The organism is Kitasatospora sp. NPDC085895 (genome assembly GCF_040702125.1).
GTDB lineage: Bacteria > Actinomycetota > Actinomycetes > Streptomycetales > Streptomycetaceae > Kitasatospora > Kitasatospora arboriphila.
In genome coordinates, this window is record NZ_JBFBJY010000029.1 from 1 (window position 1) to 87437 (window position 87437).

Annotated in this window: 68 protein-coding genes and 2 pseudogenes; 46 read left to right on the forward strand and 24 right to left on the reverse strand. The window is 74.8% G+C overall.

What is annotated here, in order from left to right; all coding sequences use genetic code 11:
- Positions 1–53 precede the first annotated feature (53 nt).
- Both AB0442_RS19410 and AB0442_RS19415 read right to left on the reverse strand, forming a co-directional pair.
- Entirely contained in the window at positions 54–341 is a 288-nt protein-coding gene (locus AB0442_RS19410; RefSeq protein ID WP_366164177.1) for a hypothetical protein, read from the reverse strand.
- A 151-nt stretch (positions 342–492) separates the two neighbouring features.
- The gene (locus AB0442_RS19415) at positions 493–4203 is read right to left on the reverse strand and encodes a SpoIIE family protein phosphatase (RefSeq protein WP_366164178.1); all 3711 of its coding nucleotides are present in this window, start codon (positions 4201–4203) and stop codon (positions 493–495) included.
- Between the two features lie 118 nt (positions 4204–4321).
- On the opposite strand from AB0442_RS19415, the gene AB0442_RS19420 reads away from it, so the two are divergent.
- A complete protein-coding gene (locus tag AB0442_RS19420) occupies positions 4322–5269 on the forward strand; it encodes a pseudouridine synthase (protein ID WP_366164179.1) in 948 nt (315 codons plus the stop codon).
- Positions 5270–5278: 9 nt separating this feature from the next.
- Here the strand turns inward: AB0442_RS19420 and AB0442_RS19425 are convergent, their stop codons facing one another.
- Positions 5279–6814 carry an ATP-dependent DNA ligase gene (locus AB0442_RS19425; RefSeq protein ID WP_366164180.1) on the reverse strand — a complete coding sequence of 512 codons (1536 nt, stop codon included), beginning with the start codon at positions 6812–6814 and terminating at the stop codon, positions 5279–5281.
- Between the two features lie 82 nt (positions 6815–6896).
- Complete coding sequence (locus tag AB0442_RS19430; RefSeq protein WP_366164181.1) at positions 6897–7424, reverse strand: 2'-5' RNA ligase family protein; 528 nt, start codon at positions 7422–7424, stop codon at positions 6897–6899.
- 102 nt (positions 7425–7526) lie between these two features.
- Here AB0442_RS19430 and AB0442_RS19435 point away from each other — a divergent pair, with 102 nt between their 5' ends.
- Positions 7527–9608 carry an MDR family MFS transporter gene (locus AB0442_RS19435; protein ID WP_366164182.1) on the forward strand — a complete coding sequence of 694 codons (2082 nt, stop codon included), beginning with the start codon at positions 7527–7529 and terminating at the stop codon, positions 9606–9608.
- 42 nt (positions 9609–9650) lie between these two features.
- Here AB0442_RS19435 and AB0442_RS19440 read toward each other — a convergent pair whose 3' ends face one another.
- Complete coding sequence (locus AB0442_RS19440) at positions 9651–11324, reverse strand: SpoIIE family protein phosphatase (protein WP_366164183.1); 1674 nt, start codon at positions 11322–11324, stop codon at positions 9651–9653.
- Between the two features lie 151 nt (positions 11325–11475).
- On the opposite strand from AB0442_RS19440, the gene AB0442_RS19445 reads away from it, so the two are divergent.
- The 10 genes from AB0442_RS19445 to AB0442_RS19490 all read left to right on the forward strand — a co-directional run bounded on the left by AB0442_RS19445 (position 11476) and on the right by AB0442_RS19490 (position 25169).
- Entirely contained in the window at positions 11476–13554 is a 2079-nt protein-coding gene (locus AB0442_RS19445; RefSeq protein ID WP_366164184.1) for a SpoIIE family protein phosphatase, read from the forward strand.
- A 146-nt stretch (positions 13555–13700) separates the two neighbouring features.
- Positions 13701–15656 (forward strand): hypothetical protein, encoded by a 1956-nt coding sequence (locus tag AB0442_RS19450; protein WP_366164185.1) that lies wholly within the window; start codon positions 13701–13703, stop codon positions 15654–15656.
- 199 nt (positions 15657–15855) lie between these two features.
- Complete coding sequence (locus tag AB0442_RS19455) at positions 15856–16866, forward strand: MFS transporter (protein ID WP_366164240.1); 1011 nt, start codon at positions 15856–15858, stop codon at positions 16864–16866.
- The gene (locus tag AB0442_RS19460; RefSeq protein WP_366164186.1) at positions 16863–19160 is read left to right on the forward strand and encodes a molybdopterin oxidoreductase family protein; all 2298 of its coding nucleotides are present in this window, start codon (positions 16863–16865) and stop codon (positions 19158–19160) included. Before AB0442_RS19455 ends, AB0442_RS19460 begins: the two co-directional genes overlap by 4 nt.
- 4 nt (positions 19161–19164) lie before the next feature.
- Entirely contained in the window at positions 19165–19782 is a 618-nt protein-coding gene (locus tag AB0442_RS19465; protein ID WP_366164187.1) for a 4Fe-4S dicluster domain-containing protein, read from the forward strand.
- Entirely contained in the window at positions 19779–20375 is a 597-nt protein-coding gene (locus tag AB0442_RS19470) for a Rieske 2Fe-2S domain-containing protein (RefSeq protein WP_344628106.1), read from the forward strand. Before AB0442_RS19465 ends, AB0442_RS19470 begins: the two co-directional genes overlap by 4 nt.
- Positions 20372–20728, forward strand: coding sequence for a DUF6755 family protein (locus tag AB0442_RS19475; RefSeq protein ID WP_366164188.1), 357 nt, complete (start codon positions 20372–20374; stop codon positions 20726–20728). The genes AB0442_RS19470 and AB0442_RS19475 overlap by 4 nt, the downstream gene beginning before the upstream one ends.
- Before the next feature lie 276 nt (positions 20729–21004).
- A complete protein-coding gene (locus AB0442_RS19480; RefSeq protein ID WP_363539568.1) occupies positions 21005–22060 on the forward strand; it encodes a LacI family DNA-binding transcriptional regulator in 1056 nt (351 codons plus the stop codon).
- Between the two features lie 202 nt (positions 22061–22262).
- Entirely contained in the window at positions 22263–23279 is a 1017-nt protein-coding gene (locus AB0442_RS19485) for a LacI family DNA-binding transcriptional regulator (protein WP_366164189.1), read from the forward strand.
- A 141-nt stretch (positions 23280–23420) separates the two neighbouring features.
- Positions 23421–25169 (forward strand): discoidin domain-containing protein, encoded by a 1749-nt coding sequence (locus AB0442_RS19490; protein WP_366164190.1) that lies wholly within the window; start codon positions 23421–23423, stop codon positions 25167–25169.
- Positions 25170–25229: 60 nt separating this feature from the next.
- Here the strand turns inward: AB0442_RS19490 and AB0442_RS19495 are convergent, their stop codons facing one another.
- The 6 genes from AB0442_RS19495 to AB0442_RS19520 form a co-directional block, all read right to left on the reverse strand.
- A complete protein-coding gene (locus AB0442_RS19495; protein ID WP_366164191.1) occupies positions 25230–26006 on the reverse strand; it encodes a polysaccharide deacetylase family protein in 777 nt (258 codons plus the stop codon).
- A 100-nt stretch (positions 26007–26106) separates the two neighbouring features.
- Entirely contained in the window at positions 26107–26784 is a 678-nt protein-coding gene (locus tag AB0442_RS19500) for a DUF6445 family protein (protein WP_366164192.1), read from the reverse strand.
- Between the two features lie 97 nt (positions 26785–26881).
- Positions 26882–27397 carry a DUF6584 family protein gene (locus AB0442_RS19505; RefSeq protein ID WP_366164193.1) on the reverse strand — a complete coding sequence of 172 codons (516 nt, stop codon included), beginning with the start codon at positions 27395–27397 and terminating at the stop codon, positions 26882–26884.
- 90 nt (positions 27398–27487) lie between these two features.
- Positions 27488–28255, reverse strand: coding sequence for an alpha/beta hydrolase (locus AB0442_RS19510; protein ID WP_366164194.1), 768 nt, complete (start codon positions 28253–28255; stop codon positions 27488–27490).
- Positions 28256–28310: 55 nt separating this feature from the next.
- Positions 28311–29288: a hypothetical protein gene (locus AB0442_RS19515; protein WP_366164195.1), complete on the reverse strand. Its 978-nt coding sequence runs from the start codon at positions 29286–29288 to the stop codon at positions 28311–28313.
- Entirely contained in the window at positions 29281–29892 is a 612-nt protein-coding gene (locus AB0442_RS19520) for a PadR family transcriptional regulator (RefSeq protein ID WP_366164196.1), read from the reverse strand. Before AB0442_RS19520 ends, AB0442_RS19515 begins: the two co-directional genes overlap by 8 nt.
- Before the next feature lie 130 nt (positions 29893–30022).
- On the opposite strand from AB0442_RS19520, the gene ligA reads away from it, so the two are divergent.
- Positions 30023–32059, forward strand: coding sequence for an NAD-dependent DNA ligase LigA (gene ligA, locus AB0442_RS19525; RefSeq protein ID WP_366164241.1), 2037 nt, complete (start codon positions 30023–30025; stop codon positions 32057–32059).
- Positions 32060–32275: 216 nt separating this feature from the next.
- On the opposite strand, the gene AB0442_RS19530 is transcribed toward ligA, so the two are convergent.
- Positions 32276–32866, reverse strand: a complete 591-nt coding sequence (locus tag AB0442_RS19530; RefSeq protein WP_366164197.1) for a DinB family protein — start codon at positions 32864–32866, stop codon at positions 32276–32278.
- Between the two features lie 551 nt (positions 32867–33417).
- Here AB0442_RS19530 and AB0442_RS19535 point away from each other — a divergent pair.
- Both AB0442_RS19535 and AB0442_RS19540 read left to right on the forward strand, forming a co-directional pair.
- Complete coding sequence (locus AB0442_RS19535) at positions 33418–34083, forward strand: response regulator transcription factor (protein ID WP_344623952.1); 666 nt, start codon at positions 33418–33420, stop codon at positions 34081–34083.
- Entirely contained in the window at positions 34080–34436 is a 357-nt protein-coding gene (locus AB0442_RS19540) for a VOC family protein (RefSeq protein ID WP_366164198.1), read from the forward strand. Before AB0442_RS19535 ends, AB0442_RS19540 begins: the two co-directional genes overlap by 4 nt.
- 15 nt (positions 34437–34451) lie before the next feature.
- Here AB0442_RS19540 and AB0442_RS19545 read toward each other — a convergent pair whose 3' ends face one another.
- The 6 genes from AB0442_RS19545 to AB0442_RS19570 form a co-directional block, all read right to left on the reverse strand.
- Positions 34452–35741, reverse strand: a complete 1290-nt coding sequence (locus AB0442_RS19545; RefSeq protein ID WP_366164199.1) for an MFS transporter — start codon at positions 35739–35741, stop codon at positions 34452–34454.
- An 81-nt stretch (positions 35742–35822) separates the two neighbouring features.
- Positions 35823–39116 carry an amino acid adenylation domain-containing protein gene (locus AB0442_RS19550; protein WP_366164200.1) on the reverse strand — a complete coding sequence of 1098 codons (3294 nt, stop codon included), beginning with the start codon at positions 39114–39116 and terminating at the stop codon, positions 35823–35825.
- 37 nt (positions 39117–39153) lie between these two features.
- Complete coding sequence (locus tag AB0442_RS19555; RefSeq protein ID WP_366164201.1) at positions 39154–39957, reverse strand: class I SAM-dependent methyltransferase; 804 nt, start codon at positions 39955–39957, stop codon at positions 39154–39156.
- Positions 39954–43448 carry an amino acid adenylation domain-containing protein gene (locus tag AB0442_RS19560; protein ID WP_366164202.1) on the reverse strand — a complete coding sequence of 1165 codons (3495 nt, stop codon included), beginning with the start codon at positions 43446–43448 and terminating at the stop codon, positions 39954–39956. Before AB0442_RS19560 ends, AB0442_RS19555 begins: the two co-directional genes overlap by 4 nt.
- Before the next feature lie 242 nt (positions 43449–43690).
- Positions 43691–44662: an alpha/beta fold hydrolase gene (locus AB0442_RS19565; RefSeq protein ID WP_366164203.1), complete on the reverse strand. Its 972-nt coding sequence runs from the start codon at positions 44660–44662 to the stop codon at positions 43691–43693.
- Complete coding sequence (locus AB0442_RS19570; protein WP_366164204.1) at positions 44659–45414, reverse strand: sulfotransferase family protein; 756 nt, start codon at positions 45412–45414, stop codon at positions 44659–44661. Before AB0442_RS19570 ends, AB0442_RS19565 begins: the two co-directional genes overlap by 4 nt.
- Positions 45415–45744: 330 nt before the next feature.
- Between AB0442_RS19570 and AB0442_RS19575 the strand changes: the two genes are divergently transcribed.
- The 12 genes from AB0442_RS19575 (at position 45745) to AB0442_RS19630 (ending at position 60278) form a co-directional block, all read left to right on the forward strand.
- Positions 45745–46401, forward strand: a complete 657-nt coding sequence (locus tag AB0442_RS19575) for a hypothetical protein (protein ID WP_366164205.1) — start codon at positions 45745–45747, stop codon at positions 46399–46401.
- Complete coding sequence (locus AB0442_RS19580; protein WP_366164206.1) at positions 46391–47455, forward strand: BtrH N-terminal domain-containing protein; 1065 nt, start codon at positions 46391–46393, stop codon at positions 47453–47455. Before AB0442_RS19575 ends, AB0442_RS19580 begins: the two co-directional genes overlap by 11 nt.
- 107 nt (positions 47456–47562) lie before the next feature.
- Positions 47563–48855 carry a DegT/DnrJ/EryC1/StrS family aminotransferase gene (locus AB0442_RS19585; RefSeq protein ID WP_366164207.1) on the forward strand — a complete coding sequence of 431 codons (1293 nt, stop codon included), beginning with the start codon at positions 47563–47565 and terminating at the stop codon, positions 48853–48855.
- The gene (locus AB0442_RS19590) at positions 48852–49751 is read left to right on the forward strand and encodes a transketolase (RefSeq protein ID WP_366164208.1); all 900 of its coding nucleotides are present in this window, start codon (positions 48852–48854) and stop codon (positions 49749–49751) included. The genes AB0442_RS19585 and AB0442_RS19590 overlap by 4 nt, the downstream gene beginning before the upstream one ends.
- Positions 49748–50773: a transketolase C-terminal domain-containing protein gene (locus AB0442_RS19595; RefSeq protein WP_366164209.1), complete on the forward strand. Its 1026-nt coding sequence runs from the start codon at positions 49748–49750 to the stop codon at positions 50771–50773. Before AB0442_RS19590 ends, AB0442_RS19595 begins: the two co-directional genes overlap by 4 nt.
- A gap of 48 nt (positions 50774–50821) precedes the next feature.
- Positions 50822–51001, forward strand: coding sequence for a lysine biosynthesis protein LysW (locus AB0442_RS19600; RefSeq protein ID WP_366164210.1), 180 nt, complete (start codon positions 50822–50824; stop codon positions 50999–51001).
- Positions 50998–51867, forward strand: coding sequence for a lysine biosynthesis protein LysX (gene lysX / locus AB0442_RS19605; protein ID WP_366164211.1), 870 nt, complete (start codon positions 50998–51000; stop codon positions 51865–51867). Before AB0442_RS19600 ends, lysX begins: the two co-directional genes overlap by 4 nt.
- The gene (argC, locus tag AB0442_RS19610) at positions 51864–52895 is read left to right on the forward strand and encodes an N-acetyl-gamma-glutamyl-phosphate reductase (protein WP_366164212.1); all 1032 of its coding nucleotides are present in this window, start codon (positions 51864–51866) and stop codon (positions 52893–52895) included. The genes lysX and argC overlap by 4 nt, the downstream gene beginning before the upstream one ends.
- 32 nt (positions 52896–52927) lie before the next feature.
- Complete coding sequence (locus tag AB0442_RS19615; protein WP_366164213.1) at positions 52928–53773, forward strand: [LysW]-aminoadipate kinase; 846 nt, start codon at positions 52928–52930, stop codon at positions 53771–53773.
- Positions 53770–54930 carry a M20/M25/M40 family metallo-hydrolase gene (locus AB0442_RS19620; RefSeq protein WP_366164214.1) on the forward strand — a complete coding sequence of 387 codons (1161 nt, stop codon included), beginning with the start codon at positions 53770–53772 and terminating at the stop codon, positions 54928–54930. Before AB0442_RS19615 ends, AB0442_RS19620 begins: the two co-directional genes overlap by 4 nt.
- Complete coding sequence (locus AB0442_RS19625; protein ID WP_366164215.1) at positions 54927–58259, forward strand: amino acid adenylation domain-containing protein; 3333 nt, start codon at positions 54927–54929, stop codon at positions 58257–58259. The genes AB0442_RS19620 and AB0442_RS19625 overlap by 4 nt, the downstream gene beginning before the upstream one ends.
- A 42-nt stretch (positions 58260–58301) precedes the next feature.
- Positions 58302–60278, forward strand: a complete 1977-nt coding sequence (locus AB0442_RS19630) for an acyl-CoA dehydrogenase family protein (RefSeq protein ID WP_366164216.1) — start codon at positions 58302–58304, stop codon at positions 60276–60278.
- Between the two features lie 90 nt (positions 60279–60368).
- Here AB0442_RS19630 and AB0442_RS19635 read toward each other — a convergent pair whose 3' ends face one another.
- Positions 60369–60713 carry a hypothetical protein gene (locus AB0442_RS19635; protein ID WP_366164217.1) on the reverse strand — a complete coding sequence of 115 codons (345 nt, stop codon included), beginning with the start codon at positions 60711–60713 and terminating at the stop codon, positions 60369–60371.
- 420 nt (positions 60714–61133) lie between these two features.
- Between AB0442_RS19635 and AB0442_RS19640 the strand changes: the two genes are divergently transcribed.
- Positions 61134–63059 carry a cellulase family glycosylhydrolase gene (locus AB0442_RS19640; RefSeq protein ID WP_366164218.1) on the forward strand — a complete coding sequence of 642 codons (1926 nt, stop codon included), beginning with the start codon at positions 61134–61136 and terminating at the stop codon, positions 63057–63059.
- A gap of 4 nt (positions 63060–63063) precedes the next feature.
- Here AB0442_RS19640 and AB0442_RS19645 read toward each other — a convergent pair whose 3' ends face one another.
- The gene (locus AB0442_RS19645; protein ID WP_366164219.1) at positions 63064–63345 is read right to left on the reverse strand and encodes a hypothetical protein; all 282 of its coding nucleotides are present in this window, start codon (positions 63343–63345) and stop codon (positions 63064–63066) included.
- Between the two features lie 110 nt (positions 63346–63455).
- Here AB0442_RS19645 and AB0442_RS19650 point away from each other — a divergent pair, with 110 nt between their 5' ends.
- Complete coding sequence (locus AB0442_RS19650; protein ID WP_366164220.1) at positions 63456–63956, forward strand: hypothetical protein; 501 nt, start codon at positions 63456–63458, stop codon at positions 63954–63956.
- Between the two features lie 45 nt (positions 63957–64001).
- Here AB0442_RS19650 and AB0442_RS19655 read toward each other — a convergent pair whose 3' ends face one another.
- Entirely contained in the window at positions 64002–65009 is a 1008-nt protein-coding gene (locus tag AB0442_RS19655) for a hypothetical protein (protein ID WP_366164221.1), read from the reverse strand.
- Positions 65010–65108: 99 nt separating this feature from the next.
- Between AB0442_RS19655 and AB0442_RS19660 the strand changes: the two genes are divergently transcribed.
- The gene (locus tag AB0442_RS19660; protein ID WP_366164222.1) at positions 65109–65681 is read left to right on the forward strand and encodes an AAA family ATPase; all 573 of its coding nucleotides are present in this window, start codon (positions 65109–65111) and stop codon (positions 65679–65681) included.
- A gap of 3 nt (positions 65682–65684) precedes the next feature.
- Here AB0442_RS19660 and AB0442_RS19665 read toward each other — a convergent pair whose 3' ends face one another.
- Positions 65685–67190 (reverse strand): family 10 glycosylhydrolase, encoded by a 1506-nt coding sequence (locus tag AB0442_RS19665; protein ID WP_366164223.1) that lies wholly within the window; start codon positions 67188–67190, stop codon positions 65685–65687.
- Between the two features lie 193 nt (positions 67191–67383).
- Here AB0442_RS19665 and dacB point away from each other — a divergent pair, with 193 nt between their 5' ends.
- From dacB to AB0442_RS19715, 10 genes and pseudogenes are all read left to right on the forward strand, one after another.
- Positions 67384–68961, forward strand: coding sequence for a D-alanyl-D-alanine carboxypeptidase/D-alanyl-D-alanine-endopeptidase (dacB, locus tag AB0442_RS19670; protein ID WP_366164224.1), 1578 nt, complete (start codon positions 67384–67386; stop codon positions 68959–68961).
- The gene (locus tag AB0442_RS19675; RefSeq protein ID WP_366164225.1) at positions 68955–70586 is read left to right on the forward strand and encodes an ABC transporter substrate-binding protein; all 1632 of its coding nucleotides are present in this window, start codon (positions 68955–68957) and stop codon (positions 70584–70586) included. Before dacB ends, AB0442_RS19675 begins: the two co-directional genes overlap by 7 nt.
- A 45-nt stretch (positions 70587–70631) precedes the next feature.
- Complete coding sequence (locus AB0442_RS19680) at positions 70632–71561, forward strand: ABC transporter permease (protein ID WP_366164226.1); 930 nt, start codon at positions 70632–70634, stop codon at positions 71559–71561.
- Entirely contained in the window at positions 71551–72507 is a 957-nt protein-coding gene (locus tag AB0442_RS19685) for an ABC transporter permease (protein ID WP_366164227.1), read from the forward strand. The genes AB0442_RS19680 and AB0442_RS19685 overlap by 11 nt, the downstream gene beginning before the upstream one ends.
- 7 nt (positions 72508–72514) lie before the next feature.
- The gene (locus tag AB0442_RS19690; protein WP_366164228.1) at positions 72515–73489 is read left to right on the forward strand and encodes an LD-carboxypeptidase; all 975 of its coding nucleotides are present in this window, start codon (positions 72515–72517) and stop codon (positions 73487–73489) included.
- Complete coding sequence (locus AB0442_RS19695) at positions 73477–74310, forward strand: M55 family metallopeptidase (RefSeq protein ID WP_366164229.1); 834 nt, start codon at positions 73477–73479, stop codon at positions 74308–74310. Before AB0442_RS19690 ends, AB0442_RS19695 begins: the two co-directional genes overlap by 13 nt.
- A gap of 83 nt (positions 74311–74393) precedes the next feature.
- Positions 74394–75716 carry a M20/M25/M40 family metallo-hydrolase gene (locus AB0442_RS19700; RefSeq protein WP_366164230.1) on the forward strand — a complete coding sequence of 441 codons (1323 nt, stop codon included), beginning with the start codon at positions 74394–74396 and terminating at the stop codon, positions 75714–75716.
- A gap of 224 nt (positions 75717–75940) precedes the next feature.
- Positions 75941–76193, forward strand: a pseudogene (locus AB0442_RS19705) (ISL3 family transposase); the annotation flags it as partial.
- Between the two features lie 166 nt (positions 76194–76359).
- Positions 76360–77549, forward strand: a pseudogene (locus AB0442_RS19710) (IS3 family transposase).
- Positions 77550–77826: 277 nt separating this feature from the next.
- The gene (locus AB0442_RS19715; RefSeq protein WP_366164231.1) at positions 77827–78063 is read left to right on the forward strand and encodes a hypothetical protein; all 237 of its coding nucleotides are present in this window, start codon (positions 77827–77829) and stop codon (positions 78061–78063) included.
- Positions 78064–78864: 801 nt separating this feature from the next.
- Here the strand turns inward: AB0442_RS19715 and AB0442_RS19720 are convergent.
- Positions 78865–79884, reverse strand: coding sequence for a LysR substrate-binding domain-containing protein (locus tag AB0442_RS19720; RefSeq protein ID WP_366164232.1), 1020 nt, complete (start codon positions 79882–79884; stop codon positions 78865–78867).
- 269 nt (positions 79885–80153) lie between these two features.
- Here AB0442_RS19720 and AB0442_RS19725 point away from each other — a divergent pair, with 269 nt between their 5' ends.
- The 5 genes from AB0442_RS19725 (at position 80154) to aspA (ending at position 85708) form a co-directional block, all read left to right on the forward strand.
- Entirely contained in the window at positions 80154–80942 is a 789-nt protein-coding gene (locus AB0442_RS19725) for a gamma-glutamyl-gamma-aminobutyrate hydrolase family protein (protein ID WP_366164233.1), read from the forward strand.
- A 32-nt stretch (positions 80943–80974) separates the two neighbouring features.
- Positions 80975–81706, forward strand: a complete 732-nt coding sequence (locus AB0442_RS19730) for a FadR/GntR family transcriptional regulator (RefSeq protein ID WP_366164234.1) — start codon at positions 80975–80977, stop codon at positions 81704–81706.
- Positions 81703–83142 (forward strand): amino acid permease, encoded by a 1440-nt coding sequence (locus AB0442_RS19735; RefSeq protein ID WP_366164235.1) that lies wholly within the window; start codon positions 81703–81705, stop codon positions 83140–83142. Before AB0442_RS19730 ends, AB0442_RS19735 begins: the two co-directional genes overlap by 4 nt.
- 99 nt (positions 83143–83241) lie before the next feature.
- Entirely contained in the window at positions 83242–84258 is a 1017-nt protein-coding gene (locus tag AB0442_RS19740; RefSeq protein WP_366164236.1) for an asparaginase, read from the forward strand.
- 40 nt (positions 84259–84298) lie between these two features.
- Positions 84299–85708 carry an aspartate ammonia-lyase gene (gene aspA, locus AB0442_RS19745; protein WP_366164237.1) on the forward strand — a complete coding sequence of 470 codons (1410 nt, stop codon included), beginning with the start codon at positions 84299–84301 and terminating at the stop codon, positions 85706–85708.
- A 435-nt stretch (positions 85709–86143) separates the two neighbouring features.
- Here the strand turns inward: aspA and AB0442_RS19750 are convergent, their stop codons facing one another.
- Positions 86144–86623, reverse strand: a complete 480-nt coding sequence (locus AB0442_RS19750) for a hypothetical protein (RefSeq protein ID WP_366164238.1) — start codon at positions 86621–86623, stop codon at positions 86144–86146.
- Between the two features lie 205 nt (positions 86624–86828).
- Between AB0442_RS19750 and AB0442_RS19755 the strand changes: the two genes are divergently transcribed.
- Positions 86829–87122, forward strand: coding sequence for a transposase (locus tag AB0442_RS19755; protein WP_366164239.1), 294 nt, complete (start codon positions 86829–86831; stop codon positions 87120–87122).
- Positions 87123–87437: the final 315 nt, after the last annotated feature.

Sequence of the window (87437 nt, forward strand, 5' to 3'; positions counted from 1 at the left end):
CCCGGGGGGGCCGCCCGGCCGTCGCCGGTCCTGCGGGGTCGGGCCGTACGGGGTCAGGAGGAGGAGTCCCCGCCGACCGCGACGCCGATGCCGTAGCCCGAGGCGTCGCCGCCCACGGCGAGGGCCGCACCCTCCGCGGAGGAGGCGTCGCCGCCCACCGCGAGCGCGTGCTCGATCAGCGCGTCGGCGTCGCCGCCGACCGCGAGGGCCTCGCCCTCGGCGGAGCCGGCGTCGCCGCCGAGGGCGAGCGAGCCGTGGGCGGCGGCCGCGCCCGCGGTGCCGAAGACGGCGAGGCCGGAGATGAGCGCGGCGGTGGTGATCCTGGCAAGGCTGGAGCGCATGAGTCCTCCTGGTCGGGAAGCCGGACGGCACCGATCCTGCGGCCCGCACCGCCCGCGTACGAACCGACACGGCCCGATCACCCGCCCGCCTCACCTCGACGGAGCAGCCCGTGCGCCGTCCGGGCGACCCGCGGCGGGCCCGGGCGGCGGGTCAGCGCCCCGCGCCGGGCGGCAGCTCCAGTTCGTACCAGACGACCTTGCCGTCCTTGGTGCCGCGCACGCCCCAGCGGTGCGCCAGCTCGTTGACCAGGTGCATGCCCCGGCCGCCCTCGTCCTCGGCGCGGGCGCGGCGCAGCCGGGGCTCGTGCCGGTCGCGGTCGGCGACCTCCACGGTGAGCACCTGGTTGCGGAACATCCGCAGCTGCACGGGGGCGCCGGCGTGCACCAGGGCGTTGGTGATCAGTTCGCTGGTCAGCAGCTCGACCATGTCGCTGAGCCCGTTCAGGCCCCATTCGGTGAGCGTCTCGCGGGCGAACCGCCGGGCGTGCCGGACCATGGCGCGGTCCCCGGCCAGGGTGAGGGTGGCGAGCCGGTCGCTGCCGATCGGTCGCGAGTGCGCCATGATCACCGCGATGTCGTCCTGCCCGGCGGCGGCGCCGAGCGCGGCCAGCACCGCGTCGCAGGTCTGCTCCAGCGAGCTGCGGCGCTCGGCGACGGTGCGGCGCAGCAGGTCGATGCCCTCGTCGAGGTCGCGGCCGCGGCGTTCGACCAGGCCGTCGGTGTAGAGGACGAGGATGGCGTCCTCGTCGAGCGTGGTGTGCACCGACTCGAAGGGCACGCCGCCGACGCCGAGCGGCGCGCCGGGCGGCAGTTCGAGCAGTTCGGTGGAGCCGTCGGCGCGGGCGATGACGGGCGGCAGGTGGCCGGCGGTGGCGGCGGTGCAGATCCGGTCGACCGGGTCGAAGAGCACGCAGACGCAGGTGGCGAACTGGCCCTCGCCGATCGCGGCGGCCGCGTCGTCGAGCCGGCGCAGCACCCGGGCCGGGTCCATCTCCAGGGTGATCAGCGTCCGGGCGACGGTGCGCAGCTGGCCCATGGTGGCGGCGGCCCGGATGCCGTGGCCCATCACGTCGCCGACGATCAGCGCGACCCGACCGCCGCTGAGCGGCACCACGTCGAACCAGTCGCCGCCGACCTCGCTGATCACGCTGCTGGGCAGGTAGCGGTGGGCGATCTCCAGGCCGGGGGTGCGGTGCACGTCCTGCGGCAGCAGGCTGCGCTGCAGGGTGAGCGCGGTGTCCCGCTCGCGGCGGTAGATCCGGGCGTTGTCGATGCAGACGGCGGCCCGGGCGGCGAGCTCCTCGGCGAGCGCCACGTCCGCGTGCGTGAAGGACTCCGGGTTGTGGGTGCGGACGAACTCGACGCCGCCGAGCACCGTGCCGCGGGCGAGCAGCGGCACCATCAGGTACGAGTGGACGCCGGCCTCCAGGCTGGGGGCGATCCGGTTCGGGTGGGCGACGATCCGGCGCAGTGCGGCCTCGTCGACGTGCGGCACCAGGATCGACCGGCCGGTGCGCAGGCTCTGCGCGTACAGCTGCGCGGAGCGCGAGCCGCCGCCGACCGGGTCGGCCGCGCCGATCATGGTGCCGCTCGCGCCGACCTCGCCGACCGCGACGGCCCGCAGCATCACCGAGCCGTCCCGGGGCACCGGCTCGGGCTCGTCGCCCTCCAGCACCGACTCCAGCAGGTCGACGGTGACGAAGTCGGCGAACCGCGGGATCACCACGTCGATCAGCTCCTGCGCGGTGCGCTGCAGGTCGAGGGTGGTGCCGATCCGGGTGGACGCCTCGTTCAGCAGGGCGAGCCGGGCCTGCGCGGCGCCGGCCGCCTCCAGGGCGCGCTGGCGCTGCTCGGCGGCGTCCCGCTCCCGGGTGTAGAGCAGCGCGTTGTCGATGGCGACGGCGGCCCGGGAGGCGAGCTCCCCGGCGAGGCGCAGGTCCTCCTGGTCGTACGGGCGCTCGGTGACGCTGCGGTAGAAGGTGGCGACGCCGACCGCGGAGCCGCGGGCGATCAGCGGCACCACCATGACCGAGCGGACCCCCTGCTCGCGGACGGCCGCGGCCCGTTCCGGGTCGTCGTTGAACCAGTTCAGCGACGCTTCGTCCAGCTCCGGCAGCAGCACCGGGCGGCGGTGGGCGAGCACCCAGGCGTACGGCGTCGACGGGTGGAAGCGGTGCACGCTGCCGACCGGCGCGATCGGGCTCATGCCGCTGCCCGGCACGGTGTGGAAGGCCATCCGGCGCAGCACCGCGGACCGGTCGGCGCGGCCGGGCACCCCGGTCTCGGCGCCGCGCACCAGGGCGTCCAGCACCTCGACGACGACGGTGTCGGCGAGCCGCGGGCTGGCCGTCTCGGCGAGCTCCCGGGCGGTCTGCGCGAGGTCGAGGGTGGTGCCGATCCGGGCCGAGGCGGCGTTCACCAGGGCGAGCCGCTCCTGCGCGGCGCGGGCCTCGGTGAGGGCCTGCTCGCGGGCCTGCGCGGTCTGCTGCTGGTGCAGGTAGAGCCGGGCGTTGTCGATGGCGACGGCGGCCCGGGAGGCCAGTTCGTCGCCGAGGGTGCTGTCCTCCGGGCCGAAGCCCTCCCGCTCGGGGCTGCGCGAGTACACCACCATGCCGAGCACGGTGCCGCGGGCGACCAGCGGCGCGACCCGCACCGGCCGCGGCCGGTCGTCGAGGTAGTCGCGGACGCGCTCGGTGAGCGCCTCGTCGGCGAGCAGCGGCAGGTCCCAGTTGGGGGCGACGATCGTCCGGCCGGAGCTCAGCGCCTGCTCGTACACCGATCCCGGCGGGATCCGGTACACCGCCTCGGTCGGCAGCTCGCCGATCGGGTGCTCCGGATCGGCGGTGGCGACGGCGAGCCGGCGCACCCGCAGCCCGTCCTCGCCGGCGGTCGCCTCCGCGCCGGAGACGAGGTGCTCCAGGGCGAACACGCCGACCGCGTCGGCCAGCCGCGGCACGATCACCTCGGCGAGCTCCCGCGCGGTCTGCCGCAGGTCCAGCGTGGTGCCGATGGAGACGGTGGCCTCGGCGAGCACCGTCAGCCGCTCGCGGGCCATCGCCGCGGCGTGCTCGGCCCGGTACCGCTCGGTGACGTCGACGATGGTCGAGCTGACCCCCAGCACCTGCCCGCCGGGCTCGTCCAGCCGGAAGTACGACGCCGACCAGGCGTGGTCGTGCGTCGGGTCGCTCGGGGTGCGGCCGTGCGAGCGGGAGTCGACCACCGGCGGCCCGCCGTCCAGGACCTTGCGCATCACCGCCTCGACCTCGCGGCCGTTGATGCCGGGCAGCACCTCGGTGACCCGCCGGCCGAGGTGCTCGGCGACCGACAGGCCGTTGATCTTCGCCAGCGCGCTGTTCAGCCGGACGAACCGCAGCTCCGAGTCGTACACGGCCATGCCGACCGGTGACTGGGTGAAGAAGCCGTCCAGCACGGCGAGGTCCGCCTGCAGGCGGCGCAGCGCCGTGACGTCCGAGGCCACCGCGAGGACGAGCGGCCGCCCGTCGGGCCCGGCGATGGGGTGGGTGCGGAACTCCAGGTTCACGTGGTGGCCCTCGCGGTGCTTCACCGGGAACACCCCGGACCAGGCCCGACCGCTGACGATGTGGTCGAACAGGGTCAGCACGTCGCTCCGCTGGTCCTCGGTGATCAGCAGGTTCGCGGCGAACTCGCCGATCGCCTCCTCGGTGCTGTAGCCGAGCAGCATCTCCGCGTCGCGGCTCCAGTGCAGGATGCGCCCGTCCTCGGCGATCAACGCCGTCGCGATCGGCACCATGAGCAGCCCGTCGCGGGCGTGCCCGTCGGGCCCCTCCGCAGCCGGATCCCGGCGGTTCGGGGAGCTCGTGCCCTGCTCGGGATTGTCCATGCCAGGCACCGTCCAGAGATCGGCCTTCCGCCCTGCCATCCTCCCATGGCAGCCGGAGCCCGCCCAGAGGAGCGCACGGCCGTACGGGCGTCCCGGTGCGGCCGATAGGGTTCGCACGGTGAGACGCAGGCCAGGCATCCCGGCGAGCCCGCTGCCGCAGCGGGACGGCATCGACGCGGTCCGGCTCCGGCTGCCGCCGGACGGGCCGTGGCCCACCGCGGGCGCGTACCTGCTGGAGCGCTACGGCCGGGCGGTCGGCCCCGAGCGGGTCGCCGACATGCTGCGGGCGGGCGTCTTCGTCACCACCGACGGCCCGCTCACCGCCGACACCCCCTACCGGCCCGGCGGCTACGTCTGGTTCCACCGGGACCTGGAGCCGGAGACCCCGGTGCCCTTCGCCGTCGACGTCCTGCACCGGGACGAACGGATCCTCGTGGTCGACAAGCCGCACTTCCTGTCCACCACCCCGCGCGGCCGGCACGTCACCGAGACGGCCCTCGCCCGGCTGCGCCGCGACCTCGGCCTGCCCGGCCTCAGCCCCGCCCACCGGCTCGACCGGCTCACCGCCGGACTGGTGCTGTTCGTCGTCCGCCCCGAACTGCGCGGCGCCTACCAGGGCCTGTTCGAACGCCGCGCGGTCCGCAAGGAGTACGAGGCGGTCGCCGGGCTCGACCCGCAGCGGCCGATGCCGGTCACCGTCCGCAGCCGGATCGTCAAGGAACGCGGCGAGCTCGCCGCCTTCGAGGTCCCCGGGGAGCCCAACAGCGAGAGCCGGATCGAGCTCGCCGAGCACCGCGACGGCCTCGGCCGGTACCGGCTGCACCCGCACACCGGCCGCACCCACCAGCTGAGGCTGCACATGGCCTCGCTCGGGCTGCCGATCCTCGGCGATCCGCTCTACCCGCGGGTGCTCACCGAGCCGGCCCCGGACGACTTCCGCCGCCCGCTCCAACTGCTGGGTGCTGTGCTGGAGTTCACCGACCCGGTGAGCAGGGAGCCGCTCCACTTCGAAAGCCGCCGCACCCTGGCCGCCTGGACCTCCCCCGAAACCTGGGGCAACGCATAGGGGTGCCGCTCACGTCCCGTCCGAAGCGATCGCCCGTACGGTGGCGACGGTGTCGGCTTCGGCGGCGGTCTTGTCGGGGCGGTAGCGGACGACCCGGGCGAACCGCAGGGCCAGCCCGGCCGGGTAGCGGGGGCTGCGCTGGAGGCCGTCGAAGGCGACCTCGACCACCAGCTCCGGACGGACCTGCACCTCGTAGTCGCCGCGGCCGGTCTCCCGCGCGAGCAGCTCCCGGGTCTGCCAGGCCAGCAGTTCGTCCGTCAGCCCCTTGAAGGTCTTGCCGAGCATCACCCACTCCGGCAGGCCCGCCTCGCCGCCGGACCGCGCCCCCAGGTGCAGGTTGCTCAGCCACCCGCGGCGCCGCCCGGTGCCCCACTCAGCGGCCAGCACCACCAGGTCCAGGGTGTGGTGCGGTTTCACCTTGATCCATCCGGCGCCGCGGCGGCCCGCCTCGTACCGTGCAGCGAGGTCCTTGACGACCACGCCCTCGTGGCCGCGGCCGAGCGCGTCGGCGAGGAAGCCGACGGCCTGCTCCGGGTCGGCGGTGACCAGCCGGGGCACCCGCCGCGGTTCGTCGACCAGGCCGGCGAGGGCGGCCCAGCGGCGTTCGCCCGGTTCGTCCACCAGGTCGGTGCCGTCGAGGTGCAGCAGGTCGAAGAAGTAGGGGTGCAGCGGCACCTCGGCCCGCAGCCGTTCCGGGTCCTGCCGGGAGGCGGTGCGCGCCGCCGTCACCTGGAACGGCCGGGGTCTGCCGTCCGGGCCCAGGGCGATCGCCTCGCCGTCCAGGACGGCGGCGCGGACGGGCAGGGCCAGGGCGGCCTCGACGAGTTCGGGGACGCGGGCGGTGATGTCCTCCAGGCTGCGGGTGAACACCCCCACCTCGCCGCCCGACCGGTGCACCTGCACCCGGATCCCGTCCAGCTTCCACTCCAGGGCCGCGGGGGAGACCTTCGCCAGTGCTTCGGCGACGCCCGGTGCGGAGGAGGCCAGCATCGGCCGCACCGGCCGGCCGACCTCCAGTCCGAAGGCGGCCAGCGCCGCCGCCCCGCCGGTGAGCGCCGCCTCGGCGACCGCCCGGGCCGAGCCGCGGAACATCAGCGCCCGCCGCACCGCAGGGGCGGGCACCCCGGCGGCCTCGGCGACGGCCTCCGCCATCACGCCGTCCAGCGCGCCCTGCCGCAGTTCGCCGACCAGCACGCCGCGCAGCAGCCGCTGTTCGGGGGCGGTGGCCCGTCCGAAGAGGGAGTCGAGCAGGGTGCGCCGGGCGGCCTGCGCGCCGCGGCCGCGCACCGCCGCCAGGTCGCCGAGCAGGGTCTCGGTCTCGGCCGTCCCGAGCGTGGCCTCCGGGGCGGGCGGGGGCAGCTCGCGCAGAGCCGCGTAGCCGACGCCGACGCGCATCCGGCGGGACTCGCCGGAGAGCAGGGCGACCGCCGCCGGGGCCTCCTGCGGGCCGAGGTCGCGCAAGCAGTCCGCGAGCAGGACGATCTTCGCCGTCCGGCCCGGCTCGGCGGCCACGGCCTCGGACGCCCGGGCGACGCGTTCCAGCACGGCCGACTCCCTCCCGCGGCGGGTCGCTGCCTGCCATCCTGCCCCGTCGGCGCGGCCGCCGCCGGTCCCGGCCCGCGACCGGTCAGAGCGGGCCGAGGGGGACGGTGGTGCCGGTGAGGGTGTCGTAGCTGCGGCCCGCGTCGAAGCTGCCGGTCAGGTCGGGGTGGCGGCCGACCACGGTGTGGGCGAGTGCCAGCTCCTCGGGCTCCAGCCGTCGGGTCAGGCCGATGTGCGGGGCCCAGCGGCCGGGCAGGTAGTGCGGGTTGGGGTCCGCGGCGCCGTCCAGCAGGAGCTGGACGCGGCGGTGCAGGTCGACCAGTTCGAAGGTCGGGACGACCGCCCAGCTCAGCACCCGCCGGCGGCTGCGCGCGGAGAACGACAGCAGCCCGGTCAGCCGGACCGGCAGCGGCAGTGCCTCGGCCAGCAGTTCGCCGATCGCGTCGAGCGCCCCCTCGGGCGCGGCCCCGCAGGAGGCCAGGGTGAGGTGCGGCCGGTGCCCGGGGTGGGTGTTGTGGGCGAGGCTCGGGAGGCCGGCCTCCGAGAGCTGCTGCCAGACCTCGCGCACCGCCGCGTCGAGGGCGGGCGCGCAGGTCAGCTCGACGGTCTGCATGGGCCCACGCTACGGCCCGGCCCCGGCGCCCCGGCCGACGGGGTTCACCGCCGCGGCGGCCCTGCACGGGCGCCCGGCCGCCCGCCGGGCGACCATGCGAGGGTGACCACCACCGAGAGCAGCCCGCCGGCCCCGGCCGCCGCGCCGCCCGTCCTGGACCGGCGGCAGCGCAACGTCGTCTTCGTCACGATCATGCTCGGCATGCTGCTGGCCGCCCTCGACCAGACGATCGTCGGCACGGCGCTGCCGACGATCGTCTCCGACCTCGGCGGCGCCCAGCACATGTCCTGGGTGGTCACCTCGTACCTGCTCGCCGAGACGGTCACCACCGCGCTGGTCGGCAAGTTCGGCGACCTGTTCGGCCGCAAGCTGGTCTTCCAGGTCTCGGCGGTCGTGTTCATCACCGGCTCGTTCCTGTGCGGCCTGTCCACCGACATGCTGATGCTGATCGCCTGGCGGGCCATGCAGGGCGTCGGCGCGGGCGGCCTGATGGTCACCTCGATGGCGCTGATCGCCGACGTGATCCCGCTCCGCGAACGCGGCAAGTACCAGGGCGCGATCGGCGCGGTCTTCGGCGTGGCCACCGTCATCGGCCCGCTGCTCGGCGGCCTGTTCACCGACCACCTGACCTGGCGCTGGGCCTTCTACGTGAACGTGCCGATCGCGATCGTGGTGGTGCTGGCCGCGGCCCGGACGATCCCCTCGGTGCGGGCCCCCGGCCGCCCGGTCATCGACTACCTGGGCATCGCCCTGGTCGCGGTCGGCGCGAGCGCGGTGATCCTGGCGACCAGCTGGGGCGGCAACGAGTACGCCTGGAGCTCGCCGGTCATCCTCGGCCTGTTCGTCGGCGGCGCCGTAGCCCTCGGCCTGTTCTGCCGGGTCGAGACCCGGGCCGCCGAGCCGATGCTGCCGATGCGGCTGTTCCGCAACCCTGTCTTCACCGTCTGCGCGGTGCTCAGCTTCATCGTCGGCTTCGCGATGCTCGGCGCGCTGACCTTCCTGCCGACCTTCCTGCAGTACGTCGACGGGGACTCGGCCACCGTCTCCGGGGTGCGGACCCTGCCGATGGTCTTCGGTCTGCTGATCGCCTCGGTGTTCAGCGGCACCATGGTCAGCCGCACCGGCCGCTACCGGATCTTCCCGATCGTCGGCTCTGCCGTGATGGGCGTCGGCCTGTACCTGCTGTCGCTGATGGACGCCGACACCCCGGCCTGGCTGCAGTCCCTCTACATGCTGGTGCTCGGGGCCGGCATCGGCCTGAGCATGCAGGTGCTCACCATCGCCGTGCAGAACACCGTCGACTACGCCGACCTCGGCACCTCCACCTCCGGCGTCACGTTCTTCCGCACCCTCGGCAGTTCCTTCGGCACGGCCGTGTTCGGCACCATCTACACCAACACCCTCGGCCCCCGGCTCGCCGAGGGCATCGCGACCTCCGCCCGGCTCACCGGCGCCGACCCGGCCGTCCTGCTGAACGCCGCCCAGAACCCGAAGGACCTGCACGCCCTGCCCGCCGACCAGGCCGCGCCGATCGTCGACGCCTACGCGGACGCCCTGCACACCGTGTTCCTCTGGACGGTGCCGGTGGCCGCGGTCGGCTTCGTCGTCGCGCTCTTCCTCAAGCAGGTGAAGCTGCGCGACTCCACCCGCGCCTCCTCCACCGACATGGGCGAGGGTTTCGCCTCCCCGGTCTCCGGGGACTCGGCGCGGGTGCTCGAACTCTCCGTCGCCAAGATCATCCGAGGTACCGACCAGGACACCGCCCGGGACGTCGTCGCCCGGTCCGGCACCCGGCTGGACATCGCCGTGGCCTGGGCCGTCATGCAGGTCGAACTGTTCACCCGGACGGTCGGCCACGCCTCGCTCACCCTGATCGCGGCCCGCCGGCGGCTGCCCGGCGAGGTGCTCGAACCGGTCTTCGACCGGGCCGTCGGAGAGGGCTGGCTGTCCCGGGTGAACGGCTACTACATGCACACCGAGGCGGGGCAGCGGGAGGCCGAGCGGATCGGCGGCGCCTGGGCCCAGTGGCTGAACGACCAGCTGGAGCAGGAGGCGGGCCGCCCCCGCAGCGCCGAACTCCGCGCCGCCGTCCACGCCATCGCCAAACGCCTCATCGCCGAGGACCTCACCGAGGGCCTCCCGTCCCGCGAACTGGGTGACCCGGCGGGGGTCGGCAAGCACTAGAGAGCCACCGGGGGCGCGCGGGGGTACCTCCCGGTGGGTGCCTCAGTCCCGCAGGGTGGCCGCGAGGAGGGCCACGTCGTCGTCGGCGGTGGGGGAGAGGCCGGTGAGGACGGCGTCCAGGAGCTGTTCGCCGCCGGCGTGCGGGGGGAGCCGCAGGTGGGTCAGCCGGGCGAGCGAGGCGTCGATGGCCTCGTCGCGGCGCTCGACCAGCCCGTCGGTGTAGAGCAGCAGGTGGTGGCCGGGCGGGCACTGCGCCGTCACCTCGGGGAACCCGCCGAACCCGGCGGCGAGCGGCGGGCCCGGCTCGACCGACAGCAGGCGGACCGTCCCGTCGGGGGCGACCAGGGCGGGCGGCAGGTGCCCGGCGCTGGCGAAGGTGCAGGTGCCGGTCCGCGGGGACATCACCACCGCGAGGCAGGTCGCCGGCCGCCCGGTGGCGAGCGGCGCGGTCAGCCGGTCCATCCGGTCCAGGACGCGGCCGGGCGGCAGGTTCCCGGCGGCGACCATCCGCAGCATCGCCTGGTAGTGGCTCATCTCGACGGCGGCCTCCAGGCTGTGCCCCATCACGTCGCCGATGGCCAGCAGGGTGCTGCCGTCCGGGCGGGCCACCGTCTCGTAGAAGTCGCCGCCGACCAGGGCGCTCGCCCCGGCGGGCCGGTAGCGGAAGGCCACTTCGAGGCCCGGGTGCGGGGCGCCGGGCTCGGCGAGGAGGGCGCGCTGCAGGTCGAGGGCGATGCCGTGCTCGCGGGTGAAGCGGCGGGCGTTGTCGATGCTGACGGCGGCCCGCAGCGCCAGGTCCGCGACCACCACGGTGTCCTCCGGGGTGAACACCGGCGAGCTGCCGGCCCGGAGCAGGGTGACCGTGCCGAGGGCGCGGCCGCGGGCCAGCAGCGGCACCACCAGACCGGAGTGCACGCCGCCGCGGCGCAGCGCCGCCAGCCGGTCGGGGTGTGCCGCGGCCCGGCCGAGGCGGTCGTCGGCCGGCATGTTCTCGATCACCGGGCGGCCGCTCTCCAGCGCCCGCCGGGCGGCCGAGCCGGGTTGGTGGTCGATGTGCTCGCCGGCCTTGCCGAGGGCCGCCGCGGTCTCCTCCAGCTCGGGTACGGAGACCAGGGAGGCGCGGCGCAGCCGCAGGACGCCGGGGAGGGTGTGCGCGGCGGGGGCCTCCTCGGGCGGCAGCACGTCCACCGAGGCGGCGTCGCCGAGCTCGGGGACGAGGAAGCTGGCGAGTTCGACGCAGGTGGTGTCCATGTCGAGGGTGGTGCCGATCCGGGTGGAGGCGCTGTCGAGCATGGCGAGCCGCTCGCGGGCGCGTTCCAGTTCGTTCTGCTGCTGCCGGGAGGCGGTCACCTCCAGCACGATGCCGGCGATGCCGACGACCGTGCCGTCCACCTCCAGCCGGTGGTAGGCGCCGTGGAAGTAGCGCCGGGCGAGCGGGGAGGGCACCCGGGTCTGGCCGCTGGAGGTGGTCTCGCGGGGTACGCCGTCGGCGAGCACGGCCCGCAGCACGTCGAGCCGGGCGTCGATGCCGGGCACGACCTCGGCGATGGTGCGGCCGATGTGGTCGGCGGCCGGGGCGCCGTTCAGCCGGGCCAGCGCGGTGTTGACGTACACGTACCGCAGGTCGGTGTCGAGGACGCCGACCGCGCCTGGTGTGCCCTCCAGCAGCTCGCGCACGGGGGACGGCAGTGCACGCCACACGTGGTCGTGGGACACCGGCGTCACCGCCTTCCGGCAGCAGGTCTGCCCTCCATCGTCGCGGGCGGGCCGGGCGGCTGCATCCGCACCCGGCCCGGCGCCGACTTGCCGCCCGCCCGGGCGCTGACAAGGTGGAGAGCGAGCCCTAGGCCCGGAGAGGGGTGCACCCGTGCAGCCGAACGACCGCGTCCGCACCGACGCCGCTCTGCTGGAGGCGCTGTTCACCCGCGCCCCGGCCGGTCTGTTCGTGCTCGATCCGGATCTCCGGGTGGTGCGCTTCAACACCGCGGCGCGCGGCATGCGCGGCATGCCGCCGGACGCCGTGGTCGGCCGGACGGTGGAGGAGTTCGCCCCCGGGTTCCCGCACGAGAAGCTGACCGAGGTCGCCAGGTCCGTGCTGGCGACCGGCAACTCGGTGCGGCGCCTGCGGGTCTCCGGCACCCTCCCGCACGACGCCGGCAAGCGGATGGTGGTGTCGCTGTCGGTCTTCCGGCTGAACGCCCCCGGCGGCCGGGTGCTCGGCCTCGCCGTGATGGCCGAGGACGTCACCGAGCAGCAGACCACCGCGGACCGGCTGGCGATCCTGCACGACGCCCAGCGGCTGATCGGCTCCACCCTGGACCCCTCCGCGACCGTCGGCGAACTCGCCGAGGTGACGATCGGGCGCTTCGCCGACGTCGTGATCGTCGACCTGCTGGACGACGTGCTGCGGGGCCGCCGGCTGCAGGCAGGCCCGGTCGCCGCGGACGCACCGCTGCGCCGGGTGGTGCTGCGCTCCGTGGAGGAGTTCCGGAGCAGGACACCGGACGGCGAGCTGACCTCCCTGCACTTCCCGACCGTGCTCAGCCAGAGCATGCACGACCACCGCCCCCGGCTGATCGCCCACCTCACCCCGGACGAGCCGCTGCTGGCGGCCGACTCGGTACGGGCCCGGCGGCTCGCCGAGGCCGGCGCGCACTCGCTGATCGTCGCGCCGCTCACCGTGCACGGCACCGCCCTCGGCCTCGCCGTCTTCGTCCGCACGGCCACCGAGGAGCCGTTCGACCAGGGGGACCTCGAACTGGCGGCGGAGCTGGCCGACCGGACGACGCTCAGCGTCCACCGGGCCTGGCAGTACCTGCACGAGCGGACCATCGCGACCGCACTGCAGCGCCGGCTGCTGCCCGTCCGCCCGCCCGACCTGCCCGCCGTCGACACCGCCTACCTGCACCTGTCCGGAGACGCGGGGGCCGACTGGTTCGACGTCGTCCCGCTCTCCGGCGGCCGGGTCGCCCTGGTGTGCGGCACGGTCGCCGGACGCGGCGTCGAGGCGGCCGCCACCATGGGCCAGCTGCGCACCGTCGTGCAGACCCTGGCCCGGCAGGACCTGCCGACCGACGAACTGCTCGGCGTCCTCGACGAGACCGTCCGGCGGCTGGCGGATGAGACCGTCCCCGAACCGGGCGAGCCGCCCGTCCTCGCCAGCTGCCTCTACCTCGTCTACGACCCGGTGACCGGCCGGTGCAGCGCGGCCGCCGCCGGCCACCCGCCGCTGGTGCCGATCGCCCGCGACGGCAGCCTGCTGGACTTCGAGGTGCCCGTCGGCCCGGCGCTCGGCCGCGGCGGCGGCGAGGGCTACGAGGCGGTCCACGCCGAACTGCCCGAGGGCAGCCTGCTCGCCCTGCACACCCGCGGCCTCACCGCCGGCTCCGACGACGGCGACCGCTCCGGCCGGAACCGGCTGCGCAGACTGCTCGCCCACCCCGACCGCAGCCTGCGCGAACTGTGCGACGACGTCGCGTACGCCGCCGTCCCGCACCGCCTCGACGAGGACGCGCTGCTGCTGCTCGCCCGGACGAAGCTCTTCGGCAGCGACCGGGTCGCGCTGTGGACGCTGCCCGCCGACCCGGCCGTGGTCTCCACCGCGCGCACCCTCGTCTCCCAGCAGCTCGCCGCCTGGGGACTGGAGACGATCGCCGCGGACACCGAACTGATCGTCAGCGAGCTGGTCACCAACGCCATCCGCTACGGCCGCGGGCCGGTGCGGCTGCGGCTGATCCGCGACCGCGGGCTGCTCTGCGAAGTCTCCGACAGCAACTCGGCCGCCCCGCACATGCGGCTCGCCCGCAGCGGGGACGAGGGCGGCCGCGGCCTGTTCCTGGTGATGCACCTGAGCCGCCGCTGGGGCACCCGGTACGGCGAGCGCGGCAAGACCGTCTGGTCCGAGCAGCCCGTCCCCGAGTCCGTGCGGGCCGCAACCATCGCATGATCAACTCGTTGGATGATCTGCAGTCCACCCCGGCTGCAGTCCACCCGGCTGCCGCCCGAACCGCGGGGCCCGTCCGACGATCCGCGCCGCGGGGCGGGACTCGACGCGAACCGCCGGACCAGCACTAGCCACCGGAGCCCGCTCCCATGGACCGCCCCACCCTGCGCCGCCCCGCGCCGCGGCCCGCCGCTCCCCGCCCGCCCGAGCCGGACGCGGTCGAGCCGCCGCGGCCGCTCCCCGGCGGCCCGCCGCGCGAGGACGCGGTGCAGAGCGACGCCGAGGAGGTCCTGGTCGTCAACTACCGCCGCCTCGCCCGGATCGCCTACCTGGTGCTGCCCGCCGGGGCCGACCGCCGCCGGCGCCTGCTGCGCGCCCACGCCGTCACCCAGCGCGCCCTGGCCGGCTCGCCCTGGCATCCCGCCGCCCGCCGCGGCCCCGCCGAGGAGCTCTACGAGGAACTGCGCGACCGCGTGGTGCGCCGCGCCCTCGGCGCCGCCCACCGGCCCGGCGACCGGGCCGTCCGGCTGCTGCCGCAGGTCTGGGGCCTGCGGCTGACCACCGCCGACGGCGGCCCGGAGGCCGTCGCCCTGGACCGCGCCCTCGCCGCACTGAGCCCGGCCGGACGCGCCGCCTACGCGCTGCGCGCCGTGGACGGCCTGCCGCCCGCCGAGGTCACCGCCGTCCTCGTCCGGGCCGGCGGGACACGCCCCGACCGGGCCCGCCGCGAGGCCGCGGCCGTCCCCGCCGACCTCGCCGCCCAGTGGGACGGCGAGCGCTTCGACCCGTGCACCGTGCGCGTCCAGCCCGGCGACCTGATCCGCCGCCGGCGCGCCGCCCGGATCGCCGCCGCGGCCCTGCTGCTCCTGCCGTTCGCCGTCGGTGCCCACATGCTCCGGCACGAGTCCCGCGCGCCCGCCCTCCGGCTGCCGAGCTCCGACGCGGTCACCGCGGCCCGTCCCGACGCACTCGTCCGGGCCGACCCCGGCCTGTGGCGCCGTACCGCCCGGCTCGACCACACCGCCTGGCCCGCCCGGGGCGACCGCACCGGCGACCGGGCCCTGCTCGGCCGCGCCCTCGCCGCCTGGGACGGCGCGGCCCCGGGCACCGGAGCCACCGGCCGCGAACCCACCGGCCGCGAACCCGGCACCGCCGGCGGTCCGCCCGCCGCACCCCCGCAGCTGCTCTACGCCGGCAGCGTCGACGGCGACGAGGTCGTGCTGCTCTCCGACGGCGGCCGGATCGCCCGCTGGACGGACGGCCGCGGCCTGCAGCTCGCCCGCGCCGACGACTCCGACGTCACCACCGCTGCCGCACTGGTGCTGCACCGCACCGGCGACGCCGTCCGCTACCTGCTCGCCCCCTGGATCTCCGAGGCCTCGCTGCGCAGCCTCCGCGCCCCCGACACACCCGCCCGCCCGCTCGGCCGGAGGGACGGCGTCACCGACCCGGTGCCCGCACCCCCGGCGGACCGATGCCAGGACCTCACCGCCCTGCAACTGCGCTCCTCCCGCGAGGTCGCCGAGAACCACGCCTTCCTGCTCGCCGACCTCGGCGGCCTCGCCCCCGCCCACCTCACCTACACCCCGCCGCCCACCACCGGGGCCGCCCGCGCACCCCGCGAGGCCACCGGGAGCGAGGCGCTGGCCACCTGGGCCCGCACCGTCTGCGCGATCCCGGAGCGCGCCCCCGGGGTGAAGGCGCTGAACGCCTGGGCCTTCGCCGTCCAGCCGCTGCCCCAGCGGGCCGGCACCGCTACCTGGGTCTGCCTGCGCACCGACCGCTGGAACGGCACCGGCTCCGCCGCCACCGAACTGCTGCTGCCCGGCGCCGCCGAACCGGCCAGGACCGGCTACGCCGAGGGCCGCGGCTGCAGCCGCTTCGACCAGGACACCGTGGCCTGGAGCCGGTGGCGCGCCCCCGACGGGCACGACCTGCTGCTCGCCGCCGCCAGCCGCCGCGTCGTCAGCCTCACCGTCCACGAGCCGGGCGCCGCCGACCGGGCCGTCCGCGACCGCACCCTGGCGGTCGACCTGCCCGGCCCGGACCGGCCCACCGTCGAGGGCGCCCGCGCGGACGGCACCCCCGTCCGCCCGCTGCCCTGACGGGCCCGCCGCGGGCACCGCCGGCGCTCACCCGCCCGGCCGCCCCGGCGGGCCGCGAACGGCCGCGCCGCATACGGTCGTCGGGATCCCTGCGCACGGCCGGACACGACGACGGGAGGCCCGGGTGGCCACGACCAGCCTGCCGGAGGAGGCGCCGCCGGCACCCCCGCCCGAGCCCGCACCGCCGCGGCGGGTCGCCCTGCGGGCCCTCCTCGCCGCGACGGGCGCCTCGCTGCTGCTGATCCTCGCGATCGTGCTCGGCAGCCGCGGACTGCGCGACTTCGACTCCGCACTGGTGCCCTACGCCGTCGCCACCGTCTTCCTCACCTTCGGCGTCGTCCACCGCTACACCGTCTGGATCTCCGCCCCCGCGGCCGCCCGCCTGTTCCGCCAGGGACGGCGCGCCGCCCTCTCCCGGCACAACCTGCGCCGGCTGCCCACCGCCCTGCCCCGGCTCGCCGTCACCTACCTGGGCTTCCAGAAGTTCCTCGGCGCCCGCTCGCACGCCCGCTGGGCCGCCCACCAACTCCTCTTCTGGGGCTGCCTGCTGGCCGCCGCCATCACCTTCCCGCTGACCTGGGGCTGGTTCACCTTCACCGCCGTCGGTCCGGACGGCCCCGGCTACCGGATGCGGCTGTGGGGCATCGAGGTCTTCGGCTTCACCTACGACAGCGCCCTCGGCTGGGCGCTCTACCACGGACTCGACCTGGCCGCCGTGATGGTGATCGGCGGCAGCGGTTACTTCCTGTGGCGCCGGATGCGCGACCGGCAGGCCGTCACCGGACAGCGCTTCGGCTACGACCTCGTCCCGCTGCTCGCCCTGATCACCGTCTCCGTCACCGGGCTGCTGCTCACCTTCTCCGAGATCGCCCTCCAGGGCGGCGGCTACCAGTTCCTGTCCGTGCTGCACATGGCGTCCGTCGTGCTCACCCTGGTCCACCTGCCCTTCGGCAAGTTCTTCCACATCGTGCAGCGCCCCGCCGCCGTCGGCATGCAGCTGTTCAAACTGGTCTCCCGCACCGACGGCGAGATCCTGCACTGCCGCAACTGCGGCCGGCCGATCGACACCGCCGCCTACGTCGCCAACCTCCGCGGCACCATGCGCGACCTCCACCTCGACTTCGACAGCTGGGCCGAGACCTGCCCCCGCTGCAAACGGGTGCTGCGCGGCGGCGCCTACCTCTCCCAGGTGAAACGGGGCTTCCGGTGACCGGCTCCGCCCGCCGCATCGACCCGGTGATCGCCCCGCCCGGCACCCGCGGCTTCCGCGACGCGGGCGGTCTGCCGGCGGCCGGCTGGCGCGCGGACCTCGGCGACGAGACCCTGGTGCCCACCCACTGCTGCTTCTGCGGCGTCCAGTGCGGCATGTACCTGCGCGTCGCCGGCGGCAAGGTCTTCGGCGTCGAACCCCGCAACCACGACATCAACCGGATGCGGCTGTGCCCCAAGGGCATCAACGCCTACCAGCAGGTCAACCACCCCGACCGGCTCACCGCCCCGCTGCTGCGCCGCTCCCGGGGCGAGCCCTTCCGCGAGGTCGGCTGGGAGGAGGCCCTCGACCACGTCGCCGAACGCATCCGTGCGATCCAGGCCGAGTACGGCCGGGACGCCTTCGGCATGCTCGGCGGCGCCAGCCTCTTCTCCGAGAAGACCTACCTGGTCGGCAAGTTCGCCCGGGTCGCGCTGCGCACCCGGCACGTCGACTACAACGGCCGGCTCTGCATGGTCAGCGCCGTCGGCGCCAACAAGCTCGCCTTCGGCATCGACCGCGCCGCCAACCCGTTCGCCGACATCCTGCAGACCGACTGCCTGTTGATCGCCGGGGCCAACGTCGGCGAGTGCTTCCCGGTGATGACCCAGTACGTGTGGGGCGCCCGGGACCGCGGCGCGGTGCTGATCGTCGTCGACCCGCGGCAGACCGCGATCGCCCGCACCGCCGACGTGCACGTGGCGCTGCGCTCCGGCACCGACTCGGCGTTCTTCAACGCGGTGCTGAACACCGTCGTCCGCGAGGGCCTCACCGACGAGGCCTTCCTCGCCGGGCACACCAGCGGCTGGGACGAGGTCCGGGCGGCCGTCGCCGCGTACACCCCCGAACGGGCCGCGGAGATCTGCGGGATCCCCGCCGAACAGGTCGTCCGGGTGGCACGGCTGTTCGGCGCCGCGCCGCGCGCCATGGCCTGGCACGCCCGCGGCATCGAGCACCACACCCAGGGCGTGGAGAACTGCCTCGCCGTCATCAACCTCTGCACCGCCACCGGCAACCTGGGCCGCCCCGGCTGCGGCTACGGCACCATCACCGGCCAGGGCAACGGCCAAGGCGGCCGCGAACACGGGCAGAAGGCCGACCTGCTGCCCGGCGGACGGTCCATCCTCGACCCGGTGCACCGCCGGCAGATCAGTGAGATCTGGGGCATCGACGAGGCCGAACTGCCCACCGCCGGAACCTCGATGACGGAGATGGTGCACCAGATGCGGCGCCGCGAGATCCGCGGCCTGCTCGGCGTCTGCAACAACCCCTTCGTCTCGCTGCCGCACCACTCCGTGGTGAAGGAGGGCTACGACACCCTCGACTTCCACGTCCAGCTCGACTTCTTCCTCTCCGAGACCGCCGCCGACGCGCACGTCGTGCTGCCGGTCACCACCTGGGCCGAGGACGAGGGCGTGATGGCCAACGCCGAGGCCCGGGTGGTCAAGCACAACAAGGCCCAGGACCCGCCGCCCGGCGTCCTCACCGACACCCGGGTGCTCTGCGAACTCGCCGAACGCCTCGGCGCCGGCGACAAGTTCCGCTTCGCCGGCTCCCGCGAGGTCTTCGACGAACTGCGCCGTGCCTCCGCCGGCACCGTCGTCGACTACCACGGCATCACCTACGAGCGGCTGGAGGAGACCGGCGGCATCGCCTGGCCCTGCCCCTCCGTCGACCACCCCGGCACCCCGCGGCTGTTCGAGGACGGCCGCACCTACCACCCGGACGGCACGGTGCACCTGCAGGTCGTCGAGTGGCACCCGCCCGCCGACCCGTACGACGACGAGTACCCGATGACGCTGACCACCGGGCGCACCGTCGCGCACTACCTCTCCGGCAACCAGACCCGGCGGCTCGGCGGACTGGTCGAGCAGACCCCGCGGCCCTGGGTCGAGGTGCACCCCTCGCACGGCTTCCGCACCGGCGACGCCGTCCGCGTCGTCACCCGCCGCGGCGCGGCCGTGCTGCCCGCGCTGGTCACCGAGGCGATCCGGGCCGACCACGTCTTCGTGCCCTACCACTGGCCGTACCCCGTCGCCGCCAACCAGCTGACGATCGACGCCCTCGACCCGCGCTCCAAGATCCCCGAGTACAAGGTGTGCGCCGTGCGGATCGAACGGGCCGAGCACCTCGACGAGGTGCCCGCACCACCCGTGCCGCCCGGGCGCACCGCCTACCCGGAGGCGCAGGCCTCGCGCACCGACCCGCTGCCGCCGACCGCCCCGCAGGGGCGCGGCACCGCCGAGAGGGGCTGACCGGATGCTCGGCAGGACCGTCTTCATCGACCCCGGACGCTGCACAGGCTGCCAGGCCTGCGTCTCCGCCTGCCGCGAGTGCGACTCGCACCGCGGCAAGTCGATGATCCACCTCGACTACCCCGACGAGGGCCACTCGGTGGCCTCGCTGCCCACCCTCTGCATGCACTGCGAGGACCCGGTCGCGCCCTGCGCCCAGGTCTGCCCGGCCGACGCGATCCTGATCACCGCCGACGGCGTCGTCCAGGAGGCCGACCCCACCCGCTGCATCGGCTGCGCGAACTGCGTCAACGCCTGTCCGTTCGGCGTCCCCAAGATCGACCTCGACGCCAAGCTCCAGATGAAGTGCAACCTCTGCTACGACCGCACCTCCCGCGGACTGGCACCGATGTGCGCCACCGTCTGCCCGACCGGCGCCCTGTTCTACGGCACGGTCGAGGAGCTCCGGGCCGAGCGGCCCGGCGTCGAGGTCTCCGCGCAGTTCGCCTTCGGTGACGCCGAGGTGGCCACCGGGGTGGCCGTCGTCGTGCCGGCCGAGCGCCGCGCACCCGTCCCGGGCGGCCTGCTGCCGTTCGTCGAGGTCAACGGGCGGCCCACGTCCGGGAACGGAGCCCCGCGATGACCGACCCGTCGGACACCGGGGGGACCCCGCTCGAACACGCGGCGCTGGTCGACCGGATCTCCGCCGACTCCCTCACCACCCGCCGCGACTACCTGCGGATCGTCGCCACCGTCTCCGGCGGCCTCGCCGTCGGCTCCACCGTCGTCGCCGCCGGCGTACTGCCCCGGCACGGCGACGGCACCGCCACCCCGCTGCGGATCGCCGACCGGATCGGCCGCGGCCAGGCCGTCTCCTTCTCCTACCCCGGCGAGGACGACCGGGCGATCGCCGCCCGGCTCTCCGACGGCACCCTGGTCGGCTGGTCGACGATCTGCACCCACCTCGCCTGCGGTGTCGTCCGCCGCCCCGACCACGGCCGCGACGGCGACCTGTACTGCCCCTGCCACGAGGGCGAGTTCGACATCCGCACCGGGGAGGTCACCGCCGGACCGCCGCCCCGGCCGCTGCCCAGGGTGCTGCTCGTCGAGGACGCCCGCGGCGCGGTCTGGGCGGTCGGCACCGCCCGCTCAGGCGAGGACCCGCAGGCCGGCCTCTGCCGCGGCCTGCGCGAACGGGACCCGGACCTCGCCGACCGGATCGGCTGCGACTCGTGACCGCCCCCGAGGAGTACCACGCCGGCAGCGAACAGCCCGGCCTCAACCGGCCGCTGCACGAACGCTACCCGCAGATCCGGGCGACCAGCGGCTACGCCGACCCGCGGGTGCACTCCCCGGGCCCGGGGCCCGGCGCGGGCGGCGAGCACGAGCCGGAGCGCTCCTCGATGCTCAGCGCCCGGGTCGCACTCGTCTGCACCGTCGTGATCGGCCAGCTCTGGGCACTGACCGTGGCCACCGACGCCTGGATGGAGGGCCGCACCGGCACCGCCTGGTGGTGCACCGGATTCTCCGCGCTCTCCTTCCTGGTGGTGCTGGGCGTCTGGTGGTACGCGCCGCGGGGCGACCGGTAGCCGGCCCGGGACGGCCGGGCGGCGGGCTCGGCCGGGCGGAGAGCCGCCCGGCCGTCCCGCCCGCCTCGTCCAGCGCGGTCACCACCGCGTTCACCGGCCACCCGGTGGTGACGGCGGGCCGCCGGCGGAGGTCGTCGAGCCCGTGGACGCCGGCCCGGTCCGTGGGCCGGTCGCCGACGGCGCGGCGGGGCCGCCGGGCGGAGGGCGGCGCCACCCGAACGGCCGGTTCGGGAGGCGGGGGCGGGCCGCCACGCCCCACGGGGTATAACTGGCAGCGTGACCACCGATCTGCCTCCCTCGACCAGACCCGTGACACTGGAGCACGTCGCGAAGGTGGCCGGCGTGTCCCGGGCGACCGTCTCCCGCGTGGTAAACGGCAAGTCCACCGTGGACCCGGAGCTGCGCCGGATCGTCGAGGAGGCCGTCGCCGCGACCAACTACGTGCCGAACTCCGCGGCCCGCTCGCTCGTCACCCGGCGCACCAACTCGGTGGCGCTGGTGGTCTCCGAGGCGGAGCGCCGCGGACAGCCGCTCGACCCCTTCGTCGGCCGGATGTTCACCGACCCGCACTTCGGCCGGGTGGTGAGCGGCGTGATCCAGGTGCTGCGGCCGCAGGGGATGGCCATGGTGCTGATGCTGGCCGACGACGCGGAGTCGCGCGGCCAGTTGCAGGGCTACCTCCGGCAGGGCCACGTGGACGGCGTGATCCTGGTCTCCTCGCACGCCTCCGACCCGCTGCCGCAGTGGCTCACCGAGGCCCGCATCCCGGCCGTACTGGCCTCCCGGCCCGCCTCCTCCGCCTCGATCGCCTACGTCGACGTGGACCAGCGCGAGGGCGTCCGGCTGGCCGTCGACCACCTCGTCGGACTCGGACGGCAGCGGATCGCCACCATCAGCGGACCGCTGGACATGCCGGCCAGCCGGGAGCGGCTCGACGGCTTCCGCGACGCGCTCGCGGCGCACGGACGCGGCGAGGCCGTCCACGTCGAGGGCGACTTCACCCAGGACGGCGGGGCCGCGGCGATGCGGGCGCTGCTGGAGCGCGCGCCCGACCTGGACGCGGTGTTCATCGCCTCCGACCTGATGGCCCTCGGGGCGCTGCCGGTGCTGTCGCGCAGCGGGCGGCGCGTCCCGGAGGACGTGGCGGTGGTGGGCTTCGACGACAGCAGCGCGGCGCTGGCCTGCGACCCGCAGCTGACCACCGTGCGGCAGCCGGTGGAGGACATGGCGGCCGAGATGGCGCGGCTGGTGCTGCGGCAGATCGCGGAGCCGGCGAAGACGATGCCGATGGTGGTGTTCCGGCCGACGCTGGTCGTACGGCAGTCCGCCTGAGGGGTGCACCACGCGCCCCTGAGACGGCGCCTGAGGGGTGCACCACGCGCCCCTGAGACGGCGCCCGTATGAGAGAACGCTTTCCCTATCGGATGCGTTAGTCAGGTGCACGCCCATTGACACCGGGGGTTTTCGGGGGCACTCTCGTGGCGCTGGTGAGAGAGCGCTCTCTCGACATCGTCGGTCCGGAGGAGGACGGCTCGTGGACCTGACCGCCCCGGAGTGGCATCGGCCGACCCTGGAGGACGTGGCCCGGCGGGCCGGGGTGTCCAGGGCGACCGCCTCCCGGGTGGTCAGCGGGTCGCACCCCGTCAGCGAGCGCCGCCGGTCGGCCGTGCTGCGGGCCGTCGCCGATCTGCAGTACGTGCCCAACCAGGCCGGCCGTTCGCTGGTGAGCCGCCGCACCGGCTCCTACGCGCTGGTGCTGCCGGAGGGCATGGGCCAGGTCTTCTCGGAGGGCTTCTTCCCCACGCTGATCCGCGGGGCCACCGCGGAACTCGAGGAGTCCGACGAGCAGTTGGTGATCCTGCTGGCCGGGTCTGCGGCCGGCCGGCGGCGGATCGAGCAGTTCGTGCGGGGCGGCCACGTGGACGGCGTGGTGCTCGCCTCGGTGCACGACCGCGACCCGCTGCCCGGGTTGCTCGCCGGCACCGGCGTGCCCGTGGTCTGCTGTGAACGGGCCTACGGCGATGCGCGGTTGCCCTGTGTGGGCGTGGACAACGCGGGCGGTGCGGCCGCCGCCGTCCGGTACCTCAAGAGGATCGGCCGCACCCGGATCGCGACCGTGGCCGGGCCCTCGTCCACGCCGGCCGGGCAGGACCGGTTGGGCGCCTACCTGCGGGAGACCGTCCGGGGGCACCGCCGTCCGCTGGTCGCCGAGGCCGACTTCACGGTCGAGGGCGGGCGGGCCGCCACCGCCCGGCTGCTGGCGGAGGAGCCGCGGATCGACGGCCTGTTCGCCGCCTCCGACCTGATGGCCGTGGGCGCGCTGGAGGCGCTGCGCCGGGCGGGCCGACGGGTGCCCGAGGACGTGGCCGTGGTCGGCTTCGACGACGTGGACTGCGCCCGCACCGCCGAGCCCGCGCTCACCACCGTGCACCAGCCCATCGAGCAGCTCGGCCGCCAACTCATGCGCCTCGTGCAGCGGTTGGCGGCGGGGGAGGAGGCCGGACCGGCGCTGGTGCTGCCCACCGCACTGGTCCTGCGCGACTCCGCCTGACCGCTCCCCCCACCCCGAGGACGGCCATGGACCACACCCGCACGCAGCCGCCGGCCCGCGGACCGCCCGCGCCGGCCGCACCGCCCCACCCGTGCACCGCAGTACCGACTCCGCACCACCCCCACCCAGCTGGAGTTCCCCATGACCACCGCACCACCGGCCGCCGCGGCGCGCCCCCACCGGGTGCTGACCCGGTTGCTCACCGCCCTCGTCCTGGCCCTCGGCGCCCTGCTCGTGCCGTTCGCGCCGGCCGCCCCCGCGGCGGAGAGCCTGCTCTCGCAGGGCAGGGCCGTCACCGCCTCCTCCACCGAGAACGGCGTGGCCTTCCCCGCCTCGGCCGCCGTCGACGGCAACGCCGGCACCCGCTGGTCCAGCGCCTTCGGCGACCCGCAGTGGCTGCAGGTCGACCTCGGCGCCACCGCCACCGTCAGCCGGGTCGTCCTGCAGTGGGAGGCGGCCTACGCGACCGGCTTCAAGCTGCAGACCTCCGCCGACGGCAGCACCTGGACGGACGTCTACACCACCGCGAGCGGCACCGGCGGCACCCAGAACCTCACCGTCAACGGCATCGGCCGCTACGTCCGGATGTACGGCACCGCCCGCGCCACCCAGTACGGCTACTCGCTCTGGGAGTTCCAGGTCTACGGCACCCCGGGCGGCGGCACCGGCGGCGGCGACGTCCAACTCTCGTACAACAAGCCCGCGGTGGCCTCCAGCAGCCAGAACGACGGCGGCTGCGGCAACTGCACCCCGAGCAAGGCGGTCGACCAGGACCCGGCCACCCGCTGGGCCACCTCCGCCTGGAGCGACCCGGGCTGGATCTACATCGACCTCGGCGCCACCGCCACCGTCCACAAGGTCGTCCTGCAGTGGGACCCGGCCTACGCCACCGCGTACAAGCTGCAGGTGTCGGGCGACGCCGTCAACTGGACGGACATCTACTCCACCACCACCGGCAAGGGGTTCAAGGAGACCGTCTCCAACCTGAACGGCACCGGCCGGTACGTCCGGATGTACGGCACCGCCCGGGTCGGCCAGTACGGCTACTCGCTCTGGGAGTTCCAGGTGTTCGGCAGCGGCGGCAGCCCCGTCACGCCGCCGCCGCTGCCGCCGAACCCGACCTTCCCGGCCGGCCGGCTGGTCTTCGGCGACGAGTTCAACGGCTCCAACGGCACCGCGCCGGACGCCGGCAAGTGGACCACCGACCCCGGAGCGGGCGTCAACAACGAGCTGGAGTACTACACCACCGGCAGCAAGAACCTGTACCAGGACGGCACCGGCAACCTGGTGATCGAGGCCCGCAAGGAGGTCACCCCCGGATCGGCCTGCCCGCGCGACCCGCTCTCCGGCAGCACCGTCTGCCAGTACACCTCGGGGCGGATCAACACCTCGGGCCACTTCGACTTCACCTACGGCCACGCCGAGGCGCGGATCAAGGTGACCGGCACCCAGGGCCTGTGGCCGGCGTTCTGGATGCTCGGCTCCGACTTCAAGACCGGTACGCCGTGGCCGTACTCGGGTGAGATCGACGTCATGGAGCACGTCGGCAAGGTCGCCGACTCGGTGTACTCGACGCTGCACGCGCCCGCTTACAACGGTGCGGGCGGGTACGGCTCGCCGTACACCCTGGCGGGCACCGACTTCGCCAACGCGTTCCACACCTACGCGGTGGACTGGGACTCCGCCCACATGACGTTCTACGTGGACGGCAACGCCTTCTTCACCGTGGACCGGACCGCCCTGGAGGCCACCCGCGGCCCCTGGGTGTACGACCACCCGTTCTACCTGATCCTCAACAACGCGGTGGGCGGCGACTGGCCGGGCGCGCCCGACGCCACCACCGTGCTGCCGCAGAAGATGCTCGTGGACTACGTCCGCGTGTACCAGTAGGTCGCCCCGCCGGTCCGGGCCTCGTCGCGAGGTCCGGGCCGGCGGTGCCCCGACCGGCCGTCAGGGGCGGTACACCGCGCCCGGCTGCGGGGCCGCCGGGGCGAGCAGCTGCGAGACCGTCACCACGGTGTAGCCGCGGCGGTGGAGTTCGGCGAGGATGCCCGGCACGGCGGGGACGGTGCCCGGGTAGATGTCGTGCAGCAGGATGATGCCGTCGCGGTGGACCTGGTCGAGCACCCGCTGCCGGATCAGCGCCGAGTCGTTCGTGTCGTAGTCCTTGGCGGTGACGCTCCACAGCACCTGGGCGACGCCGAGTTCGGCGCAGATCCTCGACACGTCCTCGTCGGTGCGGCCCTGCGGCGGGCGCATCAGCACCGGCCGCTCGCCGGTGATGCGCTGCACCGCGTCCTGGGTGAGGGAGATCTCCTCGCGGGCCTCGTCCGGCGCGATGTCGGTGAGGATCCGGTGCGTCCAGGTGTGGTTGGCCGGCTCGTGCCCCTCGGCGACGATCCGCCGGACGGTGTCCGGGTGCTTCTCGACGTGGTTCTTGCCGAGCATGAAGAAGGTCGCGTGCGCGTTCTCCTCCTTGAGGACGTCGAGCAGCTTCGGCGTGTACTCGCTCGGGCCCGCGTCGAAGGTGAGCGCCACGCAGGTGGCTTTCCGGCAGTCGACGCCCTGCACGGCGGTGTCCCGGGAGACCGCCGAGGCCCGGTCGCGGGCCTCCTTCGGTGCCGTGGTGTCGAACGAGGCGCAGCCGCCCACGGCCAGGGCGGTCGCCACCGCCGTGAGCAGAGCCGTCACCGTGCGCCTGCGAAGCCTCTTCCCGGCGGTCGTCATGGAGCCCCTCCCCTCGGACCCGCCCCCGGTCGGAGGCGTGTTCGAGGGAGACCCTAGACGTACTTACATACCGGGTATGCGGTGGGTGTCGGGGCGCGGATCAGGCCATCCAGAAGAAGACCGCGGTCATCCGCTTGTCCTCCAGCGTGCTGCCCCAGTAACCGGTCGCGGTGTGGATGATGTTGGCGCTGTAGAGCAGCAGCCGGTTGAAGCGGTGCGGGACGCGGACGTCCTCGACGAAGGCGTTCGAGGGGACGAAGCGGGTGCCCAGGGCGTCGACCAGGTTGTTGTGCGGCGCGGCGACGATGTTGCCGCCGAGCGCGCCGTTCGGCATCTGCTGGCGGTAGAAGCTGGTGCCGCAGTCCTTGGGGGCCGAGGGGTTGAGGTAGAGCACGGCGGCGTAGCGGCAGACCAGCCGCGAGTCGGTGTGCGGGCGCGGCTCGCACTCGTCCCGGCCGACCACCTGGATGCAGTTGTGGTTGACGGTGGCGCCGCCCGGCCCGGTCTCCGGCCAGATCCGGCGGGCGCCGGTGGCCTGCATCACCAGGGCCTCGACGTGGGCGAGTTCCTCCGGCTCCAGACCGGGCATGGTGCGCAGGCCCGGCCAGGTCTCCGGCTTGTGCGGGTACCCCTCGCTCCAGTCCTGGCGGGCCAGCGTGCGGGTCCGGACGGCCTCCGCGTCCGGCAGGACGTCGTCGAAGACCCAGTAGTCGCGGCCACGGGTCGGCTTGCGGTACGGCAGCACCGGGATCGCCGGCGTCCGGGGGAGGGGTGACATGGCCCCGACGGTAGCGACGGGCCCCGGCGCACCTCGCCCGTGATCAGGTCAATTGTGTGTCAAGCCGAGTTCAAGGCGGTGGCCCGCGGAGACGGCGTCAGAGCAGCCACCGCACGGCGGTGACGGCGCCCAGCACGGCGAGGCCGAGCAGCAGCAGGCCGAGCAGGGCGAATCCGGCACAGAACAGGGTGCCGTCCTCCTGCTCCGCGGCGGCGGCCCCGCGGGCCTCCTCCTGCACGTCCCACCAGCGGGCCGGCCGCCCGAGCTGCGCGGAGGCGGCCTCGCGGACCTCCGCGAGCCGGGCCCGGGCGGTCGCGGTCGGTGCCCGGTGCTCCGGGCCGCGCCAGGCCAGGGCGGCCATCCGCCGCACCGGGTCGGCGTAGCGGGCCTCGAAGGCGGCGGTCTCGGCCGGGTCGCGCTCCTCGTCCAGGTACGCCCAGCGGCCGGCCTGGGCGGGTTCGCCGTACAGCCGGTAGACCTCGGCGAGCCGCCGCCGGGCCGTCAGGTCGGCCGGGCAGGAGCCGACCAACCCGCGCAGGCGCTGGAGGGCGACGGGTGTCCGGCCGGCACGGAGGTCGGCCTCGGCCCTGGCGAGGGTGGTCTCGACGGTCACCGGAGCATGTTCGCGGACGGTGCGGCGCAGGTCAAAGGGGTTGTTCCGGCCGATCGCGGCGATCCGGACGGCCGGCTCCCAGGGGCCGGGTCAGCCGGTCGGCAGGAAGCCCTCCAGCAGCGGGGCGAGCAGGGTGGTGCGCCGCATCACGTCCATGTGGGTGGTGCGCGGCAGGACGGCGAGGCGGGCGTCCGGGATCAGCTCGTACATCTCGACCGCGTGGTCGAGGCGGACGAAGTCGTGGTCGCCGACGACCAGCAGGGTGGGGGCCCGCAGCGTGCGGAGCCGCTCGGCCGGCCAGCCCCCGAAGGCGGCCACCGCCTCGGAGACCTTGGCGTGGAAGGCGTCGAAGTGCTCCGGCTCGGGGGAGACGGCGAGATGGGCGGCGCGCATCTCGGCGAAGTCCTCCGGGGTGGGCAACCGGCTGGAGCCGGAGGGGAGTTCGGAGGCGTGGATCTCCTCGTGGTAGCCGTCCGGGCGGTAGTTGACGGAGGCGAGCACGAGGTGGTCGACCCGCTCCGGGTGGTCCAGCGCGAGCTGCAGGGCGGCGTAGCCGCCGAGGCTGAAGCCGAGGACGTCGGTGCGTTCGACGCCGAGGCGGTCGAGCAGGGCGAGCACGTCCGCGGCCAGCAGGTCGATCCGGTAGGGGCGGTCGGTGTCGCGGGTGCGGCCGTGCCCCTGGAGCTCGGGGGCGATCACCCGGCGGCCGCGGGTCAGCGCGGGCAGCAGCGTGCCGAAGCACAGCTCGACGGTCAGCAGGCCGCCGTGCAGCACGACCAGCGGCCGGCCGGTCGTGCTGCCGCGCTCCTCGTAGTACAGGTCGAGCCCGTTGACGTGCGCGTAGCTGCCCGTGGTCACGCTGGTCTCCCGTCGGCGGCGGCCGGTCCGGTACCAGTCTGGCCCGTGCCGGCCCTCAGACCGTGTACCGCTCGACGAGGGCGCACAGGGTGTCGAAGGCGGGTTTGGGCGTGTGGTCGTCCGCCGTCAGCCCGAAGCGGTGGAAGGGCCCGGGTCCGCCGCTGTCGGCGTCGCGCAGCGAGAAGTGGGTGTACCCGCTCAGCCCGAGCGCTGCCGCGTGCTCGGCGACGGTGCGGACGACCGTCTCGACGACCTCGGCCTGCCGCTGCGGCGTCCGGCCCGGGCCGGTGGGCCAGCCGTGCTCGGTGACGTGCAGCGGCAGGTGCCCGAGGCAGGCGGGCGCGAGCACGTTCTCGCGGTGGTGGCGCAGGACCGCGGCGACCGTGTCGGCGAGCTCGGCCGGCGCGACCGGGCGGAACACGTCGGGGAAGAAGTCCAGCCCCACGTAGTCGAGTTCGGCGCGGAAGTCAGGACCGCCGAGCTCGGCCAGCCCGGCGACGAAGGACGTCGCCGGGCCGAACAGCGGGGTGGTGTTGAAACCGATCCGCAGGTGGTGGTGGCCGAGTTCGCGGGCCTGGTCCCGGGCGGCGCGCACGCCGTGCACGATCGCCTCCCGGACGGCCGGGTGGTCGCCGTCCAGGAGGGGGTTGCCGGTGACGTTCGGCTCCTCCGTCACCTGCAGGGTCTGCGTCACCGCGCCGTACCGGCCGACGAGTTCGCGCAGGAAGGTGCAGTACCCGGGGACGTCTCCGGTGGCCGACCGGTACTGCGCGACCAGGTCCAGCCGGCGGCCACGGACGGCGTACCGCTCGGCCCCGGCCGGGGTGGCGGTCGGATGCGGGCCGCCGGGTGCGGTGGTGTCGTCGAAGGCGGTGTAGGCGCGGACCAGGAAGGGCCGGCCGGGGCGGCCCTGCAGCCGGTCCAGCAGGGCGGTGACGCGGTCGGGGTCGTCCGGCGGGCCGACGGCGAGGCCGCCGCTGTCGTCGCCGCAGACGCCGCCGGGGTAGATGCCGAAGAGCAGACGCTCAGTCACGGTCGCCTCCGTCCTGCTCCCGGGACGGGGTGGGGCCGGTGGGCCAGGCGAGCGTGCCGGTGCGGATCTCCTCGGCGAGCGACTCGACCCAGGCGGTCTCGGCGCGGGCGAGGGCGAGCGCGTACTCGGCCTCGATCACGAACAGCCTGGGCACGCCCGTGGCCAGGGCCTCGGCCAGGCGTCGTTCGTCCTCGGCGGTGCGTTCGCGCAGGCGGCGGGCGCGTTCCGTCAGCGCGTCGCGGGCGCGCTCGGGGCCGAGCGCGCCGAGGTGGCCGACCGCGCCGAGGAAGGGCGAGAACTCCCGTTCCGGGGTGCGGATCTGATGGTCCAGCCGGCGGACGAGCTCCTCGCGGCCGGCCCCGGTGATGCCGTAGACCGTCCGCTCGGGGCGGTTCCCGGCGCGTTCCTGGCCGCGGGCGGCCACCCAGCCGGCCTCCTCCAGGGCGGCGACGGTGTTGTAGAGGGTGCCGCGGTTGACCGCCGCGGCGTGGTGGGCGCTGCGTTCCCGCAGCTCGGCGAGGATCCGGTGCGGATGGGCGTCGCCTTCGAGGAGCAGGCCGAGCAGGGCCGGGACGATCGGGTGGTCGAGAGCGCGTCGTGGCATGGTCTAAATCTATCAGTCGAAATAGACTGTTTGGCAACGCGGAGCCGGGCCGTCCGGTCGCGGTCGCGGTCGTCCGGGCGGGCCGACGGGCCGGAACCCGGCCCTCCGAATGTCAGTGGCGGTCGAGATGATGTTCGACATGAAGGACGCAGCCGCCCTGGCCACCCACGCCGCCTATGCCGATGCCGTCGCCACCGCCGTGCAGGCGGCCGCGGCCTACTACGCCGACGGCTCCACGCCGCTGGGCGACGACGAGTACGACGCGCTGCTGCGCTCGATCGAGGCCTGGGAGCAGGCCCACCCCGGCGAGGCGCTGCCCGACTCGCCCACCGGCAAGGTGGCCGGCGGCGCCGCCCTCGGCGACGTCCCGCACAGCGTGCCGATGCTCAGCCTCGACAACGTCTTCTCCGCCGAGGAACTCACCGCCTGGGCCGCCGGCCTGGAGCGCCGCCTCGGCCGCCCGGTGGACGGCTGGTGCGTCGAGCCCAAGCTCGACGGCCTCGCCGTCGCGGCCCGCTACCGCGAGGGCCGGCTCGTCCGCCTGATCACTCGCGGCGACGGCCTCGCCGGTGAGGACATCGGTCACGCCGCCGACGCCGTCCTCGGCCTGCCGCAGACCCTCGCCGAGCCGATCGACGTCGAGCTGCGCGGCGAAGTCCTGCTCACCCAGAGCCAGTTCGAGCACGCCAACGAGGTGCGCACCGCACACGGCGCCACTCCCTTCGCCAACCCCCGCAACGGCGCCGCCGGCACCCTGCGCGCCAAGGACCGTCCCTACCGCATCGAACTCACCTTCTTCGCCTACGGCGCCATCGGGCTCGGCGGCCTCGGCCACAGCGCCCTGCTCGACCGGCTCGCCGCGCTCGGCGCCAACACCGCCGCGAGCACCGCCGCCCGCCCCGGCCGCTGCGAGGGCGTCGAGGAGGTGCGGCAGCGGATCGAGGAGATCGCCGCGCTCCGCGCCGACCTGCCGTTCGGCATCGACGGCATCGTGGTGAAGGCCGACGCCGAGGCCGACCAGGAGCAGGCAGGCGCCGGCTCGCGCGCCCCGCGCTGGGCCGTCGCCTACAAGCTGCCCGCGGTGCACAAGGTCACCCGGCTGCTCGGCGTCGAGTGGAACGTCGGCCGCACCGGCGTGATCGCCCCGCGCGCCGTCCTGGAGCCGGTCGAGGTCGACGGCGTCACCATCACCTACGCCACCCTGCACAACCCGGCCGACATCACCCGCCGCGGCCTGCTGATCGGCGACCAGGTCTTCGTCCACCGGGCCGGCGACGTCATCCCCCGGGTCGAGGCGCCGCTGGTCGACCAGCGCACCGGCGACGAGCAGCCGATCGTCTTCCCCGCCGTCTGCCCGCGCTGCGGCGACGCCATCGACACCTCGCAGCAGCGCTGGCGGTGCGTGCGGGGCCGCGGCTGCCAGGCCGTCGCCTCGATCCGCTACGCCGTCGGCCGCGACCAGCTCGACGTCGAGGGGCTCGGCGGCACCCGCGCCGTCCAGCTCGTCGAGGCGGGCCTGGTCGCCGACCTCGCCGACCTCTTCGCGCTCACCCGCGAGCAACTGCTCACCCTCGACCGGATGGGCGACACCAGCGCCGACAACCTGCTCGCGGCGATCGCCGAAGCCAGGACGCGGCCGCTGAACCGGGTGTTCTGCGCGCTCGGTGTCCTCGGCACCGGCCGCTCGATGTCCCGCCGGATCGCCGCCCACTTCGGCAGCATGGCGGCCGTCCGCGCCGCGGACGCCGAGGCGCTCGCCGAGGTCGACGGCATCGGCCCGGACAAGGCCGCCGTGATCGTCGCCGAACTCGTCGGACTCGCACCGGTGCTGGACAAGCTGGCGGCGCACGGCGTCGGTACGGCCGTCACCCCGCCCGCCGCGGCCACGGCCGCCGCCGAGGACGGCCCGGCCGGCCCGCTGGCCGGCGAGGCCGTGGTGGTGACCGGCAGCATGACCGGCCCGCTGGCCGACCTCAGCCGCAACCAGATGAACGAGCTGATCGAGCGCGCCGGCGGCAAGGCGTCCTCGTCCGTCTCCAAGCGGACGACCCTGCTGGTGGCCGGCGAGAAGGCAGGCTCCAAGCGCGCCAAGGCGGAGGAGCTCGGGATCCGGGTCATCTCCCCGGAGGGCCTGGCCGAGCTGGTGGCCGGCCTGCTGGTGGCGTAGGTCCGGTCCACCCCCTGCGGAGCCGCACTCCGTGGTTCGCCCCGGCGGTGCCGATGTCCGGCGCCGCCGGCACTTCGCCCCGGATCGGCGGCGAGTACCGCGACCACGCCGAGGAGACCGGCGCCGCCGGCACTTCGCCACCTGCCGGGTTCGGCGCGGGCAGCCGGCCCGCAGCGGCTCGGCCCCGGCCGGGCCGGCACGTCTCGCCGCAGGCCGTCAGCCGACGCCCGGGGACGCGGGTTCCCACGGTCGGACCCATGGGTCGGGCCACGCCTCGGCCGCGGCGAGCAGCGGGTCGAAGGTCGCGCCGTCGATGCTCTCGCGGATGACGTCGGCGTGACCGCCGTGCCGTGCCGTCTCCTCGATCAAGTGCAGCAGGACCCAGCGGATCGACCATTCCTCGACCTCGGCGGGAATCCACGGAGCCCTCTGCGGCACCGGAACGGCTTGCCCGAGGTCCGGAATCCCGGTGATCACCGCGTCGGTCCGATCGGCCGCCTCGGCATACATGGCCAGGATCGCGGTCAGGGTCTCGTCCGGGGCGAGCCGGAATTCGTCCGCGTCCGACTCGTCCGTCTTTCGCTGCGTCCCGCGCTGCCGCTGAAGCATGAGGTCGGTCCAGAACTCCTCGCACCGTGCGGCGTGCTTGATGAGACCGCCGATGCTCAGTTCGCTGCCGGTGGGCGCCATGCGGGCCTGCTCCTCGGTCAGACCGTAAGCGGTGACCCGCAGCGCGCGCCGCTGGTGGGCCAGGTAGGCGGTCAGCGCCGTGCGCTCGTCGGCGACGGGCGGGACGACTCTCGGCATGGCGGGGTCCTCTCACTCTGCAAGTTCTTGCAGCAATTTTCAGTGGGACTCTACTGCCGCCTTCCGGCGCACGTACAGCGTGCCGATCAACCCGATCCCGACTGCTGGCACTGACCCTGCAGGCCGCGGCGCCGGCGGGCGATGCTGCCGGGCCGAAGCCTTGCGGAAGCGCTCGGCGGCAGACCGTGGGGCGGGAAGTCCCGGCGGCGGCCGGTGCGGTTCCAGTGGTGGATCGCGGTCGCGATTGCCCGCATTGCACATCCGCCCCGGTGGCGGCGCCCGCCCGTCGGTTCGGCAATCCGCTGAATGTCTGTTAACCGGTTAGCGGTGCTTTGTCGGTGATGGCCGGAAACCGTTGACCGAACATTCCTTCGCGATAGTATGTTAATTACCGATACACGCGTGGCACCTGTCGCGGGCGCTTGTCTCCGTCACCACGGATCACACGGGAAACGGTGCCGACCACGAGTTGCGAGGTAGTGATGCCAGGGCCAGCCGTCGCACCCCGGAGCAGCAACCCCGCCGGTGCGCCCCCGCAGTCCGTTCGAGTCATGATCGTCGACGAGTCCTCCGTCATCCGGGACGGGCTGTGCACCCTGCTCGCCCCCGCCGCCGACATCGACGTGGTCGCCGCCACCGACAGCGGGGCCCGCGCCGTCCACCTGGCCGCCGTGCACGGCCCGCACGTCCTGGTCACCGGCCTGCACCTGCGCGGCATGTCCTGCCTGGACCTGCTGCGCCGGCTGGACGCCGAACGGCTGCCCGTCCGGCCGCGCCTGGTGGTCTTCGCCCAGCACGACAACGAGGACATGGTGAAGGACGTGCTGCAGGCGCCCACCCACGGCCTGCTGGTCAAGGACACCAGCCGCGAGGAACTGGCCGGTGCCGTCCGGGCCGCCGCCCGCGGCGAGGCCGTCTTCTCGCCCAGCGTCTCCCACCGCCTGGTGGAGTGGTACCGGACGGCCGGCAGCCGCCGGGTCCGCCCGGCCACCCGCTCCGCACTGCAGTCGCTGACCATCCGCGAGCGGGAGGTGCTCGGCCTGATCGCCGAGGGCCTCTCCCCGCTGGAGATGGCCGACCGGCTCTGCATCGGCGAGGCGACCGTGCGCACCCACGTCTACCGGCTGCGCACCAAACTGGAGTTGAAGGACCGTGCGCAGCTGGTGGCGTTCGCCTACCGGGCCGGGGTGGCCGCCGAGGAGGGGTTCGCGGCATGAGCCTGCGGCTCCACCGGGTGGCCGCGGACGCCCTCGGCCCGGCCGCCCCGGCCCGCTTCCGGGCGGCCGCGCCGGGCCACCGCATCCTGCCGGAGAGCGCCGCCGGGGTGGTCGTCGGCGCGGACGAACACGCCTGCCCCGGGCTGGTGTTCGGGCCCGTCCCGGAGCGCCGGAAGGGGAAGAACCGGCGACACCTCGACCTCGTCCCGGACGGCCGCGGGGCCGAGGTGGCCGGCCGCCGGCCCTCGGCGCCATCCGGGCCGATGTCGGCCGACCCGCCGACGCCGGCCGGACGGTGCCCGCCGACCCGGAGGGCGACGGGTTCTGCGCGCTCGGTCCGAAGCGCTCCCTGATCGGATGACAGGACGTCAGGACGCGCCGCCCGCCGGGACGGGCGTCGCGGCCGCGACCACGGTCTTGGGGGAGTCGTCCACGGCCCGCAGCTCCCGGGCCGAGCGGATCAGGTACAGCACCACCGGGGAGACCAGCATCCAGCCGCCGGCCACCAGCAGCACCCCCGGCACGGAGGTCGCCGCGGCCACCGGCCCGACCAGGGCCTGGCCGACCGGCAGCAGGGCGATGCTGCCCAGCCACTCGTAGGACGCCACCCGGGACATCGCCGGCAGCGGGACGTGCTGCTGCAGCGCGGTGTAGAAGTACACGTTGAACATGGCGACGCCGACCCCGCCGACCAGTGCCGCGGCGGCCACCACGGCCGTCGGGGCGGGCACCGCGAGCGCCACCAGCTGCAGGCCGTACAGCCCGAGCGGGACGAAGGTGGCACGCAGCAGGTACCGCGGCCGGTGGCGGAGGGCGATCACCCCGCCGACCACCGCGCCGAGCCCCGAACAGGCGGCGATCGCCGCCCAGGCGGAGGCCCCGCCCAGGTCGGACTTGGCCACCGCCGGGCCGAGCACCAGCACCGAGGGCAGTGCCAGCAGGTGGAAGGTCGCCGCCCACAGCACCATCGACCAGAGCCAGGTGCGGGAGCGGAACTCCTGCCAGCCCTCGGCGAGTCCGCGCAGCACCGAGGCCGACGCCTCGGCCGCCTTCGCCGCCGTCCGTGCCGCCGGACGGGCGAGCGAGAGGGCGACGGCGCTGGCGGCGAAGGTGAGCGCGTCGGCGAGCAGCGCCGCCCCGGGGCTGAAGACCGCGATCAGCACGCCGGCGACGGCCGGGCCGACCGTGTAGGCGAGGTTGTCGCTCAGCCCGACCAGCCCGTTGGCCTGCTGCAGCCGGTCGGGTTCGACCCACTCGGCGACCAGGCCGGTGGACGCCGGGCGGAAGAACGCAGCCGCGGTGCCCCAGACCAGTTGGAGCAGCACCAGGGAGAGCAGGGTGGCGTGCCCCGTCCAGAGCAGCACGCCCTGGGCGGCCTGCGAGCCGAACCGCACCAGGTCGCAGGCGACCATCAGCCGGCGCCGTTCGATCCGGTCCGCGACCACGCCCCCGACCAGTACCAGCAGGACGCCCGGCGCGATGCCGGCGGCGAGCACCAGGCCGAGTGCGCCGGCGCCGCGGCCGAGGTCCAGCACGGCGAAGGCGAGCGCGACCGGCACGATCGCGTCGCCGAGGACGGAGAGGCTCTGCCCCGTGTAGTACAGCGCGAAGTTGCGGTTGTGCAGCACCTCGGGGATCCGTGCCGGTCGCCTGCCCATCCTGCTGCCCTCTCGTCCTGGTCGGTGGCGTTCTGGTCGTGGCGTTCTGGTCGATCGTGGCGGTGCTGGAGTCGGTGGCGGTCAGGTTCCCGGCGCCCGGTCGGTGTCCGAGGAGAGCACCGCGTCCAACTGGTCCTCGTCGAGGCCGCCGAGCACCGCCTCGACGACCCGGACGGCCAGAGCCTCGACGGTCGGTGCGTCGAACAGGTCCCGGAGCGGGAGGTCGACGCCGAAGTCGCGGCGGATCCGGGCGGCCAGCCGGGTGGCCAGCAGCGAGTGGCCGCCGAGCTCGAAGAAGTCGTCGCGGATGCCGACCCGGTCACGGCCGAGCAGTTCGCCGTAGAGCCCGGCGAGGGTCAGCTCGACCTCGTCGCGCGGCGCCTCGTAGCCGGCCTTGCGGACCGCCGGGGCGGGCGCCTCGGCGAGGGCCTTGCGGTCCGTCTTCCCGTTGGCGGAGAGCGGCAGGGCGGCCAGGGCGACGAGCGCCGCGGGCACCATGTAGCCGGGCAGCAGCCGGGCGAGGTGCGCGCGGACCTCGTCCTCCGCAGGTTCGCCGGGGCCGCCCGGGGCCGGCACCCAGTAGGCGACCAGCCGGGGTTCGCCCGGGGTGTCCTCGCGCAGCAGCACCACGGCCTCGGCGACCGCGGGGTGGCCGGTCAGCACGGCCTCGATCTCGCCGAGTTCGATCCGCAGGCCGCGCAGCTTCACCTGGTGGTCGAGCCGGCCCAGGTGCTCCAGGGCGCCGTCGGGGCGGCGCCGGACGAGGTCGCCGGTGCGGTAGAGCCGGGCCGCCGGGTCGGCGGAGAACGGGTCCGGCAGGAAGCGCTCGCCGGTGAGGTCGGGGCGGCCCCAGTAGCCGGCCGCGACCTGCACCCCGCCGAGGTACAGCTCGCCGGGCCGGCCGACCGGGACGGACGAGCCGTGGGCGTCCAGCACGTGCAGCTGCGTGTTGGCGACGGGGTGGCCGATCGGCACGCCCGCGGTGTCCTCGGGCGTGCACGTCCAGCGGGTGACGTGCACGGCCGCCTCGGTCGGCCCGTAGAGGTTGTCGATCGGGGCGGTGATGCCGGCGGCCCGGCAGCGGCGCACCAGTTCGCCGGGCAGCGTCTCGCCGCTGCACAGGATCTGTCGCACGCCGCGCAGCGCGTCCGGATCGGCGCCGTCCAGGAAGACCTGGAGCATCGAGGGCACGAAGTGCACCACGGTGATCCGCTGCTGCTCGATCACCTCGGCCAGGTAGCGCGGGTCGCGGTGGCCGTCCGGCTCGGCCAGCACCAGTGCGGCGCCCGAGGTGAGCGGCACCAGCAGCTCCCAGAGCGACACGTCGAAGCCGATCGGGGTCTTCTGCAGCACCCGGTCGCGGCCGTCGACCGCGAAGGCGTCGCGCAGCCAGACGGTGTGGTTGAGCAGCCCCGCGTGGGTGTTGACGACGCCCTTGGGACGCCCGGTGGAGCCGGAGGTGTAGAGCACGTACGCCGGGTCGGCGCCGTCGCGGCCGATCTCCGGTGCGGTGGCGGGGAATCCGGCGTCCTCGCCCGGTTCGACCAGGGCGGGCAGCGGGCCCTCCAGCCGGCTCGCGAGCTCCGCGGTGCCGATCAGCACGGGCACCTCGGCGTCGGCGAGGACGTAACCGAGCCGGTCGGCGGGGTAGGACGGGTCCAGCGGCACGTAGGCGGCGCCCGCCCGGAGCACCGCGAGCAGGGCGGTCACCAGGGCGGGGGAGCGCTCCAGCAGCACGCCGACCCGGTCGCCCGGCCGCACCCCGAGGGCGACCAGCCGGTGCGCCAGGCGGTTGGCCCGGCGGTCGAGTTCGCGGTATCCGACCTGCTCGTCGCCGCGGACCAGGGCGACGGCGTCCGGGGTGCGGTCGGCCTGCTGCGCGACCAGGTCGGCGACGGTGGCGACGGCGGGCAGCTCCAGCCCGGTGGCGTTCCAGGCGGCGAGCTGCCGCTCCTCCTCCCCGGTGAGCAGCGGCAGCCGGGAGACCGGCAGCGCCGGGTCGGCGGCGGCCCCGGCGAGCAGCCGGCCCAGGTGGCCGTGCAGCCGCTCCACGGTGGCCTGCTCGAAGAGGTCGCGGTCGTACTCGTAGGCGATCCGCAGTCCGCCGTCCGCGCCCGTCTCCAGCACCACGCACAGCTCGGCCCGGGCGCCGGAGGTGTCGACCTCGGCGGTGCGGGCCCGCAGCGGGCCGGGCCCGTCGCCCGCCGGGTGTGCGTTGAAGGCGAACAGCACCGGAGTGAACGGGCTGCGGCCGCCGCGGCCGGGGGCGAGCTCCTCCACCAGCCGTTCGAACGGCGCCTCCTGGTGCTCGAAGGCGCCGAGCACCCGCTCCCGGACCTGTCCGAGCAGGTCGGTGAAGGCCGGATCGGCGGAGAGGTCGGCCTGCAGCAGCAGGGTGTTGAGGAAGAAGCCGGCGGCGGACTCGAACTCGGGTCGACCGCGGCCGCTGACCGGCACCGCGACCGGGACCCGGGGGCTGCCCGTCCAGCGGTGCAGCAGTGCCTGGAAGCCGGCCAGGGCGGTCATGAAGAGCGTGCTGCCCGCCGACCGGCCGAGGGCCTCCAGCGCGGCGGTGAGGTCCGCGGGCAGGGTGCGGCGCAGGACGGCGCCGCGCCCCCGGCCGGCGGCGCGCGACCCGTCCACCGGCAGCTCCAGCGGTTCGACGCCGGAGGCGAGTTCGGACCGCCACCAGGCGAGGTCGGCGTCGACCGCGCCGGAGCCGGCCCGCTCCTGCTGCCAGGCCGCGAACTCCCGGTACTGTCCGGGCTGCCCGCCGAAATCCGGTGCGCGGCCCGCCGAACGGGCCCGGTATGCCTGCCAGAGCTCGTCCAGCAGCACGTCCACCGACCAGCCGTCGCTGTTGATGTGGTGCTGGGCGAGGACGACCCGGGCGGCGCCGCCGGGCAGCAGGACGGCGGCGGCCCGCAGCACCGGGCCGTTCTCCAGGTCGAACGGCAGATCGGCCTCGGCCCGTGCGGTGGCGGCGAGTTCCTGCTCCGCCTCGGCGGCGGGCAGGGCGGTCAGGTCGACGGTCCGCACCGGGACGGCGGCGGGCGGGTCGACCACCGGGCGGAGGTCCTCGCCCTCGGCGGTGTAGCGGGTGCGCAGTGCCTCGTGCCGCTCGACGAGGTCGCCGAGGGCGGCCGCCAGCGCGTCGGTGTCCAACTCGCCCGGCCAGTCGACCTGGTGGCAGATGTGGTAGGCCGGGTTGTCGGGCTCCAGCCGGTGCAGGAACCAGAGCCGCCGCTGCCCGGGCGAGAGCGGCGCCGGTGCCTCCGCCGGACCGGGCGGGGCGTCCGCGGCCTCCAACCGGTCGAGCAGGGCCTGGCGCTGCTGCGGGTCCAGGCCCGCGAGCAGTTCCTCGATGCCGTCCATCGCCGTCTCCTCCTCGGGCGGGCCGGGTGCTGGCTGGTCAGCGGGCCGTGGCGACCCAGACGTAGTGCTCGGAGTTCGGGCCGTACGGCGACTCGTCGTAGCCGCCGTACTCGCGCTCGATGGTGAAGCCGGCCTGCTGCAGGGTGCGGCGGACCTCGTTCGGGTAGCGGTAGTAGTTCTTCCGGAAGGTGTGCCGGCGCTCGGTCACCAGTCCGTCCTCGTCCAGCAGTTCGCTGACCCGGCGGCGGGTGATGGACTGCTCCTGGAGGTCGTAGGTGTTGTAGTCCCACATGGCGATCCGCTGCCCGGTGCCGGGGTGACGGATCTCGCCCGCGAGGTAGAGGCGCTCGCTGTACTTGGCCATCTCGTCGAAGCGGAAGTACGGGATGCCGGAGACGAACCGGCCGCCGGGGGTGAGGTGTTCGCGGACGGTGGCGAGGGCCTCGGCCCAGTCCTCGTCGTTCGCGCAGTGGAACAGCGGCTGCCCGGCGGCCAGGATCAGCGGGAAGCGCTCGCCGAGGCGGACCGTCCGCAGGTCGCCCTCGACGAAGCGCACCGCGGACTCGTCCAGGCCCTCGGCGACGGCGTTGCGGCGGCCCTGCTCCAGCATCGAGACGGACAGGTCGACGCCGACGCCGCTGCCGGCGATCCGCACCGCGGGCAGCAGCACCCGGCCGGTGCCGGCCGCGAGTTCGAGCACGGGACCGCCGAACTCCTTCACGGTGGAGAGGAAGAACGGCAGGTCGAGCTTGTTCAGCCCGGCCCACAGGGTGTCGTACAGGTCGGCCTCGAAGAAGTAGTCGTCGTCGGCTGCGGGCTGGGGCGTCGTCCCGGTGGTCATCGGATCTCCTCGGTCGTGGCGGTGGCGGTGGCGGTGGCGGTGGCTGTGCCGGTGTCGGTGGTGGCCGTGCTCGTGGCGGCGCGGGAGATCAGGGCCCGGATCTGCTCCTCGGAGAGGGCGGCCATCCGGGCGCGCAGGCGGCGGTCGGTCTCCTCCTGCGCGGCGGCCAGTGCGGGGTCGACGGCGCCCGCGGCGAGCCGGGCGACGGTCGGGAAGCGGAACAGCGCGTGCAGCGGCACCTCCACGGCGAAGGCGCGGCGCACCCGGCCGAGCAGGCGGGTCGCCAGCAGCGAGTGGCCGCCGAGTGCGAAGAAGTCGTCGTCGGCGCCGACCTCGGACAGGCCGAACACCTCGGCCCACAGCGCGGCGAGCCGGGCCTCGGTGCCGGGCCGCGGTGCCCGGAACGGCGGGCGCAGCGCCCCCGGGTCGGGCAGTGCCGCCCGGTCGACCTTGCACGCCGGGGTCAGCGGCAGCGCGTCCAGCACCACGAAGCCGGCCGGCAGCATCGGCTCCGGCAGCCGCTCGGCGAGCCACTCCCGCAGTCCCTCGGGCGCGACGGTGCCCCGGCCGGGCACGGTCAGGTAGCCGACCAGCGCGGCGTCGCCGCCCGCGGGGGAGTGCAGCACGACCACGGCCTCCGCGACGCCCGGGTGCTCCACCAGGCGGGCCTCGATCTCGCCCGGCTCGATCCGGTGGCCGCGGAGCTTGACCTGCCGGTCGGCGCGGCCGAGGAAGTCCAGCCGGCCGTCGGTGCGCCAGCGGACCAGGTCGCCGGTGCGGTAGAGCCGGGCGCCCGGCGGCCCCTGCGGGTCCGGGACGAACCGCTGCCGGGTGAGCTCCTCGGCACCCAGGTAGCCGCGGGCCAGGCCGGCGCCGCCCAGGTACAGCTCGCCGACGGCGCCGCGCGGCACGAGTGTGCCGTCCGCGGCCAGTACCCGGGCCACGACGTTGTCGATCGGCCGGCCGATGTCCGCGGGCCCCTCGCCGGTGCCCTCCGGGGCGACCTCGCCCTCGGTCGCGACCACCGCGTTCTCGGTGGGCCCGTAGTGGTTGACCACGGTGAACGGCAGCCCGGGCCGCGGCCGGCGGCGCAGCAGCTCGCCGCCGGTGAGCAGCGAGCGCAGCGGCAGCGCCGTGCAGCCCTCCTCGGCGAGCACCGCCTCGGCCAGCGGCGTCGGCAGGAAGGCGACGGTCGCCCCGGAGCCCGCCAGCCAGGCGGTCAGCCCGGCCGGGTCGGTGCGGACCGCCGCGTCGACCACCGCGACCGAGGCCCCGGCGGCCAGGTAGGGCCACAACTCCCAGACGGCGGCGTCGAATCCCTGTGCGGCGAGCATGGTGCCGCGGTCCTCCGGGGTGATCCGGTGGCGGCGGTTGTGCCAGTGGCAGAGGTTGAGCAGGGCGCGGTGCTCGACCAGGACGCCCTTGGGACGTCCGGTGGAGCCGGAGGTGTAGATGGCGTAGGCGAGGTCGTCCGCGGCGGCGGGCCGGTGGTCGGCGCCCTCGGGCTCGCCGGCGGCGGGCTCGGAGGGTTCGGCGGAGGTCGCGGCGTTGGGGTGCTCGGCGTCGGTGAGCAGCAGGGCGGCAGCGGAGGCCGGCAGCCGGTCGGCGCACCGGGTGTCGGTGACGACCAGCGGGGTGCCGCTGTCGGCGAGCATGTGGGCGAGCCGGTCGGCCGGGTACTCCGGGTCCAGCGGTAGATAGGCGCCGCCGGCCTTCAGTACGGCGAGCAGCGCGCCGACCAGCTCCGGCGAGCGCTCCAGGCAGACCCCGACCAGGGTGCCGGGGCCGACCCCGCGGCCGGTCAGCCGTTCGGCCAACCGGTCGGCGTACGCGTCGAGTTCGCCGTAGCCGACGGCGCGGTCGCCCTGCACCACGGCCGGCCGGTCGGGCGCGGCGGCGGCGTGCCGGGTGACCAGCTCGTGCACCAGCGGCGCGGTGGGGTGCGGAACGGGGCTGCTACCGAGCGCGGCGAGTTCGGCGGTCTCGCCGGCGCCGGGGGCGGCCAGGTCGGCGAGCGCGGCGGTCGGGTCCGCGGCGGCGGCGGCGAGCAGTGCGGTGATCCCGGTGAGCAGCCGCTCGGCGGTGGCGCGGTCGAACAGGTCGGTGCGGTGGTCGAGTTCGAGTCCGAGCGTGCCGTCCGGGAGCTCCCGGGCGAACAGGTCGAGGTCGAAGCGGGCCGCGCCCGGGTCGAAGGGGAACTCGCTCGCCCCGGCCGGTCCGAGGTCCAGCCGTGGCGGCGGGGTGGAGAGGTAGGAGAGGGCGACGGACACCAGCGGCGGGCGGCTGAGGTCGCGGGTGGGCGCCACCGCCTCCACCAGCCGGTCGAAGGGCACGTCCCGGTGGTCCGCGGCGGCGAGCACCGACTCCCGCGTCCGGGCGAGGAGTTCGGCGAAGGACGGATCGCCGGAGAGGTCACCGCGCAGCGGCAGCAGGTCGACGAAGAACCCGGCGAGCCGTTCCAGTTCGGGCCGGTCGCGGCCGGCCATCGCACCGCCGACGGCGATGTCCGTGCTGCCCGTCCAGCGGGCCAGCACGGCCTGCAGGCCGGCGAGGACCGCCATGAAGAGGGTCGCCCCCTCGCCCTTGGCGGCCGAGCGCAGCGCGGCCGTGGCGGCGGCGGGCAGCACGGCGGACACCCGGGCACCGGTGAAGGCCTGGACGGCCGGCCGCGGCCGGTCGGTGGGCAGCTCCAGCGGGGCGAGCCCGGCGAGCCGCTCCGTCCACCAGCCGAACGAGGAGCCGGTTCCGGTGGTGTCGTGCCGCGCCTCCCAGACGGCGAAGTCGGCGTACTGGAGCGGGGGTTCGGGCAGTGGTGAGGGCTCGCCGCGGAGCAGCGCCGGGTAGATCGCGGACAGTTCCTCGCAGAGCACCGCGAGTGTCCAGTGGTCGGCGACCAGGTGGTGGACGGTGAGGGCGAGGACGTGGTCCTCCGCCGCCAGTTGCAGCAGTCCGGCCCGCAGCAGCGGCCCCTGCGCCAGGTCGAAGGGGACGGCGCAGTCGTCGGCGAGCAGGCTGCGCGCGGAGTCCAGGGTCTCCTGCTCGGAGCGGCCCGGGGTGAGCTCGGCGACGGGCAGGGCGAGCCCGGTGGCGGGCTGCGGGCACTGCACCGGTGTGCCGTCGGCGGTGGTGCGGAAGGCGGTGCGCAGCGACTCGTGCCGGACGAGCAGGGTGTCGAGGGACCGGCGGAGCACGGCGGTGTCCAGCGGACCGCGCAGCCGGAACGCGGTCGACACGTGGTAGGCCGCGGTGCCCGGGTACAGCTGCTCGACGAACCACAGCCGGCGCTGGGCGGCGGAGAGCGGCGCGGGCGCGTCCCTCTCCGGCCGCGGCGGGATCCGGTCGTCGGCCGCAGAGCCGCCGGCCGCCCCGCGCAGTCGCCGGGCGAGCAGCGAACGGACGCCGGCCGCACGGGCGTCGGGCGCACCGGTGTCGGTCGAACGGGCGTCGACCGTACGGGCGTCGGGCGGGGCTTCGGCTGGGTCGTGGACCATCGGGCAACACCTCTTCGGCTGGGGCGGGCCCTTCGGGCCGGGACGGGCGCGCGTGCGGGGTGCAGTGGCCGTGCTCGGCACCGCCCGCGGACGGCGGCGTGGTGCGTCGCGCCGCCGTCCGCGGGTCGGCGTGGCGGACGAACGGGTGCCCGTGCCGGGTCGTGCCGGCCCTGGGCGTGGCAACCGGCGGGGCGTGGTGCGATGCGGTGCCGGGGTGCCGGGGTGCCGGGGTGCGGTGGGTGTCAGGGTGCGGCGGCGCGGATCAGTTCGGCGGCCGTCCGGACGACCGGCTCCCGGACGACGTCGTAGTGGCCGCCGGGGACCTGCCGGAGGTGCAGCGGGCCGCTCACCCGCGCGCGCCACTCGGCGGGGTCGACGGCGGAGTCCTCGGCGTGCAGCAGGGTGACCGGTCCGGCGTACGGGCCGGGCACGTGGGCCTGCATGGCGCGGGTGGCGGCCCGGTAGCCGTGGTGCCGGGCGGCCAGGTCGGTGCCGTCCAGCCCGAGGTCGATGCCGTGCTCGCGCAGCGCGGTGACCGCTGCGTCCAGCGCCTCGTCCGGCGGGAGCCGCCAGACCGCGGGGTCGACGGGAAGCCGGTCGCCGGGCAGGGCGTCGGGTCCGGCGGAGTCCACCAGGTCGGCGACGAAGCGCTGCAGGGTGGCCGGGCCGTCCCAGGCGGGCACCGCGGCCGGCCAGCTCATGGTGTCCAGCAGGACGACCGGCGGCGCCGCCCCGGCGGTCGCGAGCCGGCGGGCCGCCTCGTACGCGACCAGGCCGCCGAAGGACCAGCCGGCGAGCACCGCCGGGCGGTGTCCGGCGGCGGCCAGCAGCGCGAGGTAGCCCTCGGCCGTCGACTCCACCGTGATGGGCCCGTCCGGCCGTTCCTCGGCGGCGACGGCGAGCACCGGCCGGCGTCCGGCCAGCAGCCGGGCCAGCCCGGTGTAGCAGAACACCCCGCCGCCGATCGGCGGGCACAGCACGACGGCGCCTGCCCCGCGGTCGGTACCGGGGTGCAGTTCGACCAGGGTGCCGCGGGCGGCCGGTGGCACGGAGGGGCGGCCGCGGCCGGCGCGCAGCGCGTCCAGCAGGGCCTGCTTCTGCGGCGAGAGGGAGGCCACCCGGCCGTCGGCGGGCGGCACGGCGGGTGCGGGTGGCACGCTCGGTCCGGGCGGCACGGTCTCCTCCTGCGCGGTCGACGGGCGGCGGACGGTCACGGCCGGGGCGCCCCGGCCGGCACCAGGCGGTGCCGGTGCAGCGCCTCGTAGTGCGGGAGCTGGGCGCGGTGGTAGTCGGCGAGCAGCGGGGTGTTCGCCACCGTGTGCGGGTAGCTGCGCTCGGAGCGGACGAAGCCGGTGCTCCGTTCCGCGTCCACGTGCCAGCGCTGCGCCCTGCCCCAGCTGTCGTGCGCACCGGCCCGCCAGCTGAGGTCCTGCGGGCGGTGGTCGAGTCCGGCGCGCTCGCAGTAGGCCCGGACGGTGCCCTCCGGGTCGTCCAGCAGCGCGTCCGAGTCGACCACGGCGGGGACGGACCCGGTCTCCGCGGCGACCGCGTCGAAGAGTTCGCGCAGCCGGCCGAAGCCGATCTCCGGCTCGGTGAGCGCGGGGTTGAGCGCGTAGTGCGAGGCGATCACCTCGTCCGGGCGGCGGATGATGAACGTGTGCCGCACCTCGGTGAGGAACCGGGGGTCCGCCAGGACGCCGGGGTAGTGGAAGTCGGTGGTGTCCTTGAAGAACACCAGGCGTTCGCGGGAGAGCCGCAGGATCGCGGCGATCAGCTCGGCCTCGCTGCGCACGGCCGTGCCGTCGACCTCCGTGCTGCCGAAGTCCGCAAGGTGCGAGAACGGTTCGTGCAGGGTGACCACGCCGGGGCGCTGCATCATCATCCGCAGGAATGCGGTCGACCGGGAGCGGGGTGCGCTCCACAGTGCGATCGCCCCGGTGGTGGTCGGCGGTTCCTCCGCACTCATGGCGCATTCCTTTCCCGGGTGGTTCGGTGCGGCGAGGCTAGCAACGCCCGGGGCCGGCCCGGAACCCCGGAATTGCTGTGGGCGGCACGCCGTTTCGGCCTGTCAGCGCCATGCTTACGACCGCGACCTGCGGAGCCTGTTCCCGCGCGGTGGCGGGCGGTGGAATTCCGTTGACCCGCGGCCGTGGAATTGAACGATTCGGGTACGCCCGCGGATCGGACCGAAGCATTCCGTTGACCGGGAAATCACTGCCGGGGCGGAGGCCGAACTCCGGTGATTCCGGCTAGCTTTCGATGCAGCAGTGCGGCCGAGTCCACGTGAAGAGGGAATGTGACCGACACATCCACACCCCCCGGCACATCAACACCGCAGGCCAGTGCACCGCGCTACCGCGTGGTGGAGCTGGCCGCCCACCGCAACAACCAGGCCGCCACCCGGGTGCACACCACCGGGGCGGGCGGTTTCAACGTCTGGCGCAACTCCTTCCCCGCCGAGCACCTGCCCCCGGGCGGGTCCGAGGTGGAGGTCGGCGGGGTGCCGTTCAGCTTCCCGCCGGTCGGCGAGGGCGACGACAACGTGCGCTGCGACGGCCAGTTCGTCGAGGTGCCGGCCGGCCGCTACGACTGGATCCACCTGCTCGCCGCCGCCGAGCGCCGCACCGAGGACACCGTCGAACTGCACTACGCCGACGGCTCGGTGGACAGCGAGTGGCTGCGCGTCTCGGACTTCTGGTCGGCGCCCGCCTGGTTCGGCGAACTGCCCGCCCTCCGGACGCCCGTCATGCACTACCCGTACCACGTGCAGCCCGGGCTCAGTGCCCACCTGTGGGCGCAGCGCGTCCCGGTGCCGCGGCGCACCGCGCTGGCCGGCCTGCGGCTGCCGCGGAACATCGCGGTGCACCTCTTCGCCGCGACCGTGCAGGAACCGCCGCCCGGCACCGCCGGGCTGCCCGCCACCCACCGGGAGGAGGACGGCCGTGACCACTGACCACCCGCCCCGGGTGCACCACATCACCGGTGCCCCGCCCGAGTTCTGGTACCGCGACCTGGCCAGCTGCCTGCAGGCGACCTTCGGCTCGGTGCTGCTGCGGGCCGGCCACGACCCGCTCGAAGTCCTCGGCACCGCCTGGCAGTTCCTGTACCGCCCGGGCGAGGTCCGCTCCGAGGAGTTCTACTTCCCGACCCGGCACGAGGACGACCTCGGCCGCGGCATCGCCCCGCACCACCCGCTGACCTCCGCCTGGCGGGTCCCGGACGACCCGGCGGACCCGCTGGTCGGCCTGCGCGCCGCGCTGGACGCCGACCGGCTGGTCATCGCCGCCGTCGACAACCACCACCTGCCGTTCCGGCCCGCCTACCACGACGTCCACGCGGCCCACCTGGTCACGGTGTTCGGCCTGGACGAGCACCGCGGGCTGGTGCACGTCGCCGACGCCACCCCGCCGGCCTTCCGCGGCGCCGTCCCGCTGGACGCCTTCCTGGCGGCCTGGGACTCGGCCAACCCCTCCGACGTGCAGGACGCCTTCTTCAGCGACTCCCGGATCGGTCGGCGCTGGCTGGACGTCCGGGTCGGCGGCCCGTACCCGGAGACGACGCCCGCCCGGCTCGCCGCGGTGCTGCGCGTCGACGCCGAGCTGTTCACCACCGGCAAGGCCGACGGGCCGGACGGCGCCGCGGGCCTCGCCGGCCTCGCAAGGTTCACCGAGGAGCTCGTCGACCGGTCCCGGGCCGGCGACCCGGCGGCGATCCGCGACCTCTACCCGTTCGGCTGGGGCATGCAGGCGCAGGCCTCGCTGCACGGCGAACTGCTCCGCCGCCTCGGCGCCGCCTGGCGGCTGCCCGTCCTGGCAGGGGCGGGCCGCGCCGTGGAGAGCGTCGCGCATGCCTGGACGGGCGTGCGGATGACCGGCGCGCACGGCCGGGACGACCCGGCGGCCGCCGCCGGCGGCCTCGCCCGGCACACCGCCGTGCTGCGCCGCCGCTACGCCGAGGCCGTGGAGGCCGTCCACGAGGCGCTCGACGCGCTGCCGGGCCCTGCCTGAGCGACCCCGCCCGGACGCCGCGTGCCGAGCATCCCGTTCCGGACATCCCGTTCCGGGCACCGCTTTTCGAGTGCCGCACCCCCACCGCGATCCCCGAGGAGTCCCGCATGAACAGGCTCGCCGTGCTCGGCGGCCCCCCGGCCGTACCGCGCGAGCAGCGCGACGTCGAATGGCCGGTCATCGACGACGAGGACCGCAAGGCCGTGCTGGCCGCCCTGGACGGCGGCCGGCTGGTCTCCAACGCCGACGGCGAGACCCCGGTCAGCGCCCTGGAGCGGCGGTGGAGCGAGCGGTTCGGCTTCGCCCACACCATCGCCGTCTCCAACGGCACCGCGGCGCTGTCGCTGGCGCTCTCCGCGCTCGGCGTCGGGCCCGGCGACGAGGTGATCGTGCCGGCGCTGAGCTTCATCGCGACGGGCCTCGCGCCCGTCCACCAGATGGCCGTGCCGGTCTTCGCCGACATCGACCCCGTGACCTTCAACCTCGACCCGGACGACGTGGAGCGCCGGATCACCCCGCGCACCCGGGCGATCCTGCCCGTCCACCTCCACGGCGCCCCCGCCGACCTGGACCGGCTCGGCGACATCGCCCGCCGGCACGGCCTCGCCCTGGTCGAGGACGCCGCCCAGGCCCCCGGCGCCCTGCACCGCGGCCGGCCGGTCGGCGGGATCGGCGAGTTCGGCGCGTTCAGCCTCCAGGTCACCAAGAACATCCCCACCTGCGGCGAGGGCGGTCTGCTGGTCACCGCCGACGACGCGCTCGCCGAAACCGCCCGCAAGGGACGGCAGTTCGGCGAGGTCATCGAGCCCGGCCGGGACCGCGACTACATCTCCTACCGGCTCGGCTGGAACCACAAGATCAACGGACTGCAGGCCGCCTTCGCCTCCTCCCAGCTCGCCCGCTTCGACGGCTACGAGCAGGTCCGGCAGGAGAACATCACCCGCTTCCTCGCCCGGCTCGACGGCCTGCCCGGCCTCACCGTGCCGACCGCGCTGCCCGGCACCGTGCACGTCTGGCACATCCTCAGGTTCCGCTTCGACCCCGCCGCGGCCGGCCTCGACGGCATCGCCCCGGGCCGCTTCCGCACCGTGCTGCGCCGGCTGCTGCGCGCCGAGGGCGTTCCCGTCTCGCAGTACCAACTCGTGCCGCTGCCCGAGCAGATGGTCTTCCGCGACCGAGAGGGCTTCGGCAAGGGCTACCCGTGGACGGTGCTCGGCGGCGACGCCCCGGAGCCCGGCGACCACCCCGTCACCCGGGCCGTCATCGAGGACTCGCTGACCATCCAGAAGCGCCACCTCAACCCCGCCTCCGGCCCGCTGCTCCAGCACTACGCGGACGCCTTCGAGAAGGTGTGGGCCAACCTCGACACGGTGGCCCGGCTCGCGGCGGCAGCCCGATGACCGCGCCCGCCGGCGCCCCCGTACCGCGCTGCAGCGCGGAGGAGTTGGCCGACACCGCCCGCCGGGTCCGGGAGCACGTCGTCGACATGTGTGCCGGCCCCGAGGGCGGCCACCTCGGCGGCGCCTTCTCCAGCACCGAGATCCTCACCGCGCTGTACTTCGCCGTGCTGAACACCGACCCGGCCGACCCCGCCGACCCGGACCGCGACCGCTTCGTGCTCAGCAAGGGCCACGCCGCCGTCGGCCTCTACGCGGTGCTCGCCGAACGCGGCTACCTGCCCACCGCCGAGCTCGCCGACTACGGACGCCCGGGCACCCGCCTGATGGGCCACCCCGTCCGGGCCGTCCCCGGGGTCGAGATGCCCACCGGCTCGCTCGGCCACGGCCTCGCCCTCGCCTGCGGGTTCGCCCTCGGCCAGCGCCTCGACGGACGGGCCGCCCGCAGCTTCGTGCTGATGGGCGACGGCGAACTCCAGGAGGGCTCGGTCTGGGAGTCGGCGATCGCCGCCGCCTCGCTGCGGCTGGACAACCTGGTCGCCGTGATCGACCGCAACGGCCTCCAACTCACCGGCCCCACCGAGGGGAAGGCCCCGATGGCGCAGCTCGCCGAGCGCTGGCGCAGCTTCGGCTGGGCCGTCCGCGAGAGCGACGGCCACGACCCGGCCGCCCTGGTCGAGCACCTGGGCTCCGCCCCCTGGGAGCCCGGCCGCCCCAGCCTGCTGATCTGTCACACCGTCAAGGGGCGTGGCGTGCCGTTCCTGGAGGGCCGGCCCGCCGCCCACTACGTCACCCTCTCCGCCCGCAACCACGCCCGCGCCCGCGCCGCGCTGCGCGCCGCCGCACGAGCTGCCGCCACCGCCGGGGAAGACACCGTCACCGCAGGGAGGCCGGCATGAGCTGGTCCGCGCTCGCCACCGCCCCGCCCCAGCAGACGCCGCCCCAGCAGACGCCTTCGCAGCAGGCCCCGCCACCGGAGGCCACCCGGACCGCCTACCGGGACCGCCTGCTGGCCCTGCTGCCCACCGACCCCCGGCTGATCTGCCTCGACACCGACACCGGCCTGTTCGGCCCCGACCAGGTGGCCGCCGCCGGACGGCAGTACCTGGACCTCGGCATCGCCGAGCACAACCTGATGGGCATCGCCGCCGGCCTCGCCGCGAGCGGGCGGATGCCCTTCGTCAACACCATGGCCGCCTTCGCCGCCACCCGGGCGCTGGAGGCCGTGAAGATCGACATCGCCTACCCGGGCCTGCCGGTGCGCATCATGGCCACCCACGGCGGCCTCGCCGCCGGCCACCTCGGCCCCACCCACCAGGCCCTGGAGGACCTCGCGGTGATGCGGGCACTGCCCGGCATGACCGTGGTGGTGCCCGCCGACGCCGCGCAGGCCGCCGCCTTCGTCGACCGCAGCCTCGACCTGCCCGGTCCGCTGTACGTCCGGCTCGGCCGCAAGGCCACCCCCGCCCTGCCGGCCGGCACCCCGCCGCCCGTCCTCGGCCGGGCCCAGACGCTGCGCAGCGGCCGGGACGCGGTGCTCGCCGCCTGCGGCCCGTACCCGGTGCAGGCCTGCCTGGCCGCCGCCGCCGAACTCGCCGCCGAGGGCGTCGAGTGCACCGTGCTCAACGTGCACACGCTGCGCCCCTTCGACACCGCCGCGCTGGTCGAGGCCGCCGACCACAGCGGGCTGGTGGTCACCGTGGAGGAGCACTGGCGCAGCGGCGGCCTCGGCGGCGCGGTCGCCGAGGCGCTGGCCGAGGCCGCGCCCGCCCGGGTGCTGCGGATCGGCATGCCCGGCACCTTCACCGACACCGTCGGCGGCCACGAGCACCTGCTCGCCCACTACGGCATCACCCCCGCCCGGGTCGCCGACACCGTCCGCGGCGCGCTGGGCATCGGCCCGGCCCCGGCCATCGACTGACGAACCGTCAGACCCATCAGTCCAGACCTGCTCACGAGAGGAAACCCGATGCCCGCGACCGACGTCCTCGCCTGTCCCAGCTGCGAGGCCGACGTGGCCTTCGCCGTCCCGCCGGTGCTCGCCGAGATCACCGAATGCGCCGAGTGCCGCACCGAGTTGGAGGTCGTCGCCACCGACCCGGTGCTGCTCGCCCTCGCGCCCGAGGTCGAGGAGGACTGGGGCGAGTGAGCGGGGCCTCCCCGAGGCCCCGGATCGCCCTGCTGGCCTCCAGGATCGGCTTCGAGGAGAAGCGGATCCTGGAGGCCCTGGCCCGGCACGGCCTCAGCTGCACCCACCTGGACACGCGCTCCCTGCACCGGGAGCCGGACGCCGCCCCCGCACCGTGGGACGCCGTCCTCAACCGGGAGATCTCCGCCACCCGGGCGCTCTACGCCGCGCTCGCCCTCGAAGCCGCCGGGACGAAGGTGCTCAACAGTGCCGCCGCGACCGAGACCTGCGGCGACAAGTGGCGCACCTCGGTGGCGCTGCGCCGGGCCGGCGTGCCCACCCCGCGGACCGCCCTCGCCCTCACCGCGGAGGCCGCCGAGGCCGCCGCCGAGGAGCTGGGCTACCCGGTCGTCCTCAAGCCGCTCACCGGCTCCTGGGGCAGGCGGGTCGCCCTGCTGCGCGACCGGGACACCGCCCGCAGCCTGTTCGAGTACTGCGAGGCGATGCCCTCGCCGGCCGGCCGGCTGGTCTACCTGCAGGCGTACGTCGACAAGCCGGACCGCGACATCCGGGTCGCCGTGATCGGCGGCCGCGCGGTCGCCGCGATCTACCGCCGCTCCGCGGACTGGCGCACCAACGTCGCCCGCGGCGCCACCACCGAACCCTGCCCGCTCACCGACGACCTCGCCAAGCTCGCCGTCGCCGCCGCGGACGGCGTCGGCGCCGGCATCGCCGGGGTCGACCTGGTCGAGGACGCCCGAGGAGGCCTGTACGTGATCGAGGTCAACCACCGCGTGGAGTTCGCGGGCCTGCAGGCCGCCGCGGGCGACCGTGTCGACATCGGCGCCGCGATCGCCGGACACCTGATCGAGGAGGCCGCCCGATGACCCGGGTCGCCGTGCTCGGCGCCGCCGGCTACATCGGTGGCGAACTGCTGCGGCTGCTGGTCGGCCACCCGGAGGTGGAGGTCGCCGCCGCGGTCTCCTCCCGCTTCCCCGGCCGCCGCGTCGACACCGTCCACCCCAACCTGCGCGCCGTCACCGACCTGGTCTTCACCGACCCGGAGGAGGCCGCCCGGCACACGTACGACGCCGTGCTGCTGGCCACCCCGCACCGCAAGACCGCCGAACTCGTCCGGGACTGGTCCGGCCGGGTGAAGACGGTGATCGACCTGTCCGGCGACTTCCGGCTGCGCGACGCCGACGTCTTCGAGCGGTACTACGGTGCCGAGCACCCGATGCCCGAACTGCTCGGCAGCTTCACCCCCGGCATCCCCGAGCTGTACCGCGAGGAACTGCGCACCGCGGACCGGATCAGCGTCCCCGGCTGCATGGCCGCCGCCGGGCTGCTGGCGATCGCCCCGCTCTCCGCGCGCGGCCTGCTCACCGGCCGGGTCGAGCTCGACGCCCGGACGGGCTCCAGCGGCTCCGGGGTGACCGCCGGCGAGGCCAACCTGCACGCCGAACGCAGCGGAGCGATGCGGGTGTTCGCCCCCGTCGGCCACCGGCACGAGGCGGAGATCGCCCAACTCACCGGCCTGGAGGTGCGGATGACGGCCACCGGGGTGGAAGCGGTGCGCGGCGTCCAGGTGGTCGCCCGGGTCGAGGCCGCCGAGGGCGTCGACGACCTGGCGATCCGCCGCGCCTACCGGGAGGCCTACCGGGACGAGCCCTTCGTCCGGATCGTCGCCCAGCGCCGCGGCACCTACCGCTACCCGGAGCCCAAGATCCTGCTCGGCTCCAACTTCTGCGACGTCGGCCACGTGTACGACGGGAAGAGCGGGCGGCTGGTGCTGATCGCGGCCCTGGACAACCTGGTCAAGGGCGGCGCCGGCAACGCCGTGCAGTGCCTCAACATCCGCACCGGCCGCCCGGAGGGCCTCGGCCTCTCCTTCCCCGGCCTGCACCCGATCTGACGTTCGGTCATCAAGCGAGCGAAAGGACGCCGATGGCACCCCTCACCGTCGTCAAGTGCGGCGGCAACCGCGAGGTCGACGCCGCGGGCATCTGCGCGGACGTCGCCGCCCTCGTCCGGGCCGGGCGGCGGGTCGTGCTCGTGCACGGCGGATCCGCCGAGATCGACCGGCTCGGCGACCGCCTCGGCGTCCCGCACCGCCGCCTCACCGCCCCCGACGGCGTCTCCGCCCGGCACACCGACACCGCCACCCTGGAGGTCGTCACGCTCGCCCTGGCCGGCGCCGTCAAACCCCGGCTGGTCGCCGGACTGCAGGACCACGGCGTCCCCGCGGTCGGCCTCACCGGCCTGGACGGCGGACTGCTGCGGGCCCGCCGCAAGCGCGCCCACCGGGCCGTGGTCGACGGCCGCACCGTGCTCGTCCGCGACGACCACAGCGGCCGGATCACCGAGGTGCGCACCGGCGTCCTCACCGCCCTGCTCGACGCCGGGTTCGTCCCCGTCGTCTCCCCGCCGGCCGCCGCCGAGGACAGCCGTCCGGTGAACGTCGACGCCGACCGTGCCGCCGCCGCCGTCGCCGGGGCGCTCGGTGCCGACCGGCTGCTGCTGCTCACCGGCGCCCCCGGGGTGCTCGCCGACCCGGCCGACCCGGACTCGCTGCTGGACCGCTGCGAGGTGCCCGCCGAGGGCGCCCCGGGGCACTTCGCCCGCGGCGGGATGGCGCTCAAACTGGTCGCCGCCCGCGAGGCACTGCTCGCCGGCGTGGGACGGGTCACCGTCGCCGACGGCCGCACCCCCGGCGCGCTCGCCCGCGCCCTGGACGGCGCCGGCACCGAGATCGCACTCACCGCCCACGCGACCCCGGCAGGTGGCGCATGACCCCCGCCGAGGCCGACGCCGCCGTCGAACTGCTGGAGTCCGCGATCGCCGTCCCCTCGCCCTCCGGCGAGGAGCACCCGCTCGCCCTCCACCTCGCCGCCCGGATGCGCGCGGCCGGGCTCACCGCGAGCATCGACGCCGCCGGGAACGTCATCGGCGAGACCGAGCCGCGGCCCGGCCCGACCGTGATGCTGGTCGGCCACCTCGACACCGTCCCCGGTGAGCTGCCGGTCCGCCGCACCGGCGGGGTGATCACCGGACGCGGCGCCGTCGACGCCAAGGGGCCGCTCGCCGCGATGATCAGCGCCGTCGCCGCGGAGGCCGACTTCCCCGGCCGGCTGGTCGTCGCCGGGGTGGTCGAGGAGGAGACCCCGCGCTCGCGCGGCGCCGTCCACCTCGGCCGCACCCGCCCGGCCCCCGACGCGCTGATCGTCGGCGAACCGGGCGGCTGGCAGGGCGTCGTCCTCGGCTACAAGGGCAAGCTCGACCTGCGCTACCGGGTCGCCCGCGCCGCCACCCACCCCAGCAACCCCGAACCCAAGGCCACCGAGGTCGCCGCCGCCTTCTGGCAGCACCTGCTGGACCTGCTCGGCCCCGACGCCGGCCACGCCTCCTTCGGCACCCCCGGTGCCACCCTGGTCGCCATGCACGGCGACGCCGCCGCCGCGGAACTCGAGATCGGCGTCCGCACCCCCGTCGGCTTCGACATCCCGGCCTTCACCGCCGCCCTGCGCGAACGCGCCGACGGCGGCACCCTCGACGTCCTCAACGCCGTCGACGCCGTGCTCTCCCCGCGCACCGACCCGGTCGTCCGCGCCCTCACCGCCGGCGTCCGCGCGGCCGGCGGCACCCCCCGGCCCACCCGCAAGACCGGCACCTCCGACATGAACACCCTCGCCGAGGTCTGGGACGTCCCGATGGCCACCTACGGCCCCGGCGACAGCGCCCTCGACCACTGCGACGACGAGCACATCGCCGTCGACGACTACCTGCGCGGTATCGCCGTCCTGCGCACCGCGCTGCGTCACCTCGCCGCCCTGCCGCCGCGGACGGCAGTACCCGCCGCCGGGCCCGCAGCGGCCGGCACCCACCCCGACCGACCCGACACCCACCCCGCGGCCCCCGCGGCCCGCCAACCGGAAGGCGTCCTGCGATGAGTGAGCTGATCAACCGCCTCGCCAAGCTCCCGGGCGAGCGGCGCGCCGCCTTCCTCGCCCAACTGCGCGGCGCCGGGGCCCGGCCCGAGGCCGAGCTGCGCCCCCGCGAGGACCGCGAGCGCCCGGTGCCGCTCTCCTTCGCCCAGGCCCCGCTCTGGTTCCTCGACCGGCTCGCCCCCGGCCTCGCCACCTACAACGTCACCACCGCCTACCGCCTCGACGGGCCGCTCGACACCGACGCCCTCGCCCGCGCCCTGGCCGCAGTGGTCGACCGCCACGAGGCGCTGCGGACCCGCGTCCGCGAGACGCCCGAGGGGCCCGTCCAGGAGATCGCCGGGCACCAGTTCGTCGACCTGGCGCCGCTGCCCGCCGAGGGCACCTCCCCGGACGAACGCGAGGCCCGGGCCGAGCGGTTCGCCGAGGAGTTCGCCCGCCGCCCCTTCGACCTGGAGACCGGACCGCTCTGGCGCGCCGCCCTCCTCCGGTTGGAGCCCGAACGCCACCTGCTCGTCCTCGCCGTGCACCACATCGTCTGCGACGGCTGGTCGCTCGGCGTCGTCGCCCGCGAACTCGCCGCCGGCTACGCGGGCGAGGCCGTCGCACCTCCGCCCGTCCAGTACGCCGACCACACCCTCTGGCAGCGCGCCCGCCTCACCGGCCCCGAACTCGCCCGCCTCACCGGCTTCTGGCGCGAACGGCTCGCCGGACTGCCCACCGTCGACCTGCCCGCCGACCGCCCGCGCCCGCCCGAGGTCCGGTACGAGGGCGCCCACCGCAGCCGGCTGCTGCCCGCCGAACTCGTCCCCCGGGTGCGCGAACTCGCCCGCAGCGAGGGCACCACCCCGTACACCGTGCTGCTCACCGCCTTCCTGCTGCTGCTCCAGCGCTACAGCGGCCAGCACGACCTGGTGGTCGGCTCACCCACCGCCAACCGCGACCGGGTCGAGATCGAGGAACTGGTCGGCTTCTTCGTCAACACCCTGCCGATCCGCGTCGACCTCGACGGCGAGCCCACCGGCCGCGAGGCCCTCGCCCGGGTGAGCGCCGCCGTCCGGGACTCCTTCGCCCACGGGGAGCTGCCCTTCGAGCAGATCGTGGACGCCGTCCGGCCGCCCCGCGACCCCTCCCGCTCGCCGCTCGTCCAGCTCGCCTTCACCTACCAGAACGCCGACCGGCCGCTGCAGCTGACCGGCCTGACGGTCGACCAGTACGCCGTCGACCCCGGCACCTCGCGCTTCGACATGAGCTGGAACGCCACCGAACGCGCCGACGGCCTCGACCTCTACGTCGAGTACGCCACCGCCCTGTTCGACCCGGCGACCGTCGACCGGATGACCGCCCACTACGGCACCCTGCTCGACGCCCTGCTCACCGACCCCGGCGCCGAGACCGGCCGGCTGCCGCTGCTCTCCGCCGAGGAGCACGCCGAACTCACCGGCGGCACCTTCGACGGCGCCCGCCGGCCCGTCCCCGCCGGCACCCTCGCCACCGCCTTCGCCGAGCAGGCCGCCCGCACTCCGCAGGCCGTCGCCCTCACCGTCTCCGGCCGCGACACCAGCTACGCCGAACTCGACTGCGCCGCAGATGAGTTGGCCGAGGTCCTGCGGGCCGCCGGGGCCCGTCCGGGCGAACGCGTCGCGCTGCTGCTGCCCCGCAGCGAGGAGCTCCTCACCGCCGTCCTCGCCGTGCTGCGCACCGGCGCCGCCTACGTGCCGCTGGACGCCGCCAACCCGCCCGCCCGGATCGCCGCCGTCCTCGCCGACGCCACCCCCGTCGCCGTCCTCGCCACCGACGCGACGGAACACGGTCTGCCGACCGGCTCCCCGGCCCGCCGGATCGTCCACCGCGACGGCCGCTGGCACCCCGAAGGCGGCGCCCTGGTCGCCCTGTCGGAATCCGGCGGCGAGGCCGACCCCGGCAGCACCGCGTACGTCATCTACACCTCCGGCACCACCGGCACCCCCAAGGGCGTGCCCATCACCCACCGCAGCGCCGTCGCCTTCGCCGACTCCGTCCGCCGGCTCTTCGAGCTCACCCCGGACGACCGGGTGCTCGGCTTCGCCTCCGCCGCCTTCGACGTCTCCGTCTTCGAGACGTTCGCCGCCCTGCTCACCGGCGCCCGGCTCTGCCTCGCCACCGACGAGGAACGCCTCGACCCCGCCCGGCTGCAGGACCTGATGGAGCGCCAGTCCGTCACCGTGGTCGACCTGCCGCCCAGCGTGATGACGCTGCTGGAACCCGAGCGGCTGCCCGCCCTGCGGATCGTCTTCGTCGGCGGCGAGGCCTTCCCCGGCGAGCTCGTCAACCGCTGGAACCCCGGCCGCCGCTTCTTCAACGGCTACGGGCCCACCGAGTGCACCGTCACCATGATCGTCCAGGAGTGCGCCGGCCACTGGACGGCGAGCCCGCCGATCGGCCTGCCGATGGACAACCACGTCGCCCACGTCCTCGACCGCCACCTGCAGCCCGTCCCGTACGGCGTGCCCGGCGAACTCGTCATCGGCGGCGCCGGATTGACCCCCGGCTACCTCAACGCCCCCGACCTCACCGCAAAGAAGATCGTCGCCGACCCGTTCGGTACCGCCCCCGGCGGCCGCCTCTACCGCACCGGCGACCTCGTCCGCCGCGAACCCGGCGGCGCCATCACCTTCCTCGGCCGGATCGACCAGCAGGTCAAGCTCCGCGGCCTGCGGATCGAACTCGGCGAGGTCGAAGCCGCGCTGGCCGCCGTCCCCGGCATCGGGCAGGCCGCCGCCGCCGTCCGGACGGACCCGCTCGGCGAACGCCACCTGGTCGCCTACACCACCCCCGCCGACGGCGCCGAACCCGCCGTCCCGGCCGCCCTGCGCGCCGCCCTCGCCGAACGCCTCCCCGGCTGGATGCTCCCCGCCCACTACGTCGCCCTGCCCGCCCTGCCGCTCACCACCAGCGGCAAGGTCGACCGGCGCGCCCTGCCCGAACCCGACCCCGCCACCCGGCCGCGCGGCGGACCGGCCACCGCCCCTCGCACCGAGACCGAACGCATCCTCGCCGAGGAGGTGTTCGCCGAAGTCCTCGGCACCGACGGGATCTCCGTGCACGACAGCTTCTTCGACCTCGGCGGCACCAGCCTGCGCAGCACCCGGCTGCTCGCCCGGATCCGCGAACGCTTCGGCGTCGAGGTGCCGCTCGCCGAGTTCTTCCGCGGCCCCACCGTCGAACACCTCGCCGCCCTCGTCGACCGGGCCCGCGCCACCGCACTCGACGACGACGCCCTGATCGGCCTGATCGAGCGGATGTCCGAGGACGAGGCCGCCCGGCTGCTCGCCGGCGGCGGTTCCGCCTCCTGACCCCTTTCCGCCAGTCGTCCGAGCCCCCCGGAGGAGCACCAGATGGACCACTCGACGGGCCACCCGCCCACCGCCGACGGGCTCGACGTCTTCCGCCGCGACGTCCGCGAGCGGCTCGCCGGCCCCGCCGTGCGGGCCGCCCTCGACGCCTGGCGCGCCGCCCCGGGACCGGACGCCGACGAGCGGCCGCTCTACCGCGAACTCGGCCGCCAAGGGCTGCTCGCCCCCGACTGGCCCGTCGAGTACGGCGGTCGCGGCCTCGGCCGCGCCGAGGCCGCCGCGCTCTACGAGGAACTCGTCCGGGCCGGCGTCCCCGACACCCTGCACGTCAACACCGTCCAGATCGTCGGCCTGTTCCTGCTGATGGCGGGCACCCCCGAACAGAAGGCCGCACACCTGCCCGCCATCGCCGCCGGCGAGCGCTTCGCCAGCGTGCTCTACACCGAGCCCGAGACCGGCTCCGACCTGGCCGCCCTGCGCACCACCGCCGTCCGGGACACCGCGTCGGGGCCCGCGGACGGCTGGCGGCTGGACGGCACCAAGGTGTTCAGCCTGAAGAGCGACCGCACCCACCTCGGCCTGTGCGCCGCCCGCACCGGCCCGGCCGACGGCCGCTACCACGGCATCAGCCTCTTCCTGGTCGACCTCGCGGCGGAGGGGGTGCACCGCAGCGTGATCCCCGGCCTCGCCGACGAACGGTTCCACCAGGTGGAGCTGCGCGGCGTCCGCGTCGGCGCCGACGCGCTGGTCGGCACCGAACACCAGGGCTGGCCGCTGCTCACCCAGGCGCTCGCCGTCGAACGCACCGGCCTGGACTACGCGTTGAAGGCCGAACGCTGGTACCGGGCCGTCCTGGTGCAGGGCCTCGACCGGTCCGAGGAGATCGCCCGGTACGGCGCCGCCGTCGACGCCGCCGCCCTCTTCGCCGCCCGCCTCACCGCCGGGGTCCTCGCCCCCGCGGACGGCGGAGGTCACACCGCCGAGGTGGACGAACCGCTCTCGGCCGCCGCCAAGTACTACACCAGCGAACTCGCCCAGGAGATCGCCGGCTGGGCCGCCGCCCACGGCCTCTCGACGCCCGGCACCGACCCCGGCCTGGAGGCCGGCTACCGGGAAGCACCCGGACTCACCCTCTCGGCCGGCACCTCCGAGGTGATGCTCCAGGTCGTCGCCGGAGCCGGCGCCCTCGACCCGGGCGACGACCTCCTGCAACAGCAACTCCGGCAAGCCGTACGGAAACTGCTCGACCGGGCGGTCACCGAGAGGCCCCGGCCCGGAGTCCACGACGCACCCGCCGAGGACGGCCCCGACTGCCCCTCCTGGCCCGCCCTCACCGAACTCGGCGCCCCGCTCTTCGAGGTGCCCGCCGAGGCGGGCGGACTCGACCTCGGCCTCGCCGCCGCCACCGTCGTCGCCGAGGAACTCGGACGGGCCGCCCTCCGCGGCCCCTACCTGGACACCGCCGCCGCCCTCGACCTGCTCGACCCGGACGCCGTCGGCCCCGCCGCGGAGGCCGCCTGCGCCGGAACGCCACTGCCCGCGCCGACCCTCCCGCCGACCGGCCCCGCCACCGCCCGGCAGCGGATCCGGCAGGCCGCCCACCTGCTCGGCCTGGCCGCCGGCGCCACCGGCGAGGCCATCGGGCTCAGCCACCGCCGCGAACAGTTCGGCCGTCCGCTGGCCCAGTGGCAGGGCGTCGCCCTGCCGCTCGCCCGCCAGCTCGTCCGGATCGAGGCGGGCCGCCTGCTCGTCCGCCGCGCCGCCGCCCTGGCCGACTCCGGCGCCCCCGAGACCCTGCTCGCGCGGTCCGCCGCCGAGGCCCTGGCCACCGCCGCGGAAACCGCCCTGGAGGCCGTCCGCACCGCCGTCCACACCGCGGGCGTCCGCGGCCTCACCGCGGCCACCCCCCTGCACCTCCACTACCGCCTCACCCGCACCGAAGCCGTCCGCCTCGCCACCCCCGCCACCCTCTGGCACACCGCCGGCTCGGCGCGCCTCGCGGAACTCGCCGGCCGGTAGTCGTCCGGCCGATCACGGGCGGTGCCACAGTGGTCGGTGCGGCACCCATGGACGGTGAGCTGCTCCACCGCGTGATCGCGCCGTACGTCGTCACGGAGTCTTCGGCCGGAAACGCCTGACCAGTGCGCCCGCCACCGCGCCCGCGGCCATGGGAAGGCCTGTGATCAGTCCGGCGACAAGGACGAGATCGAGGAAGACCTCGCCCGTACCGGGCCCCTGGTCGCCCGCTGCGACGCCCACGGACCTCGGCATCAGGCTGAGGGGCGTCGCCACCGCTCCTCCGACGAGTGCCACCGCCAGCGGGAGCCACTCGCCGTGGCGGGCGACGGACCATCCGAGGAGCGCAGCGGGGACGGCGAGCAGGAGCAGCGTCAGCATGATCGAGGCGCCCGCCATGTCCTCCATGCCGAAGAACCAGGGCAGCCACATGGACACGGCCGAGCCGACCGTCCAGAGCGCCGGGCGCGTCCACCTGTGGCGTTGCCAGGGACCCGATCCGGCAGAGCCGGTGGCGTCCCGAGCGGCTGTCGGGCGCTGCCACCGGGCTTCGCAGGAGTAGCGCAGGGCCCGGCCGAGCACCAGTCCGACGAGCAGCGGGACTTCCGTACAGGCTGCGGCCAGGAACCAGGCGAGCCCGCCGAGGACGAACCCTCTGGACGTCGGTGGCCCGGTGCCGGCCGAACCTCCGAGCCAGAGGATCTCGGTCAGGAAGAGCGTGGCGGAGAGTCCGGCCGCGAAACCCAGCAGCGACAGGAGCCGGCCGGCGGCGGTTCAACCGCTCTACCGTCGGGTAACTCGGCTCTGCCGACGCCGCGTTGGCATGAATCCGACACTCTCGACACCCGGGCAGGCCCGATGATCCGGCTCCTCCTCCGCACCGCACTGACGCTCGCCCTCCCGGCCGCGCTCCTCGTCGCGCCCGCGGCCTCGGCAGCCCCGTCCGCCGCCCCGGCGACCGCCGCCGGCGCGGCGGCCTCCAGCCTCTCCGCCGAATGGACGGCGCCGCTCTCCACCCGGGGCCGCTACATCGTCGACGCCACCGGTGCCCGCTTCAAGCTCCGGGCCGGCAACTGGGACGGCGCCCAGGGCTCCTGGACGGGATCCGGCAGCGCCGCCGACCCGGCCAACCACCACAGCGGCCAGGACTCCCACGGCATCCCGCTCGGCCTCGACCGCGCCCAACTGCCGACCCTGATGGCGGACTTCCACCGCCTCGGGCTCAACAGCATCCGGCTGCCCTTCTCCAACGAGATGATCCGCACCACCGCGCCGGTGCCCGACGACGCCGTCGCGGCCAACCCGCAACTGCGCGGCCTCACCCCGCTGCAGGTCTACGACGCCGTGGTGCGCGCGCTCACCGCGGACGGCTTCGCGGTGATCCTCAACAACCACACCAACACCACCCGTTGGTGCTGCGGCCTGGACGGCAACGAACGCTGGAACAGCAGCCAGTCCACCGCGCAGTGGGAGGACGACTGGGTGTTCATGGCCCGGCGCTACCGCGACAACAAGCGGGTGGTCGGCGCCGACCTCTACAACGAGGTCCGCCGCGACTACCTCGACGACCCCAACTGGGGCCTCGGCGACGCCCACGACTGGTACGCCGCCGCCCAGCACGCCGGGGACCGCATCCTCGCCGAGGGCAGCCCGGACCTGCTGATCGTGGTCGAGGGCATCAACTGGACGGGCATCCCCGCCGACGGCCTGCCGCATGGCCGCCCCACCCTCACCCCCGTCCGCACCCTCTCGCACACCCTGGTCGCCTCCCACAAACTGGTCTACTCGGCGCACTTCTACGGCTACACCGGCCCGAACCACAGCGGCGCCACTGGCCTCGGCGAGACCCACGACGCCCGCTACCAGGACCTGAGCCGTGACGAGCTCCACCGGGTCCTCGACCAGCAGGCCCTCTACGTCGCCGCCGAGAACGGGCAGCACTTCACCGCCCCCGTCTGGGTCAGCGAGTTCGGCATCGGCGCGGACGAGGGCGCGGCGGCGCCGCGGACCTGGTTCGGCAACTTCACCGACCGCCTGGCCGCCCTCGACACCGACTTCGCCTACTGGCCGCTGGTCGGCTGGAACGACCCCGGCCGAGGCGACAGTTGGGCCCTCCTCCGGTACACCGCCGCCGGTAGCCGCTCGGGCCTGCTGGACGGCACGGACTGGCGCGCCGACGCCTGGAACCGTCTCGCCGCAGCCCCGGGCCTCACGGGGCCGGTGTCGGCCGCCGACTCCTGGCACATGCTGACCACCGACCACGCCGACGCCGTGCAGTCCCTGCGGGTGCGCGCCGCCGGAGACTGGGACGGCGGAGCCCGCAAGGCCGTCTGCCCCGACGGGGAGCGCCTCGCCGGCGTCGCCCACACCGGCGGCCGCGGCCTGTGCACCGACACCGCGACCGGCGGCGACCTGCGGGCCGCCACCGGCGAGGCCGTCGTCGTCCGCGACGAACACAACGTCCCGGCGGGCGGCGACTGGGCCTCCGGCTACACCAAGTACCAGTGCGCGCAGGGCCAGTACCTGATCGGCTACAGCCTGCGCGGCTCCCGGGTCTCGGCCGTCCTCTGCGCCACGGCCCGCCGCCCGCTGGGCACCGGCACCCGCACGGTCTGGTTCGACCGCGGCGACAACCGCCCGTCCGCCGACCCCGGCGGCGAATTCGCCCACGGCGCCTACAAGGGCCAGTGCGCCCCCACCGAGTACGCCGCCGGCCTCGCCTTCACCACCCGCATCGGCTCCTCCGGAACCCCGGACGCGCTGCTCTGCCGCCCGCTCTCCTGAACCGCTACGGCACTGCCGTGAGCACGAGTCCGTCGTCCGTCCCGGCACGGTCGACCCGGACCTCGACGGTGCCCGCGCCGCGCCGCAGCGTGAACACCGGATGGACCGCCATCAGGAAGTCGAGCCCCTCCCGGTCGGCCGCCGACAGGGGAGGGGCGAGCAGCGCCTCGCACCGCCACGCTCCGCCGGCCGTGGAGACCGCGCCGAGACGGACGGCCACCCGGCCGAGACAGGTCTCCGGGTTGGCCCACCACTCCAGGTGCGCGGTCCCGTCGCGGTCGTCCATGCGGCCAGTGTCGCAGCGCCGTCCACCGGATATCGTCGGCCGGGCGACAGCGGCGAGGCGGACGCGGACGGGCGGCAGACGGGCGGGCGACGATGATTCGGGAGAGCGACGTGCGATGGCTGTCCGGCCTCGTGGGACGGGCCGAGCCGGACGAGGGCTGGGCGGAGGACGAGCACGTCCGGTACTGGCTCTACCAGGAGTGCCTGGCGGCCCGCCCCTCGTCGGCCGACGAGGAACGGATCGTGGAGATCGTCGTCCGGGACCAGGACGCGGCGATGGCCGAGTCCACGCTGGTGTGGCACGTCGACCGACTGGCACCGGACGTCGCCACGGCGGAGGCCTTCGCCGACCGGGTCGGCGTCCTCGCCGGACAGGCACCGGACTTCGCCCACCTGCAGGCGAGGATCGGGCAGTGGGCCCTGGTCAAGCGCGCGGAGGCCGACCCGGAGGGCTCGGTCGCGACCGTGCTGGCCGGGGGCCTCTGGCTCCAGCGGAAGGTCGCGGACACCTCGCGGTCGCCCGCGCTGCTCGGCGCCCTCGCCGACCACGGGGCCGCCCGGAAGACCAGGAACACGGCTGCGGACCGGCTCCGCAGGCTCGCCGCTCCCTGACGGCCGACCGCCGCCTGCGCAGCAGGCCCCGGGGATGCCCGGCCGTCAGCTGCGGAAGCCGACGTGGACGTGGTCGTGGTGGGCGTCGTCGGTGAAGAACTGGTTGGGGGTGGTCCCGCCGGAGAGCCGGCGCGGGCCGCCGACGTTGTAGGAGCCGCTCGCCGCCGCAGCGCGCATGAAGCCGTCGACCAGGTCGTGCGGGGTCGCCGGGTCGACCACCTCGTGGCCGTCGATCCGCCAGACGTCGAAGGCCCGCCCCGGCGGATGGTCGCTCGGCCGGGAGGTGCCGAACACGTCGACGGGATGCCCCGAGCGCAGCACGGTCACCGCGTACGAGTACCGCCCGGCCAGCGTCAGCATCGAGGCGAGGACGCTCTCGTGCACGCCGCCCCCGCGGACGTCCGCGACCGCGGCCGGCGGCAACTGGATCCGCGGTTCGGCCAGCACCCGCTGCGCCGCGTCGGAGAGGGCGGCGGCGGGCGGTGCCGGCTCCGCCGGGTGCAGGGCCGTGACGTTCCAGCGCGGCTGCGCCCTGACCAGCCGCACGTCGACGGTGGTGCCGCCCGAACCCTCGGTGGTCCACTGCCGACAGGGGACCATCACGCTGGCGGAGTCGGTGAGGTGCCCGCCCCACTGGGCGTTGACGACCTGCAGGACGGCCTGCGGGGCGGTGCCGAGCAGCGGTCCGGCCTGGTCGGCGAGCGAGGGGTCGAGGCCGAGCGCCCGGACCCGTTCGCGGGCGGCGGCCAGGCCCTGTCCGCCGGCGGGCCAGGCGCCGAGCGCTTCGACCAGCTGGGTCGCCCGCAGCTTCACGTCCGGATCGATCTCACCGGGGCCCGGTTGCCACGGGGCGGTGGCCGGGAGCGCCGTGGAGGAGCTCTCCGAGGGGGTCGCGGACACGGACGGGCCGGCCGGCGCGGCCGGGGAGGCGGAGCCGGTGGCCGTCCGGCTGCTGGTGCAGGCCCCCAGGGCCACCCCGGCCAGGCCGAGCAGCACCGCCCGCCGGGGCACCTGGGACGCCTGCGGCGAGGGCCGGGGCTTCTCGGCACTCACCGCTCCACCGTACGACGGCTGCGCCCGGGCGGCCCGGTCACCGGGTGCGGCGTCCCGGAACCCCGTAACCCGGCGCGCACCCCATGTGATCATGTCGGCATGGCAACCGGTCGGATCATCTTCCTCAACGGCACGTCCAGCTCCGGCAAGTCCAGCATCGCGCGCGAGCTCCTGGAGATCCTCGACGACGGGGTCTTCTTCCACCTGGCGGTCGACGGCTTCAACGCCATGCGCACCAAGCGGGAACTCGGCGAGGCCGAACTCGCAGCCGCGCTGCGCCGCACCAGGGAGGGCTTCCACCGCTCGATCGCGGCCATGGCGGGTGCGGGCAACGACGTCGTCGTGGACCACGTGCTGAGCGAGGAGTGGCGGCTGCTCGACTGCCTCGCCGTGCTGCCGCCGGAGGACGTGCTGTTCGTCGGCGTCCACTGCCCGCCGGACGAACTGGCCCGCCGCGAACGGGACCGGGGCGACCGGCCGCCGGGCCTCGCGGTGCACCAGTACGGGCTGGTGCACCGGCACGGCGACTACGACCTGGAGTGCGACACCGCCGCGGCGAGCCCCCGGGCGTGCGCGGAGCGGATCAAGGAGTTCCTGCCGCGGCGTCCCACGCCGACGGCGTTCAGTCGCCTCCGCGGAAGGTACCTGACGGGCCGTGGGGGCACGGTCTGAGCCCTACACCCGGACCGCTGTCGCCGGGCGGCTCTCCCGGCCCGCGCGGTCGAGGGCGGTGGCCGTGTACCGGCCGGTCGGGAGTGGCAGGGGCCGGATGCAGTCGGTGGCGGGCAGGCAGGCCGCCAGGGTGTCCACGGTGAGGTGCGGGCGGTCGCCGGGTGCTTGCGGGAGGCGGTGGACGGCGTAGCGGAACGGCGGCGGGCCGCCGGGGGTGATGCGCAGGGTGCCGTCCGCCGCGGTCAGGACGGGCGCGGCCGGGGGAGTGCCGCCAGCGAGCCGTGGCAGCAGCGGGGGCAGGGCGGGGCGGTGCCAGTGGTCGGCGGTGAGGCGGGCGACGGCGCCGATCGGGTCGGTGCGGACGTTGTGGGCGCTGAACAGGATCTGGCCGCCGATCTGCGGCAGCGTGGCGTCCAGGTCGAGGTGGCGGGAGAGTTCGGCCGGGTCCTGCCACGCCGGGGCCTCGCCCGGGGCGCCCACGCGGTAGGCGGCCTGGCCGGTCCAGAGCAGGGTGTCGCGACCGGCCGTCCTGGCGGCCCACCAGCGGGCGAGGGTGCCGTAGTCGGCCTGCGGGTGGCCGAGGTGCCAGTACAACTGTGGGGCGACGTAGTCGAGCAGGCCGTCCTGCACCCAGCCCAGCGAGTCGGCGTAGAGCCCGTCGTAGGACTGGAAGGCGGCGGTGGCCGATCCGCGCGGGTCGGTCGCGGCGTTGCGCCAGATGCCGAACGGGCTGACGCCGAAGGCCGCCTCGGGCCGCACCGCCCGTACCAGGTCGCGCAGTTCGCGGATCAGCAGGTCGACGTTGCGCCGCCGCCAGGCCGCCCGGTCGGTGGTGGTCCCGCCGTACGCGGCGAAGGAGGCGTGGTCGGGGAAGGGCCGGCCGGCGACGGGGTAGGGGTAGAAGTAGTCGTCGAGGTGGACGCCGTCGACCTGGTAGCGGGCCACCGCGTCCAGGATCGCCTGTTCGACGAAGGCACGGGCGGCGGGGACGCCGGGGTCGTAGTAGAGGCGCCCGCCGTAGGGGACCGCCCACTCGGGGTGGCGGCGGGCCGGGTGGTCGGCGGCGAGCCGTGCGGGGTCGTCGTGCTGGGCGATCCGGTACGGGTTGAACCAGGCGTGGAAGGCGAGGCCGCGGGCGTGTGCGGCGTCGACCAGGAAGCGCATCGGGTCCCAGCCCGGGTCCTGCCCCTGGACGCCGGTCAGCCACTGCGACCAGGGCTCGTACCAGGAGGGCCAGAAGGCGTCCGCGGTCGGCCGGACCTGCACGAACACCGCGTTGGCGCCGGCCGCCGCCGCGGAGTCGAGCAGGTCGTCGTACGAGGCGCGCAGCTGCGCCTCGGGGAGGCCGGGCGCGGGGGGCCAGTCGATGCGGTCGACCGTCGCGATCCAGACGCCGCGCAGCCGCCGCGGCGGCGCCCCGGCGGCGGCCGTGGCCGGCCGTGCCGCGGCGGTCAGGGTCAGCGCACCGAGGCCGCCCAGGAAGAGCCGGCGGGACGGACGCGGCGGCATGGCGGCTCCCGGGGGTGAGGGTGGTGCCACTCTCACCGCCCGGGGCGGGCGGTGTCGCGGCACCGCGCCGTCGGCGTCCTCCGCACGGGGGAATTGCGGGGTGAATTGTCGCCGACCACCGTGCCAACGGCGACTTCTGACGTCCGATCGGGGAGAAGGTGGTGCCCGGCTCCACTCCTCGGGAGGCAACACCGTGCTCACTGTGCCCGTCCGGCTGCTGGCGGTGCCGCTCGCCGTCGTGCTCGCCGCGCTGCTGCCCGCGGGGGCGGCACCCGGCAGCGGCGCGGGGACGTCCGCCGCCGCCCGGAGCCTCGGCTCCGACCTGGACGCGCTGTTCGCCGACCGGGCGCTGACCGGTGCCCAGGTGTCCGCGCTGGTCACCGATGCGGCCACCGGCGAGGTGCTGTACCGGCGGACGCCCGGCGCGCTGCTGCTGCCCGCCTCCACCCAGAAGACGGTGACCGCGGCGGCCGCCCTCGAACTGCTCGGCCCCGACCACCGCTTCACCACCGAGGTGCTCGCCGCCGGCCCGCGCACCGGCGGCCGGATCGACGGCGACCTGGTGCTGCGCGGCGGCGGCGACCCGACGCTGCTGCCGGCCGACCTCGACGCGCTGGCCGCCGCGGTGGCCGCCGCCGGGGTGACGGAGGTCGGCGGCGCCCTGCTGGCCGACGCGAGCCGCTGGGACGACGTGCCGCTCGGTCCCAGCTGGTCGTGGGACGACCAGGCGGCGTACTACAGCCCGCAGATCTCCGCGCTGACCCTCACCACCGACACCGACTACGACCCGGGCACCGTCCGGGTCGTGCTGACCCCCGGGGAGGCGTCCGGGCAGCCCGCCGCGGTGCGGGTCGTCCCCGCCGAGGCGCCCGTCCGGTTCACCGGCCGGGTGGCGACCGGCGCGGCCGGCAGCGCCCGCACCGCCGTGGTCGACCGCAGGCCCGGCGGCAACGAGCTGCTGCTCTCCGGCAGCGTCCCGGCGGGCGGCGGCCCGAGCGAGGAGTGGATCGCCGTGGACTCCCCGGCGCTGGTGGCCGCCGACGTGTTCGCCGCCGCCCTGGCCCGGCACGGGGTCACGGTGCAGGGCGCGCCCCGCGAGGGCCGGGCGCCGGCCGGCGCGGCCGTCCTTGCCGCCCACGACTCGGCGCCGGTCTCGGCCCTGATGGCGCCCTTCCTGAAGCTCAGCAACAACGGCATCGCCGAGCACCTGGTGAAGGAGATCGGCCGGGTGCGGGCCGGCAGCGGCAGCTGGGCCTCCGGCACCGACCAGGTGAACGGCTTCCTGCACCGGGCGGGCCTGGAGCCCACCGAGGCCCGGCAGGTGGACGGCTCCGGGCTGTCCCGGCACAACCTGCTGACCGCCTCCCGGCTCACCGCGCTGCTGGCGTACGCCCGCACCCGGCCCTGGTTCGCCACCTGGTACCAGGCGCTGCCGGTGGCCGGGGACGCCCGGCGCGCCGTCGGCGGCACCCTCACCGACCGGATGCGCGGCACCGCCGCCGAGGGCCGGGTGCACGCCAAGACCGGCTCGATGACGGGGGTGGACGCCCTGACGGGCTACGCCGAGCGGGCCGACGGGCGCACCCTCGCCTTCGCCGTCCTGGTCAACAACTTCGCGGGCAGCAGCCCCCGTTCGGTGATCGACGCGTTCGCCGTCCGGCTGGCCGGGGGTTCGGCCGCCACCGTCCGTACCGCCCCGCGGGCCGAGACACCGGCCGGGACGCCGGACCGGGACTGGGAGACCGCCTGCCTGGTGGAGGCCCGGTGCTGACGGGCCGCACCGGCCGGCTGCCCGCCGCGCTGCTCGCCCTCGCGCTGCTCGCCGTCACCGGGACGGCCGCCGCGGGCTGCGTCCGCCGCCCGGACGAGGACCTCGGGCCCGTCCCGGACGTGCCCGGCGGGACGTTCACCGTCGCCCTCACCGAGCCGGACCACCTCACCCCCGGCCGTACGACCAGCAGTTACTCCCTCCAGGTGCTGGAGGGGCTGTTCGACACCCCGCTCGCCCTGGACCCCTCGGACGGCCACGCGGTGCCGCTCGCCGCCGAGTCGATCAGCACCGACGACCAGCGGGTCTGGACACTGCACTTCCGGCCCGGCGCCCGCTTCCACAACGGCGAGCCGGTCACCGCGGCCAGCTACGCCGACGCCTGGAACGCGGCCGCGTACGGGCCCAACGGCTGGGAGGCCAACGGGTACTTCAGCCAGATCGACGGCTACGCCGCCCTCAACCCGGCGGACGGCGCCAAGCCCCCGACCGACCGGCTGTCCGGCCTGGAGGTGGTCGACGACACCACCCTGAAGGTCACCCTCGGGGCACCGTTCAGCCAGTTCCCGATGCTGCTCGCCTTCCCCGCGTTCGCACCGCTGCCGAAGGCCGCCTTCACCGACCCGGCCGGGTACGACCTGCACCCGGTCGGCAACGGCCCGTTCGCGATGGACGCCGACTGGCGGCACCAGCAGCGGATCGACCTGCGCCGCGCCGAGGACTACACCGGGCCGCGCCCGGCCACCGCCGACGGCGTGCACTTCCGGATCTTCACCAGCAAGGACACCGCCTTCACCGAACTGCGGGCCGGACACGTCGACTTCATGGCCAGCGTGCCGCCCGCCCGGGCCTACGAGGCGAAGCGCACCTTCGGCAAGCGGTACTCGGTGCGGCCCAGTGGCACCATGGACTACCTCGGCCTGCCGCTCTGGGACACCCGCTACGCCAAGCCCGAGCTGCGGCAGGCCATTTCGATGGCGATCGACCGCCGCGGCATCACCCGGGCGATCTTCAACGAGGTGTTCGCGCCCGCCGACTCGCTGGTCGCCGCGATGATCCCCGGCCACCGGGCCGGAGCCTGCGGCGAGACCTGCGAGTACCGGCCGGAGCGCGCCAAGGAGCTGTTCGACCGGGCCGGTGGCTTCACCGGCACGCTGGAGCTGTACTTCGCCAACTCCGACCCCACGTACGAGCAGTGGATGACCGCGGTGGCCAACGAGCTCAAGCAGAACCTCGGCATCCGCTCCATCGCCTTCCGCAAGATGTCCGGTGCCGACCTCGGCCCGATCCTCAACGGCCGCAAGGCGACCGGGCCGTACCGGCAGAACTGGGTGGCCGACTACCCGAGCGTGCAGAACTACCTCGCCGGGCTGCTCGGCCCCGACAACCGCTCCGGCTGGTCCGACCCGGCCTTCGACCGGGCGCTCGCGCTCGGAAACGCGGCGCCGGACGCCGCCGGGTTCGAGCAGCACTACCACGAGGCCGAGTCGATCGCGCTCCGGGCGCTGCCGCTGATCCCGCTCTGGAACTGGCAGGACCAGACCGCCTGGAGCCCCCGGATCGGCAACGTCCTGGTCGACCCGTACGTCGCCGGCCTGCACCTGGAGAAGGTGACCGTGCGGCACTGAGCCACTGACCACCGTCGCGACCACACGAACCGGGGGCGCCCGCCGATGGGCCGATACATCGCCCGCCGCCTGCTGTACGCCGTTCCCGTACTGCTGGCGACCACCTTCCTCATCCACGCCATGGTGTTCGTGCTGCCCGGCGACCCGATCCAGGGCCTCGCCGGGGACCGGCCGGTGCCGGCCGCCGTCCTCGCCGAACTGCACCGCCGCTACCACCTCGACGACCCGCTCGTCGTCCAGTACGCCAAGTACCTGGGCGGGCTGCTGACCGGCGACCTCGGCCGGACCTTCACCGGCGAACCCGTCGCCGACACCCTGGCCGGCCGCTGGCAGGTCACCCTGCGGCTCGGCCTCACCGCCTGGTTCCTGGAGACCGTCCTCGGCGTCGCGCTCGGCGTCTGGGCGGCGCTGCGCAAGGGCCGCTGGGCGGACAACGCGGTGCTCGCCGGCACCACCCTGGTGATCGCCGTACCGGTGTACATCGTCGGCTACCTCGCCCAACTGCTGCTCGGCGTCAAGCTCGGCTGGTTCCCGGTGGCCGGCGCCGAGGACGGCTGGCCGACCGCCTACCTGCTGCCCGGCCTCGTCCTCGCCTCCTTCGGCGTCGCCTACGTCGCCCGGCTCACCCGCGCCTCCCTGCTGGAGAACCTGCGCGCCGACCACGTGCGCACCGCCGGCGCCAAGGGCCTGCCCCGGTGGCGGGTGATCGTCCGGCACACCCTGCGCAACTCGCTGATCCCGGTGGTGACCTTCCTCGGCATCGAACTCGGCTCGCTGATGGCCGGCGCCGTCGTCACCGAGTACGTCTTCAACCTGCCCGGCGTCGGCCAACAGGTCTTCCAAGCCATCCAGTTGCGCGAGGGACCGACCGTGGTCGGCATCACCACCGCCCTGGTGCTGGTCTACTGCCTGGCCAACCTGGTCGTCGACGTCCTGTACGGCCTGCTCGACCCGAGGATCCGCCATGACCGGTAGCCCGCAGGCCCCCGCACCGCCCCCGGCCCCCGCCCCGGCACCGCCCGCGCCCGTCCGGGACCTCACGCTGCCGCCGAAGCGGCGCCCCCGCCGCGGCGAGTCCCCCTCCGCCGGCGCCTGGCGGGACCTGCGCAGGCGCCCGCTCGTCCTCGCCTGCACCGGCGTGCTGCTGCTGATGGCGCTGATGGCCGCCTTCCCCGCGCCGTTCGTCGCGCTGCTCACCGACGACAGCGGCCGCTGCGAACTCGCCGACTCCCGGGTCGGCCCCAGCCTGCACCACCCGTTCGGCTTCGACCTGCAGGGCTGCGACTACCTCGGCCAGGTCGTCCGCGGCAGCCGCCCCTCGCTGGTCATCGGCCTCGCGGTGACCGCCGGGGCACTGCTGCTCTCGCTGCTCCTCGGCATGCTGGCCGGCTTCTTCGGCGGCTGGGTGGACACCCTGCTCTCCGGCCTCACCGACGTCTTCTTCGGCCTGCCGTTCGTCCTCGGCGCCACCGTCGTCCTGGTCGCCTTCCCCGACCACGGCCTCGGCGCGATGACCCTCGTCCTCGTCGCCCTCGGCTGGACGACCATGACCCGGGTGATGCGCGCCCAGGTCATCGGCCTCAAACAGGCCGACTACGTGCAGGCCGCCCGCTCCACCGGCGCCGGACCGCTGCGGCTGATGACCCGCCACCTGCTGCCCAACGCCGCCACCCCCGTGGTGGTGGTCGCCATGCTGAACGTCGGGAACGTCATCTCCGGCGAGGCCACGTTGGACTTCCTCGGCGTCGGTCTGCAGTACCCTGCGGTCTCCTGGGGCCTGCAACTGAACGCGGCCCAGGCGTACGTCCTCGACTTCCCGCACCTGCTCGCCTTCCCCGCGCTGTTCCTGTCGGCGACCGTGCTGAGCTTCATCCTGCTCGGCGACGCCGTCCGGGACGCGTACGACCCGAAGCTGAGATGAGGTCCGCATGCCGACCCACGACCGGCCCCGAACGGTGCCGCAGGCCCTGCGACCCGGCGACCGGGTCGCCGTCGCCGCACCCGCCGGCCCGCCCGACCCCGCCCTGCTGGAGCGCGGCACCGCCCTGCTGGCCTCCTGGGGCCTGGAGGTGACGGTGCTGCCGCACGTCCGCGACAGCCACCTCGGCCACCTCGCCGGCCGCGACGAGGACCGCGCCGCCGACCTCACCGAGGCCTGCGCCGACCCCGGCGTCCGCGCCGTCCTCTGCGCCCGCGGCGGCTACGGCACCCAGCGGATGGTCGACCTGGTCGACTGGAAGGCGATCGACGCCGCCGCCGAACCCGCCCTGCTGATCGGCTCCAGCGACATCACCGCCCTGCACGAGGCCTTCGCCGTCCGGCTCGGCACCAGCACCCTGCACGCCCCGATGCCCGCCACCGGCGCCCTGGTCGACAACCCGGCCAGCGCCGACCACCTGCGCACCGTGCTCTTCCACCCCGAGCAGGTCACCGAACTGCCGCTCACCGGCGGCGCGCTCGTCCCCGGCACCGCCCGCGGCCGGCTCGCCGGCGGCAACGCCAGCCTGCTCGCCGCCTCCGTCGGCACCCCCACCGCTCTGCCGCCCGAGGGCTGCCTGCTGCTGCTGGAGGAGACCGGCGAGGAACCGTACCGGCTGGACCGCATCCTCACCCAGCTGGTCCGTGCGGGCGTGCTCGGCCGGGCCGCCGGCATCGTGCTCGGCGACTTCACCGACTGCGGGCCCGAGGAGGAGGTCCGCGCCGTCCTCGCCGACCGGCTCGGCGGCCTCGGCATCCCCGTCGCGGCCGGCCTGCCCGCCGGACACGGCCCGCTCCAGCTCACCGTCCCGCTCGGCACCGCCGCCGAACTCGGCGACGGCGTGCTCACCCTGCTCGAACCCCCGCTCGCCCCGCGCCCCGCCCCGGGCCGGCCGGCCGCCGAGGAGACCGCGTGCGCGTCCTGATCTCCGCCGACATGGAGGGCGCCACCGGCACCACCTGGCCGGAGGACGTCGAACCCGGCGCGCCCGCCTGGCAGCGGATGCGCCGGCTGCTCACCGGCGACGTCAACGCCTGCATCGCCGGACTGTTCGCCGGCGGCGCCGAAGAAGTCCTGGTCAACGAGGCGCACGAGACCCAGCGGAACGTCCTGCTGGAGGAACTCGACCCGCGGGCGAAGCTGCTGATCGGCCGGCACAAACCGCTCGGCATGATGCAGGGCGTCCAGGACGCCGACGCCGTCGTCCTCCTCGGCTACCACACCGGCGCGGGCGCGAACGGCGTCCTCGCCCACACCTACCTGGGCGCCGGACTCACCGGCTTCCGGATCGACGGCACGGACGCCGACGAAGGCCGCATGAACGCCCTGACCGCCGCCGAACACGGCGTCCCCGTCATCCTCGTCACCGGCGACGACCTCACCTGCGCCGCCGCCGCAGCCTGGGCACCCGAGGCCCGCACCGCCGCCGTCAAGGAGTGCGTCAGCCGCTACGCGGCGGTCTGCCTGCCGCCGGCCGTCAGCGCCGCGCTGATCCGCGACCGGGCCGAGCTCGCCGTGCGCGACCACCGGCTGCTCGGCCGCCCCGAACCCGTCACCGGCCCGCACCGCTTCGAGATCGACTTCCACGCCACCCACCAGGCCGAGGCGGTCGCCGCGGTGCCCACCGTCGAACTCCTCGGCCCGTGCACCGTCGGCTACACCGCCCCCGGCGCCACCCGGGCCGCCCGCACCTTCAAGGTCTGCACCGTGGTCGCCCGCGCGGCCACCGAGCAGCAGTACGGATAGCGAGTGCCCTCGAGGGCCGGGGTGGTGCCCCCAGCGCCCTTGAACACACCATCCATGGACCCCTGCCCGACGAGGGAGACCCCGTGACCGTCAGCCCGCAGGCACTCGACACCGACGCGGCGGTCCTCTGCCACGACCTGCTGCGCCTCGACACCGTGAACCCCGGGGACGGCAGCGGGCCGGGCGAGCGGGCCGCCGCGGAGTACGTCGCCGCCCGGCTCGCCGAGGCCGGACTCGACCCGCTGCTCACCGAGTCCGCGCCGCGCCGGGCGAACGTCCTCGCCCGGGTGGCCGGCACCGACCGCACGCTGCCGCCGCTGCTCGTCCACGGCCACCTGGACACCGTGCCCTTCGCCGCCGAGGACTGGACGCACCACCCGCTCTCCGGCGAACTCGCCGACGGCTGCCTGTGGGGCCGGGGCGCGGTCGACATGAAGGGCACCCTGGCGATGACCCTGGCCCTCGTCCGGGACTGGGCCCGCACCGGGCGGCGGCCGCGCCGGGACCTGGTGCTCGCCTTCCTCGCGGACGAGGAGTCGACCGGCGAGTACGGCGCCCGCTTCGCGGCCGAGCGGCACCGGGAGTGGTTCGAGGGCTGCACCGAGGCGATCGGCGAGTCCGGCGGGTACTCGGTGCCCGCGGGTGGGACGGCGGGGGAGCGGCGGCTCTATCCGGTGGCGGTCGGCGAGCGCTGCACCGCCTGGATGCGGCTGACCGCCACCGGCACCGCCGGGCACGGTTCCCGGGCCGGCGCGGACAACGCCGTCGCCACCCTGGTGCACGGGCTGTCCCGGCTCGCCGCGCACGCCTGGCCGGTCCGCCTCACCCCGCCGGTGGAGGCGCTGATCACCGAGCTGGAGGGGGTCCTCGGGACCCGGATCGACCGGGAGCGGCTGGAGGCGGAGGCGGCCCGACTCGGCCGGGCGGGCGCGCTGTTCGCCCACACCGTGCGGAACTCGGCGGTGCCCACCGTGCTGCGGGCCGGGCAGAAGGTGAACGTGGTGCCCGGCAGTGCGCACGCCCAGGTCGACGGGCGGTTCCTGCCCGGCACCCGGGACGAGTACCTGGAGACCGTCGAGCGGCTCCTCGGGCCGGGCGTGACCCGGGAGTTCATCAACCTGGAGGAGGCCGTCGCGGCCGACCACACGGGACCGGCGTTCGCCGCGATGGCCGCCGCCGTGCGCGCCGAGGACCCGGCCGGCCACCCGGTGCCGTACCTGATGTCCGGCGGCACCGACGCCAAGACCTTCAACCGCCTGGGCATCACCTGCTACGGCTTCGCACCCCTGCTGCTCGACCCGGAACTCGACTATCCGACGATGTTCCACGGCGTGGACGAACGCGTCCCCGTCGACGGCCTGGCCTTCGGCGTCCGCGTCCTGGACCGCTTCCTCGGGAGCTACTGAGGGCGTCTGATCCGGGTTCCAGGCGGCTTCTCCCGGACGAGTGTCCGGGGCGGTGGTCCGCGTCCATGACCTGCGGGATCGTGGACGCGTTCCCCGACGTCAATCGGACCGGCATCCCGTAGGAGCACCTGCCGTACGACTTCCCGCCCTGCAAGACGGTCTGCGACCACTACGGGAAGCGGGAGGACGACGGCACCACGCAGCAAGTCCCCGGCCTGCTGCGGGACCGCACCCGCCGGGCACCCCACTACAAGCCCACACTGATCGATCCCACCGCGACCGCCTGCGCCGGCGTCGGGCCGAGGATCCCGCGGTGCCGGTTGCCCACCTCCTGCGCGAGATCAAGGAACTGGGCCACACCGGCAGCACGAACCTCCTGGTCCGCTACATCACCCAGGGCCGCACCGAGGATGACAAGCCCGTCACCACCCGCAGCGCTTCGCGCGGCTCCTCCTCAGCCGCCCCGAGAGTCTGCGCGACAAGGACGCCGCACTGCTGGGGGAACTCATCGAGGGGCCTTCGCCCGTGAAGATGGACACGCGGTTGGTTGTCACGCGGCGAGGGTGAGCTTAGCGGTGAGCTTTGCCCCGTGACGTGGACACCCTGACACTTGGATCTTGTAGATCCACGAAGGGAAGTCCAGATGGGACGTCCGTCGAAGTACTCGGACGAGTTCCGTCGTGATGCCGTCGCCTTGTACCGGGCCTCGGAGGGCCGGCGCACGTTCGCGGCCGTCGCGAAGGAGATCGGGGTCAACCACGAGACCCTGCGGAACTGGGTACGGGCCGCCGACGCCGAGCCGGTCTCGACCAGCCAGGGCCTGAACGCCGAGGAGCGGGCCGGGCTTGCGCGGTTGCGAAAGGCCGAGCGGGAGTGGCAGGCCGAGAAGGAGATCCTGCGCCGGGCAGCGGCCTATTTCGCGCGGGAGATGAAGTATGGGCCCGCCGCTGGGACTTCATCTCCACCCATGCCGCCGAGTTCGGCGTCCAGCGGTTGTGCGAGGTCCTGGGCGTCGCTCGTTCCGGGTGCTACGTCTGGCGGGCCGGTGCCCGGGCCCGCGCCGACCGGGCAGCGGCCGAGACTGCACTCATGCGCGAGATCCGCGCAGTCCACCAGGAGACGCAGGGCGTCTACGGGGTGCCAAGGGTGCACGCCGAACTGCGGGCCCGGGGCTGGGTGGTCAACCGTAAACGGATAGCACGCCTGATGCGCGAGCATGGCATCATCGGCCGCCACCTGCGCAAACGCTGCCGAACGACGATCCCGGACCGGAGCGCGCCGCCCGTGCCGGACCTGATCGGACGCGACTTCACGGCGGCGGAGCCCGATTCCCGGTGGTCGGCGACATCACGTATCTGCCGGTCGGCGGCTCCTGGATGTACTGGGCCACCGTCATCGACCTGCACTCGCGCCGCCTGGTGGGCTGGTCGCCGGCCGACCACATGCGCACCTGGCTGGTCGCCGATGCGCTGGAGGCCGCGGTGGCGACCCGCGGCGGCCGAGTCGATGGCGTGATCTTTCACTCGGACAGAGGGGTCGCAATACGGCTCGGCCGAGTTCGCGAGAGTCTGCCGGCAGCACGGTGTCCGGCGAAGCATGGGAAAGGTCGGCTCCAGCTACGACAATGCCGCCGCGGAGAGCTTCTTCGCCTCACTCAAGCGGGAGTTGATGCACGGAGTGCGATGGGCCAGTCGGCATCAGGTGAGACTGGACGTGTTCCGCTGGATCTCCTTCTACAACCTCCGCCGGCGTCACTCCACGCTCGGCTACCTCAGCCCGATTCAGTTCGAACAGCAGACAGCGGCAACCCGTAAGATCACCCTCGCCGCATGAAACTCCGGTGTCCATGTCCCGGGGGAAGGCTCAGCCTGCTCACGCAAGGAGCGCTCATGTCCACGATTCATCTGCATCAGACGATCGCCGCAACACCCGAGGAGTTCGTCGCCGGGCTCACCGACTTCGGGCCGGGACGCTCGGAGCTCTTCGGCAACAGTGCCGACAAGTACCTCGAGGTGCACGACCGGGACCGCACGAGGCCGACGTCACCGAGGGCTCCGCGGGAATCTGGGAACGGCTGCACTACGACTGGTCCGATCCTCACCGCGTCGTCATGACGACCACCGACTCCAACGTCTGGGGCGGCAAGTCGGGCCACACGTACACGTTCACGCCGAAGGCCGACGGGACGACCGAGGTGGACGCCGTCGTGATCCGCGAGGGCAAGAACCTCAAGGGACGCGTGCTCGGCGTGGTCGTCGGCACCATCGGCAAGCGACACCTCTCGAAGGCCTTCGCGAACACCGGCAAGGCCATCGAGGCCCGGCACCAGGCCGACGGAGGCTCGTGACACGACCACACGGCCGAACTATGGGGAACCACCGCATGCGCCGCGTCCGGACAAGGCCCGGTCGTAGACGCTGATCGCGGCTGTCGCGGCGACCGGCAGGGCGGCGAGTTCGCTGCGGGCGAGGGCGGCGGGGGAGGGCTGCGGGCCCGGCCAGTACCCCGCCGGCCCGCGCGGGCCCGGACGCTGCGGCCGGGGGAGAGGGCAGTGCGGTGCCGGCCGCGGCCCCACCCGTGGCAGGCGCGGTGGTGCTGGTGCAGGAGGTGCCCGCCGCGGCGAGGGCGGCGAGCAGGGCGAGCCGGACGGTCCGGGATACGGGCGGTGAGGCTGCCATACGCCACTGATACCCGCCCGCGCCCCGATCACCGGCGGCGCAACGCCGAACACGGCCGCGCCGCGGCTGGGCCGGCTTGGGCGACCCGGGCCCCCGACCACATGGTCCACAGCGAACAGTCCCGCGTCACGGTGCTCGTGCCGGAGCACCGTTCCATCGGGCACCCCGCTCACCCGCAGCCCCGCACTTTACACCTCGGCCATCAGCGCCACCGACCCTCGGCGTCCGATGTCTCGCACAGTGTCCCGTGCACCTCGCCCAGGCCGGTCGGGCCTGCCCCGCGCCCGTCCATCGCGTCACCTCCACCACCCCTGTCCAGGCGAAGCCGCGCTCTCGTCGCTGCTGCCGACGCTAGGCCCGCGCCGCCTGCCAGGCAGCCCGCCCGCCTCCGCCCGCGCGGCCTGCCCCCGGGCGCGCGGACCGGCCGGCCGAAGCCCGGCAGACACGGCCGCGGCGCTGAGCGGCGACGGTCACGCCGGGCGGGAGTGCGCCGGCCCCTCGGGTCGGGGGCGGAGCGAACCGGCGGCCGGCGCCGGCTTCTCACCTCGGCGGGCCGGACCCGTCGAGGCGCTGCCCGGCCCTCGTGCGAGGGCGGCCAGCGACTGCTCGGCGAGCATCTCTTCCAGGGTCAGCAGGGCACGGGGGGCGTGCCGGGTGTCGATGCGGACGGTGTAGATGAAGCGTGTCAGCCCCGGGTCGGCGAGGGGGCGTGCCACGACCCGGGCGACACCCGCGGGCACGGCCAGCTGCGGCATGACGGCGACGCACAAGCCGGCGGCCACGAAGCCGAGCACGGTGTTGAAGTCGTCGCCGTCGTAGGCCAGGCGGGCCTGGAAACCTGGTGTCCTGGCCATCTGGGCGAGCAGTTCGAGGCGCAGCGCGGCCTCGGGAGCCGCGATCCAGGTCTCGGACGCGAGGCCGGCCAGGTCGATGACGTCCCGGTCGGCCAGGTGGTGGCCGGCCGGGACCACCGCGACGACCGGGTCTCGTGCGACCGGCGTGCGGCGCAGCGTCCGGGGCGGCGGCAGCGGAATGAAGTCGTAGTCGTAGCAGAGGGCCAGGTCCATGTCTCCGCGCCTGAGCCGGCTGTAGCCGGCTTCGGGTTCCACCTGGGAGAGGCTCACCTGTACGTCAGGGTACGTCGTCTGGAGCTGCGCCAGCGCCGGCGGGACGATGCCGGCGGCGGCGGAGGCGAAGGCACCGAGCCGGATCCGTCCGCCCGTACCGGCACGCAGGGCGTCGAGTTCCACGGATGCCGCCGCCCACGCGCTCCGCACGCGCTGTTCGGCGTCGAGGAGGACCACGCCCGCAGGGGTGGCGCGTACGGGGCGGCGCTCGATCACCCGGAGGCCGGCGCGACGTTCGAGTTCGGCGATCTGTTGCGAGACTGCGGGGGCGCTGTAGCCCAGCTCGCGTGCGGCGGCGTTGAAGGAGCCGTGGCGGACCACGGCTTCGAGGGTGGCGAGCAGCCGGGGGTCGAGGCTCTGCACGGAGTTAAGGCTCACTTATCTGTCGCAAAGACGTCTTTTCTTGTGCTTAAGCAGGAACGGCAGCAGGATTCTTGCTCGCGGCCCGGATGCGCAAGACCCCGACACCGGGTCCGCGCCCTTCCCCCTTCCCGTCCTCGGGCGGATCGGTGCGCCCGCAGGAGGACGTGCGCCGCCTCCTGCACGGACCGACCGTTCACGGCGCGTCCGCCGGGCGGGCTCGGGATGCGGCGGCCGCCGGTGATCGACTCCAGGACCTGAAAGGACGTGGTATGCCCACGCCACTCATCGGACTCACCACCTACCTCACCGACGCCCGGTGGGGGGAGTGGGAACTGCCCGCCGCGCTGCTGCCCGCCGCGTACGTCAGCTGCTTCCAGGCGGCCGGCGGCAGCACCGTCCTGCTGCCGCCGGCCGCGCCGGAGGCAGCCGCCGATCTCGTCGCGCGGCTGGACGCGGTCGTGCTGACCGGCGGCGAGGACCTGGATCCCGCCCTGTACGGGGCGCAGCCGCACCCCCGCACGGGACCGCCTGTCCGCGAACGCGACCGGTGGGAGCGCGCCGTGCTGGCCGCCGCCCTTGCACGGGACATCCCGGTGCTCGGAGTGTGCCGGGGAATGCAGTTGATGAACGTCCACGCGGGCGGCACCCTCGTGCAGCACCTGCCGGACGAGGTCGGCCACCACGGGCACAACCCGCACGGGGGCCACTTCGCCGCCCATGCCGTCACCACGGTGCCGGGGACGCGGATCGGCGCGCTCCTTCCGGGGACCAGCCAGGTCGCCACGCACCACCATCAGGCGGTGGCGTCCCTCGGCGCGGGCCTGGTCGTGGGCGCCCGTGCGGCGGACGGCACCGTCGAGGCGATCGAGAGCAACCGCCACCGCTTCGCCGTCGGCGTGCAGTGGCACCCCGAGACGGCCTTCCGGTCGGCGGTGGTGCACGCCCTGGTGGCCGCCGCGGGGTCCGCCGCGAACGCCGTTCCCGGTCGCACCGCCGGGCGGAAGGCCGGCACCCGGCCCGGTTCGCCACCCGCCGCGGTGTCGGCGCCGGTGTCTTGACACCGCCCGGCCCTACCGTCCAAGATCAGCCCGTGAACCTGTCAGACAGCCAGACAGGTGGCGGCGGTCCGCGGCGCATCAGCGCGATGGAAGCGGTGTTCGGCCACCTGCGCAGCGCCATCGAGCGCGGTGAGTACGCCGTGGGGGACAAGCTCCCCTCGGAAGCGGAGCTGTGCCGGACCTTGGAAGTCAGCCGACCCGTGCTGCGGGAGGCGCTCCGCGCCCTGCAGACGATGGGCCTGACGGTCTCGAAGACCGGCAAGGGCACCTTCGTCGTGGCGAACACGGTCGAGGACCCCACCTTCGGCGACTACGCGGCCAGGGACCTCCTGGAGGTGCGCCGCCACGTCGAGATCCCGGTCGCCGGCTACGCGGCGCTGCGCCGCACGCCGGAGGACCTGGACCAGCTGGCCCACCTGCTCGACCGGATGGAGCAGGAGACCGACACCACCGCCTGGGTCGCGCTGGACACCGTCTTCCACCTGGCGGTGGCGCAGGCCTCCGGCAACCCGGTCTTCCGCCGGGTGATCGAGGAGATCCGCGACGCACTGGCGCGTCAGTCGACCTTCCTCAACGAACTCGGCGGCCGGCGCACGCAGTCCAACTGCGAGCACCGGGCGATCGTCGAAGCCCTGGTCGACGGTTCCGAACACGACGCGGTGGAGGCCATGTCCCACCACCTCCGCCAGGTCGAGACCACCCTCACCGACATCGTGCGCCCCAGGGGCACGGAGTCCACCACGGAAGGCATACCCGAGGCGTGAGCGAGCAGTTCCTCAAGGACGAGAAGCGCCCCACGACCCGTCACGTCGACGCCGGGGACACCGGCTACAGCAAGTCCCTGAAACCCCGCCACGTCAACATGATCGCCATCGGCGGAGCGATCGGCACCGGCCTCTTCCTCGGCGCGGGCGGACGCCTCGCCGACGCCGGTCCCTCCCTGTTCGTCGCCTACGCGGTCTGCGGCGTCTTCGCATTCCTCGTCGTGCGCGCGCTCGGCGAGCTCGTCCTCTACCGGCCGTCCTCCGGCGCCTTCGTCTCGTACGCACGGGAGTTCCTGGGGGAGAGGGGCGCGTACGCGGCAGGGTGGATGTACTTCCTCAACTGGGCGACCACCGGCATCGCCGACATCACCGCGGTGGCCACGTACACCCACTACTGGCACCTGTTCTCCGGGGTCCCGCAGTGGGTGATCGCCCTCGTGGCCCTGGCCGTGGTCCTCACCGTGAACCTCATCTCGGTGCGGATCTTCGGCGAGCTGGAGTTCTGGTTCGCCATCGTCAAGGTCGGTGCGCTGGTCGTTTTCATGGGAATCGCGATCTTCCTGCTGGTCACCCGGCACCCCGTCGACGGCGCCGTCCCCGGCCCGTCCCTGATCGTGGACAACGGCGGCGTCTTCCCCAACGGCCTGCTCCCGATGCTGCTGATCATCCAGGGCGTCGTCTTCGCCTACGCCTCGGTGGAACTCGTCGGCGTGACGGCCGGAGAGACCGAGAACCCCGAGAAGGTCATGCCGAAGGCGATCAACTCGATCATGTGGCGCGTGGGCCTCTTCTACGTCGGCTCGGTACTGCTGCTGTCGATGCTGATGCCGTGGAACAAATACACCTCCGGCCAGAGCCCCTTCGTCACCGTGCTCTCCCACATCGGCGTCCCGGCGGCCGGCAACGTGATGAACCTGGTCGTCCTCACCGCGGCGATGTCCTCGCTCAACTCCGGCCTCTACTCCACCGGCCGCATCCTGCGCTCCATGGCCGTCAACGGATCGGCCCCGCGCTTCACCGCCCGGATGAGCCGCACTCAGGTCCCCTACGGCGGCATCCTGCTCACCAGCGGCATGTGCGTCCTCGGGGTGGGCCTCAACTTCGTGGTCCCCGCCGACGCGTTCGAGATCGTGCTCAACCTCGCGGCGATCGGCATCATCGCCACCTGGGGCATGATCATGGTCTGCCACCTCCTGTTCTGGCGTAGGACCAGGGCCGGCGAACTGACCCGCCCCGACTACCGCCTGCCCGGCTCGCCCTGGACCGAACTCGTGACCCTGGCCTTCCTCGCCTCCGTCCTGGTCCTCATGTACGCCGACGGCGGCCCCGGGCGCACCACCGTGCTGTGCGTTCCGCTGATCGCCGCAGTGCTGGTCGCCGGCTGGTACGCGATCCGCGGGCGCATCGCGCGTGCCGCCGCCGGAGCCGACGGCTGAAACCCGGGGGCGGCCTCGGGACCCCCGTGGACCCGCCGCAATTCGCCCGGCCCGCCGCCCGCAGGTCAGCAGCCCCATCCACCACCGATCGAGGCAGTCATGCTCAGCAGTCCCCTCGCGGACGCGCCCGCGATCCGCGAGCCCCGCCACGTGCCCGTCGCCCACGTCACCCGGGGCGGTGTGGTCGAGGGCGTCCACTACGGCTCCGTCGTCGTCCTCGGCGGCGACGGGAGGGTCCGGTTCCGCCTGGGCGACATCGAGGCGGCCTGCTACCCGCGGTCGGCCCTCAAGCCGTTCCAGGCCGTCGCCATGGTCAGGGCGGGGCTTCCGCTCGACGGCGACCTGCTCTCCCTCGCGATGGGCAGCCATTCCGGCGAGGAGCGACACCTCGCCGGTACCCGGCGGATTCTGGCGCTCGCCGGCCTCACCGAGGACGACCTGCGCAACGTGCCGGACCTGCCGTACGGTCAAGCCGTCCGCGACGACTGGGTGCGCGAGGGCCGCCCGCCCTCCCGGCTCGCCCAGAACTGCTCCGGCAAGCACGCCGCGATGCTCTACCTCTGCACGCTCAACGGCTGGCCTCCGGAGACCTACCTCGACCCGGCCCACCCGATCCAGACGGCCATCGCCGAGGTCGTCGAGGAGCTCACCGGCCAGCGCATCGCGCACGTCACCGTCGACGGCTGCGGCACCCCGCTGTTCGCCGTCTCCCTGCACGGCCTCGCCCGCGCCGCCGCCCGGATCGCCGCGGCGGCGCCGGGCACGCCCGAGTTCCGGGTGGCGGAAGCGCTGCGCGGGCACCCGGAGATGGCCTCCGGTGCCGGGCGGGACGTGGCCGCGCTGATGCGAGCGGTGCCCGGACTGCTCGCCAAGGACGGCTTCGAGGGCGTCCAGATCGCAGCGCTGCCGGACGGCCGCGCCGTCGCCGTGAAGATCGCCGACGGCGCGAACCGGGCGCGCGTTCCGGTGGCGACGGCCGCGCTGGCCCTCGCGGGAGTCGATCCGCGGCTGCTCACCGGGTTCGGGGGAGAGCCGGCGACCGGCGGCGACCGATCCGTCGGCGGCGTCCGACCGGTGGCGGCGCTGGACCCGTCGGCCCTGCTCGCCCCCGCGTGACCCGACCCGCCACTCCAGGAAGAAGAGGACCCGCACACCCATGACCGCCGCCACCCGCAGCGAGCACGACCTGCTCGGAGACCGCGACGTCCCCGCCGACGCCTACTGGGGCGTCCACACCCTGCGCGCCACCGAGAACTTCCCCATCACCGGCACTCCCATCTCCGCCTACCCGCACCTGATCGACGCCCTGGCCGCCGTGAAGGAGGCCGCCGCCCTCGCCAACGAGGAACTCGGCCTGCTGGAACCCGCGAAGGCCGGGGCGATCGTCGCCGCCTGCCGCGAGATCCGCGGCGGCAGGCTCCACGACCAGTTCGTCGTCGATGTCATCCAGGGCGGCGCCGGCACCTCGACCAACATGAACGCCAACGAGGTCGTCGCCAACCGGGCACTGGAACTGCTCGGCCACGACAAGGGCGAGTATCGGCACCTGCACCCCAACGAGGACGTCAACCTCGGCCAGTCCACCAACGACGTCTACCCGACCGCCATCAAGATCGCGACCGTCTACGCGGTGCGCGGCCTGCTCGACGCGATGACCGTCCTTCAGGACGCCTTCGCCCGTAAGGCCGTCGAGTTCCGCGACGTGCTGAAGATGGGCCGCACCCAGCTGCAGGACGCCGTGCCGATGACGCTCGGGCAGGAGTTCTCGACGTTCGCGGTCATGTTGGAGGAGGACCGCAGCCGGCTCGCGGAGGCCGTCGAGCTGATCCACGAGATCAACCTCGGCGCGACCGCGATCGGCACCGGCCTCAATGCCCCCGCCGGGTACGCCGAGTCCGCCCGCCGCCACCTCGCCGACATCACCGGGCTGCCCCTGGTCACCGCCGCCAACCTGGTCGAAGCCACCCAGGACTGCGGCGCGTTCGTCCAGATGTCCGGCGTGCTCAAGCGCATCGCCGTCAAGCTGTCCAAGACCTGCAACGACCTGCGCCTGCTGTCCTCCGGCCCGCGCGCGGGCCTCGGCGAGATCAACCTGCCCCCGGTGCAGGCCGGTTCGAGCATCATGCCCGGCAAGGTCAACCCGGTGATCCCCGAGGTCGTCAACCAAGTCGCCTTCGAGGTGATCGGCAACGACGTCGCCGTCACTATGGCCGCCGAGGCCGGCCAGCTCCAGCTCAACGCCTTCGAGCCGATCATCCTCCACTCGCTGTCGGAGTCCATCACCCACCTGAGCGCGGCCTGCCGCACCCTCGCCGAGCGCTGCGTCACCGGCATCACCGCCAACACCGAGGTGCTGCGTGCGACCGTCGAGAACTCCATCGGCCTGGTGACCGCCCTCAACCCGCACATCGGGTACACGGCCGCCACCGACATCGCCAAGGAAGCCCTCGCCAGCGGCCGGGGCGTGGCCGAACTCGTCCTGGAAAAGGGCCTGCTCCCGGCCGGGACGCTCGCCGCCCTGCTCCGGCCCGAGGTGCTCGCGGGGACCGGCGCAGCCCTGGCCTGACGACGGGCGCAGTAGGGGTAGCAGCAGTCGTCGAGGGTCTCGGTGGAGGCGTCACGGATGAGGCAGGCGCCACCCGGGCGGCGATCGAAGGAGAAGCGGCGGGGTTGTTCACCGCCCTGCCGGAACTCGGCCACCACACCTGCCTCCACGCCGAACCGCTGCCCCGGCCACGTGGCCTCGGCGCTTCGCTCCCGGGCGGCCGAACACCGGGCGGTGTCCCCGGCTGGTGGCTGACCGCCCAGGCATAGGCCGATCTTTCCGGTCTGCCGAATCGAGTGCTGTCGAGAGCCTCGACGGCGTCGCCTGCGGACTCCTTGAGGAGGTGGCCGAAGAGGTGGACGTGATGGCGAGGGCGGCGCGGCGCAGGGTCTTGGGGTGCTTCCCTGCCCACCTTGGAGGCCCACTGGATCGCACTGACCCTGAATCCCTGCCGTGTCACCGATACTGACCTCGGCGTTTCGAGATGACGGATTGGGTGTTTGGCTGACGGGGGCTCAGCCGCTGCGGTAGGCCGTCGGGCATGCGATACACGCCGGCCCGCAGGGCGGTGGCGACCTGCTCACGCTGCTCCGGTCCGATGCCGGCGGCGAGGGCAGCCTCCCGCCATGATGCCATCAGCCCGGGAGGAACTGATGGGCCTTTTGCTCTCGCCCGGTCGATCGACCGAACGGCCTCGCCGAGTGCCACGGTGACGGCTTCCCGGCGCCGGGTGGGTACGGGCGGATCGTCGTGCAGGGCGAGGTGTTGGGCGGGCACGGCGTTCAACCCGGCGGCCAGTTGGTGCAGTGCGCGGGGCAGTTGCTCGAGCAGCCCGGCGAGCGCGCCGATGGTGTGGTGGACATCGGTCGGGTACGGGTAGGCGTCGGTCCGCGCGGTGGCGGCGTTGAGCCGGCGGATCTCGTCGGCGGAGGCCACCGCGATCCGGTGCGGGGTGTACGGGGAGTCATCGCGGGCCTCCTTCCTGAGAGCTCGGCCCCGGCACGGCTCAGCTTGAGTTTTAACCTTCCGTGACCGCCAGGATGTGCGATCCGTTCACCCACATGGGGATTCACCGGAAACGGTGACGACCTCCGGTTCACGCTGTGTGATGTCGAGTCTCACAACGGGTCGGAGGTCGTCGGTGTCCAGTGTGGTGCATGCAGCCGTCGACCGGTCGGTACTGACCGAACTGTCCTCCTTTCGGATGGAGTTGTATGCGGCGTTGCCCCGCCGCGCGGATGCATTGTTCGAGCTGGTGGACGCGGTGTTGTGCGCGGACGGGCCGGTGGTGTCGCTGCCGGAACTGTCGCTGGAGGCGGTGCACCGGCGCGGGCACGGGGCGATGTACGACGCCCTGGCGAACGGCCGGATCGACGTCGAACGGCTGCAACTGGCCCTGGTCGGACTGGAGTTGCCGCGCGGAACGGATCGGTAGATCTCGATCGCACTGGACGTGACGTCGTGGCCTCGGCCGGACGCGGAGTGCTCACCGGAGCGGTTGCACTGCCACCGGGCGTGCCGGTGCGACGGCGTCCGGCAGACGATTCCCGGCTGGCCGTACCAGGTCGCCGCCGCGCTGGGCAGTGGCCGCTCGTCGTGGACCGGGGTACTCGACGCGGTCCGGCCGGACCCGGCGACGACGCGACCGAGGTCACCGCCGTCCAGGTCCGCGACCTGCTGGAACGGCTCCGCGAGGCCGGGCAGTGGCTCGACGGCGACCCCGAGGTGCTGTTCGTGCTGGACTCCGGTT

Coding starts and splice junctions, on each gene's coding strand:
- AB0442_RS19410 (WP_366164177.1), bottom strand. CDS start 341: ATGCGCTCCAGCCTTGCCAGGATCACCACCGCCGCGCTCATCTCCGGC.
- AB0442_RS19415 (WP_366164178.1), bottom strand. CDS start 4,203: ATGGACAATCCCGAGCAGGGCACGAGCTCCCCGAACCGCCGGGATCCG.
- AB0442_RS19430 (WP_366164181.1), bottom strand. CDS start 7,424: ATGCAGACCGTCGAGCTGACCTGCGCGCCCGCCCTCGACGCGGCGGTG.
- AB0442_RS19450 (WP_366164185.1), top strand. CDS start 13,701: ATGGACCGCCCCACCCTGCGCCGCCCCGCGCCGCGGCCCGCCGCTCCC.
- AB0442_RS19465 (WP_366164187.1), top strand. CDS start 19,165: ATGCTCGGCAGGACCGTCTTCATCGACCCCGGACGCTGCACAGGCTGC.
- AB0442_RS19470 (WP_344628106.1), top strand. CDS start 19,779: ATGACCGACCCGTCGGACACCGGGGGGACCCCGCTCGAACACGCGGCG.
- AB0442_RS19490 (WP_366164190.1), top strand. CDS start 23,421: ATGACCACCGCACCACCGGCCGCCGCGGCGCGCCCCCACCGGGTGCTG.
- AB0442_RS19495 (WP_366164191.1), bottom strand. CDS start 26,006: ATGACGACCGCCGGGAAGAGGCTTCGCAGGCGCACGGTGACGGCTCTG.
- AB0442_RS19500 (WP_366164192.1), bottom strand. CDS start 26,784: ATGTCACCCCTCCCCCGGACGCCGGCGATCCCGGTGCTGCCGTACCGC.
- AB0442_RS19520 (WP_366164196.1), bottom strand. CDS start 29,892: ATGCCACGACGCGCTCTCGACCACCCGATCGTCCCGGCCCTGCTCGGC.
- ligA (WP_366164241.1), top strand. CDS start 30,023: ATGTTCGACATGAAGGACGCAGCCGCCCTGGCCACCCACGCCGCCTAT.
- AB0442_RS19530 (WP_366164197.1), bottom strand. CDS start 32,866: ATGCCGAGAGTCGTCCCGCCCGTCGCCGACGAGCGCACGGCGCTGACC.
- AB0442_RS19535 (WP_344623952.1), top strand. CDS start 33,418: ATGATCGTCGACGAGTCCTCCGTCATCCGGGACGGGCTGTGCACCCTG.
- AB0442_RS19540 (WP_366164198.1), top strand. CDS start 34,080: ATGAGCCTGCGGCTCCACCGGGTGGCCGCGGACGCCCTCGGCCCGGCC.
- AB0442_RS19545 (WP_366164199.1), bottom strand. CDS start 35,741: ATGGGCAGGCGACCGGCACGGATCCCCGAGGTGCTGCACAACCGCAAC.
- AB0442_RS19550 (WP_366164200.1), bottom strand. CDS start 39,116: ATGGACGGCATCGAGGAACTGCTCGCGGGCCTGGACCCGCAGCAGCGC.
- AB0442_RS19555 (WP_366164201.1), bottom strand. CDS start 39,957: ATGACCACCGGGACGACGCCCCAGCCCGCAGCCGACGACGACTACTTC.
- AB0442_RS19560 (WP_366164202.1), bottom strand. CDS start 43,448: ATGGTCCACGACCCAGCCGAAGCCCCGCCCGACGCCCGTACGGTCGAC.
- AB0442_RS19570 (WP_366164204.1), bottom strand. CDS start 45,414: ATGAGTGCGGAGGAACCGCCGACCACCACCGGGGCGATCGCACTGTGG.
- AB0442_RS19585 (WP_366164207.1), top strand. CDS start 47,563: ATGAACAGGCTCGCCGTGCTCGGCGGCCCCCCGGCCGTACCGCGCGAG.
- AB0442_RS19590 (WP_366164208.1), top strand. CDS start 48,852: ATGACCGCGCCCGCCGGCGCCCCCGTACCGCGCTGCAGCGCGGAGGAG.
- AB0442_RS19595 (WP_366164209.1), top strand. CDS start 49,748: ATGAGCTGGTCCGCGCTCGCCACCGCCCCGCCCCAGCAGACGCCGCCC.
- AB0442_RS19600 (WP_366164210.1), top strand. CDS start 50,822: ATGCCCGCGACCGACGTCCTCGCCTGTCCCAGCTGCGAGGCCGACGTG.
- argC (WP_366164212.1), top strand. CDS start 51,864: ATGACCCGGGTCGCCGTGCTCGGCGCCGCCGGCTACATCGGTGGCGAA.
- AB0442_RS19615 (WP_366164213.1), top strand. CDS start 52,928: ATGGCACCCCTCACCGTCGTCAAGTGCGGCGGCAACCGCGAGGTCGAC.
- AB0442_RS19620 (WP_366164214.1), top strand. CDS start 53,770: ATGACCCCCGCCGAGGCCGACGCCGCCGTCGAACTGCTGGAGTCCGCG.
- AB0442_RS19625 (WP_366164215.1), top strand. CDS start 54,927: ATGAGTGAGCTGATCAACCGCCTCGCCAAGCTCCCGGGCGAGCGGCGC.
- AB0442_RS19630 (WP_366164216.1), top strand. CDS start 58,302: ATGGACCACTCGACGGGCCACCCGCCCACCGCCGACGGGCTCGACGTC.
- AB0442_RS19640 (WP_366164218.1), top strand. CDS start 61,134: ATGATCCGGCTCCTCCTCCGCACCGCACTGACGCTCGCCCTCCCGGCC.
- AB0442_RS19645 (WP_366164219.1), bottom strand. CDS start 63,345: ATGGACGACCGCGACGGGACCGCGCACCTGGAGTGGTGGGCCAACCCG.
- AB0442_RS19660 (WP_366164222.1), top strand. CDS start 65,109: ATGGCAACCGGTCGGATCATCTTCCTCAACGGCACGTCCAGCTCCGGC.
- AB0442_RS19665 (WP_366164223.1), bottom strand. CDS start 67,190: ATGCCGCCGCGTCCGTCCCGCCGGCTCTTCCTGGGCGGCCTCGGTGCG.
- AB0442_RS19680 (WP_366164226.1), top strand. CDS start 70,632: ATGGGCCGATACATCGCCCGCCGCCTGCTGTACGCCGTTCCCGTACTG.
- AB0442_RS19685 (WP_366164227.1), top strand. CDS start 71,551: ATGACCGGTAGCCCGCAGGCCCCCGCACCGCCCCCGGCCCCCGCCCCG.
- AB0442_RS19690 (WP_366164228.1), top strand. CDS start 72,515: ATGCCGACCCACGACCGGCCCCGAACGGTGCCGCAGGCCCTGCGACCC.
- AB0442_RS19715 (WP_366164231.1), top strand. CDS start 77,827: ATGACGACCACCGACTCCAACGTCTGGGGCGGCAAGTCGGGCCACACG.
- AB0442_RS19725 (WP_366164233.1), top strand. CDS start 80,154: ATGCCCACGCCACTCATCGGACTCACCACCTACCTCACCGACGCCCGG.
- AB0442_RS19740 (WP_366164236.1), top strand. CDS start 83,242: ATGCTCAGCAGTCCCCTCGCGGACGCGCCCGCGATCCGCGAGCCCCGC.
- aspA (WP_366164237.1), top strand. CDS start 84,299: ATGACCGCCGCCACCCGCAGCGAGCACGACCTGCTCGGAGACCGCGAC.